This is a genomic window from Leeuwenhoekiella marinoflava DSM 3653, from assembly GCF_900129005.1.
In the GTDB taxonomy this organism is placed as follows: Bacteria; Bacteroidota; Bacteroidia; order Flavobacteriales; family Flavobacteriaceae; genus Leeuwenhoekiella; species Leeuwenhoekiella marinoflava.
This window is the reverse complement of sequence record NZ_FQUN01000008.1, coordinates 57672-173014: the sequence shown is the minus strand read 5'-3', so window position 1 is coordinate 173014 and position 115343 is coordinate 57672. Positions and strand designations below refer to the sequence as shown.

The following is a 115343-nucleotide window of genomic DNA, read 5'->3' as shown; positions in this document are numbered from 1 at the left end:
AGATCACATTCTTACCGATAGTAACGGGAATACCTATTTACTGGCGGAAGAATTTTACGTGACTTCAACCTATACACCTACAGGAATGGGAGGTGGCATGATGGTAACTACGTATCATTTCGATGATATTATAATTTTAAAATACGATAATACGGGTAAATTAATTTGGGGGCGTAGCATTTTCAAACGGGAAACATTTCCTTCCTATAACGCTTTTCTGAAGGATGATACGTTGCATGTATTATTGAATTCCGGTAAAAGTCTGACTGAGAAAAATGATGGCCGAACCAAAGCATCCAAAGGATTTTTTGAATCAACAGCACTTTACGATTTTGAATATAGTCCAAACGGCGAAGTGTCTTACAATAAGATTCAGGATAATAAAGGCAATACAAAATACTTTCCTGCGAACGGTACCTATGAAAACAACATATTTTTAATGATGAGTGGCGGTGGTAAGGAGCGGCAGTTTATGATACTGAAGTAAAATTAGAAACAAAAAAAGCCCCGCACCGCGGAGCTTTTCTAATTTTCGCAACCGGCTGCAAGCCGGCCGGCGGTTAGCAGCATCCCCCACCGTCGTAATGAAAGGTACTTTCACTGATAAAAATAGCATCATGACCTAAAGCCGTCAAAGCTCCGGCAGTTTTATCGCAAACTGCTAAAGGCTGATTCTTCAATAAAACATGCCCTTTGTTATCGTCAAAGTGATTATCAGAACCGTAATAGATTGCAGTTTTACCGGTAAAGATACACGGACCATCTTCCGGCATCGGGTCTTTTATGGCAGCTACCTCAATAGATTCGATGTATATCAATTCGTCTGTCGGATAATTTTTAGGGTCTAAAATGCGGTAGGGTTTGCGGGCACGTATTTCGATGGTTCCAAAACCGGCATCGGTTAATGCTTTTACATAGTCTTTGATGGGTAAGCTTCCGCTAAGGCACAGCGCGCGCAAACGCTCATCGTTACGCAAGGTTTCGTTCATTTCCTGCTCACATGTAGGATCGCTCATGACCAGCCTTCCGTGAGGTTTTAAAACGCGGTACATTTCTTCAATAGCTTTCTTGAGTTCTTCCGTCTTAAAAATATTAAACAGGCAATTCTGAGCAGCCACATCGATACTGTTATCTTCCTCCGGGAGGTTCAAAGCATCTCCTTTTTTAAGATCTACAAACGCGCTTTTAAACCATGGGTTTTGTGCTTCGGCTTCCATAAAGTTTTTGCGAGAGGCTTCGAGCATTTCATCAACCACATCCACACCTACAACACCGCTTTTTTGGCGGGAGAAATAAGCGAACTGTAAAAGCTCCATACCACCGCCAACACCTACGTACAAAATACGTGGATTGTTAGTAAGGTCACGCGCATTGACCGTGCTTCCGCAGCCGTAATTCATTTCCTGCATAATCTTAGGAATCTTTAAACCCGGTAATTCCCAGATCGGATTGGTGGTGCAGCATAAGCCTACATCTGGAGTTAAAGCCGCATCGCGGTATACATTTTTGGTAGTTTCTAAATAGCTCATAATACAGTGTTTTTTAAGATTACTCGATGATCGAGGTTTAAAATGCTGAGGCTTTCTCAGAAGGTAATTTGTTTTAAAGTTGAATACCGAAGCCCTGCAGTCCGCTTTCATAAGGTGGCAAAATCTCGGTGTTGTCCCATATTCCGGTTATCAATGTTCGCGCATATTCCTGCGGTAAAAAATCGGTTTGCATCCTAGCATTTGCCAGTTTGTAATTGTATTCCATTTGATGATGTTTAAACTTGAATGTTTCCATCGAATCATCAAGAACAGCGTACCAAACATTCGGCGAACCGTCATTTGCCGGCATCCCGATTACACCGGGATTAATCCAGGTTTTTTCTTCTTTTTCCTGATGGAAAGGCAACCCGCAATGGCCTGCGATGATCACATCGGCACCGGTTGCATCAAAGTTTTTTTGTTTGATTTGCCAGTCGGTTGACTTATATACAAATTCGGATACGTTGAAATAATCGCCGTGAACTACCGTGATATCTTTTCCCGCATAGCGGAAGTCAATATGATTAGGCAACGTCGCGATGTATTCCAGTGAACTTTTACTCAGTTTACTTTGTGCATACGGAAACCACATCTGTGAAAATCCATCACAACGCGAACCTTTTCTAAAGTCACAGCCGCAATCTTCAGCACCGTCTCGTAATTGGATTTCTACATTACCCAAAATGCTTTTTACTCCCCAAATTTTAAAGAGCTGCACCACTTCTTCCGGCTGCGCACAATAGCCCACAAGATCACCGGTACAGATGCAATTTCCGGGCGGAATGCCTTGTTCTTCGGCTATACGCTTGAGTTGTTCCAATGCCTGAAGATTGCTGTACACGCCACCAAACAACAGCACTTTTCCGCTTAGCGAACCCAGATGTACTCGATTATCGAGAGTTGTAAGTGAGGCAGTTTGGTTCGAAGTAACATGCTGTTTGCTTCTAATGTCTTGTGAGCTTACCCTAAGCTGATTTACCACAGTTTTATCCATGCCGGTATCATATATACAATTAAACAACTCAATACGCCCCAGATATTCACCCAAAGCAGATCTGCATACGGACCGGTAGTTAAAATCCAAGATCCGGGGATGAGGTCAAAGATCAATAAAAATCCAAAAGCGATTCCGCAAAAAATACTCAGGTAGAAACTTATTTTTGGCGCAGGTAATTTCCAGAAAAAGAAAATAGGCGTGAGGCCAATTACCATCGTTCCCGAGATGGTTGTTGCTGATAAAATTTCAGCATCCAGAAAAATAGGAATGGTTCCTAAAACAACTAAAACACCCATCGCAATTCTACCAAAAGAAATGCTTTCTCCCAGTTTTAAATCAATAGCAGCCAATTTTGAGAATGATGAAAACGTAGAGTCTAAAGTAGAAGCCGCTGAGGTAATCATAATAAAATTAATAATCAACAGAATAGCCGTACCAAAGGCTTTGCCCACTTCTACAGCCGCCTGACCCTGCATTCCCATAGCTTTAGCATAAACGCCAATCACACTAAACAGCATGATACAAGCTCCCCCGAGAACACTGGCCAACAGAAAGCTGCGTAAGGTGACTTTAGGCGAACTTAAAAAAGCTCTATCAGTCAAAACCGGGTCATGAAAGGGATAGCTAAAGGATTGCAACAGCGCTGCAAAAAGTAAATTTAAGCCCATATCAAAACTCCATACGCCGCTGGTAACGGTATCACTCACGCTAAAATTGGTGCTCGAATAAATACTGGATAGTATGACAAACAATAAGATTGAAAATAATCCCATCTGAATGACATCGGTAAAAATAGAACTGCTGAGTCCGCCTTTTAATGAATACGCCAGCGTAAGTAAGGTAAACACGATTATGGATGCATAATACGGTGTGCTGCCCAGATCTCCAAAATAACTACCGATTACCATGGTATTACTCCAAACCTCGTTAAACAAGCGTATGGCTATTAAAATAGAGAAGATGCGCATGGCATTTTTACCAAATCGGGAGGTGAAAAAATTGTGTAGACTTTCATAGCCGCCGCGGGTACGAATGTTGTAAATCAAAATTCCGGCGATAGCAAAAGATAAATAATACCCTGCATAAGCGACCCCACCTACGATACCGAATTCGAGTCCCAGATTTGCAGCATTGGTGATGCTTTTAGCAAAAATCCAGGAGATGATGAGACTACCCGTAAGCATAAACACATTGGGTGCTTTTTTACGGTGTGTAGCTTTGAAGAAGTCACTTTTTGTTTTGGCTAATGGAGATATAACAAACAGTATCAAACTTGATACGATAATGAGTCCCCATTGCCAGATTGCTATATTCAATGTTAGTTGGTTAAGTTCAATAATTAATTATCCCACCATACCGGGGCATTCAGACTGTTATCATTTGTCGCTGCTGCTGCAGCCTGATAGTTGTCTGCATTTAAAGCTTGTTCTTCAGCAGGATAGGGCATACGAACAGGAATTAAGCCATCATTCAAACTCGCAGCAACCGGTTTGAATTCCGGGAAGCCCGTGCGGCGCCATTCTACCCAACCTTCATAGCCGTTGATGAGATTGGCAATCCATTTCTGGGTGATAATTTGTTCTAGAGGCGTCGTACCGGGCGCATTGTAAGCTGCAGGGCCAGACAAATAATCAGCCGGTAATTCGGTGAGCCAATACTCAAAAGCCAGTTGGACTCCTGAGTTGTATAAAGTTTCGGCATCGGCAGTGATGTAGCCTTTTGCTGCTGCTTCTGCGAGAATGAATTGCGTTTCCCAGGCGGTCATAAAATTGGCATCCAGTTCTGAGGTGTTTTCTCTAAAAAGCGTTCCGGCAAGGGAATAGTTTGCGGGCTCAATTGAAGTTTGCGAGGCGTTTATTCCGTTGATCAATCCGTTGAATTCAGCTGAAGTCGAATTTGCAAAAGGTCTGAAGAAAACCCCAATGCGAGGGTCATTAAGATCGGTTAAGATTTCTTCCATCGTTTCCGAAAGCACAAAGTTGTTGAAATCTCCTGCTCGCAATTGCGCAAAGCGGAAACTATTAGGAGCCGAATTGGTAAAATCAAAAACCGCATTGTCTGAATTGTTACCGATGTAATTTCCGGCAGCAAAGATGGAAGCGATTTCACTAGCCACATCTTCCCGACTTGAAATGCGAATCAAAGCTTTCAGTTTTAAGGAGTTTGCAAACTGAATCCACTTGTCTAAATCCCCTGAAAAAAGCAAATCGCCTTCTAAAGCTACTGCGCCGTCGTATGCGTTGAGTGCAGCAATACCTTTATCCAGATTGTCCAGAATACCGCCTTCGGCTAGATAGATAGCTTTCTGCGCATCATAAGGCGCAGTAACCGTTCCTTCAATACCATTAAAGGCTTCAAAATAGGGAACGTCGCCAAAAAGATCGGTAAGCCCTTGCGTCATATAGGCTTTTAAAATCAAGGACGGACCTTCATAAACTGTAAAGGTTTCGTTGCTCTGAGCCTGTTTTAATAGCAGTTCGTTATCCCTGAGATTGGTGTAACATACCGGCCAGGGATTTCCTCCTAATTGTGGAGATTTTAGCGCGTGACGATCAAATAAATTAAAGTCTAATGCGGTGCGATGTTGTGATAACAAATCGCCCGCGGCAAAACCTTCATAACTCATTTGCTCACCAAAATCATAAATGACCTGCCGAAGCAATAAACCCGGCTGCACGCTTACCGGCGCATTGGGATTGGTATTTAATTTTTCAAAATCTGCTGTACATCCGGTAAAAATAACCAGCGTTACCATCAGTATTTTATATATCGTATTTTTCATCTTTTTAAACGTTTAGTAGCCTTCAAGGCTTTAGAAATTAAAGCCCGCTTTTAAACCAATACTGCGCGTAGTCGCATAACTCATGTCTTCAACGCCGCTGACAAAACCGGTTCCCTGAACCGCGAGTTGCTCCGGATCAAAATGCGGGATCTCCGAGAATGCAAAAAGGTTGCGACCCACAAGCGCCAGATCGATGTCCATACCGTTAGCTAATCCTAAAAAGCCATCTTTTAGATTGAAGGTGTAGCCCACAGAAAATTGACGCAGCTTTAAAAAGGAAGCGTCATATATATTATTTTCTTCGTGGTTGCGATCGTAAAACTGACGGTAATAGGTTTCTGCTGAAACGGCTGTAGTATTGGATTCGTATTGCGGATTTGCAGCGGTACCCACATTTACAACGCCTTGCGGAATTATACCTGCTGCAGGGCGATTAGCCGTTTCTGCAAGCTGCCCGCCAACGGTTCCTAAAGCACGGGTACGCGAAACGAGTTCGCCACCTTGTCGCCAGTCAAATAAGAAACTCAGGTTCCAGTTTTTATAGCTGAAACTGTTGTTCCAACCCAGCATAAAATCGGGGGTGTAATTGCCTATTTTCTTGAGATTATTATCTGCGATATAGCTTCCGTCTGCGGTTAGAATAAATTGACCGTCTTCGGTTTTTTGATAGCCGGTTCCGTAGATATCGCCTATTTGCCCGCCTTCTTCAACCTGAAACCAAACCGTCTGATTGGCACTGTCGTAGATTCGGCTATACGCCAGAGTCAGTCTTCCTTCAGACTGCGGTAAGCGTTCTACCCGTGAAGTGCTGGTGCTGAAATTGAAGGTGGTATTCCATTTAAAATTCGCAGTCAAAACCGGCGTCAAATCAGCGATAAGTTCGACTCCTTGCGTGCGCACTTCACCGCCATTCACCACCTGCTGATTGTATCCCGAAGAAATCGCGATAGGTAAGGAGATGATCTGATCTTTTGTCAATGCATTATAATAGGTTGCATCCAGACGAATGCGATCTTTTAAAAACCGAATATCTGCTCCCACTTCATATGAAGTGGTTTGCTCGGGTTTTAAGTTGGCATTCGGGATAAAGTTTTGATTGCTGAAGGTGGGTTGTCCGTTATACGAAGGCTGCGAAATAAATGCGCCACTGGTTTGATAGGGTTGGGTGTCGTTACCCACTTGCGCCACACTTGCACGCAGTTGCGCATAGGAGAAGGCCTCCGGTAATTTTGCAACTTCAGAAAGTATAAAGCTTGCAGAAGCCGAAGGATAAAAGAACGAAGTTCCGTCAACTGAAAATGGCGTTGCCAAAGCACTCGACCAATCGTTACGACCGGTGATATCCAGAAATAGAAACCCGCGGTAGCCTAGTTTTGCAATTCCGTAGAACGAATTGATGCGCTTGTTGGATTCAAACTGAAAAACATCAATAGGTGATGCGGCATTGTTCAGATTGAAAATTCCCGGTTGCGCCAGATTGACGGTTTGCGATTGTTTTGTGGATGCTTTTTGATCCAGACGGTTTCCGCCCAGCGAAACATCTAAAGAAATAGCACCAAAAATAGTGTTGTAATTGATCAGGAAATCGGTATTGATCTCGCGGTAAAACACATCGTGCTCGGCGTAACCTCCATTTTTAAAACGATTCGAGCTGAACGCCCGGCGCAACTTGCGGGTTTCGCTGGAATAATCCATCCCGGATCGAAGGGATATGCTCAGGTTGTCTGTGATTTTCTGCTTGATCGACATATTCCCGAAAACACGATCCCGGTTAAACGCGTTGCGGTTTTCATACATCGTAAAAAACGGATTGTCAAAATAGGTATAGTTGAACGAGTAGTGCTGCACACCTTCAAGACCGGGTTGCCAATACTGACGCAGACTGTTGATGTCTAAGGAGCGCGGTCCCCAGGCTACTAAAGCATAATTCACATTTTCACTTCCGTAGCCGTTTGAAGGGCGGTTGTCGCTACCCGAATTTACATAGCTCACCGACGCATTGAAAGTCGTTTTGTCGGTAGGTTTGAAATTCAGTTTTGTAGCTACAGTCTGGCGATCGAGATTGACACCGGGAATGATAGCTTCACTGCGGAGGTCTGTAAACGAGATGCGGTAATTTCCTGTATTAAAGTTACTGCCGATAGCCACATTATTGATTGTGGTGACTCCGGTCTCGTAAAAATCCTTCAGATTATTGGGATGTGAATTGAAGGCTGTTGGGGTGATTGCATTCCCGGAGTATAGCGAAGTATCACCACCACGAACTACAGTTCCATCGGCTAAGGTTACCGGGGAATCAAACTGTGCGATCAAAGTGCCTTGATCCAACCGTGGTCCCCAGGAATAGGAGATCAGGTCATTAATCCCGCCGCCTAAACCGTCAACAAACTCAAACAGTCCTGAGTTTCCCTGACCGTATTGATTTTGAAATTCCGGCAGTTTGAAAGGCGTATCTACAAACAACGACGTATTGATGCTGATGCCCAGCCCTTTGCTTTGACTTCCATTTTTGGTTTCAATGATAATCACCCCATTGGAGGCACGCGTGCCGTAAAGCGCAGCAGCACTGGGGCCTTTTAAAACACTCACGGAAGCGATATCGTCAGGGTTCACTTCCATCGCGCCGTTACCAAAATCAATTTCTTGAAAACCGGCAGCAGCTTCATTACTTTCGTTAAAAACGGTGTTGTTATTAATGGGTGTTCCATCAACGATAAACAACGGATTGTTGTTGGAAAAAGAAGCTTCTCCACGAATGGTAATTTTTGATGAAGATCCCACTCCGGTTGCTCCCTGAGAAACGGTAACACCGGCAAGTTTTCCGGCTAGATTATCTAGAAAATTGGGTGCTTTTACTGCTGAAACTTCTTCGGCTTGTATGGTCTGGACTACATAGCCCAATTCTTTGGTTTCGCGCTCGAGACCTAAAGCTGTGATGACGACTTCATCTAAATCTGTAGTCGATTCTTGTAAGCTGATAGTAATGGTTTTTTGCCCGTTGATCGCGATAGTCTGGGTACTAAATCCTATTGCCGAAAAACGCAGTTGAGATGCTGTTTCAGGCACTTCAATTTGATAGTTTCCGTTTTCATCGGTGATTGTTGCAGCATCTGTGCCCACAGCAATAACATTCACAAACGGAACGGTTGAGTCATCACTTGATGCGGTTACGGTTCCGGTAATTGTAGTCTGGCCGTTTGCAAATGCACAAAGCAAGAGCATAAGCCCAAAATAAAGGTGTTTCATTTTTTTGTTTCTGATTGGTAAAAGAGAGCTGCAAGATTGTACAGTGAGCAGCGCGACAACTAGATTTTTGTCTTAACTACTTAAACTAACCGGAGAACCTTTATTGTAATAAGTAAGGGAACAGACCTTTTGAAGAAAGAGGTCTTGATAATAGGAAGTTTGAAATGCTTTTTGAATGCAATTCTTCAAAAGGTGTAGAATCTTGAACGGAAGACTTTTCCCGACTTGTAAAAGTTGGGCAATGTCTGAAGCCGTGTCTAGATCCTGAAGCGTTTCTAAGAATGCAACTTCAATTTTTTTGGAATGAACCAGATGAATAAAGCTGGTCATCAAACCCTGAGTCTGCCAGGGAAGTTTTAAAAAAGAAATCGGATTAAAATGCGACTTTCTCAGTCCCATTAAATAAAAACCACCATCCACTGACGGGCCTAAAACAAGCGGACAGGTTTTTAAATGTTCTTCGGCAGTGGTGAAATGCTTTTTAGTAAGATGCGGACTGTCGTTACCTACACTTATGATCTGATCATAGCCCAGATTGTAAATGTTTTGTATCGCATTAGTAAGCCGTTCGCCAAATGTTGATCCTCGCTGTTTTTCTTCCGAATATAAGAAATACGGAAGTCCGGTTTGTTTTACCGTTTTTAAAATCTGAGCATTGAGCGCTTCAAAGACAGGTGCCGCATTCCGGAAGCCTTTGTCTAAAGCTTCTTGCTGTGCCGAACGGGCAAAAATTAATATGGCAGTTTTCGTGTTCAATAAAAATGCATTCTATTACATGCTATGCAACAGTTCCCTGGCAGCTGCTTCCTGCGCCTGCAGTACAGCCGTAACAGTGTTGTGAGATGATGATGTCACGATCGTTAAGCAAATCTTCGTTGTAATCAGAAATATGTTTCACCTTACTGTTGACTTTTAAATCTAACATTTGGTTGAAATCACAATCATACAACCAGCCGTCCCAACTGATTGAAATCGTATTGGTACACATCACATTGGCTACTGCGGAAGGATTGTAAGCTTCTACGAGTTGATACATATAATCCTCATAATTTTCTGAAGCGATTAAGTAATCCAGAAAACGGGCGATAGGTAAATTGGTTATCGCAAACAAGTTGTGAAACTGAATCCCAAAATCTTCCATCAAGGCTTTTTTGAAATCCTTTTCCATTCCCGTTTGATCAGAAGGGAGGTAGGCACCATTAGGATTGTAAACCAGGTCTAAGCGTAAATCGCTGTCTGGCATGCCGTAGCCACGTTCATTCAATTCTTGCAAGGCTTTTATAGAAAGATCAAAAACACCTTCTCCGCGTTGTTTATCGGTTTTTCCCCGTGTCCAGTGCGGCATAGAACTCACCACGTGAACGTTGTGTTTTTTGAAGAAATCAGGTAAGTCGTAATATTTCTTATTCGCACGAATGATAGTAAGATTACTACGTACGATAAAATCTTTGATTCCTGCTTTGCTTGCTTCCTCAACAAAACGTCTAAAATGCGGATTCATCTCAGGAGCGCCACCGGTCAAATCCAGCGTGTGTGCACCGGTATTTTTAATCACTTCAAGACATTGTTCCATCGTTTCCCAAGTCATGATTTCTTTACGGTCCGGACCGGCATCTACGTGACAATGCTCACAAACCTGATTACACATATAGCCTACGTTGATTTGCAGGATTTCAAGTTTTTTTGGACGCAGCGGAAACTGATTGGTTTCTTTTATTTTTTTTGCAAAAGTGGGTAATTCCCCATCAGCAAAGATGCCACCGGATAAGATATCAAGTTGTTTGTTGGCTTGAGCCAGATCATCGTGACGTTTATGAAGGGATGTTTTTGTTTTAGTTACAGACATATAGCGTTTTTTCTTTTTCAGCAGGGACTAAGATAAGGTTCAATTAATGAACTAGTTAGTTAAGACTTACATTTCTAACTTATTAACCTTATTCATCATCATGGTACCATGTACCAAAGTCGCACCGCTTTTGATAGCAGCACCTACGTGAATGGCTTCCATCATTTGTTCTTTTGTAACCCCGCGTTGTAGCGTGTCTTTCGTGTAGGCGTCAATGCAATAAGGACATTGCTCAGTATGTGCTACGGCAAGAGCTATAAGCGCTTTCTCGCGAGCGGTAAGTGCGCCTTCTTCAAAAACTTTTCCGTAGTAATCAAAGAATTTTGTGCCTAGTTCTTCACTCCATTCGGTGATTTTACCAAATTTTCTAAGGTCTGCGGGATCGTAATAAGTATTAGCCATTTTGTTTTTTGTTTCGAGTTATTCAATATTTATAACTACACAAGTAGTTACGGAGATTTGTAAAGTATGGTTTTTATAAGACCGAAAAACCTAAAGTTTTTCGATGAGTTGCGTGAAGAGCAAGACCATATTGGGTTCGGCTTGTGCTGCAGCATTCATAATATCCTGAATGTTCACCGGCTCCAGGTTCTCAGGATCACATTCATCTGTGATTACTGAAACGGCAGCGACCGGTAGATCAAGGTGATTGGCTACGATAACTTCAGGAACGGTGCTCATCCCCACCGTATCAGAACCAATCAGCTTCAAGAAGCGGTATTCGGCGCGGGTTTCTAATTGGGGTCCTACCACAGAAGTATAAACACCTTCGTGTAAGGTGATGTTATTTTCGGTAGCAATCTCTTTTAAAAGAGTACGCATCGGCACATCATAAGGCTCGCTCATATCTGTGAAGCGAGAGCCTAATAGCTCAACACCTTTAAACGCTAAAGGAGAGCTGCCCTGTAAATTGATGTGATCTTCAATAAGCATAATTTCGCCTTTCTTAAAGTTGAGGTTAATGGCACCGGCAGCATTGCTAATCAATAGTTGTTTGATGCCCAATTCGTTCATAACGCGTACCGGATAACTCACATCGCGTAAGGTATAGCCTTCATAAATATGAAAACGCCCTTGCATAACAATTACTTTTTTTCCGCCCAGTGTGCCGTAAATCAATTTTCCGGTATGAAATTCTACCGTAGCCGTTGGGAAGTTAGGAATGTGATTGTAGCTTACAGAACTTATAATTTCTACTTGATCTACAAATTGACCCAAACCGGTTCCTAAAATGATACCGATCTCGGGAGCTTCAAAACCGCGCTCTTTTAAGAATTGCGCAGATTCTTCAATAAATTTTTTCATGGATTGTTTATTTCAAATGTTGTGGTAAAAAAGGAAAAAACGCTTCAATACCTTTTATGTCTTCGTAATAATCTACATCATTACGGGTTTCCAGCAATTTAACAGATTCTTCTTTCAAATCAGCAAGTGTGTCGTTAAGAACGGTTTCTGTTCCCCAGTTTTTATGCTGAAAGAGTTCGGGTTTGAGTACGTTCATTCCCAATAAATAATAGCCGCCATCTGCTGCGGGTCCTATCACAAAATCATGATCATCCAGCGCACTGAAAGCCTGCTCTATATCTTCTTGAGACAAGTCATACATATCGCTGCCTATGATGATTGCTTTTTTGTAGCCGCTTTTAAAAGCATCTTGAAATGCCCGCTGCATACGCAATCCCAGATCATTTCCATGCTGCAGTTTTTTAGAGAAAACGGCTTCATCCCAATAGTCTGATGTCCGTATTTTTTCGGAATAAAAAACCTGCTTATCGGCACGTAAACCGCTGGTGATTTTGACGGTGTGTTGTAATAGAAATTTATAGATATCAAGAGCAGCTTGATCACCCACTCCGCCGGCAAGGCGTGTTTTTACGTTACCCAATTCTGGGTTCCGCGTAAAAATTAAAAGGGCTTTATCTGATGTAGGGAACTGAAATTCTGCTTCGAAGTTTCTCTCTTCGTCTGTGTCTTTTTTACTGAGTAGACCCATTCGTATGTGTTAAATTGATACGTATCAAATTTAATGAACTGCAATTCCTGTTTTCAAATAATCTTCCCAATTTTTTGCAAACGTGTGTATTTGTTCAGTGGGTTTGCCTTTGTGATCGATCACTTTATAGCCTGCATCCTTCCAGGCGAAGATGCCGCCGTAGAGGTTGTAGACTTGTTTCTTGGTAGTTCGGTTCAATTTTTCACCATAATCTTCACTGCGGATGCCTACTGTGCAATAGACCACTACCGGTTTTTTTGAATTTAAAACAGAATTTAAAAGCGTTTCATGAGGTTTTTCTCCCACCCAAACGGCGCCGGGAAGATGACTCACATTAAACTCCTCTGTTTTACGCGTATCTAGAATTACATAGGCTTCCGGCTTCATTTTGAGTTCTTGTACAGAAATATAGGGGACACTGCGCGTGTTGTAAAGATCGAGCAATCTGTCTATAGATTTTTCCTGACTAAAGCCACAAAACGGAATCAAAAGCGTTAAGAATATTGTGAATTTCATTAAAAAGTTGAGTTGTTACAGGTTGCAGCAAAACTTACGAAGAAAAGCCTTTTACGGTTTGCTTTGTAAAGAAATCTACACAACAGGTATTTTGCATCTTGCTGATAAAAGAGCGTGCGAATTCCGCCGGTATCCCTTTAGTATTTTATATATTTAACTTTAAAAAAAACGTTCCATTGATAACAATTCAACCTTTTGATACCACGCAAGATGGGCATTCTGTCTCTTTAGTAATTTTAAAAAACGCATCCGGGATGGAAGCACATTTTCTCACCTACGGGGCTATTTTGCAACGTTTGATTATACCGGATAAAAGGGATTATACCGATGTGGTTTTGGGGTATAATGATCTCATCACTTATGAGAACGACCCGTATTTTATGGGGCAGTTGGTGGGAAGAAACGCAAACAGAATTGCGAATGCCGAAGTTGTTTTAGATGGAAAAAAAGTATCCTTAAGCGCTAATGAAGGTACGAACCACTTGCATGGGGGCTTTGAAGGTTTTGGTAAAAAAATCTGGAATGTTGCTGAACTCGATGACGAGGTTGTTTTTAGTTATAGGAGTAAGGATGGAGAAGAGGGCTATCCCGGAAATCTGCAAACTAAAATGTTTGTAAAGCTAACCGAGGCTAACGAGCTTATTATGCGTTTGGAAGCCACAACAGATCAGGAAACTATTGTGAATCTAACCCGTCACGAATATTTTAATCTGAATCCTCAAAGTGGCGAGGGTATCACCAAACATGCACTGCAAATAAATGGCGGAGGTATATTGCCAAAAAATGAAAATAACGTACCAACCGGCGAAGTTTTGCGGGTTGAAAGTACACCCTTTGACCTTCAGGAATTGAAAGTATTAGCAGAACCTTTGTCTGAACTTGATGGAGGTTTTGATCATAATTACGTTTTGGAAAAATACAGCGCTGAGGTTCCGGCGGCTGTTTTAGCTGCACCCGGAGGCTCCCCTAAAATGGAAGTGCATTGCACGCAGCCCGGACTTCAGTTTTACAGTGCAGCTGGTATAGATGCTGTGCCTAATAAATACGGAGCGATACAAGGGCCGTCGCCGGCATTGTGTTTAGAACCTCAATATTTCCCCGATTCTCCCAATCATCCCAATTTTCCGTCAACGGTTTTAAAACCTGATGCCGTTTACCGCCACGAAATACGATATAAATTTTTATAGATGAACACTTCATATATCATAGCTTTTGATCAGGGAACAACCAGCACCCGCTCCATTTTATTTGATGAGAAAGGGAAGATTGTTGCGGTATCACAAAAAGAATTGACGCAGCACTATCCCCAATCGGGATGGGTGGAGCATGATCCTGTGCAGCTATTTAACGATCAGCAAGAGACCTTTGAAGATGTGATTAAAAAGGCAAATGTGCCTCTTGAAGCGATAAAAGCTATAGGAATTACCAATCAGCGGGAAACGACAATCGTTTGGGATAAAAATACAGGAGAGCCGGTTTACCATGCGATTTGCTGGCTAGATAAGCGTACCGAAGCTATTTGTGAGGGATTGCGCGAGCGTGGTCTGGCTCGTTATATAGCCCAAAATACCGGACTCGTAATTGATAGTTATTTTTCTGCAACAAAGATTAAATGGATTCTGGATCATGTTGAAGGTGCTCGTAAAAAAGCAGAAGCCGGAGAGCTGTTGTTTGGTACAGTAGACAGTTGGTTGATTTACAAATTCACCGGAAAACACCGCACAGATCACACCAATGCAAGTAGAACCATGCTTTATAATATTAAAGAGATGGACTGGGATGATGACTTGCTTCAGGAGTTGGATATTCCCAAAAGTATGTTGCCTAAAGTACAAGCTTCTTCATCCGATTTTGGAAGCATTACGTATCAGAATACTTCTTTTCCTATTTATGGGGTTGCAGGAGATCAGCAGGCAGCACTTTTTGGTCAGGGCGGTTATAAATCCGGGATGGCAAAAAACACCTACGGTACAGGGTGTTTTATGCTGCTTAATATCGGGAAAAAACCTTCCTTTTCAAAAAACGGACTCCTAACGACACTTTGTTGCACGCTTGAAAACAAGAAACCTAAATATGCTTTAGAAGGAAGTGTTTTTGTTGGCGGAGCTTCTATACAATGGTTGCGCGACCAAGTAGGGATTATTGATAATGCCGAAGAAACCAACGCAATTTGTCAAAGTATTCCGCCGCTTAAGGACTTGTTTTTTGTACCGGCTTTTAACGGCTTAGGTGCTCCTTATTGGGACGGAAACGCAAAAGGAAGTATTCAAGGTTTAACCTTTAGTACCGGAAGAAAAGAACTTGTAAAAGCTACTGTTGAAGCTTTGGCATATCAGGTGAGTGATCTGATCAAAGCGATGGAGCAAGATAGCGGTAAGCAAATCAAAACATTAAAAGTTGACGGTGGCGCTTGTGCCAATGATTATCTGATGCAGTTTCAGGCAGATATGCTTGATGCTAAAGTAGATCGCCCGGAAATGTTAGAAGTTACTGCAATGGGCGCCGCGCTGCTGGCGGGTATAAAAGCAGCGATCTGGACCCAGAAGGATATCGCTTCTTTGCGTAAAGTAGCGCAAATTTTTGAAACTAAAATGGGGGCCAGAGCGCGTAATCATAAGCAAGAAGGATGGGATCTGGCAGTAATGCGCACCCGTTCTGGCTATGCTGAAAGTTTAGAAAAAGAGAAAGCGCCTTTGCGATTCAGTGTTATAGATCGCAAACGCTACATCAAAAAAGCTAAGAAGAAAATTTTTGACTTAGTCATCATAGGTGGTGGTGTTACAGGAGCGGGGATTGCTCTTGATGCTGCAACACGCGGAATGAGTGTGTGCCTCATAGAGAAAAATGACTTTGCTTCGGGTACGAGTAATAAAAGCACCAAGTTGGTCCACGGTGGCTTGCGCTACCTCAAGCAAATGGAAATCGGTTTGGTAAAAGAATCGGGTACAGAGCGGGCGATTGTTCATAAACTGGCTCCGCATTTGGTAGTGCCAGAAAAGATGTTACTTCCCTTGATAGAAGGTGGGCAATATGGTAAAACCTTGACTTCAATAGGTTTGAAAGTCTACGATCTTTTGGCTAGCGTAGCAGGTAATGATAAGCGTCAAATGCTTACTAAGGAAGAAACGCTGGAGCGCGAACCTATTCTGGATGAATCTAAAGTTTTGGGTGGGGGGTATTATGCTGAGTATCGCACAGATGATGCCCGCCTCACTATAGAATTGATGAAGAAAGCAGCCGGTTTTGGCGCGGTTTGTCTCAATTACTGCGAGATGAGTGATTTTGTTTACAACTATAAAGGCAAGATTACAAGCGTGAACTGTGTAGATCACAACACCGGTCAATCTTTTGAGATCGAAGGACGAACTTTTGTCTCGGCTGCAGGGCCTTGGGTAGATAAGCTTCGGGCTAAGGATGAGTCGATGAATAATAAGCATCTGCACCTCACAAAAGGTGTGCATTTGGTTTTTCCGAAGGAAAAATTACCCGTACATCAGTCCTTGTATTTTGATGTGCCAGACGGACGTATGATTTTTGCGATTCCGCGTGGTAGAGTGACCTATGTAGGTACGACAGATACTGATTATTCCGGTAGTTTAGATCGGGTTGTGACTACTAAAGCTGATATCAAGTATTTGCTTGATGCGGTAAATGGTACGTTTCCAGATATCAATTTAACCGAAGGAGATATAGCGTCTAGTTGGGCAGGTTTACGGCCACTCATTCACGAAGAAGAAAAAGACCCTTCTGAGCTATCGCGAAAAGATGAAACCTTCATAAGTAAAAGCGGTCTGATTTCAATCGCCGGCGGAAAGTTAACCGGATATCGAAAAATGGCGCAGCGGGTTAATGAAACCGTTAGCAAACGTCTTAAAGAAAAGTATGATAAAACGTATGACGAGTCGCGTACACAGCATATAGCGTTAACATCTCACGCACTGCGTAATTCAACTGAAGTAGAACAGTATCAAGCGCAACTTCAAGAGGTTTTAGAGTTCCTGAATATTGAGAATGCCGATTACAAAGCCTGGTATTTGACTTCGACTTATGGCAAGCAAACAGAGCTCATTAAGAATAAAATCAATTATTTTAGAAATACGGATGTAAATGATCGTTTATTGCGGGCAGAGCTGTGGTATAGTGTGCATTATGAGATGACTAATAGTTTAGCTGATTTCTTTGTACGGCGAACCGGAAGGCTTTATTTTGATATTGAAACCATCAATCAGTTTAGAGAATTGGTTGTTGAAGATTTTATCAATTATCTCGATTGGGATGAAGAGCGGGTAAGCTTTGAAAATGCAAAATTAGATGAGTTGCTTTATGATGCTACTCACTTTTACGACAACGAGATAGAAGCTTAATTTTTGTTCAAAAAGAACTATATCCTTAAATTTAAATGTTAATTTTACGCTTAAAGAAAACTACCCGATGGACAAAGGATTTTTAATAGATATGGATGGGGTTATTTACAGCGGTAATGACCTTATACCAGGAGCAGATACATTTATAAAAACATTGCAAGAACGGGGGATACCGTTTTTGTTTATGACCAATAACAGTCAGCGTAGCCCAATTGATGTTGTAAACAAACTCAAGCCGATGGGTATAAACATTAAAGAAGAAAATGTTTACACCAGTGCGATGGCTACCGCATGGTTCTTAGGTTTTACAAAGCCTAACGGAACAGCCTATGTTTTAGGTGAGGGCGGACTTCTTACCAGCTTACATGAGAATGGGTATAGTCTTGTGACGCAAGATCCGGATTATGTAGTTGTGGGAGAAGGTAGAAACTTTACACTTGAAATGGCCAACAATGCTGTAGATATGATCTTAGGCGGAGCCAAACTTATCGCAACCAATTTAGATCCTTCTCCAATGAAAATAGGTTGGTCTAACCTTGGGATTAAAGCTATCGTTAAAATGATTGAAGAAGCATCTGGTCGTAAGGCATTTTCAGTAGGAAAGCCTAGCCCCGTAATGATGCGTGCTGCCCGAAAAAAATTAGGACTCACCACAGATCAGACTATTGTTATAGGCGATACAATGGATACCGATATTTTAGGATCTATACAGATGGGGTATAAAACCATACTCACATTGTCTGGAGTTTCAAAAGCCAAGCACATAAATAATTATGCTTTTGGTCCCGATATGATTATAGATTCATTAAAAGATTTTAACATCGACGAGGCTTTAGAAAAGCTTTCCGTTGAAAATAATAAATCAGAATTTTGAGAATACTAGTAACAGGAGGCTTAGGCTTTATAGGATCCCACACGGTTGTAGAATTGCAAAATGCAGGGTATGATGTAGTTATCATTGATGACTTATCTAATGCTTCAGAAGCGGTTTTAGACGGTATAGAAGCTATAACCGGAACAAAGCCGGATTTTGAAAAATTAGATCTTCGTGATAAAAATGCTGTTTCAGCTTTTTTTAAAAAGTATGCAGATGTGACCGGAGCAATTCATTTTGCGGCTTCTAAAGCAGTAGGAGAAAGCGTGTATAAGCCTTTATTGTATTACGAGAATAACTTAAGCTCTTTAGTTTACTTATTACAAGAACTAACAGCAAAAGACGCTGCTAACTTTATATTCAGTTCGTCGTGTACGGTTTACGGGCAGGCAGATGAACTTCCTATCACAGAAAGTGCACCGGTGAAACCCGCAGAATCACCGTATGGAAACACCAAGCAAATAGGGGAGGAAATCATTAGAGACACGGCTAAAGTTTACGATAAATTCAAAGCGATTGCCTTACGTTATTTTAATCCGATAGGAGCGCATCCTAGTGTTGAAATAGGGGAGTTGCCACTTGGAGTTCCTCAGAACTTAGTGCCATTCCTTACACAAACTGCTGCCGGTTTAAGAGATCAGCTATCTGTTTTTGGAAATGATTATGCAACGGCTGACGGGACCTGTGTACGCGATTATATTCACGTAGTAGATTTGGCTAAAGCTCATGTTATGGCGCTTACCCGTTTGGTTGAAAATAAAAACAAAACCAATTACGAAGTGTTTAATCTGGGTACCGGTACCGGGAGTTCGGTTCTGGAGGTTATTGAAACTTTTGAAGCGGTTTCAGGTCAAAAACTGAATTATAAAATTGTCGATCGTCGTGAAGGTGATGTCGTTGCAGCGTATGCAGATACTGATAAAGCAAATAACGAATTAGGCTGGAAATCTCAACTAAGTCTGGCTGATGCATTAAAATCTGCTTGGGATTGGGAGAAGAAAGTTCGCGGAATAGAATAGTCTGTTTCCCTGAATAATACTAAATAAGAAGCCGATTCTAATCGATTAGAATCGGCTTCTTTATTTTAGAGTAGCAGTTTACAGCATCTAAATTGCTTTGGTGCTATTTCTAATAACAAGCTCTGTTTCTATAACTTCTTGAACAGGCTCATGTTGTTCTTTATTGTTGATGTTTTTCAGTGCGATTTGGATCGCTTTTTTGCCCATAATTTCAGCTTGCTGTTTAACTGTAGTTACTGAAGGGAAGTAGTTTCGCGCCAAATTTCCGTCTGTAAAACCAATAACACTTACATCTTGCGGCACTTGTTTTCCTTTTATTCGGAGTGTATTCATCGAATAAATTGCGCTAGATTCGTCTGTAGTTATGAGTCCGTCAATCTCATTATTTTCAATAAAAGCACCCAGGTCATTTTCAAGACTCGTCAGTTTAGTAAATAATACTTTTGGAACTAGCGAGTTGTCGTGATCACTCAACGCAGCTTGATAACCAGATAAACGTTTGTTGCCTACAGAAGTGTTATTAAGTGTAGACAGAAACGCAATATTTTTACAACCTGTTTTCAATAAATAAGCAGCGGCATCATAAGCTCCTTTGTAATCATTTATGACAACACTATCACAAGCCACATCGCTATTAGCACGATCAAACATTACTAACGGGATGTTATAGTGCAGTATATCATTAAGATGCTCTATCTCATTGGTTTCTTGTGTTTCTGAAGTGAGGCTTATAATAATCGCATCAACTGAAACATCACTCAGCATATTAAGGCTTTGCTTTTCCTTCTCTAAAGACTCATTAGAAATACAAGTCACCAAACTATAACCGTTATTTGTAGCTTCTTCTTCCATCCCTACAATAACCTTAGCAAAAAAGTTGTGCATGATATTAGGGATCACAACGCCCAGCGTATTGGTGCGACTACTCTTTAGTCCACGTGCCATTGCATTAGGCCGGTACTTGAGTTGCCTGGCTGCTGTTTTTACAACTAGCTTAGTTGCTTCACTAATCTCAGGACTGTCTGCAAGTGCTTTAGAAACAGTTGAAATAGAGAGGTTTAAATGTTCGGCAATTCCCTTAAGAGTGGTTTTAGTAGACATTTTATTTTTTCGTATAATGTGTGTCTGCTAAATTACGTAAAGTTTTTGCAGCCATCTCAGCAGTTATATCTCTTTGTGGAGTTGCAAACATTTCATAGCCTACCATAAACTTCTTTACAGTCGCTGAGCGCAGTAATGGCGGGTAAAATGACATGTGAAAATGCCAAGAATCCCAATCCTGACCATCTGTAGGAGCTTGGTGAATTCCTGAACTATACGGAAAAGATGTTTTAAACAGGTTGTCGTATTTTATGGTTACCGCTTTAATGATTTTAGCATAATCCAGACGTTCTTCTTCCGAAAGCGTTAGAATATTGCGATGTTGCTTTTTAGGAGCGATCATCACTTCGTAAGGCCATACTGCCCAATACGGAACCAAGGCTACAAAAAACTCAGTTTCTACAATAAGACGTTCCTTTAATTCTAATTCTTCTTTTATGTAATCACCCAGTAAGCTGGATTTATTATTGTTCCAGTACTCACGGAGTTGTTTGTTCTTTTTTGAAACTTCCTGCGGAATGGTGCGTTGTGCCCAGATTTGACCATGTGGGTGCGGATTGCTACACCCCATTATCGCTCCTTTGTTTTCAAAGATTTGAACGTGATTGATATCGGTTTTCTTACCCAGCTCTCTAAACTCGTGTTGCCATAAAGCAATTACCTTTTCAATATTAGAAACCTCCATAATAGGAAGCGTAAGGGAGTGATCTGGAGAAAAACAAACGACTTTACAGATTCCGCTTTCAGATTCCGCTTTTAAAAGTCCGGATTTAAATTTTGCCTGCGGCACATCGTTTTTAAGAGCTGCAAAATCATTTACAAAAGACCAAGGCTCTTTGTAGTTTTCGTTTGTGTGTCCGCCAGCACGTTCATTCCCGGGGCATAAATAACAGCTAGGGTCATAAGATGGGCGCTCTTCGACAACCACATCTTCTTCCTTTCCCTGCCACGGGCGTTTGGTTCTGTGAGGAGAAACTAAAACCCATTCTCCGGTTAATATATTATAACGTCTGTGTGAATTATCATTAAAATCTACCATGGACTTTTGTTTTTATTAGTGTAAGCGTTCACCGCCGTTAGCAGGCATTGCTGTAAAAGCGGAAAGGTTGCGGTTAAATTCTTTAAAGTAAGCTTTTTTTGCAGCTTCTATATACGCATCTGCCGCATCCTGATGAATCAGATTAATCGTGCAGCCACCAAAGCCGCCACCCATCATTCTGCAACCTAGAATAGCATCGTTGTCTTTAGAAAAATCGGTTAAGAAATCCAGTTCTTTACAACTCACTTCATATTTATGTTGAAGTCCGTCGTGAGAGGCATACATCAATTTCCCAAAGGTTTCCAAATCTTCTGCTTTTAAAGCTTTTGCCGCTAGGTTAACGCGCTCATTTTCTTCGATTACATAAGAACATCTGTTGTAAACTACCGGGTCAAAATCTGCTTTGTGAGCTTCAAGCTGTTTTAGATTTACATCTCGTAAAGACTGAACTTCCGGATACCATTTTTGCAATAAAGCTACGCCAGATTCACATTCTTGTCTGCGCACATTGTACTCGCTTGTTGATAAGCTGTGCGAGACATTAGTGTTCAGCAATAACAGTTTATAGGGCTCAATAGCAAAAGGCAATAGGTCGTATTCAAGACTTTCGCAATCTAATTTAATCACATGGTTTTCTTTACTCATCACTGATGCGAACTGGTCCATTATTCCGCATTTTGTACCCACATAATTATGCTCAGCCATTTGAGAAAGTTTTACGATCTCCAAGTTGGTTAAGTTGAGGTTGAATAATTCACTCAATCCTCTTGCCAAGCCACATTCTAATGCTGCAGAAGAGCTGATGCCGGCTCCCATAGGTAGATTGCTGAGCATCATGCAATCAAAACCTTCCAGTTTGTGGCCTAATTTTTTTAGTTCCTCAGTAACACCAACGATGTATTTGGTCCATTCTGCTTCATTGTGATCTTCAACAGCTAAATCAAATTCAAAATAGCTGTCGTAATTTAAACTGCTCACACTACAGTGTGAAGCCTTTCCGTTTTTCTTCAGATGAAATTGTATCGTTTTGTCTATCGCAGTCGGCATAACAAAGCCGTTGTTGTAATCTGTGTGTTCCCCAATGAGATTTACTCTTCCGGGAGAATTTATAATGACTTCAGCATTAAAATGCCCCAATTGAGCAAGTTGCTCAGGAGATTGAGCGCGTGTGATTTGATTTGCCAAAATATCGTTTGGGTTAAATTAAGAGTTTAAAATTTAGAGCAAAGATACATATATAAAATTAAACGTAATTTTTACGTTTAAAAAATAACACTTATTTAATTTAAAATTTTACATGCCAGAAATTTGATTGTGAACTGTTTGATTTTTTGCGATTGTAGTTTTTTCTTATTCTGGTCGTTTGATCGTGTTTTTATAACATTTATAAAAACACGGGTGTAAAATCTAATTATTGCTAAAATCACAGGTTTTTTTTAGGAGGAGTGTTAGTTTTTGCATAAAAATCAGTGAGCAAAACACGATAATTACATTACTTTAGCGCCTGAAAAATATTTAACTTCAGAATTGCCTACTACAACGGTTTCGATGAGGTTATTTTTATACTATTTAGATTATGGCATTAATATCCTTTTTAGCATTTACAATTCTTGTTGCCCTCATATCTTGGTGGTCTGTTAGGAAATCTGATGAATCTACTTCTGACGGTTACTTTTTAGGAGGTCGAAGTTTAACCTTTGGTGTAATAGCGGGTTCGATGCTGCTTACCAACCTGTCTACAGAACAAATAGTAGGGCTTAACGGAAGTGCCTACAAAGATGGTTTATCTGTGATGGCATGGGAAACCTTAGCAGCACTTTCTATAGTTGTAACAGCTGTTTTTCTGTTGCCGCGTTATTTAAAAGGCGGACTTACAACGGTGCCGCAGTTTTTATCTAAACGATTTGATAAGACTACAAAAACAATAACTTCCGGACTGTTTCTCACAGGTTATGTAGTGGTGCTTTTACCGGTGATTTTATATTCTGGCTCCGTTGCGATTAGTGGAATGTTTGACGTGCCTGAGTTGTTAGGCGTTTCAGATACTACGGCGCTGGTAATCTGTATTTGGGGAATAGGAATAATAGGATCTATTTACGCGGTTTTTGGAGGGCTTAAAGCTGTAGCGGTTTCAGATAGTATCAATGCAATAGGTTTGATTATTGGAGGGGTTTTAATTCCGGTATTTGGATTGATGGCTATTGGAGACGGTAGCGTTTTAGATGGACTGCATGTGCTTGTCGATGCCAATCCGGAGCGGTTTGATTCTACTGGAGAATCTGGTCAAGAAGTTCCTTTTTCAACAATTTTTACCGGAATGATGCTCGTACAACTTTTCTACTGGGGGACCAATCAGCAAATTATACAGCGCGGTTTAGGAGCTAAAAGTCTTGCCGAAGGACAGAAAGGACTTTTACTGGCCGCTTTTCTAAAGATTTTGGGTCCAATTATTCTGGTTTTACCCGGAATGATTGCTTATTATTACTTTGAAGGAGGTCTTTCTAGTAGTGATTTGGCTTATCCAGAATTAGTGCGAGCGGTTCTGCCCAAACCTTTAATGGGCTTCTTTGCGGCGGTATTATTTGGAGCAATCCTGAGTTCGTTTAATAGTGTGCTTAATAGTTCAGTGACCTTATTTGGTATCGATATTTATAAAGAACACATCAATAAAGAGGCTTCAGAGCGTACTGTAGTTAAATATGGGAAAATCTTTGGCGTTTGCTTGGGACTTGCGGCCATGTTTATTGCTCCGCTAATTGCAAATGCAGGAAGTTTATTTAGCTATTTACAAGAGATCAATGGTATTTATAGTATTCCGATTTTTACGATTATCGTGGTTGGATATCTAACGAAGCGTGTGCCGGCTATTGCAGCAAAAATTGGTATTATTTCAGGTTCATTATTATATATTATCAGTCAGTTTTGGATTGGTCCAAATATGCGATCTAGCGCCATGGAAGCGGCAAAAGCCAGCGGTATTACAGATGTTGAAGCATTACGAATGGTTGAGGTGGATGCGTATCCTCATTATCTTCATATTATGGCAATTTTATTTATAACTAACATTGTGATTATGTTGGTTATTGGTAAGATTTACCCTCGGAAAGAACCATTTGTTTTAGAATATACCAAGCAGGTTTCTATTGAGCCCTATAAATATGTTAAACAAGTAGGAGCGATTATATGTCTTATTGTTGTAGGTATTTACGTTTACTTCGCTAAATAGTTAATTTGAGAAATACAAGCATAAAAACGAATTTGTTTTTTTGAAGATTAGTTTTGTCGGCTTAAAACCCAAATTCATAATTATGAAAAAAATACTACTCGTATTTACGCTTATTTGTGTCCAATTTCAAAGTTTTGCACAAGAAGAAACTCCTGTTGAACCATTAGTAGAATAATCTGTATGGAATCTACAAGAAACATTATTTGGTCTTTGGTTCACCAATGAACTAAAGCTTTCTGATGAGGTTGTGTTTAGAAGTCAGGTAGGTCTTACAGGTAGTTACACACAAGGGTATGTGACAGACTACAGCTATTTGTACATGCTTGTTCCTGAAATTGAGATCGAACCACGTTGGTATCACAGCATCAAGCGCAGACGGGAAAAGGTAGAAATATCGCTAATAACGCGGCAGATTATGTAAGTTTTAAAACAACCTATCAACCAGACTGGTTTGCTATAGGAAGTGACCACAAGGAAGATATTATTGCTGCACTTGCTATCGCAGCAAATGCAGGTATGCGCAGAGAGATCTGGAATGAGTTTACGTTTGAACTAGCAGCTGGAGCAGGCTTGGCTTGTGACTTGAAAAATCAAAATGAAGACAACGTGTTCTTCTTTCCAGATTATCATTTTAGATTAGGATACCGTTTCTAATTAGATATAGTTATTCGTAAAAAGAGTCGTGACTGATTGAAATCACGGCTCTTTTTTATAAAATATCGATTGAATTATTTATCTAATAAGCCTCTTGAGATTACAATCTTTTGAATTTCTGAAGTTCCCTCGTAGATCTGAGTAATTTTTGCGTCACGCATCAAGCGCTCTACGTGGTATTCTTTAACAAAACCGTTCCCGCCATGTACTTGTACAGCTTCAACAGTAACAGCCATCGCTACTTTTGAAGCGTAGAGCTTGGCTCTAGAGCTCGATATGTCATAGTTATTTCCTTGGTCTTTGTCCCAGGCAGCTTTCATTACTAAATGACGTGCTGCTTCAATTTCTACATCCATATCTGCTAACTTGAATGCGATTGCCTGATGGTTGCAAATTTCGGTTCCAAAAGCTTTACGCACTTTAGAGTAATTTTTAGCTAGTTCAAAAGCGCCGGCAGCAATACCCAGTGCTTGTGCCGCAATACCTATACGACCACCGCTAAGCGTTTTCATAGCAAACTTAAACCCGAATCCGTCCTCGCCAATGCGATTTTCTTTAGGGACTTTTACATCATTAAATATTAAAGAATGCGTATCGCTGCCGCGTATGCCTAGTTTTTGTTCTTTTGGTCCTATTTCAAAACCTTCCCAGCCTTTTTCAACAATAAAAGCGTTAATACCGCGGTGTTTCTTTTCTTTGTCAGTTTGAGCAATTACTAAGTAGTAGTCTGCAGAGCTGCCATTTGTAATCCAGTTTTTGGTTCCATTTAAAATATAATGGTCTCCTTTATCGATTGCGGTGGTTTTTTGAGAAGTAGCATCACTACCTGCTTCGGGTTCACTTAGGCAGAAAGCACCCAGTTTTTCACCGGTAGTTAATTTTGATAAGTATTTTTCTTTTTGAGCCTGATTTGCATAAGCAGCCAAGCCATAATTTACGAGACTATTGTTTACTGAAACGATCACAGAAGCAGAGGCGTCCACTTTGCTCAACTCTTCCATCACCAGCACATAAGAGATACTGTCCATTCCGCCACCGCCAAATTCTGTAGGAGCCATCATACCCAGAAAGCCCATATCTCCCATTTTTTGAATCAGCTCTTTTGGGAAATGTTGTTTTTCATCACGTTCTATAACTCCCGGAAGCAATTCGGTTTGTGCAAATTCACGAGCTGCATCACGTATCATAATGTGTTCTTCACTCAGGCTAAAATCCATATCTAATTTCAGTTTTAGATTAAAAATATATCGTTTTCTTAATACCTTTCACCCAGTAATCAGGTTTAGATATTTGAATAGCATCCTAAAGATACTATTTACTATGCTTGCATAACACTTTGCAAAATAAATTAATTATTTTATTGAAAATTTAAAAAGTAATAATAAATATGCTGAAATTTAAATATTTAATAGTTTTTGAACAAAAAATTAAGGATTATCATAATTTAAATGGGTATGCATAGTACTTCTTATACTCTTTTAGGCGTGATGAGTGGAACTTCTTTAGATGGAGTAGACCTAGCTTACGTAAGATTTGAAAAAGAAGAAAGTTGGAGTTATGAATTGCTGGATTGTGAAACTATTGAATATGAAGATGATTGGGTAATGCGTTTGCGTGATGCGGTAGATTTATCTGCGGAAGCATTAAAATTGCTTGATGTCGATTATACTGCATATCTTGCTAAGACGATCAATATTTTTCGACGGCGTAATCCTTTAAAAATTGATGCGATCGCATCTCACGGGCATACCATATTGCATCGTCCAGATCAGGGGATAACTTATCAAATAGGGAACAGACCAGAGCTGGCAAAGATTTGTGAGACTTTAGTTGTTTGTGACTTTAGAGTTGAAGATGTGGCGCTTGGCGGGCAAGGTGCTCCGCTGGTTCCTATCGGGGATCAACTGCTTTTTGGAGATTTTGCAGCCTGCTTAAATATTGGAGGTTTTGCTAATATTTCTTTTGAGCAAAATGACAAGCGCATCGCTTATGATATTTGCCCGACGAATATTGTGTTGAATCACTTGACACGAGCGTTAGGTTTTGATTTTGACAAAGATGGCGCAATAGCCGCATCAGGAACTGTGGATGATTTATTGTTAAAACAACTCAATGAATTGGCATTTTACAACGAGTCTTTTCCAAAGTCTTTAGGGTTAGAGTGGGTAAAACGTGAAATTTTTCCGATACTCAATCAAGCAGAAACAACTATCGAAAATAAGATCGTAACATTTACTGAGCATATAGCGATTCAGCTCGCGGCGAATATAAACCTGCTTGCAAGTGACTATGGCGAAAATAGGGTCTTAGTTACCGGTGGCGGGGCTTATAATAAACACTTAATAAAACGCACGCAACATTGGTCTCCAATCACGCTTGAAATACCCGATGCGAAAACCATCGAATTTAAAGAAGCTTTGATTTTTGCCTTTATGGGTGTTCTGCGTTTGCGCAATTCTATAAATGTATTGAATTCTGTTACAGGCGCTTCAAAAAATCATTGCGCAGGTATACTCTATTCACCTTAAATTAATACGAAAACGATAGGGAAAACCACCTAAGTCGTTATATTTGTCAACCCTCTAAATAAATTCATGAAAGATTTATTAAACCGTTACGAAACTAAAGAACCTGAAATTGTATTTCATTGGAATGATCCCGAGACCGAAGCAGAAGGCTGGACGGTGATTAATTCCTTAAGAGGAGGAGCAGCCGGAGGCGGTACGCGTATGCGGAAAGGATTAGACCGTAATGAGGTAATCTCGTTGGCTAAAACCATGGAAGTGAAATTCACAGTTTCAGGTCCTGCAATTGGTGGAGCAAAAAGCGGAATCAACTTTGATCCTGCTGATCCGCGTAAAAAAGGTGTTTTAGAACGTTGGTATGCAGCAGTATCTCCCTTGCTAAAAAGTTACTACGGAACCGGAGGAGATCTCAATGTAGATGAAATTCACGAAGTGATTCCTATTACAGAAGAAAGCGGAGTTTGGCATCCTCAAGAAGGGGTTTTTAACGGCCACTTTAGACCTACTGAAGCAGATAAAATAAACCGCATTGGTCAGCTGCGTCAGGGGGTGATTAAAGTTTTAGAAAATACAGCGTATTCTCCGGATGTTTCCAGAAAATATACGGTTGCAGATATGATCACCGGCTATGGTGTGGCAGAAGCTGCGCGTCATTTTTATGATATTTACGGTGGAAGTTTAGCAGGTAAACGTACCGTAATTCAAGGTTTTGGTAATGTAGGAGCAGCAGCAGCTTATTATTTAGCTCAGCAAGGAGCTAAGATCGTTGGTATTATTGATGCCGCTGGGGGATTGATTGATGAAGCAGGTTTTTCTTTTGAAGAGATAAAAGATTTGTTCTTAGCTAAAGAGGGAAATACATTAGTAGCGTCTAAATTAATTCCGTTTGAAGAAGTGAATAAAAAGATCTGGGAAATCAAAACTGAAATTTTTGCACCGTGTGCAGCTTCAAGATTGGTAACCCAGGCACAAATAGACACCATGATCGCAGCCGGACTCGAAGTGATTTCATGTGGGGCAAATGTTCCTTTTGCAGATAAAGAGATTTTCTTTGGTCCTATTATGGAACATACTGATGCGCGTGTTTCGGTAATTCCAGATTTTATTTCAAATTGCGGTATGGCTCGCGTTTTTGCTTATTTTATGGAGCGACGGGTGCAGATGACCGATGAAGCTATTTTTAATGATACTTCTCAAACCATCAAAAATGCCATTCAGAATACATACAATCATAACAGTAATAAAAACAACATCAGCAAAACCGCTTTTGAAATAGCATTACAACAGCTGGTGTAACTTTAGAATGAATAATTAACCAACAAACAAATACAAATGTTAAAATATTTTTTGGGTAGTAGCCCGCGCTGGTTCAAGTTAGCAATGATAGCTTTCTTAGTTTTTAATGTGTTCGCATATTATCTTTTAGGTCCTATGATTACAGCCTGGATTTTTATAGGTGAATTTATTTTCACCCTAGCGATGGCTTTAAAATGTTATCCGCTACAATCTGGAGGTATTCTTGCCTTAGAAGCACTTATTCTGGGACTTACAAGTCCAGAAGCGGCTTATGAAGAAGTAGACCAAAACCTTGAAGTAGTATTGCTTTTAGTATTTATGGTTGCCGGTATTTACTTTATGAAGCCTATGCTGATGTATATCTTCTCTAAAGTATTTACGAAAATCAAGTCTAAGGTGGTGCTATCTATGCTGTTTGTTTTCCTGGCAGCACTATTATCTGCTTTTCTTGACGCGCTTACCGTAACAGCGGTATTGATCAGTGTTTCTGTAGGATTTTACGGTGTATATCATAAAATACATTCTATGGAAGATGCTGATTATGATGGGGATGATGTCTTAGACCGCAAAGCTTTAAGTGGTGAAACATTAGAGCAGTTTAGAGGATTTTTACGCAGTTTAATTATGCACGGTGTTGTAGGTACTGCTTTAGGTGGTGTTTGTACATTGGTAGGAGAACCTCAAAACTTACTGATAGGTGAGAAAATGGGTTGGGATTTTATTGAGTTTTTCCAGCGTATGATGCCTATCACGATCCCTGTTCTTGTATGTGGTTTGATCACAACGTTTATTCTTGAGAAAACAAAGCTTTTTGGTTTTGGGGATAAATTACCAGAAGTAGCTCGTTCAATTATCGAAAACTACACTGCAGAAGTTGATGAGAAAAGAACTAAAAAGGAAACTTTCGGTCTTTGGATTCAAGGTATTTCAGCGATTCTCTTAATCTTAAGTTTGGCATTACACTTAGCTCCGGTAGGATTTATTGGTTTATTCTTGATTGTGGTTCAGACTGCATTTATGGGTATTACAGACGAGCACAGCTTGGGTAAAGCTTTTGAAGAAGCGCTTCCGTTTACGGCATTATTAGTTGTTTTCTTTGTGATTGTGGCAATGATCCACGATCAGCATTTGTTTACCCCTATTATTGATTATGTGTTGACGCTTCCGGTAGAAACACAACCTTCTATGTTTTATCTGGCAAACGGTGTACTTTCAATGATTAGTGATAACGTGTTTGTGGCTACGGTTTACATAAACGAAGTTCAGGTTGCATTTGATGCAGGTAATATCACCAGAGAGCAATTTAACCACTTAGCAGTAGCTATTAATACGGGTACTAACCTTCCTAGTGTTGCAACGCCGAATGGTCAGGCAGCTTTCCTATTTTTGCTGACCTCTTCATTAGCTCCATTAATCAACCTATCTTATGGGAAAATGGTGAAAATGGCGTTTCCTTACACGCTTGTTCTAGGAGGAGTTGGTTTACTTGGAGTTTATATGTTCTTATAAAAAACTAAAACGTGCAAGGTTATATATAATTTTAAACAACTTTGCACGTTTATCACATAACTAATTAAAACAAACTATGCTTACACTCTTGTTGCAGGAAGGTGCAGAAACACTTCCTTCTCTTGCTGCCGAAGAAGAACCGGTAGAGAAGACGCTTTCACTTTTTGATCTTTTGATGAGTGGCGGTTTGCCCGGTCAGATTATCATCGTTGTACTTTTTGTACTCCTTTTTGTGGCGATATACATATATTTTGAGCGCCTTTTTGCGATTAAAGCAGCTTCTAATATGGACAGTAACTTTATGAATCAAATTAAAGATCATATCGCTAACGGAAATTTAGAAAGTGCAAAAGTATTGTGCGCGCAGCAAAACAGTCCGGTTTCAAGACTTACAGCAAAGGGCATCAGTCGTATTGGTAGTCCGTTAGAAGACATCAATACAGCTATCGAAAATTCAGGTCGATTAGAGGTTTACCGTCTTGAAAAAAATGTAAGTGTATTGGCAACTATTGCCGGTGCCGGTCCTATGATAGGCTTCTTAGGTACGGTAATAGGTATGGTTTTAGCCTTTCATCAGTTGGCGACCAGTAGTGGTCAGGCTGAGATGGGTAACCTTGCCGAAGGTATTTACACAGCGATGACTACAACAGTGGCGGGTCTTATTGTGGGTATTGTAGCCTATATGGGATACAATCATTTGGTAGTGCGTACCGATAAAGTGGTGCATCAGATGGAAGCAACCGCAGTAGACTTTTTAGATTTATTAAACGAACCTGCTTAAGATGAACTTACGCGGAAGAAATAAAGTAAGTCCAGAATTCAGTATGAGTTCCATGACAGACATTGTGTTTCTGTTACTGGTTTTCTTCTTGCTGACTTCACCGGCAATCACGCCAGATGCGCTAGATCTTATTTTGCCTAAAGCAAAAGGGAAAACGAGTAATCAGCAAAACCTTTCGGTGAGTATTACAAAAGATCTTGATATCTACGTGAATAAAGAACGGGTGACTCCAAATAATCTGGAGGCTTTTATCAATAGCGAACTAACCGGTGTTGAAGACCCTACCATTATTTTACGAGCGGAAGAAGGTGTGCCTATCGAAGAAGCTGTTACCGTGATGGATATTGCAAACCGTAATAAATACAAAATAGTACTGGCTGTAAGGCCTAATTAGTATTGGGGTGCTCTGGCTATTGCCGTAAGGCTTTCAGCTAGATTACCAATCACAATCGGGAGGTGTCGCTTCAATCCTTAGCGCATTTTTTAAAGGGGTTTGGTTTTTGAAACACTGTAGTATATACATTTTAACAACAATTCGGTCTTGAGCTTTTTAGATACAAAACATAAACGAAAATCATTCACCTTAACAAGCATTCTCTATGCCTTGTTACTGGTGATTTTGTTTTTTGCCGGATTAAACTATCTTGATCCACCTCCAGAGAGCGGTATTGCTATTAATTTTGGCACTTCAGATGTGGGTTCGGGTACTATTCAACCACAGGCGGCTGTACAATCTGCACCTCGTAATACAACTCCAGAGCCCCAGGTAGAAAAAACTTCCGAAGTAAAAGAGGAAGTGGTTACGCAAGAAGTTGAAGAAGCTCCTGTGATCAAAAATGAGCCTAAAAAAGAAGTCAAAAAACCCGTAACCGAACAGCCTAAAAAAGTTACTACAAAACCTGTAGAAGCTAAAAAACCAGATCCTAAACCAGACAAATCAACCACAGATGCGTTGTCAAGCATTTTGAATGGGCCTAAAAGTAATGGAACCGCAACCGGTGGTGAGGGTAATGATAATCAAGCCGGGGATAAAGGTGATCCCAATGGAGATCCTAACGCATCAAGTTATTACGGTAATGGTAAAGGTCTTGATGGTGATGGTAATTATCAGTTAGGTGGGCGTAAAGCACTCAGTAAGCCTAAGCGTGTACAAGACTGTAATGAAGCCGGTATTGTTGTTGTAAGTATTGAGGTAGATCGTACTGGGAATGTGATTAAAGCAACTCCAGGTGTACGGGGTACAACAAACAACAGCCGGTGTTTACTTGACCCGGCAAAGGCAGCTGCGCTGGCAACAAAATTTAACCCGGATACGGATGCGCCTTCGCGTCAGATTGGTAAAATAGTGTACAAGTTTAGTCTTTCAGAATAATGACCTATCAGCAAACGCTGCACTGGATGTTTGAACGCTTGCCTATGTTTCAGCGACAAGGCGCTTCTGCATTCAAAAAAAATCTAGACCATATTATCTTGCTGTGTGATCGCTTGGGAAATCCTCAGACGGCTTATAAAACCATCCATGTAGGAGGTACAAATGGCAAAGGTTCTACCAGTCATATGCTGGCTTCGGTTTTGCAAGAGCAAGGTTATAAAACAGGCTTGCATACATCCCCGCATTTAAAAGACTTTAGAGAGCGTATACGCGTTGATGGTCATCTCGCAGATGAATCTTTCGTTGTTCAATTTATCGAGCAGCAAAAGGCTTTTATAGCGCAAAATCAGCTTTCTTTTTTTGAGCTGACCGTAGGTATGGCTTTTCAGTATTTTAAAGAGCAAAATGTAGATGTTGCTATTATAGAAGTTGGTCTTGGTGGAAGATTGGATTCTACAAATATTATCACTCCTATTCTTTCGGTTATAACCAATATCGGTCTCGATCATACAGCGATTTTAGGAGACACGCTTGAAGCAATTGCAGCTGAAAAAGCAGGAGTTATAAAACCGAATATTCCCGTTGTGATCGGTGAGCGTCAGACTGAAACGACTTCTGTTTTTGATGCTAAAGCAGAAGCGGTGGAAGCTGAAATTAGCTATGCTTCAGACTTTGATTATCCTGAACTGAAGAGTGAGTTAAAAGGAAGCTATCAGTTTAAAAATAAAAAAACGGTTCAAAGAGCGGTTGAAGTTTTAAACCAGTGCACAGAACTTAGCATATCAGAAGAGTCTTTGGTTAAAGGAATTGAGAAAGTAACAACCAATACCGGACTTTTAGGACGCTGGCAGATTATTCAGGAAAGTAATCCTAAAATAGTTTGCGATACCGGACATAATAAAGAAGGACTTACTTATGTGATGAAGCAGCTTGCAGAAGAAATGTATAAGCAACTCCATATAGTCTTAGGAGTGGTTTCTGATAAGGATTTGGATAGCGTTCTTCCGTTATTTCCTAAACATGCTATTTATTATTTCAGTAAACCGGATGTTCCTCGTGGATTAAATTCTGAAGAATTGCAGCAAAAAGCAGCTGCTTTTAGTCTTGAAGGAAAAAAGTTTAAAAAAATTTCAGAAGCATTTGATGCTGCAAAAACAGCCGCAAATGCTGAGGATCTGATATTTATAGGGGGGAGTACTTTTGTGGTCGCAGAAATAATTTAATTATTTTCAAAAAAGTGTTTTGCAGTCTTAAATATTGGTTTATATTTGCATCCGCTAACGAGAAGGGCAATTAGCTCAGTTGGTTCAGAGCACCTCGTTTACACCGAGGGGGTCGGGGGTTCGAATCCCTCATTGCCCACAAAGGCTTCACAGAAATGTGAAGCCTTTTTTTATTGGCATCGCCAAAGGGTTTAATTGGTCTCAAAAAAGGGGGATCAAGTGCAAAATCTGGGTTTTTACGATTTTAAGAATATAATATAATTCTGGTACACAAATTGGGCATCAGCTTGAAGCGTGTATCCCATATCGAACAAAGCGAAACCTTAGAGTATGCCAAGTAGGAAGATGTCTCTAAAGTACCGCACGTGTTCCCCAGCGTTTGTTCCGGTATTGTGCTATGCGTCGGTACAGCCTGCTCCCCCTTATAAGGGAGAACCCTAAGTCTTAGCAAAGTCTAATGATCCGTAGGCTCATCTCTTGACAAGGCCTTAAAAATGCCTTATATTAGCAGAGCTAAGCTAAGACGCGTTTATCTTAACCGCACAGCCTAGGATAGGGGAAGGCTCTTTTTATAAGTTAGATCTTAAAGAGCAGCTTGCCATACTACCTGCAGCGAGTACTCCGTGCTGCCATTATTCCATTTTAAACATTTCCAGAGCTCCATTCACCCAAGGTTCACCCGTAGTTCACCCGAGGTTCACCCGCGTTTCACCCGGGGATAGAGCATAGCAAAGGCAGGGTAACGGTATGCTAACGTTATGGGAACGGCAGTGTAGCGGTTCTTATGCACTAGTTGTGGATGCCATGCTACTTTTTCAAGAAACGCAATTTCTTAAAATTCCCAATACGATAAGCTGATTTAAATGCATGCCCTTGCACGTACTTGCACGGTCTCGCATACTGCAGCATACTTTTACATACTATAGCCTACTCTCGCATAGCAATTCGATTTTTAGAGGGGTTTGCTTCGAGTCTCGTTCGGGTCTCCTTCGGGAGAGCTTCGGTAAAAGGGGGTGTTTCTCGAACAATACCCGAAGGAAACTGGAAATAGGTTCGAACAAAAGGGATCTTTTAAGGGGATTTATCCCCTTTTTTTAGTTTAAATCATGGGATTAAAGGATTCTGTAAATAACTTCTAAAACAAAGGTCTATTTTTATAAATGCAACTCAAAAGTGTTGATATCCCGTAAATTTTGAGGGGATATGTATATATTTAGTGTTGATATAACAAGTTGGGTGCAAGCTAAAAAAAACAGAAAACAAATGACGAAACAAGAAAATCTACTACAAGAAATAGAATCTAAAAAAACTGAATTTAAGACAGAAAGTTACCCGATGTCTATTGGAGAGCTTATTAATCTTCATAAAAACGGAGAATTAATAATAAATCCAGATTTTCAAAGATATTTCAGATGGTCAAATACACAGAAATCACGTCTAATTGAATCTATTTTGCTTGGTATTCCTATTCCTTCGATATTTCTATTTCAAAGGGAAGATGGTATTTGGGAAGTTGTAGATGGACTTCAAAGAATTTCAACTCTTTTACAATTTATGAGTGAGCTTCCCGAAGTTGAAGATGTTCCTAAAAAAGGAAGACTTGTGCTAGAAGGAACAAAATATTTACCACACTTAGAAGGAATGGTTTGGGAAAAAGAAAAAGATGAAGACCTTGAATTGCCAAATCCATTGAAGCTATTTATTAAAAGGTCTAAACTTAACCTTTCAATTATATTAAGTGATTCAGGAACAAATGCAAAATTTGATGTTTTTCAAAGGCTAAACACGGGTGGTTCATTTGCTTCTGACCAAGAAGTACGTAATAGTGTTATGATTATGATAAAAAAAGACACATTTACGTGGTTTAAAGAACTAGCAAATGATGAAAACTTTGCAAATACAATTTCTTTGAGTGATAGGCTTTACGATGAGCAGTACCCATTGGAATTAGTCCTTCGATTTATTTCCTTAACTAAATATGAATATACAACGAAAAAAGAATTAAGTGACTTCTTTGACGAAATCACCGAAAAAATATTACAGGATGATGATTTTGACTATGAAAACGCTAAAATAGATTTCGAGAATGTATTTAGCACAATTAATCAGGTTTTGGGTGATGATGCTTTTAAACGATATGATGGAACAAAATTCAAAGGAAAATTCTTAGAATCTGCATTTGAAGCAGTTACAATTGGATTAGCAGAGAATATTGAGCAATACGATTTCCCTGATGACAATAATCTTTTATTGAACAAAGTAAAAGAACTTCACAGTAACGAAACCTTTATAAGGTATACAGGCTCAGGCTCAAATGCAAGAACAAGAATTCCTAAAATTATTCCATTCACTAAAGAATTCTTCAGAAAGTAATGAGCAGAAATCAATTATCCTTTGACGTTTTATCTGATAAAGTTATTGGTGAATTTTCTTGGAGGAGAAAGGAATTGACTTTGTTAAAAAATAAGATTCCGTCAGTTAAAAATCCTTTACAAAGTGCTATGATTAGGGCCACTTTACCTCTTTTGTATGCACATTGGGAGGGCTTTGTTAAAGTATCACTTTCATATTATCTCGAATTTGTTTCCTATAAGGCATTAAAACATAATGAATTAAAAACTCAGTTTATTGCCCTGTCATTACAAAAGAAAATTGGTGCCTTAAAAGAAAACAGCATACAAAGTAAAACTCAAATTATCGATTTTATTTTTTCAAGCTCAGAAAAACAGTCCAACATACCAACCAAAAATATTATAAACACAAAATCGAATTTAGGATATGATGTTTTAGATGAAATCCTATTTATTATGGATTTAAAAGATGTTCATTTTGAAAGTCAAGAAACATTAATTAATGATTTGGTTAACGAACGAAATTATATCGCTCACGGAGAGCATAAATTAATTGACTACGATACATTTACAGAATTTTTTAATGATACAATTTCACTTATGGAATATTTGAAGACGAAAATTGAAAATAGTGCTCTCTTAGAAACTTATAAAAAGCCAGCACCCAACACTGGTAACCGTTGCACAAGTCCGTGATTTCTATAAAAACCTATTTATCTAAGCCGCTTTTAAGCAGTTTTCTAGTTTTATATCCTTGATACACTTGGGAAGTTCACATAGGTTAGCAACGCTTTAGATGCTACTAGCGGGGTTGTTTTTAGTCTAAAATACAAGCTGAGCATTCCTGCTCCGCTTTTTACCCGTTTTTGAGTGAATTTGAGGTATTTTTTGAGGTTGTAGGCGATGGCTGAGAGCTGCATACACTTGTTAGCTTGTTTTAAGCCTATAGTGTTTACTTTGCGCAGTCCCATAAATTGCGTGAGTGTACCAAAAACAGGCTCTACCGTGCTTTGCCGTTTGCCTTTCATATACCTGCCCTGTGTCCCGATAGCTATCGGGATCTACCCGGGCGATGTTGCGCAGGTATTCTGCACGGTAATAGGTGACACTAAATTTCTTTTCCTGAGCGCTTTTGCCTAAACAGCTGCTGCGTATAGGACAGTCAATGCACACGTGCTTGCGACAACGGTACTCTTTCTTGCGTGTGCCGGTTCTGTAATCGTTAAACTCCTTAGTAAACGGGATGATCTTACCCTGTGGACACAGGTAATGATCTTGTTCTTCAACATACATAAATCCATCAGGACCGCCCTTAAAGGTGCCGTGCGGCGGTATAAAACTCTTTAAGTCCTGAGCTTCTAAAAATGCATAGTTCTCGCCGCTACTGTAACCCGTATCAGCTACACAATTCTCCCAGACTAGACCTTGCTGCCACAAGCGGCGCTTGACGCGTTTTACAATATCGGGCAGTTGCTGGTTGTCTTTACCATCGGCGTGGTAGGCTTTAATGTCGGTGATCACATGATGACCCGTATCTACACTAAGCTGACTCAAGTAATTGAGCTTTCTGGCTTTGCCCGGTTTGACACTGATGCGTGCGTCAGGATCGGTAAGACTGTCTTGCCTCCGACGAACGGAGTGAGAGGAAGGCACTATTACTGGTGTATTTACTGCCTTTGTTACCAGCACCCGGTCGCTGATCCTGATCTTTGCTCCAACGCTTGTTGCGGGTAGTAATAGCTTTTAGCTCCTGTTCATTAGCGGTTATGCTGCGTTGACCTTGGTCTGATTTATCGACTTTACTTTTGCGAAAAGGCTGCTCTTTATCCATCGCGCTAATGTGACGAACTCTGCGCAGGTGAGACTCCAGTTCTTCCTCAGGAACTTTAAGTTCCAGACTATCCATTGAAGCGTTGGCTTTTACAGGAGCACTATCAATAGCCTGTGTATGACCGCTGACCATTCCCTTAGATACACACAGTTCAAAGACTTTAGTAAAGACTTCTTCAAAAACCTGTTCAGGAAATAACTGTCGCGTACGGCTAATGGTAGAATGCCAGGGAAGCTCATCATCGATATCATAATCCAAAAAGAATAAAATATCCAGCCGCATACTACAATGATCCACCAGCTTACGGTCGCTAATGATGTTTTCTAAATAACCCACCAAACAGAGTTTAAAGAAAACAACAGGATCAATACTCTTTTGTCCGCTACTACCATAAAAACCTTTGGTAAGCGAGTAAAGAAAATCTAACGAAATAGCACTCTTTAAACGACGATAGAAATTATCTTTTGGGACACGATCACTCAAACGGAAATTGTTGAATAACTTTTCTTGATATGTCTTTTTGCCTTGCATACTTAAAGTTATGAATCCAATGAAAAATTAATATCAATCCTATGTCAAATTTTTGCTAACTTGTGCAACAGGCACACCGTATATAGCTAATAGCTAGTAAGTTGTTTAATCGAAGTTAAGGCTTATTTGGAAAGTCGCCAAATTTTTAAATTTGACGATTTCCAATAAAAAAAGATAAACAGTAAAATTTAAAAATCTGGCTTGTGCTCAATCCGAAAATAGTTTTCTAATTTGCACGCTACGAGCCATATGTGTGCCGAGAGTAACGACCGGCTGAAAGTCGTTACGCAACTGTTTATAAGATGGTGGAACTGCCTGTGCTGAGCGCAGTCTAAGTGACCCACCAATGTTGTCCTACAGGGAAGAGCGTTAAACCACCATAAGGTGCTTTGGTTAAGAGCTAAGGTATTGAGCGTTATGGAAAAGGCTACGTCAAGAACTAGTCAGGTATGAATACTGGAGATGAATGCAAATGAACCTCTGATGAAGTGTCGAGAAAGTGCAACCTTCTGTCAAAAGTGTTTGAAGTATGACAAACATTATAAGTCCAGCGGTCACCTGTTTATTGGCTGGGCGGCAGGCGTCATTTAGGAGGCATGACCAGTATTTGGGCTTATTTACGGAACTCGGGAATCTGTGCCAAGATGCAAAGTGAAATGTACAATAGCGCAAACTAGAGGCAAAATAGCGATGCTTGGTATAGGGGCGGACTAACTCGTAGTAGTGAAGAAGCTCCTGTAATGGGAGTGGAGCAAAGGGGTTAGCTAAATTGATGTACATACTGCCAACTTGAAAAAAAAGGATGAGCTATTTTTGTATATCAGGTTAGAAGAGCCGTATGATGGGAGACTATCACGTACGGTTCTGTGAGAGGCTCGGGGTGAAATTCCCCTTGTCTACTCGACGTGTGCTGTGAGTGAAGCATAGACTTCACGCAACTATTTATGAGATGGTGGAATCGACCCACCAGAATCTGCTTATAGGAGCTGGTTCTAAACCACTTTTCTGATGCATTCAAAGTAATTTGTTTGTGTGAAGCGAGAGAAGAAAAGGCAGGCTAGATTTGTCAGGTGTTGATAAAAGAGATGAGCGAAAGCGAACCTTCCGATGAAGCGTCGAGAAGGCAAAACATGTTGCCAAAACCGAGAAACGTCGAGTTCTCAGGGACAAGGATAGCGGAAACCTATTTACTGGCTATTCGGTAACCGTCGTATAGGGGGCATGACTTTTATCTGGGCTTATAGATGGAACGCAGGAAGCCTTACATTAATGTAAAAGAGAAAGATCAAGTAGAGCAACTGCAAGATGATTACCAATGTAGTGTAAGGTGGCGGACTAATCCGTAGTAGTGAAGAGGCTCTTGTAATGGGAGTGGAGCAAAGGGGTTAGCTAATTTAAAATACAATTTGCCAACTTGAATAGAGGATGAGCTTATACTTGTAGATTAAATTAGAAGAGCCGTATGATGGGGGACTATCACGTACGGTTCTGTGAGAGGGGAAGGGTGAAACTCCCTTTTCCTACTCGACACACAACCGTTACCTGCAAGCTGCCAAAAATGCTGATATACGACAATATATTTCAAATAAGAGAAATTTTTTCAAATCGACCATTTAGGGGAGTTATAGAAAAGTATGACTTAGCTGAACCTGAAATTTCAAGAGGCGAAAGACAAATTACAGAAACGGTTACTGTAAAACATAAGATGGGTGGAAAAACACTCTATGATATTATTTGGACAACTAATGCCTATCCAGTGATAGTTAGTGAAAAAGTAATTGAATTATTTAAATCAAATAGAATCACAGGTTGGGAAACGTATAATGTGGAAATTCGCTCAAAAAAAAATGAATTGATTGATCAAAAGTTTTTCGGTTTAATAATAACAGGGCGTTGTGGACATCGAGATTACTCTAAAAGTTCTATAGTTTTAGATAAAATTGGAATTAAAACTAAACCACATATTAAAGGTTTTTTCTTTGATAAAGATTTTTGGAGTGGTACGGATTTATTTATGTGTAAGCCAGATGAAAAAGGAAATTTAAATATGAATATTTTTTGCACAAAAAAAGTTGTAGACCTATTCAAAAAGAATAAAATAAAAAATATTGACTTTAAAAATCTTAAAGAAATAACATTGGCTATTGAATTATTCAAAGTACCTCTAACTGATCAACAACAGAATGAAATGGAAAAAATAAAAGCCAGCAGGTAACACCGGTAGCCGTTGCACAAGTCCCTAATTTTTTTTAAAAAACGCACTGATTCAAATCGTCCCGATAGCTATCGGGATGAGCGATTTTCTAGTTTTAGACCGTTGATAAACATTGGAGGTTAACGAGCATTAGCATTAATTTAAAAGCCTCTTTTAGGGCTGTTTTGAGTCTAAAATACAAGCCGAGCATTCCTGCTCTGCTTTTTACCTGTTTTTGCGTGAACTTGAGGTACTTCTTAAGGTTGTAGGCGGTGGCAGCGAGCTGCATACACTTGTTGGCTTGTTTTAGTCCTATGGTGTTTACTTTTCTCAGTCCCATAATCCCGATAGCGGGAGAGTTAAGGTTTCAAAGACAGATTCTACTGTGCTTTGTCGTTTGTCTTTCAACAAGGAGAGCGGGAATGTCATAAGGCTAGTATGATTAAAAAATATCGATCTATCTTTAGGAACTAAGACTGATCAACAAAAAAACCGCTAAACTTAGATTAGCGGGTTTTTCTATTTGTGTTGCTTGCTTAGCGCAATCCATCAAGATGCTTCTGCTCGGTTTAGAGGGGTTATTTTAACGTTACATCTAGGTAAACAGAATGCCGGTCGTAGGTCTCGTAAAATGGTTTAAAAACGGTTCCGTCTATTTTAAATTCTAACTCTTCAGGATTTCCTGTGATAGTTTTTCCGAGATCAGAAGCATCTAGCGTAATTTTTCTGAAATCTGTACGGGGTTCAGATTCCTGAGCGGCTAATAATACCGGACCATAAAATAAGCTCGCAATATTTTCTTGATCCATTATAGGGTCTAGGTGAAAACGAAACGGCATTTTAAGTTCAATTGTATCACCATTTTTCCACTTTCGGTCTACGTTTAGGTAAGTGCCGGGCACAATAGAAATATTCTGAGTTTTTCCGTTAAGTTTAAGTTCAACTCCAGTTTTAGCCCAGCCGGGTATTCTGATGTTGAGACTGAATTTGCCTTTTCCTTCAATGGTGAATTTACTGTGATCTTTGTGAGGAAATGCAGTTTCTTGCTTGATTGTTACGTTTTTTTCGGTCCAGTTTAGGGTTGAAGGCACAAACAGATTTACAAAAAGCGCTTTGTTATCTATGCTTTTAAAATAGATTGAATTTTGAAGTTTGGTGCTGCTTTCAAGTGCTGTTCCGTTACAACATGTAAAACCACTCATATCAGCATTGCTAAACTGCTTTTTTGAACCCGGTCTTAAGGGGATATGATACGTGTTCGCCGGACTATCTTCTGCTACTGAAGCTAAGATCTGGTTGTACATTGCTCGTTCGTAGTAATCCATCAATTCCGGTTGTTGATTGTAAAAGAAAAGTCCGCGAGTTAACTTGAGCATATTGTATGTTCCGCAGGTTTCATTTTGTCCGCCGGCAGATAAACCATTTTCATAAAGCGTAGCCGGTTGCGCCACAAAACATTCAGCATTTGCCGGATTTCTCGCTCCTGCAACGCCACCGATACTGTACATATAATCGTTTTTGGTTTTGTACCAAAAGTTATCTGCTATATTGTAATACTCAGGAGATTCAGAATTGCGGTACAGCTCAAGAGCCCCCATGATTTGCGGGATGTGTTGATTGGCGTGCAATCCACGATAGGTGTCTACATTTTTTGCGAGTCCGTGAGAATGTTCAGCATCACCATAAAAAACTTTGATATTGTCAAATAATTGAGCGGTCTTTAAATAATCAGGTTTACCGGTAATGCGATAAAGATGCGCTAGAGATTCATTAATGCCGCCAAATTCACCGGCGATATAGGTATTCCACATCGTGATTAATGTTTCAGCGGGTAGCTTGCTTAGTCGTGTGTGAACCCATTCAGCCATTCCTTCGGCAACTTCAAGCGCTTTTTCATTTCCGCCCACTTCATAAACGTCAATCAGTCCGGCTAAAATTTTATGCAACGTATAATACGGTGCCCAAACTCTGTCTTCTTGTCCACCATATTTCGCTCCATTTTCAAGCATTATAAATTGATCTGGAGGATATGCGCTGATGTAACCAGTACCCCAGTTCCAGTAATCGGTTCTGATGCCGGTTTCGCTCAAATCAGAATTGTAAGAAGGCTTTCCCGGTCCTGTAGGCACGGCAGCAGGATCTGAAACAAATGGTCCATCTGTGCTCTCGGGTTTACCTGAAAGTTGAGATAAATCATATAAGATATTCACCATATAATTCATTTTATCTTCAAACTCTTGGTGTAGCTTTTTATCATAGGTGGTGCTTCCGTAAGCTTGTGCGATTGCTGTTAAATAATGTCCGGTTGCATGGCCTCTCAATTTCGTTTCCTGAGTGTCCCAAACCCCAAGCGGTTCTGCACCTTGAGGCTGCTTTTGCCCAAAAGCATTTCTGAACATATACAGAAAAGAATCTGGATTGGTTTCAGCAAGCGTATTGATAAACTTGTCGCGGTTCTCAATGAACTTTGAATCCTTTCCCAGAGCATTTGCATCAAGAGAAACTTCATTCAACTGAAAGGGTTCCAGAGTGCGATTGGGTGTGTCATTTGCATCGGTATCTTTTACAATTACCGTAGCCGTAGGTTTAAAATCAGTTCCTGAAACTCGACCGGTAATGGTATAGGTGCCGGGTTTTAAAACACTGCTGTTATCTTCAGGAGCCGGCCAGAGCACACGTACTTGAGGAGCTCCAACCGGAAGCTTATAGCTGCCTTCTACAAATCTGGGTAAGCGTGGAAGCTGACCAACAACCGTTTCAACAGTAACATCAGAAACAGCAGTTAAATAGTGATTGTAAAGTTGGGGGACATTATCTTCAAAAACCGGAAGGTTGTCTTCTGGTTCGGCGCGCTCATTCACCACACTTTCTCCAGTTTTAGAAGCGTTTTGATAAATACGTGCAACTTGATTTTTTCTCAATGGAATACGGTAAATTCTAAAATCGTGTAGAAGTGCATCTAAGGAGGTTTCTTCTGCAGATAATGATTTGCCAATAAAAAGCTGATTAGAATCAGAATTGAAAATCGTACTCAAATCCAGATTTGAAGCTTGGGCTGTAGCAGCAAGCTCACCATCTAAATACGTGTTGAAGCTTTGTGAGGGAAAATCTATTACGATAGCAATATGTATCCATTTTTTAACTTCTGGAGAAGATGTTGTCGTTTCTGCAATACTTACAGCATTTTTGACAAGAGTAGCTCCAAATTCACCAGTTTTTTTTGCTTTAGGGGTGGCAAAAAAATGAGAATCATCAGTAGAACCAAAATCAAATAAATATTGATTGTTTTCAATAGCATTTAAATAAATCCAAGTAGTAATGGTTAAAGATTCTATACCGTTTAAAGTTTCTTTAGGAAGCGTTAAATAGTTCTCGTTAGCTAAACTTAAAACGTTTTTAAACCTTTCGTCTGTAACATAAGTTTCAGTATTATCTTGAAGTGTAGCATGTAGATTATTACGAGACCAGTCTTTTGCGTTTCCGTCAAAAATATACCGAGCGATCAAACCAGTTTCTCCTATGCCGTCTAAAATCTGGTCTCCGCTTTGCGCGTAAGTTGTTGACTTGGAGAATAAAAAGATGAGAGTTAAGCTGAGTATGTGCCTTGTTAAAGAAGATTTCATAAGATGAATCGTAATAATTTTAGAACTTAAAGTGTATTTGAAAGTCTGAAGAATTCTCAAATTCTATTCAGATAATTGTAAATATAAATTGCTGAAGATGTTTTGATTAATTAAAAACTAATCAGTTTTGATATTTTATTACCTATACTTTTTTTGTGCTCTAGAAGACTTAAAAAGTTTGAATTACCAGAACATTTAATCAATAATTTTATCTAGTTTGATGATAGATTGAGTTCAAATCAGATAAAAAAGAATATAAAACTTACATTTTAGAGTAAATACTAAAAAAAATGTTAAAATAATTTTTATATTTAAGCGTTGTTATTGCTTTATAAGTGGAAACTTTTAGCCAATTCGATTAAATCCCAATATTCAATGATTATTCGTAAACCTCTTGTTTTAGGTACTTTTCTGGTGCTTATTTCTTTCTTCGCATTATCATCTCCAGATTTTCAAGAGACCCAATCTAAAAAGACTCATGCTATTGAATTTGTTAATCCATTAAAAATTCAAGCTCAAAAAGAAGCAGCGTATATTTATAAAAGTAGAAAAGCTGTTTTAGCAAAAGAGATTGCTGCCTATTTTGAAGGTATGATTAATAAGCGCTTGATCGTTGGTGCAGGAGTAAGTATTGTTCAGGGAGATTCCATTCTCCTGAAAGAGGGCTTTGGTAAACGTAATGTTTTTAAAAACGACAGGGTTGATTCTGAAACTGTTTTTAGGTTAGGCTCTTTGTCTAAAGGTTTTACTGGTATTTTAGCAGGAATTGAAGTTAAGGATGGCGCTTTGAAATGGGATGATAAACTGGTTGACTTGATGCCGGAATTTCAATTAAAAAGTAAACTGAATGCAGAGAAGTTAACGTTATCAAATGTGCTTTCTCATACCACAGGAGTGCCTTATCATTGTTATACTAATCTTGTAGAAGATGGTATAGAACTTCCGGAAATTGCTTCAAGATTCAATATAATCAATACGATTGCAAGGCCGGGTAAAGTTTATAGTTATCAGAATGCGATGTTTGCATTAAGTGGTGAAATGATGCATACGGCAACCGGGCAAACCATTCAGCAGTTGCTTCAGAATAAAATTTTTACACCATTGAATATGAAGACGGCTTCTACAGATTATGAAGCCTTGATCAAAACTAATAATTATGCTTATCCACATAAAAACACACGCAAAGGGTGGAATCGCCTGCCAGTCAATAAAAAATATTTTAATGCAGTTGCAGCAGGAGGAATAAATGCAAGTGCAGCTGATATGGGTAAATGGATGCGCTTTTTGCTAGGTCATAATGAGCGCGTTTTAGATTCAGAAAGTATAGCCAGAGTATTTAAGCCTCAGGTTGATATTCCTGATGCCCATAAGTATTATCAGCGTTGGAAAGGGCATTTGAGATCTTCATATGCTTACGGTTGGCGTATACATGAGTTTGTTGATGCAGAAACCGGTGATCAAAGTAAAATGATACATCACGGAGGAAGTGTAAGTGATTTTAGAAATGAAATAGCATTGTTCCCTGGTGAAGATTTAGGTATTTCGGTACTATTTAACAGCCTTACTCCCTTAGCCAGCTTTGTGATTCCGGAATTGCATGAGATTGTAAATAAGGTGATGAATATACCGGTTGATAACTTAGAATTAGGAAAGTTGGCTACAGCCAAATAGACGAAGTACGGAATATTTAGTTGTAATATACGTAAGATAAAAAGTACTTAAGGAAGTCTTTATAAATTAGACTTTCTTTTTTTTATATTATTTTCAAAAACCATCTACTACTTCTAATTATCTAGTAAAAAAAAGACTTTACTAGATAATTAGCATTTAGGAAGTGTACTTTACTAAATAACGTTAAGACCCTGCTATACCTCAGGAAGTTGGTTTAAATTAGGATTTAAAAACTAATGTATAACTTAACGTTTAAAACCTACTAAAATGCAAAAACCCAATGAACGCCTTAAAGGGCAAACTGCAATCGTAACTGGATCCAGTAGTGGTATAGGTGCAGCGGTGGCAATGGCTCTGGGAAGAGACGGAGCAAATGTGGTGGTTAATTATAATTCATCGGAAGAAGAGGCTAACGAAGTTGCAGGTAAAATAAATGAAGACACATCGTGTGGAGCGGCGATTGTGATACAATGTGATGTGAGTAAAGAAGAACAGGTACAGGCCATGTTTAAGCAAACTATCGAAAAATTTGGAACAGTAGATATTCTCGTTGCGAATTCTGGTTTGCAAAAAGATGCCCCATTACATGAAATGACTTTAAAAGATTGGCAATTGGTTATAGATGTAAATCTAACCGGTCAGTTTTTGTGTGCACGCGAAGCTTTACGAGAATTTATGCGCAGAGGGATTCGAGAAGACGTTTCTAAATCCTTAGGTAAAATCATTCATATGAGTTCTGTTCATCAGATTATTCCATGGGCAGGGCATACAAATTATGCCGCGTCAAAAGGAGGTTTAGTTATGCTGATGGAAAGTATTTGCCAAGAGTATGCGCCTCTTAAAGTACGATGTAATAGTATTGCTCCCGGAGCGATAAAAACAGATATTAATAGAGAAGCATGGGAAACCGAAAGTGCACTCAATAAATTGAATAAACTGATTCCGTATAAACGTATTGGAGTGCCCGAAGATATAGGCAGTACGGCTGCTTGGTTGGCATCAGATGAATCAGAATATATTAATGGCACAACATTATATGTTGATGGAGGAATGACGTGCTACCCAGGATTTACAACAAATGGTTAAGAAAAATACAGAAGAACAGAAAAGATTAGATTCACATTACGCTGGAAATGAAGACTGGTTGCATTGGGGCCCCTACTTAAGCGAAAGGCAGTGGGGTACGGTGCGAGAAGATTATAGTGCTCACGGTGATGCCTGGGGTTATTTTCCGCACGATCATGCCAGAAGTCGGGTTTACAGATGGGGAGAAGATGGTTTGGCAGGTTTTACAGATCGTTATTGTAACGTATGCTTTGGCCTCGCTCTTTGGAATGGAAAAGATTCTATACTAAAAGAACGCTTGTTTGGTTTGACAGGTCCAGAAGGTAATCACGGTGAAGATGTAAAGGAACTCTACTATTATTTAGAGAATACACCTACACATTCTTATATGAAGCATCTCTATAAATATCCTCAAAACGAATATCCGTATGGGGATTTAGTGACGAAAAATCAAGGCCGAAGCAGAAAGGATGATGAGTATGAGATTTTAGACACGGGTCTTTTTGATAACAATGAATATTTTGATGTTGTTACCGAATATGCAAAAGCGGGTCCTGATGATATATGTATTAAAATTTCAGTGACAAACCGAAGCGCTAAAGCTGCAGAATTACACGTTTTACCTACGTTATGGATTCGCAATTTCTGGAGTATAAGAGATATGCCTTTTAAACCTTCCATAGTAAAGAATAAGAATGGCAAATCACCTTCGGTACACATAAAGCATCCATATACCGGGGATTATAATCTATATTTTGAAAAGCCAGATCATCAACTTTTTACTGAAAATGAAACCAATGATGAGCGGCTGTATTTGCAACCTAACGATCAGCCCTATAAAAAGGACTTTTTTCATAAAACAGTAATCGAAAACGATTACCGTTTGGCAGAAAAGAAACAGGAAGGAACCAAGTTTGCACCGCATTACCAGCGTAATGTTAAAGCCGGAGAAACGGTGGTATTCAAGCTAAGATTGACTCACGCAGATTTAGAAGACGCTTTTAGTTCAGATTTTGATTCTCTTTTTGAAACGCGGGTTCAAGAATGTTTGAATTTTTATGAGGGTGTGAATCAGGTTAAAGATGAGGAGGCTAAAGAAATTCAGCGCCAGGCTTTTGCGAGTTTGTTGTGGTCAAAACAATATTATAACTACGAAGTAGAGCAATGGCTTAAAGGAGATCCCAAAGTTTCAACTCCACCTAAAGAACGGTATAACGGTCGTAACAGCAATTGGAAGACCTTAAGAAATCACGATATTCATTTGATGCCTGATAAGTGGGAATACCCGTGGTATGCTGCTTGGGACAGTGCATTTCATTGTATTACGATGGCTTATATAGATCCTGAGTTTGCAAAAAAGCAATTACTGCTTTTTACTAAAGAATGGTATATGGCGCCTAATGGTCAAATACCAGCTTATGAATGGAATTTTAGTGATGTCAATCCGCCCACACAGGCTTTTGCAGCGCTACAGATTTACAAAATAGAGCGGGATACAGCGGGGAAGGAAGATATAGATTTCCTTAAGCGTATCTTTAATAAATTATCCCTCAACTTCAACTGGTGGGTAAATCAGGAAGACCGTAAACAGAATAATGTTTTTCAAGGCGGCTTCTTAGGTCTTGACAATATAGGAGTCTTTGATCGCAGTAGTGGTATTCCCGGTAACGCAACTTTAGAGCAGGTAGACGGTACTTCGTGGATGGCGCTTTACTGCCTGAATATGCTTGAGATTTCAATTAAAATAGCACTGGTTGATTCTTCTTATGAAGATATGGCGACTAAGTTTTTTGGTCACTTTATCTTCATTGCTGAAGCTTTAAACAAACTGAATGAAGATTATGAAGGAACCTGGGATGAAGAAGAAGGTTTCTTCTATGATAAATTGGTTTTTGAAGACGGCAGCTTTCAGCCTATAAAAGTGCGATCTATTGTTGGGATCATGTCTTTGATAGCTGTTTTACATATTAAGAGAGAGACTTTAGACCGTTTGCCAAATTTTAAATACAGTGTAAACTGGTTTAGAAAATACCGGATGGCAAACCTGAAGTATATGGTAATTCAGGAATTTTCAGATGATTCAGATTTGTTATTAGCATTGGTTCCTAAAGAACGGGTTGAGATTATGCTGAGTGCAGTTTTTGATGAGAAAGAATTTTTGAGTGAGCACGGTTTGCGTTCGCTTTCTAAGATTCACGAGAAAACCTACAAGATAGATATTGACGGAGCGAACTATGAGATAAAATATGAGCCGGCAGAGTCTGAGTCTTCTATGTTTGGAGGAAACTCTAATTGGCGAGGTCCTGTGTGGATGCCCTTTAACTTTTTGTTTGTAACAGCAATCAAAGAGTTTAGAGATTATTATGGGAAAGATTTCGAGGTAGAATATCCTAAAGGTAGCGGGAAAATTTTAAATCTCAATGACATTAGAAACGATCTGATGAAACGCCTGCTAACACTTTTTCATACCGATGAAAATGGGGACCGCCCAATAAATGCACAACACAAGGAGATTTATAAAGATCCTCATTTTAAAGATTTAGTATTGTTTTATGAGTATTTTCATGGAGATACAGGTAGAGGAGTAGGAGCTTCGCATCAAACAGGTTGGACTGCTCTCATTGCAAATATGATTCACGAAATTTATTAGTAATAATTCAATCTCAAATCATGAAAATCGGTTTTATTATTCTTATTAATTTATTTTTTTTACACACGATGATAGCGCAAGATTTTAAACTTACTAAAGACCACGATGCTCTTTTGGTTAAAGACTTAGATAAAGCAGCAGCTTTTTACAGTGATATTCTGGGGTTACCAGAAATTGATAATGCGGGGTTGGGACCAAAATTTAGATGGTTTGCTTTAGATAATAAGGTTCAGATTCATTTGATAGCAAGTGAAGAAGAATTCAAACCGCACAAAGGAGTTCATTTAGCTTTGAATATTGATGATCTTGATGGTTTTATGAAGTTTTTAAAATCTAAGAATATTCCTTTTGAGAATTGGCCTGGAGAAGCTGGTACTACAAATACAAGACCTGATGGTGTACGGCAGATTTACCTTACCGATCCAGACGGATACTGGATTGAAATAAACACCAATAAGCTCTAATAAATTTCTATGGATTATTATCTAATTACTGCAATTTTAGTAGGTCTTGCCGCCGTTTTTGGCTATATCAACGTACGTTTTCTCAAACTGCCGAACACAATAGGCTTGATGCTAATAACCCTTCTGTTTACATTAGGAGTTTTGGGAATTGCTTACTATGATGATACTTTATTAGAAGCTGAAAAAGAAATAATAAGCAGTATAGATTTTGAGAAAGTTCTTCTGGATGGGATGTTGAGTTTCTTGCTTTTTGCGGGTGCGCTACATACTAATTTTGAACAACTCAGAGTACAGCGTTGGCCGGTTATTGTATTTGCAACAGTAGGTGTTCTTACCTCTACATTTCTCGTTGGTGGTGCTTTGTATTATGTGCTTATGATGTTGGGGCTTGATGTGGATTTTATTTATTGCTTATTGTTTGGGGCATTGATTTCACCTACAGATCCTATAGCCGTTTTAGGAATTCTCAAAAAAGCCGGTGCGCCAAAGAATTTGGAAACTAAGATTGTGGGAGAATCTCTTTTTAATGACGGAGTTGGTGTTGTAGTATTTCTCACCATTTTTAAAATAGCAGGCTCTTCAGAACCGGTTACTCCTGGCGATATTTTAGAGTTATTTGGCCTTGAAGTTTTAGGAGGAATCGCATTAGGTTTAGGAATAGGATTTTTGACTTATAAGTTGCTAAAATCTATAAATGATTATGATATTGAAGTAATTATCACGCTTGCTGCGGTAATGTGCGGTACAGTAGCTGCGCAGAAACTTCATATGTCTGCGCCATTAGCAATGGTAACTGCAGGACTTTTAGTAGGAAATGATACAGCACGTAAACACACGATGTCTGAACTTACCGAAACCTATGTAGATAAATTCTGGGAGCTGATAGATATCTTACTAAACACCATTTTGTTTGTGTTAATTGGTATGGAAATGCTAATCATAAGCTTTGAGATTCCGGCAATTATTGCAGGCTTAATTGCGATTCCAGTAGTGCTGATTTGTAGATATGTCTCACTACTGATCCCTATAAACTTTTTTGAAAAACACCTCAATTTTGTGCCCCGTACCGATGTGATTATGACTTGGGGTGGTTTGCGTGGTGGTATTTCAATTGCTTTGGCGCTGAGCCTCACTCAAGATATGCATCGCGAACTATTTTTAGTAATAACTTACATTATCGTGATTTTTTCAATTCTCGTACAGGGGCTTACCGTAGGTTCTGTTATTAAAAAACTTGGAGTAAGAGATAGTAAACCTGAAGAAGTATAAAGTATTAATTTTAACTGAAGTATAATTTGAAAAGCCTCTTTAGAGGTTTTTTTATGCCTTATATTGAGTTTTTAGCATTCAAAGTCATTATTTATGCATTTTAATTATTTTAAATAATAAATATGTTTATTTTTGAACAAGTATAAATTATAGGTTTGAATAAGGTAAAAGTATGTCAGGTTGGGTTTAGGGGGCTCGTTTATTATGAACATTAGACCTGACAGTTGGAGCCTCCGTAAGGAGGCTTTTTTGATTCCTTGTAATTGAAGTGATAATAAAGTAATTATTCAGCGCGCTCCAGACCTTCTTCTATTCGCTCTTCAACTTCCTCATTTATTTCAGATTCAATTTTTGGTTTTTCAACCTTTTCGCCATTTTCCAGCCATAACGTAAAGAACATAGGGTAGTGGTCAGATCCTATATTGGGAAGTCGTTGCATACAATCTACAACAATATTTTTTGAATGAAATAAATGATCAATAGGAAAACGCAAGTACCAGTAGTCTGCGTGAAATGTAGGAAATAAACCTCTACCAATTCTAGGATCTATGAGTCCGGTTATTTTTGCAAATAATCTGCTCACCCGAGACCACACCACATCGTTGAGGTCTCCACAAACAAGAATAGGATGATCAGCATTTAATTTACGTACTGCTTTGCCTACAATTAGAAGTTCTGCATCGCGTTCTTCTGAAGTTTCATTTTCAGTTGGGCTTGGAGGCGCCGGGTGAACACAAATCAATTCTAGAGGTTTGTCGCTTCCAAAATAGACTTTAGTGAAAATTGAAGGTACATCTTTTTCTACTAGGTAATTTACTTGAGTTTCTGCTAACTCGTATTTGCTGTACAAATGCATTCCGTAGAAATTATCTAAAGGAACCCGTACAACGTTAGGATAATCTTTTTCTAGTTCTTTTAAACCGTTTTCCCAGTTCTCATCAGTCTCCATAACAAGTAGGAGGTCTGGAGTGTGTATATTAACCTGCTCTATGAGTTTTTTATATTCTTTATTGGTTTGCAATACATTAGAGCTCAGCAAACTTATTTGTCTAAGAGAATCTGGATTATCAGGTTTAGAATCACGTAATGGATAAAAATGAGTGTATGGGAAAACTACATAAAGTTGAAATAAGAGAGTAGCAAGCAAACTAATAGCTATAATGTATTGCCATTCGTTTACTGGAAATTCAAAAATAGCCAACAGTGCGATAACCAAGGCCTGAAGAAAACAGGTTTGAACTCTTATAAAATCCCAGCCTCTAATAATCCAGTGAGTTCCTTGGGTAAGCGGTAAAAGGGCAATTACTATTAAAAATAAGGCGAATCCGTATAAAACCATTGGGTGTGCTTAGCTGGTGAGTTGTTGAAAAAGTTGTTCTAAAGAAATATTTATACGAGAAAGCTGTAGCGTTTTTAGTCCGTTATCATGCGCAAAATCAAATAACACAGATCGCATATCTTTTTGCGTATCAAAACTGATTTCGTAGATCAAGCCTTCTGTGTTATTCACATAATTTACTTTAGGTAAATTCTTAAGAGCTGCTTCCTCTACACGATAATCAAATTCTACTTTAATAATTTGTTCACTACCGGCTTTTAGTTCTTCTAGTTGTCTGTCTGCAACAATCTTCCCTTTATTAAGTATAATGACCCGATCACAAATAGCTTCAACCTCTTGCATAATGTGTGTAGAGAGCAAAACGGTTTTGGTTTTACCAATAGTTTTAATGAGTTCACGTATTTCTTTCAATTGGTTAGGGTCAAGACCAGTTGTCGGTTCGTCAAGAATTAGAACTTCAGGATCGTGTATTAAGGCAGCAGCCAAGCCTACACGTTGTTTGTAACCTTTACTTAATTGTTTGATTTTCTTAGTTACTTCGGGTTGTAAACCGGTAAGTGCGATAACTTCAGCTATGCGATCTTTTGAAGTGTGGTTTAGGTCAGCGTGAAGTTTAAGATACTCTTTAATATACATTTCCGAGTATAACGGATTGTTTTCTGCGAGATAACCCACACGTTTTTGAACCTCTAAAGCTTCTTTTTCAGTAGAAAAACCATCTACAAAAGCAGCTCCTGATGATTGTTTGAGGTAGGTGGTCAAGATTTTCATCATCGTGCTTTTACCGGCACCGTTAGGACCTAAGAAACCGGTGATTTCACCTTTTTTGACCGAAAATGATAAATCGTCAAGTGCTTTCTGAGCACCGTACATTTTTGTTATGGCCTCTACAGTTATAGACATACTGGCTTAAAATAAGGGAACTTTAAAAGTTAAAAGTAAACAAATCGCAATCAGACAGCTGTTTTCAAAACCTTAAAATTAATTCAATATAAAAATAGAGCTGCTCAATTAAAGCAATTAAAAAATATTTTTTAATAAAGTACCTTGAAAACTGAGTTCTATTTTATTTTCTTTAAATATTATGTGATTTTTCCTTAATATTTGTAAAAGTTCAAAGCTTTTAAAGCTCTTCTTATTTATTTAAGTACTTTAGCAGCATAATTAATGAAACACATGTCTTACGTACCTTACTTTTTTAACCGTTATTATTTCTTTTTCTTCTGGAGAGAGATGGGACCGCTATAGAGTAACGTGTAGTAATACAATATCATAGGGTCCCGATTTAAAAATCGGGATTTTTTTTGTTATAAACTGAACTAGAAGTAATTGAAACATAAAGTAGCCATACAGGGAATTAAAGGTTCTTTTCATCATAAAGTCGCTCAGGATTTTTTTGCTGAAGATGTGGAGGTGATAGATTGCCGTAGCTTTCAAGAGCTGGTGAATTGTCTGGTAAAAGGCGAGGCGACAGATGCAGTCATGGCTATAGAAAATTCTATAGCAGGAAGCATAATACCGAACTACGCATTGATTGATAACCATGCGTTGAATATAGAAGGAGAGCGCTATCTGGCAATAAGTCAAAACCTGATGGTCATGCCTGGTCAGCAGTTAGAGGATATTCAAGAAGTCTGGTCGCACCCGATGGCTTTGTTGCAATGCAAGGAGTTTTTTAAAGATAAAGAACACATTAGGCTGGTTGAAGATGATGATACTGCGGGAGCTGCAAAGCGTATCGCCGATGGAAATTTGAAAGGGGTTGGAGCAATTGCTGGAGTTACAGCTGCACAGATTTATGGATTAGATGTGATTGCTGAAGATATTCAGACTATAAAAGAGAATTCGACGCGTTTCTTTATTCTGAATACAAACGGTAGAACAGAAGCAGAAATTCCGGATAAGGCTTCGGTTAAATTTCTGGCAGATCACAAACGTGGAAGTCTGGCAGCAGTACTGAACGTGATGAGCGATTGCAGATTGAATCTTACTAAAATTCAGTCTTTACCAGTTATCGAAACACCGTGGAAGTATTCGTTTTTTGTTGATGTTACTTTTGATAATTACGCAGACTTCGAAAAAGCAAAAAAATTGTTGAATATCATGGCGCTTGAATTTAAAGTTTTGGGCGAATATAAAAATAGAAAAGGATGATTATAGAATCGGCTAAGCGGTTAAACCAGACCTCAGAGTACTACTTTTCGCGAAAGCTAAAAGAAGTTCGAGCGCTTGCAGCAGCAGGTAAGCCTATAATCAATATGGGTATAGGTAGTCCAGATTTGCCACCGCCACCACATGTGATCGATGCGTTGACCAAGTCTCTTTTAGACGGTCCTGCACATCAATATCAGAGTTACAAAGGCTTACCAGAGCTGACTAAGGCAATGTCTGAGTTTTACGAAGCGCGATATGGCGTAAGTCTAGATGCTGAAAGTGAAATATTGCCTTTAATGGGTTCAAAAGAAGGAATCATGCATATCAGTATGGCTTTCTTAAACCCGGGAGATGAGGTATTGATACCTAATCCAGGTTACCCTACCTATACTTCAGTGACACGTCTGGTCGAAGCAGAACCGGTTTATTACAATCTTGATGCTTCAAATAACTGGATGCCAGATTATGAAGCTTTAGCCAAAAAAGACCTGAGTAAGGTAAAATTGATGTGGGTAAACTATCCACATATGCCTACAGGAGCTAAAGCAACTACAGCAGATTTTGAAGAGCTTGTAGCTTTTGCAAAAACAAACTCGATTTTATTAGTAAATGATAACCCGTATAGTTTCATCTTAAATGAAAATCCACAGAGTATTTTAAGTATAGCGGGAGCAAAAGAGGTAGCTATAGAATTAAACTCTTTGAGCAAATCATTCAATATGAGTGGTTGGAGAGTGGGGATGTTGTTGGGTTCTTCAGATTATATAAATACTGTTTTAACTGTAAAAAGTAATATGGATAGCGGTATGTTCTATGGAATTCAAAAAGGAGCTGCTGCTGTTTTGAAAGAAGACAAAGAGTGGTTTAACGAACTCAATCAGGTTTATAAAAGCCGAAGAGAACACATGTGGAAGTTGGCTGATTTGATAGGTTGTACGTATGATAAAAATGCAGCCGGTATGTTCATCTGGGCGAAATTACCAGAAGGAGCTGGTGATGCAGAAGCATTTATAGATGATATTTTAATAAACAAAAGCGTGTTTTTAACCCCGGGAAGTATTTTTGGCTCTCAGGGAGCAGGATATATTCGTTTTTCACTTTGTGTAACCGAAGATAAAATCAAAGAAGCCATTGGAAGATTTTAAAAACATATTTGTTTTGGGTATAGGACTCATAGGTGGTTCGCTTTCGCGTGATCTAAAACGTGTTTTGCCAGAAAGTACGATCTATGGCGTTGATAGCAATGTAGATCATCTTGATGAGGCAGTAGGTCTTGGTGTGATAGATCACTCATCTCGTTTTGAAGCTTTGAGTCAGGCAGATCTTGTGATTTTGTCTATTCCTGTAGATCAGGCTAATTTGTTTTTACCGGCAGTTTTAGATGCAATTGCAGAAAATGCATTGGTGATAGATGTAGGTTCAACTAAAGGAAGTGTTTGTGATGCGGTAAGAAACCATCCTAAGCGCAATCAGTTTTTAGCTGCACACCCTATAGCAGGTACCGAATTTTCCGGTCCATCTGCGGCAATTGAAAACTTGTTTAAAGACAAGACAATGATTCTTTGTGAGGTAGAACAAACCCGTGAAGATCTATTAGATAAAGCAATGCAGATTTTTAAAGCATTACCGATGCAGATCAGGTATATGAATCCGCATTCGCACGACAAGCACATTGCTTATGTGTCTCATTTGTCGCATATTAGTAGCTTTATGCTTGGGAAAACGGTGATAGAGAAAGAGAAAAATGAGAAAGATATTTTTGATATGGCGGGTAGTGGTTTTGCATCGACGGTGCGTCTTGCAAAAAGTAATCCCAGTACTTGGACGCCGATATTTAAAGAGAATAAAGCTAACGTATTAGAGAGCTTAACGGAGTACATAAATAATTTAACGCATTTTAAAAACGTGCTCGAAGCAGAAGATTATGAGGAAGTTTTTAACGAGATGCACAATACAAATCACATAAAATCAATACTTAAAGGATTATCGTAATCGGTTAAATGCCGTAAATTTGTTGAATATGGAAAATAAGAAAGAACTTAGAAACTGGTTAGACGCTTTCAATTTAGATCACCCGCTTGTAATCGCAGGTCCTTGTAGCGCAGAAACTGAAGAGCAAGTATTAAAAATTGCTCACGAGCTAAAAGACACAGATGCTACTGTTTTTAGAGCAGGTATTTGGAAACCTCGTACCCGTCCGGGAATGTTTGAAGGTGTAGGAGCTTTAGGTCTTAAGTGGCTTCAGAAAGCTAAAGAAGAGACCGGGATGCTAACTACTACTGAAGTTGCAAATCCTAATCACGTAGAGCTTGCTTTAAAGCATGACATAGATATCCTTTGGATTGGAGCGCGTACAACGGTTTCTCCTTTTAATATTCAAGAAATTGCAGAAGCTCTTAAAGGAACAGATAAGACAGTTCTTATTAAAAACCCGGTAAACCCTGATTTAGCATTATGGCTAGGTGCTGTAGAGCGCTTTTATACCCAAGATGTTAAAAATTTAGGTGTCATTCATAGAGGATTTTCTACATATGAGAAGACGCGTTATCGTAATAATCCGGAGTGGCAAGTTGCTGTAGATCTTCAGAACGAGTTTCCAGATCTTCCATTAATTTTAGATCCATCGCATATCGCAGGGCGTCGTGATATTATTTTTGATCTATGTCAGACTGGTCTTGATCTTAATTACGACGGTATTATGGTTGAAACACATTACGATCCGGACAATGCTTGGAGTGATGCTAAACAGCAAATTACACCTTCGCATCTTGTTCAGATTATGAAAGATCTTAAGATTCGTAAAGAAGAAGGTACTGCAGCTGAATTCAATAATAAATTGAATACACTTCGTACCCAGATCGATGTGGTAGATCATCAACTTATTGAAAGTTTAGGGAAACGTATGAAAATTGCTGACTCTATAGGTGAACTCAAAACTGAAAATAACGTTGCTATTCTTCAGTCTAAACGTTGGAATGAGATCTTAGGAGCAATGATTCTTGAAGGCGAAAAAAATAACTTAAGTGAAGAATTTATCTTACGTGTATTTAAAGCAATTCATCAGGAATCTATTAACCATCAGAAGAAAATTTCAAGAATGGAAGAGGCTTAGAAATAAGTTTTCAAACACAAAAAGGCACTCATTGAGTGCCTTTTTTGTGTTTGAAAACTTGATTTTCAGTAAGTTAATCCTGTTCTTTTTGTCTTTTAAAGATATATCGGGTAACGTAAATACCGTTATCGTCTCCATCACCACCATAACTTTCAACACCGCTGTTTACAAAAGCGAGTTCCCATCCTTCTTCGGCCATTTCATTAATTTTAGAAGTCACAACTGCATCATTAGCTGCGATGTTTTGAAAACGAATTCCTCCAATATTAAAAAAATTGAGCAACTTGGTTTCTTCAAAGTTTTTAAGCCTTATTGAGCCACGGTCAGATGTATTGCGGGAGTCATCTTCTTCAGAACGGGTTGAGGTAAACTCTTTATAATCCCTGCTTTCTAAAGTAGAGATCATGCGTGATCTACCTATTCCATTAGGTATGATAGACTCAATTACAGTGACGGTTTGGTATTCCATTACTTGTGAAAAAACAGGGGCGCTTACCAGCATTAGAAATAAAAAGAAACGAGTAGAAATCTTCATAAGACTGATTTTGTAGGTTAAAGATTAAGATTACTCTAAAATAAAGTAGTTTTACAATCTAAATTAGTAAAAATATTTTTTGAAAGGAACTGTTTACAAATCAACCGGAAGCTGGTATAGCGTTAAAAGTGAATCAGGCAAATTTTACGATTGCCGAATTAAAGGGCGCTTTAGAATACAGGGTATTAAAAGTACTAATCCTGTAGCTGTGGGCGATCGTGTTATTTTTGAGTTGGAGCAGACGAGCGATACAGTCACCGGAGTAATAAAAGATATTGAGCCGCGTGATAATTATATCATTCGTAAATCTGTAAATTTATCCAAGCAAACGCATATCATTGCTGCTAATATAGATCGCTGTTTTCTGGTTATTACATTAAACAATCCACCCACTTTTCCCGCATTCATAGATCGTTTTTTGGTTACTTGCGAGGCTTATCACATCGAAGCTATTTTGCTTTTTAATAAAGTAGATACGTTGAGTGAAGAAGAGTTTGGTGAAGTCAAATATCTTGCGGAAATGTATCGAGAAATTGGTTATACCTGTATTGGTGTTTCGGCAAAAACCGGTAAAAATGTTGATCAGGTAAAAGATTTGATGCTAGGGAAGACCAGTATGTTTTCGGGACATAGTGGTGTTGGAAAATCTACGCTGGTAAACGCAATAGAATCTACTCTGGACTTAAAGACAAAAGCGATTAGCGATCAGCATATGCAGGGACAGCACACCACGACTTTTGCAGAGATGTTTGACCTCAGTTTTGATGCGCGTATTATAGATACACCTGGGATTAAAGGTTTTGGTGTTGTTGATATCGAAAAAGAAGAGCTGGGTAGTTATTTTCCTGAGTTTTTTGCATTGAAAGACCAATGTAAATTCAATAATTGTCTACATCTTGAAGAGCCTAAGTGTGCGGTTAAAGATGCGTTGGAAAACGATGAATTGTACTGGTCCAGATATCAGAGTTATAAACAGATTATTGAAGGAGACGAGGAGAATTACCGAAGAAATGTTTACGATCAACAACCTTAATTGATTTTTTATGCGAGTAGTTATTCAGCTGGTGAGCGAAGCTTCCGTCACGATTGAAAATGTTATAAAAGGCAAAATTGGTCGTGGTTTTATGATCTTATTGGGTATAGAAGCTGAAGATACTGAAGAAGATATAGCATGGCTAGCTTCAAAAATTTGTGGTTTACGGGTTTTTAGCGATGCAGAAGGTTTGATGAATGAAAGCATTTTAGATCAAAATGGAGAGGTTCTTTTGATTAGTCAGTTTACGTTACATGCTTCTACAAAAAAAGGCAATCGACCTTCGTTTTTAAAAGCAGCTAAGCCAGATGTGGCAATTCCGCTTTATGAAAAATTTATAGGAACACTTTCTCAAAAACTTAAAAAGCAAGTTAAGACTGGTGTTTTTGGTGCTGATATGAAGGTTTCTTTAGTGAATGATGGACCTGTTACCATCACGATTGATTCTAAAAACAAAGAATGATTTAGGAAAATATTAAGATTTTATTATCTTGCTATTTTAATTTTTATATGGCAAGAAAATTAGTATTTCTGCTATTTGTTATCCCCTTACTAACTTATAGTCAACAACTGGAGCTCGCTGCACTTACAGTAGATCCTGAGCTTGCTGATGGTGCAGATAGTGTTTTGCGTCACGAAGAAATCACCTTAGATCTTTCTGATGAAGGAAAATTGAGAACCACAATCTCAAGACTAGTAACGGTTTATAATAAATCCGGTTTGTCTGATGTAAAAGCCTACGCCGGGTATGATAACAATACTAAGGTTTTAGACATCCAAGCAATTATCTATACCCTTACTGGAGTAGAAAAAGACAAAATCAAAAAACGTGATTTTAAAGATGTCAGCGCAGTTTCCGGCGGGACTTTATACGCTGATAGCAGAGTTCTTTATCTGGATTACACACCTACTTCGTATCCGTTCACCATTCAGTTTAATTCAGAAACGCTTAGTGAAACAACTGCTTTTTTATGGCCATGGATGCCGGTTTCACGATACGCCAGCGGAACGGAATATTCTAAGTTTACCATCATTCACAACCCCGAAGATACCTTGCGGGTAAAGGAAACCAATCTGGAAGAATTTGGCATTACTAAAGAAGAAACTTCCGGAAGAACAACTTGGATAGCGAGAAATCTGGAGCCCGTTACTTTTGAATATAAATCAAAAGGGCTGGAACAACGCGTACCTCGTGTGAAATGCTTTTTCGATAAATTCTATCTAGCCGGAGTTCCTGGTATTGCGGGTAATTGGAAAGATTTTGGTAAATGGATGAATGACGAACTGGTGAAAGATACTCAAGATCTTGAGGCTACTGCCATTGCTGAAATTCAAAAGCTGACCAAAGGTTTATCTGATGACGAAGCAAAAGCCAGAATAGTTTATCAATTTGTTCAGGACAAGGTTCGGTATATAAGTGTGCAAGTAGAGATTGGTGGGTGGAAGCCTATGTTAGCTTCAGATGTGCAGCGACTGAATTATGGCGATTGTAAAGCACTTAGTAATTATACCCAAAATCTTTTAAGTGCGGTTGGGGTTAAATCATACTACACTATTTTGTATGGAGATCGCGGTAAAGAATCTTTAGAAACCGATGTGGTAGCCATGCAAGGCAATCACGCTATTTTAGGTGTTCAGCTGGGAGATGAAGTCAAGTTTTTAGAATGTACCAGTCAGGAAACTCCTTTTGGATATATGGGTAGATTTACAGATGATAGAAAAGTTCTTTTGCTTACAGAAGAGGGCGGCAAGATTGTAAAGACAACAAAATATAATCAAGAAGATAATACAGATCTACTTCAGGCGAAGCTGGTTTTAGACGAGACTGGTAATCTTTCGGGCGAAATTGTTCGAGAAGCGAAAGGTATATTTTATTCAGACCGGATGAATCTAGGTCATAAAGATGATAAAGAATTGAGTGATTATTACTACGAGACTTGGAGCGGTATCAATAGTCTTTCTGTCTCAGATATTGAGCTTAATAACAATAAGCTTGATGTTATTTACGATGAAAATTTGAATTGCAAAGTAACCAGTTATGCAACTTCAATAAGTGATGATATGCTAATCAGAGCAAATCCTTTTGCGCTTTCGCGAAATGCAATTCCGCCAAGATATAGAGATAGAAAAACCGGGTTTATAAATCTACGCGGAACCATAGAAGAGCAAAGTATTCAAATTACAATCCCTGAAGGTTATGCAGTAAATGCATTACCCGAGGCTGTTGAGTATACTGAAGAATTTGGTGACTATCAAGTGTCATATGAGCTTAAAGATGATAAGCTAATTTGTAAGCGTATTTTAAAATTTAAGGAAGGTGATTTCGGTGTGGAAGCTTACGAAAAGTACCGGGATTTGTATAAAAAGATTGTAAAGCACGACAATCAAAAACTGTTAATTGAAAAAATATAAGCTTATGCATAAAATTACATGTATCGCACTTTTCTTAGTGAGTTCAATTTGCTTTGCTCAAGATTTTAGATTTGGTAAAGTTTCTTTAGAAGAATTGCAAGAAGAGTTTCATCCTGAGGATCCTGAAGCAGATGCTGCGATTTTATACAGGGAGCAATCTTCACATATCGATTATTCACAAAGTAGTGGTTTTGTGCTCAAAACTGAAGTTTATGAGCGTATTAAAATTTATAATTCAGATGGTTTTGACTGGGCTACGCAACAAGTTTTGCTATATCAAGGTTCTTCAAGTGAAGAAAGTATAAGTGGTTTGAAGGGTGTTACCTACACAATTGAAGGATCAGATATAGCGGAAACTAAGATGCGTAAGGACGGTATTTTTTCTGAAGAGCGTAATAAATATTTTAATATAGAAAAATTCACGCTGCCCAACTTGCAAAAAGGCTGTGTATTAGAATTTAAGTATGAAGTTATGTCTCCATTTATCTCAACTATAGATGAGGTGAAGCTACAAGAGGAAATTCCTTTAAATGTTGCGAGAATAACATTTACAAGTCCTGAGTGGTTGATCTATCAAATGCACAGAAAAGGTCTTTTACCTCTTGATGTAAATGAGACCACAACTGCAGATAAAGTTATTTATACAGTAAGACCAGGAATTTCAAGTGGTGGTTCGCTTAGAACTGGTGAAAGAGGATCAATTCAAAACAGGACTATAGATTTTCAGCGTAAAGGAAATACTATTGAAGCGAGCAATGTTCCAGCTTTAAAAGAAGAGGTTTTTTCTTCTAATATAGATAATTACCGTTCTGCTATAAGTTTTGAACTTTCCTATACGCATTATCCCGGCGAGCCTTTTGAAACAATTACAAGCAGTTGGGACGCTGTATCTAAAACCATTTATGATTCAGATAATTTTGGGGGACAATTAAAAAATCAACGTTTTTTTGATGACGACATAAATGCTGTTTTAGAAGGAGCTGGTTCTTCAGAAGAGAAAGTGGTACGTATTTTTGAATATGTGAAACAGCGTATGAGTTGGAATAACTTTTTAGGTATTTATGCTGATGAGGGTGTTAAAGAGGCTTATAAAACAGGATCAGGTAATAGTGCAGATATAAATTTATTGTTGGTGAGTATGTTGCAATATGCGGGTCTTGATGCAAATCCGGTAATATTAAGTACAAGAGATAACGGAATTCCGGTTTTTCCTACTCGTGATGGCTTTAACCATGTTATTGCCGGAGTTGGGTTAGATGGTAAAATAGTGCTGATGGATGCTACTAATAAGTTGGGAGCAGTAAATCTTTTAGAGGAAGGGCTGCTCAACTGGCAAGGAAGATTAATTCGTAAAGATGGGAGTTCAGAATGGGTTAGTTTATACCCTACAAGTCACGCCACTGAAAGTACAATGGTGAATTTTGAAATAGGGGAAGATCTACTGACAACGGGCTCAGCAAAGAGTAGGTATACCGGGCATTATGGATTGTCGTATAGGAGAAAATTTAAAGGGAAAACAGAACAGGAACATTTAGAAGAATTAGAAGAAATTCATGGAGGGGTAGAAATCAATGATTTTGAGTTGAGAAATATTGATAATGTCTACGAGCCTGTTGAAGTCTCTTATGAATTTGAAATGCTTAATGGGGGTGTGGAAGAGGTAGCGGGTAAGCTTTATGTTTCTCCTTTATTTTATTTGACGCAAACAGAAAATCCATTTAAGTCAGAAGAACGTAACCATCCAATAGACTTCAGATACCCTTGGAAAGACAGATATATTCTAAAAATTAAAATTCCAGAAGGTTATAGCGTGGAGAGCTTGCCCGAAAATGGAGTTATGCGTATGGTTGATAATTTGGGATCTTTTAAATATTTAATTTCCGAAGTAACTGGCGGCATTAATATTTCAACAGAGTTTTCTTTGAATAGCTCAATAATTCCTGCAGAATTGTATCTCGATTTGAAGAAGTTCTATGAAATGATTGTCTCTAAGGAAAGCGAAAAAATAGTTTTATCTAAAATTTAAAATACATCGTGAAATCAGTAAGCCAATCAGTTCTTTGTGTACTAATATGTTTGTTTAGTAGTATTGTTTTAAATGCACAAGATTTTAAATTAGAAAAGGTATCAGAAGCAGAACTTACTTTAGATTTTTATGCGAAAGATTCGGCAGCGCCGGCAGCATACCTCAATAAAGTAAGGGAGACTTATTTTGATTATAACTCTCACGATGGGTGGATTATTGTAACGGAAGTCACAGAACGGATTAAAATACTTACTAAAGAAGGTCTAGAATATGCAACAAAAAAAATAGGGCTGTATAAAAACGATTCTGACAAGGAATTAGTCGATGACATTAAAGGAATCACGTATAATTTCAATTCAGGTAAAATAAAAGAAAGCAATCTTGATAAGAAAGCAATTTTTAAAACTGAAAGATCAGAACGTTGGGATCAGACAGCCTTTACAATGCCGGCCGTTCAGGTAGGGAGTGTTGTAGAATGGAGCTATAAAATGGTTTCGCCATTTTATAAAGTAGATGATCTTATTATTCAAGAAGATATACCAGTAATTAACTATTATGCAAGAATCAGAACTCCTGGGATGTTTCAGTTTCGCAGAGTTAAAAAAGGCTATTTTGATATAAAGCCAAAAGAATCTGTAGAACAAGGAGGTGTAACGGTAGATGGTGGTTTTAATCACAGTAACTATTTTAATTATCAAGAACTTGTTGCTGAGTATGAACAACACAATGTTCCGGCGCTTAAGCGAGAAGTGTTTGTAGCAAATCCTGATAATTATCGTCGTAGCGTTATATATGAATTGATCTCAACTGATTTTAACGACAATAAAAGGGAGTATTCTACAACTTGGGAAGAAGTGGCTCGCACCATTTTTAAACACGATGATTTTGGTGGAGAGTTGAATAAAACCCATTTTCTCAAAGCTGCTGCTGAAGAAATTTTAACAGCAAATAAAACTCAAGAAACTCAGATAAAAGCAGCTTTGCGGTTTGTTAAATCTAAAGTTTCTTGGAATGGAGATTATGGAAAATACACAGATGAAGGTATAGATAAAGCCTATAAAAAAGGAAGCGGTAATGTTTCAGAAATAAATTTACTGCTTACCGCGCTTTTGAGGGAGTGTGGGGTTCAGGCCAATCCGGTCCTGGTAGGTACTAAACGTTTTGGGATACCTCTTTTTCCTACTCTAGAAGGTTACAATTATGTTGTAGCAGGTATTCGTTCTGGGATGCAGACTATTTTGCTAGATGCTACAGACAAGTGGAGTGCTCCTAATATTTTGCCAACGCGCGTTTACAATTGGAAAGGAAGAATGGTTAACAAGAAAGGAGTTTCTCAGGAGATCGATCTTTTTGAAACCATAAGACCTCAAACAGATAGGTATGTGAAAGCTGTTTTAAATGAAGATGGAAGTCTAGAGGGAGAACTCAGTCAACGTTTTTCTAGTCTAGAAGCTCTTGAAATACGACATAGTGTAGGGGATAAAGATCTGCAAGACTGGGGTGAAAAACGGTTGGATTATTTTGGTGTAGATGAGATGAAATCCCATCAATTAAAAGATTTAAACGAACTCGAAAAACCTGTTGTAGAATCATTTCAGTTTAAAATTGATCAGGCTGTAGATCAAGTTCCGGGGCAGATTTTTTTAAATCCGTTGCTATTCTTTAGAGAAAGGGAGTCGCCATTTAAGTCAGATGAGCGAATCTCACCTGTAGATTTTGATTTTCCGTTTACGCATAACATTAATATCACAATAGAGCTACCTGCGGGATATGCCGTGACTTCACTTCCTGAAGCTATAAAAATTGCGCTACCGGATGATATGGGGAGTTTTCTGTATACGATTCATGAGCAGAATAACTCGATACAGGTTATGACACGTTTCAGTCTTAAAAGTACTTTTATACATGCAGATTATTATCAGAGTTTAAAAGATTTCTTCAAAATGCGTATCGAAAAGGAGAACGAAAAAGTGATTCTTAAAAAAAGTATTTAATTTTTAAAGACAACTTTCCTTTTTTAGCATAATCGCGACCTAGATTTTCTGCTTTACCTTAATTTAGCACTTCAGCAAAGATTAAGGTTTATGAAAATTGATAATGCACAGCAAGCTGTTGATCATTGGATAAAGGAACATGGCGTTCGTTACTTTAACGAACTTACCAATATGGCGCAGCTTACCGAAGAAGTAGGTGAGGTTGCGCGTATAATTGCGCGCAGATATGGGGAGCAAAGCGAAAAAGAAAGCGATAAAAATAAAGATCTTGGCGAGGAATTGGCAGATGTACTGTTTGTAGTTTTATGCCTTGCCAATCAAACCGGAATTGATCTTCAGGAGGCTTTTGATAAAAAGCTAGATTTAAAGACCAAGCGTGATCACGATCGTCACCACAACAACAACAAACTTCAATAACCTTTTCTACCTATAAGCTACTATTTTGATACTACGATTAGAACAAAAAGAACCAAACCTTTCTGGTGATATTAAGATTACGGGTTCAAAAAGTGAAAGCAACAGACTACTATTGCTTCAGGCACTTTTTGGAAATTTTAAAATAAAAAACCTTTCTAACAGTAATGATAGCGAGGTGATGCAAAAAGCATTAGCGTCAAAAGAAAAGACCGTAGATATACATCATGCCGGTACAGCAATGCGCTTTTTAACTGCATATTTTGCTGCTTTTGAAGGTCGTGAAACCATACTTACTGGGAGCTCTCGTATGCAGGAGCGTCCTATAAAATTACTAGTTGACGCGTTGCGCGATCTGGGAGCAGATATTACATGTTTAAAAAATGAAGGTTTTGCTCCGCTTCTCATCAAAGGAAAAAAACTGGAGAAAAATAAAGTGTCGCTAGCCGCTAATGTTAGCAGTCAGTATATTTCTGCGTTGATGATGGTAGGAGCTTCTATGCCTAATGGTTTAGAAATTGAACTTTTGGGTCAGATTACTTCGGTGCCTTATATCGAAATGACGCGTTCGTTATTGACGCAATTGGGAATAGAAAGCAGCTTTGAAGGTCAATTGATAAAAATTGCTCCTGCCCGAAAGATTACAGTCTCAGAGATGACTGTGGAGTCAGACTGGAGTAGTGCTTCTTATTTTTACAGTCTCGCAGCATTGTGTGATACAGCAAAGCTGAAGATATCAAGCTATAAGGAAAACAGCTTACAAGGAGATTCTGTATTAGCAGCGTTATACACCAAGCTGGGAGTTAAGACAACCTTTTTAGAAAATGCGGTTTTACTAGAGAAAGAAGACAAGCCAAAACCACAGCGCGTAGAATTTGATTTAGCAAACAGCCCGGATATCGCACAGACAATCGCGGTTACGTGTTATGGGATTGGAGTAGCTTGTGACCTTACCGGCTTACATACTTTGAAGATTAAAGAAACAGATCGTTTAGAAGCCTTAAAAGCAGAGTTGTCTAAACTGGGGGCACATATTTCAGTTACAGATAAAAGTTTGCATTTAGAAGGATCGACTAATTTTCAGTCAGATATTGCTATAAAAACGTATCAAGATCATCGTATGGCAATGGCTTTTGCACCTTTCGCTTTGCGGGCACCTATTCTTTTTGAAGATGCAGAAGTGGTAAACAAATCATATCCTGATTTTTGGAATGATTTTGAGGCTCTGGGGTTTAAGATTAAAGAGGTTTAGTTCATTTTCAAGTGTTTATTTCTGGTCAAAAGTGCTAATATGAGCTCAAGAATCACGCTGTTTCTAAGTGTGGTAGCGGCTTTGCAAATTAAACGGCGTTTTACTTGACAACCCCTACCTTGAGGTTGTATATTTGCACGCTATTTTAAATACCTAAAAACAGACGTCCCATGGGAATGAAACTTTCACATTTTAACTTTGATTTGCCAAAAGAGCTTCTTGCTGAATACCCTGCAGAGAATCGGGATGAAGCCAGATTGATGGTTCTTAACCGCAAAACACAAACCATCGAGCACAAGCTATTTAAAGATATTATCGATTACTTTGATGCAGATGATGTGATGGTGTTGAATAACACTAAAGTTTTTCCGGCACGTCTTTATGGTAACAAAGAAAAAACCGGAGCGCGTATTGAAGTTTTCTTATTAAGGGAATTGAATTCAGAAACGCGTCTTTGGGATGTTCTTGTAGATCCTGCTCGTAAAATACGTATTGGTAATAAATTGTATTTTGGTGATGATGAGAGCTTGGTCGCTGAGGTTATAGATAACACAACTTCTCGTGGTAGAACATTACGTTTCTTATACGACGGGTCTTATGAAGAATTTAGAAATAAATTGACAGAACTCGGTGAAACGCCACTTCCTAAATACATCAAAAGAGAAGTAGAGCCGGAAGATGCAGAGCGTTACCAAACGATTTTTGCAAAAGAAGAAGGCGCAGTTGCTGCTCCTACTGCAGGTCTACACTTTAGTAAGCACTTGCTAAAACGTTTGGAAATCAAAGGGCTTAATTTTGCAGAGGTAACTCTCCACGTTGGTCTGGGTACTTTTAGTCCGGTTGAGGTAGAAGATCTTTCTAAGCATAAAATGGATAGTGAAGAGGCATACATACACGCTCCGGCGACTGCTACTATTAATAATGCAATTAGTGAAAACCGAAGAATTTGTGCAGTAGGTACTACGGTAATGCGTGCGCTAGAAAGTTCGGTAAGTTCTAATCACACGCTTAATGAATTCAGTGGATGGACCAATAAGTTTATTTTTCCTCCTTACGATTTCAGTATTGCCAATTGTATGATTACAAACTTTCATACACCTAAGTCAACGTTGATGATGATGGTATCTGCTTTTGCAGGTCACGAGTTTATGAAAGAGGCTTATGAAGAAGCAGTGAAGGAGAAATATAAATTCTATAGCTACGGTGATGCGATGTTAATCATCTAATCTAAAAGAGCTATTCTTATAAAAAATCCCCGGTTAATTTTATCGGGGATTTTTTATGCTTAAAAGTTAGGAAACCTGTTATAGCTAACACGCTGCTAATTGGTATCTTTGCAGCGTGATAAAAACTAAAAAAGACATACGGGCACTTACACGTGATGAGTTGCGAGATTACTTTGTCGCTCAAGGCGAAAAGGCTTTTCGTGGGAATCAGGTTTATGAATGGTTATGGAACAAAGGCGCGCACGTTTTTGAAGATATGACTAATCTCTCTAAAGAAACCCGAACCTTTCTGGATGAGCACTTTGTGATCAATCACATCAAGGTTGATCAGATGCAGCGTAGTACTGACGGTACGATTAAAAATGCAGTAAAATTGCATGATGGTCTTATTGTAGAATCTGTTTTGATTCCTACTTCTTCAAGGACCACAGCTTGTGTTTCTTCACAGGTGGGATGCAGTCTCAATTGTAAGTTTTGTGCAACCGCTCGTTTAAAGCGTATGCGTAATCTTAACCCTGATGAAATCTTTGATCAGGTTGTAGCGATAGATCAGCAAAGCCGTTTATATCACAACAGGCCGCTTTCTAACATCGTTTTTATGGGGATGGGAGAGCCGTTGATGAATTACAATAACGTGGTTAAGTCTATTGAGAAAATCACAGATCCTGAAGGTCTGGGGATGTCTCCCAGGCGTATTACGGTCTCAACTTCTGGTGTTCCTAAGATTATAAAGAAAATGGCCGATGATGAAGTCAAATTCAATCTGGCGGTTTCTTTACACTCAGCTTTAGATGATGTTCGTACCGATATTATGCCGTTTAATGAGCAGATGCCGCTTCAGGAGTTAAAAGATGCATTGCAGTACTGGTATATCAAAACTAAAAAGCGCATTACCTACGAATACGTAGTTTGGCGTGGTATAAATGATCAGGATAAAGATATTGAAGCGTTAATAGATTTTTGCCTGGCAGTGCCGAGTAAGGTGAATTTGATTGAATACAATCCTATTGATGACGGCCAGTTTCAACAGGCAGATCCTGAGGCGATAAACAGGTATGTAGCAAAGCTTGAAGATAGAGGTATCACGGTTACCGTGCGTCGCTCTCGCGGAAAAGATATTGATGCCGCTTGCGGGCAACTTGCTAACAAAGAAGCCTGAAAATTATAAAAACGAATTACTCAGAACATTGAAAGTAGCCGAACAAATTAAGCAGCCTATTGCTCACGAGATGGAACTCTTTGAGCAAAAGTTTTCGCTTTCAATGAAATCTAAAGTTCCGCTACTCAATCGCATTACGCATTACATAGTGAACCGCAAAGGGAAGCAGATGCGACCTATGTTTGTCTTTCTCGTTGCAAAAATGCTGGGAGATGAGCGCCTTAACGATCGTACTTATCGCGGTGCATCTGTAATAGAGTTGATACATACCGCCACGCTGGTTCACGATGATGTGGTAGATGACAGTTACCGCAGGCGCGGATTCTTCAGTCTTAATGCTCTTTGGAAAAATAAAATCGCCGTACTCGTGGGTGATTTTTTATTGTCGAAAGGTCTTTTGCTTTCTATAGATAATGGTGATTTTGATTTGCTTCAGATCATTTCAGTTGCTGTACGCGAGATGAGCGAGGGCGAATTATTACAGATTGAAAAAGCCCGAAATCTTGATATTACCGAAGAAATTTATTTTGAGATTATTCGGCAAAAAACGGCGACACTTATCGCTGCCTGTTGTGCTATGGGCGCTTGTGCGGTTCACGCTGGTAAAAAGGATATCGAGACGATGCGTAAATTTGGCGAACTTATAGGTCTCGCTTTTCAGATTAAAGATGATCTTTTTGACTACGGAACTCAAAAAATAGGAAAGCCTACCGGTATTGATATCAAAGAGCAAAAAATGACCTTGCCGCTGATCTACGCCGTAAATAACAGTAATAAGCAACAACGCAAGTGGCTTATAAATTCGGTTAAGAATCATAATAAAGATAAAAAGCGCGTAAACGAAGTAATCGCTTATGTGAAAGAGTCCGGTGGATTGGATTATGCCGTGACTAAAATGAAAGCATTACAGCAAGAAGCGCTACAATTACTCAATAAATATCCGGAGTCTAAGTATAAAGATGCTTTGATTTTGATGGTAAACTATGTAATTGAACGAAAAAAATAGATTATTAAAATGCTGAAATTCAGTAAATTATAATTTTATTTCAAAAGTATTTTTCTTCCAGGCAACCATTTTAAAAAATGCTGCGTCTCTATACATATAAAAGCAGCTTAAAACAGGTTTTGTGAAAGTCATTACATTCTTCAATAACGAAAAACAGCTTATTAAAAGGGCGGCAAAGGGAAACCGGGAAGCGCAGCGAAGATTGTATGAGTTACATTCACCTAAAATGTTAAGTGTTTGCAGAAGGTATTTAAAAGACATCATGCAAGCTGAAGAAGCAATGTGTAACGGGTTTTTAAAGGTGTTTAAAAATCTGGATCGCTTTAGAGACGAAGGTAGTTTTGAAGGTTGGGTGCGCCGTATTATGGTAAACGAGTCTATTTCGTACCTGCGTAAAGAGCAAAAAATGATTTTTACAGATTATGAAAATCAGGGAGATGATCCTACTTACAATCCGCAGGATAGCGATCTGGAGGTTGAGCATATTCAACTTTTAATAGATCAGTTGCCAGAAGGGTATAGAGCCGTTTTTGTGATGTATGCCATAGAAGGATACAAGCATCAGGAAATTGCAAAGATACTAGACATCGCAGAGAGTACTTCAAAAAGCCAACTGTTTAAAGCCAGAAAGCTGCTTCAACAAAAGTTAAGTCAATTAAATACGTATAGATATGGCGCCGATAAAATTTGAAGAAAATATGCGTGAGCGGCTGGAGCAGCGAGAGATTAAGCCATCGTCTGATGCTTGGGAGCGCATAGAACAAGGTCTTGATACTTCCGCAAAGCGGAAAAGTAAAAAGAACTACGGCTGGCTTTTACTCGCAGCGAGTTTTATAGGAGTTTTAATTATAAGCGGAAAATTCTTTTTCAGTATAAATGAGAATCAGCATATTCAAGTTGTAGAAACTCCGGTAGAAAAAATTGAAACCGAAAGAACGACTCCGGTAGAGCAGCAACAAAATGAGCTTGTTGATAAGGAGTCCGTTAGAGAAGAAATAGTACTTGTTCAAGAAAAGCCAACAGAAAAAGAAAGCCGTCCAAAAGTTGAGATTTCTGCTAAACAAAAAGAAGCAATTGCTGCAGTTGAAACTTCACAAAAGAAAGAAACTTTAGAAGCTCCTGTACAGCAAAAAATAGATGCAGAAGTAGATGCTTTGATTACAAAAGTACAAGAGCAGCAAAACACGGGAGTTGCCTATTCTGATGCAGAAATAGATAAACTTTTGCGGGATGCGCAGCGTGATATAATTTCAGAAAAAGTATTTGATAAGGAGCGTAATACAGTAAGTGCAGAAGCATTGCTGTATGAGGTTGAAGAAGAGCTGGATCCCTCTTTTAGAGACCGCATTTTTGAAGCGCTCAAAGAGGGCTTTCTAAAAGCCAGAGAAGCTGTAGCTTCACGCAATAATTAAAACAAACATTCATTCATCAATCTTTGGGAAATTGCTCTCTGCCAACAGGGCGGAGAGCGAAATCCTGAAACTAAATCAAAAATTATGAGAACGTTACTACTACTTTTAATCGCCGGAATCAGTTTATTGCCTGTAAAAATAAGTGCTCAAACCACTAAGAAGCAGGAGACTGTTTTAGAATTACAAGCTCAGAAAGAACAGGTGGTTCTTGATGAGAAAGAAGCGCTAAAAATTGAAGTCCTCGCGATTAATAAACGCCAGGAAAGTGGCGAACTAACCGCAGAAGAGGCATCGGTTTTGAAGAAAGAAGCTGCAAAAAAACATGCCAGAAATATAGAGGATAAACTGGCTATTCTAGAAAGTAAAATTGATCTTCTGGAGCGTAATGATGCCGATTTTGAAGACGACTCTGTTTTTGGGATTTTTATAGGAAAAGAAAAGCTGCAGTTGGGTAATGATAAAAAAGAGGTTATTTATGACCGCCGTACAACTTCAGATCTTGTTCTGGCTATCGGTTTTAATAATGCGTTAATTGAAGGGCAATCTCTTAATGATTCACCTTATAAAATAGGAGGCAGCCGCTTTTTTGAATTGGGTCTTGCCTGGAAAACCCGGGTGTTTACAAACTCTAATTTTCTTCGCTTAAAATACGGGTTTAGTTTTCAGTTTAACGGGTTGAAATTAGATGATAATCAGTATTTGGTTGAGCAAGGTGATCAGACGGTTTTAGAGACTTTCCCTTTAAATTTAGATAAGTCAAAGTTCAGAATGGATCATTTGGTTTTTCCTGTTCATTTTGAATTTGGTCCTTCAACAAAACACACCGGTGATAACTATTTTAGGTATTCAACGAGAAATCAGTTTAAAATAGGATTGGGTGGTTATGCCGGCTTCAATTTATTGACTATTCAAAAACTGAAATATGAAGAAAATGGTGATGATCGTAAAGATAAATTTAAGCAGAATTTTAATACGAATAATTTTATATACGGTTTGAGTGGTTACGTTGCTTTTGGTGGGACGGCACTTTATGTGAAATATGACTTGAACACCATCTTTAAAAACAATCCGGTAGCGCAGCGCAACATTTCTGTAGGCTTGCGTTTTGATATGGATTAGGAGCTTTTTGTATCAGTAAGAAAAAAGACTTTCAAGACCTGTCGCTTAATCTCGTACAGGTTTTTTTATTGTAGTAAATTTGCAAACATTCTTTTTAATACTTAGTAAACAGCAATAATTTGATCTCTAAAACCACCATAGATACTGTTTTTGAAACCGCTCGGGTAGAGGAGGTTATAGGGGATTTTGTGCAGTTGAAAAAATCGGGTTCTAACTTTAAAGGGTTGAGTCCTTTTACAGATGAGCGTTCGCCAAGTTTTATGGTTTCGCCTGTAAAGCAAATTTGGAAAGATTTCTCAAGTGGAAAAGGAGGGAACGCAGTTGCTTTTTTAATGGAACACGAGCATTTTACGTATCCTGAAGCTATAAAGTATTTGGCAAAAAAGTACAATATAGAAGTCGAAGAAACCGAGCAGACAGACGAGCAGAAGGAGCAGGCGAATGAGCGGGAAAGTATGTATGTGGTTTCTGAGTTTGCTAAAGACTATTTTCATAAAACACTGCTGAATAGTGAGCCAGGAAAAGCTATAGGACTTACTTATTTTAAAGAGCGTGGTTTTTCTGAAGAAACCATAGGGAAGTTCCAGTTGGGATATTCTCCTGATACTTGGGATGCATTCACTTCAGAAGCAATTCGTAAAGGCTATAAATTAGAATATTTAGAAAAAACCGGACTTTCAATCGTAAAGGAAGAGAAGCAATTTGACCGATTTAAAGGTCGTGTGATGTTTCCTATTCAATCACTTAGCGGAAGAGTTTTGGGTTTTGGAGGGCGAATTCTAACTAATGAGAAAAAAGCAGCAAAGTATTTAAATAGTCCAGAGAGCGATATCTATCATAAATCCAAAGTGCTTTACGGTATTCATCACGCCAAGCAGTCAATAGCAAAAGAAGATAATTGTTTTTTAGTAGAAGGATATACTGATGTGATTCAGATGAATCAGCTGGGGATTGAGAATGTTGTTTCTTCTTCAGGAACTGCTTTGACGCCAGAGCAGATACGTTTAATAAATCGATTGACTCCAAATATTACGGTTCTGTTTGATGGTGATGCGGCCGGACAGCGCGCTTCGATACGCGGTATAGATTTGATTCTGGAGCAGGGGATGAACGTGAAAGTGTGTAGTTTTCCAGAAGGAGAAGATCCGGACAGCTTTTCGCGAAAGCATACGTTAACCGAAGTTGAAGATTTCTTAAAAGAAAACGCTAAAGATTTTATTCAGTATAAAGCTTCTTTGCTGGTGAAGGAAGCACAAGGTGATCCGGTAAAAAAGGCCGGTTTGGTGCGTGATATGGTAGAAAGTATAGCTAAAATCCCCGATGTGATTAAGCGTGAAATCTATGTGCAAGAATGCGCTCGTATTATGGATATCACCGAAAATGTTCTTTTTAATACGCTGGCGCAAATACGCAATAAAGGAAATAAGGAGGCTGTAAAAAAGGAGAAGCCTAAAGCTGGTGGTAATGGAGAAATGGTTGCGCTAAAAAATGAGGAGAAAGTTAAGTTTCGCAGGCAGTATGAGTTGGAACAAAACATCATTAAGCTACTGATAACTTTTGGTAAAGAGCCTGTTGAATTTTTAGATCTGATTATTGAAGAAGATGAGGACGGAAACCTCGTTGAGAAAGAGATCAAGCGTGAACTCATTATTTATGAGAAAATCTATTTAGATCTTCAGGAGGATGAGGTAGAATTTGCTAATCAAGATTTTCAGAATATTTATCCGGTTTTGATCGAGCATTTAACGCGTGAAGAAGGCGAGATTAAATTAGATCAGCTTGGGCAGACTCTTGAGCCTGAGATTATGGGTAAAATATCTTCCATAGCTTTTGAGCCTGAAAGACACACGCTGCATAAGTGGGATACGCATGAGATTTATGTGAAATCTTTAAAAGACAATTCAGGTTTAGAAACGGTGCAGACGCTTCTGAATCTACGTCACTTTCTTATACAGAGTAAAATGTCAGAATTTGGCGATCAGCTAAAATCTGGCGAGCTTCCTGAAAATGCTAAAGAATTTATGGAAGAGTATAAGGATTATAAAACGCTCGAGGTTCTCATTGCAAAAAAACGGAATCTGGTGATTATGCCATTTATGCGTTAAAGATCTGAAGTTTGTAAAAGACGTGCCTGTTGAATCAATTCTGCAAGACTACTGGCATCTAGTTTTTTAAGTAAGCGCGTTTTATAAGTGCTTACCGTCTTTTCATTTATGTCTAAAGTTTCAGCAATATCTTTATTACGCTTGCCGGAAGAAAGTAAGTTCAATACTTCAGTTTCCCGGGTTGAAAGTTTCTTGTATTTATAAGCAAGCGAATTGTTCTTAGAAGGATCAGAATTAGAAAGCATTTCAACAAGATTGTTGTTGAGGTAAATTCCGCCTCTGGCAACTTGTAGCATTGCTTTAAGAACAACATCGGTATCTGCAGTTTTGCCTACATAGCCCATTGCTCCGGCTTTAATGGCGCTCAATGCATACATTCCTTCAGGATGCGTACTGAAAACCATTATTTTGATTCCGGCAAATAATCTGCGTAATTCTTTAATGGCAGAAAGTCCTTGAAGGTTAGGCATGTCTATCTCCATTATTACAAGATCAGGCACGTGCTCTTCTAAAGATGGGATGAGCTGATCACCATCTGTAACAACATCTATAATCTCGTGCTGTATATCTTTTAATAGGTGCGTTAATCCATCTGTTACGATGGGATGGTGGTCTGCTATTGTAATTGTAATCATAGAGATTAAATATCTTTAGCTATCTAAATTAACACGATTTGTGTTATTTGCAAATGGTTTTCGCTGTAACAATAAATATAAAGGTTAAACGAACATTTTATTTGAATTCTGCCGGTATTTCACAAACTGGAATCGGTTTCATTTTGTGTTTGTTTGCATTATTGTAACTTTTATAAATCGTAAATACTTTTTGTTGACGGTCTTCAAAATCTGCGGCATTTTTACCTTTTTCATCTTCAAGCATTGCCCATTCCAGTTCGTCGTATGTAGCTCCTATTTGATCTTCATCACTGCGGTCATCGCCCCAAAGGCCATCTGTAGGTTTAGCAACTTGTATGCTTTCAGGAACGCCAAGTTCTTTAGCAATAGCATAAACTTCGCTTTTCATTAAATCTGCAATTGGGCTTAGATCTACTCCGCCATCACCATATTTAGTATAAAAACCTACTCCAAAATCTTCGACCTTATTTCCGGTACCAGCAACTAGATATCCGTGTAAACCGGCAAAGTAGTATAGCGTACTCATACGTAATCTTGCACGTGTATTGGCGAGGCTCAGCTCTAAAGTAGGATTTACATCTGCAACGGGTAAAGTCGCTTTAAAGGTTTCAAAAGTTTCAGTTAGGTCAACACGCACGTCAGAAACATTGGCAAAACGTTTTTTAAGTTGGGCGATATGATCTTGAGCACGGGTGACGTGGCTCTCTGGTTGGTGAATTGGCATTTCTACACAAAGTACGCGTAAACCGGTTTTGGCACATAAGCTAGATGTCACGGCGCTATCAATCCCGCCGCTAATTCCTACAACAAAACCCTTGATATTTGCGTTTGTTGCATAAGTTTTTAGCCAAGTTACAATGTGATCGATTACTTTTTCAGTTTGCATAAGAAACAGGATTTATAGTTTGTAAATACTACCTTTGCGGCGCAATTTTATGATCGTGAATTTACTAAAATTTAAAAAGTTAATCGTGAGTAGAGTGAGGTTAGTTCGTGTATTTAGCTTTTTTTTAGGGCTTCTTCCGTTTTTAGTGTCCAGCTGTAATGATGAAGCAAAATTACCCGAAGAAATTTCTCAGATTCCTATAGATTTAAAAGTTGTCCGTTTTGATCAGAAATTTGCTACGGTAGATTCTTCGGGCTTAGATGATCTAATCACTGCGTATCCGTTTCTTTTTCCGGATACATATACCCGTGAATTTTGGATTGAAAAGATAAAAGACACCATTCAGCTTGAATTGAATAAAGAGGTTGGGGAAGCTTTTCCGAATTTTGATGAAGAACAGAATGATTTAGAAACCTTATTTCGGCATATTAAATATTACTACCCTAAAACTTCAATTCCGGAGGTGATCACGATTACTTCTGATGTGGCTTATCGCACACCAGTAATTCTTACCGATAATTTATTGATTATTGGTCTTGATAATTATTTAGGTCCTGAGCATCATTTTTATGATGGAATACAACGATTTTACACGCAAAATTTTAGAAAAGAACAGTTTGATGTTGATGTCGCAGATGTTTTTGTGTCTAAATGGGTTAGAAGAAAAGATAATCGCAGGTTTCTTGATGAAATGATTTATCAGGGAAAACGACTCTATATAATGGAGCAGTTGTTGACGCTAAAAGATAAGAATGAAATAATAGGATATACTCCAGATCAGTACGACTGGGCAATTGCCAACGAAGTAGATATCTGGAAATATTTTGTAGAAAACGAGTTGCTTTTTGATTCAGATCGTAGCTTGTTAAGCAGATTTATCAATCCGGCTCCTTTTTCAAAATTTTATTTGTCTTTTGATAATGACAGTCCGCCGCGATTGGGTCGCTACATAGGCTGGCAGATTGTAAAAAGTTATATGCAGCGCAATAACATACCTTTGCAAATGTTGCCAGAGAAAAGCAGCGATGAGATTTTTAAACAAGCCAATTATAAACCCCGTAAATAAACATACAGTTGATGAAAACTGAAATTGAATTAAGTATAGAATTAGATGAAAATCGTGTTCCTGAAAAAATATCGTGGAACGCTCCTGACGGTGGTGTTTCTCACGAGCCTGCAAAAGCATTGATGCTTTCGCTTTGGGATCACAACAAACAAGAAGCGGCTCGCATTGATCTGTGGACAAAAGATATGCCGGTTGATGAGATGAAAGTTTTCTTTCACCAGACCTTGGTGAGCATGGCAAATACGTTTAAGCGTGCTACTGATGATGATAAAATGACCGCAACGATGATGGATTTTTGCGATTATTTTGCTGAAAAATTAGAGTTGAAAAAATAATATTACTTCAGTAAATCTTTCGGAATGTGATGAAATTAATTTTTGTTTATAACGCGCATTCCGGAAGATTTAATGCCTATCTCGATAGCTTGCATAAAGTTTTGAGTCCGGCTAGTTATAGCTGTAAACTTTGCGAATTGACACACGGAGTCTCTAGCGAGCGAACGCTTTGGAAAACTTTCCGAGAAAACAGTAATCTAGAGATGGAATTCTTGCATAAAGATGAATTCCTTACAAAGCATATTTCTTCTGAATATAAAAAGCTAGAGTTTCCGGTGGTGCTAAGGGAAGAAAATGGTCAAGTTGAATTGCTTCTGACTAGATTAGATTTTGATCGTTTAGAAACTGAAAAAGATTTGATAGCAGCAATAGCACAAAAAACTAAGCCTCAATAAGTTGCTCGTTAATCTGGTCGATATAGTTTAAAATTTCATCTTTCCCGGTGCTGTTAGAGGCACTACTTATAAAATAATTAGGCATTTCTAACCAAGCTCCTGCCAGCAATTCTTGCTTATAATTTTCAATATTGCGCTCTAAAGCTTTTGGCTTCAGTTTATCTGTTTTGGTGAAAATGATAGAAAACGGAATTTGTTTCTCACCTAAATACTCCATAAACTCTTTGTCAATAGGTTGAGGTTCATGACGACAATCTATAAGAACAAATGCAGAAACCAATTGTTCGCGCTCTTCAAAATACTGCGTGATAAATTTCTGAAATTCCTTTTTTACCTTTTTAGAAACACGGGCATAACCGTAACCCGGTAAATCTACCAAGTACCAACTTTGATTGATCACAAAGTGATTGATGAGTTGTGTCTTTCCCGGTCTTCCCGAAGTTTTAGCTAGGTTTTTGCGGTCAGTAAGCATATTGATCAAGCTAGACTTTCCTACGTTAGAACGCCCTATAAAAGCATATTCGGGCATTTTATTTTTTGGGCACTTGGCCACATTAGAATTGCTAACTAGAAATTCTGCAGATTTAATATGCATAACAATAAGGTGTTATATATTACGTGATTTGAGCCAGCCAGAAAGAATCTCGTTAAACTCTTGCGGGCGCTCCATCATAGCGGCGTGGCCACATTTGTCAATCCAGAATAAATCAGAATCAGGTAAAAGTTTATTGAAATCTTCAGCTACTTCAGGAGGAGTTACATTGTCGTTTCGACCCCAAATGATACACGTTGAAGTTTTCATCGTAGGAAGATCTTGTGCCATATTGTGACGTATAGCGCTCTTAGCAATTGCAAGTGTTTTGATGAGTTTATTACGGTCGTTTACGGTCTCGTAAACTTCGTCTACGATTTCTTTAGTTGCAACAGCAGGGTCGTAAAAAACGTCTTCCGCTTTCTTTTTGATGTACTCATAATCGCCGCGTTTTGGGTAACTCTCACCCATTGCGCTCTCGTATAATCCAGAACTTCCTGTAATAACTAAAGCTTTCATCACTTCGGGATAAAGCTTGGTGTGATACAAGGCAATATGTCCGCCTAAAGAGTTTCCTAAAAGAATGACTTCTTTAAAGCCTTTCAATTTGATAAAATCGTTAAGGTATTTTGCAAAAGTTTTTACGCCGGTTTTGATAAGCGGCATCGAATAAAGAGGCAGTTCAGGAATTACAATTTTATATCCGCTTTGCGAAAAATGGTCTGTAACTGCATCAAAGTTGCTCAGCCCACCCATCAATCCGTGAAGTATAACTATAGGGATTCCCTCGCCAACTTCTAAGTAGGTGAACTTTCCCTCGGTTTTTAATTGGTGCTTCATAATTATTGGTAGGCAAGAGGCTTTGCCACAAATATAGACATTTAGAGCAAATTGAAAATCTAAAAATGCTTTAGTCTGTTAAGCTTTCGCCAACCTAAGTAAACAAGAGGTTTTAAGACAGACTACTAACTCAATGTTAAGGTTTTCTCAATAATCAACAAGTGGTAAGACTTATCAACAAAGTGGTAGAAAGTGGGAGAATGTGGTAATAAATTCTATATATTTGAAGTTGTAATACCTAAAACCTACTGTATTCGTGCTCAGCCTAATAGGGACATACGAGTGTAAAGTTGACGCCAAAGGCAGGCTCATGATGCCGTCTGCGTTAAAAAAACAGCTTGCAAAAGAGTTGCAGGAGGGTTTTGTCGTTAAGCGATCGGTTTTTAATTCTTGTCTGGAATTGTGGCCAATGTCTGAGTGGGAGGTGATGATGAAAAAAATAAATGGACTCAATCGCTTCAATAAAAAAAATGTTGATTTCATACGCAGGTTTACCGCCGGTGTAAAGCTAATAGAAGCAGATGCTTCCGGAAGGTTATTGATTCCAAAAGATTTGATTGCTTTTGCTTCAATAGTAAAAGATATTGTTTTGACTTCGGGAGGAAATATAATTGAAATCTGGGATCTGGTGGCTTATGAAGTTGCAGTGAGTGATAACGACGGAGACTTTGCAGCGCTTGCAGAGGAGGTGATGGGTGATCAAAACGACGTGCCAGATGGATTATCATAACCCGGTATTATTAAAAGAAACAGTAGATGGTTTGGCTGTTAAGTCAGATGGTATCTATGTGGATGTCACCTTTGGAGGTGGTGGTCACTCAAGAGAGATTTTAAAACGTCTTGGCGAAAATGGAAAGTTGTTTGCTTTTGATCAGGATAAGGATGCGTTAGAAAATGAAATTGATGATCCTCGATTTACACTTATAAATGAAAATTTCCGCTTTGCGAAACGCTTTTTGCGTTTTTATGGCGCTGCGCAAGTAGACGGAATATTAGGAGATTTTGGGGTTTCGTCGCATCAGTTTGATGTTGCAGAGCGTGGTTTTTCGACCCGATTTGAAGCGAAGCTAGACATGCGAATGAATCAAGGAGATAAGCTTTCTGCTTATCACGTGGTTAATGAGTATGCTGAAGAGGATCTAAGCAGGGTTTTGTTGCAATATGGGGAATTGAGGAGCGCGCCTAAAATCGCCCGCACCTTGGTGTCTTTGCGTAAAGAAAGTCCTATTGAGACTACGGAAGATTTAAAGGTTGCTTTAAAACCTTTTTTACCATCTAATCGGGAGCATAAGTTGTTAGCTCAGATTTATCAGGCGATTCGTATTGAAGTGAATCAGGAGCTTGAGGTGTTGAAAGAGTTTTTGCAACAAACCGAAGAGATGCTGAAGCCTGGTGGAAGATTGAGTTTGATCTCATATCACTCTTTAGAAGATAGGTTGGTTAAGCGCTATATGCGTAACGGTCTTTTTGAAGGAGAGCCGGAGAAAGATATTTTCGGGAATTTTAGTGTGCCGTTTAAGAAGGTAGGCGGACTTATAGTTCCTGGTAAAGAAGAAATAAAAATGAATAACAGAGCGCGCAGTGCGAAGCTGCGTGTGGCAAAGAAATTATAACAGGTTTTGAAAGAAGGAATTTATAACATACTCAAAGGGAAGTTTCTTTTTAGCGATGACGCTATGAAGAACTGGCGTATGATTTTATTCTTGTCTTTTTTGGCGATTATAATGATTGGGAGTTCGCACAGTGCAGATAAAAAAGTACATCAGATTTCTCAATTAAATGCAGAGGTTAAAGAGCTGCATAGTGAGTTTGTAGATACGCGTCTGGAGGCGCGACGTCTCAAAATGGAAACAGTCGTAACCAAGCAAGTTGCGCAACAAGGGCTGGGGCCTTCCCTTACTCCACCCAAGAAGATTAAAGTAACAAAAACACCTTAAGTTCAAAATGGCTACCAGCGAAAAGAACATATTGAACCGGATGTATTTAGTGGCAGGAGGTATGTTTCTCTTCGCCCTGTTTGTTGCGTTTAAACTGTGCAACATTCAGTTGGCAGAAGGTGATAAATATAAAGAGCTTGCTGAAGCTCGCACAGAGCGCATGTTTACTATTCCTGCAAATAGAGGAAATCTCTATGCGGGTGATGGAAGTTTGCTGGCAACTTCGGTACCTAAATATGATGTTCGATTTGATGCTTTGGCTCCAAAACAGGCAGATTTTGAAGAGCATGTTCAAGGGCTTGCCAAAGGGCTGTCTGAACAATTAGGCAAACCGGTCGCTCATTATACGGAAGTCTTGCGTAAAGCCCGGGTAAATAAAAACCGTTATTTGCTTCTTGCTCGCAATTTGGGTTATTCAAAATATTTAGCAATTAAAAGATTGCCGCTCTTTAATAAAGGTCCTTATAAAGGTGGGATTATTACAGAGCAACGTACGGTGCGTGAGCATCCGTTAGATAAAATTGCAGAGCGCACCATAGGTTACGATAGATTAACGGAATATGGCAGATATAGCGAAGCCGGTTTAGAAGGTGCTTTTGGTCCGTATTTACGAGGGAAAGAAGGACATCGTTTAAAGCAGCGCATCGCTAAAGGTCAGTGGAAGCCTATAGGAGACGATAATATTGTGGAGCCGCAAGATGGTTACGATGTGATTTCTACAATAGATGTGAATATTCAAGATATAGCGCATCACGCTTTGTTAGAATCTCTTGAGAAATTTGAAGCAGATCACGGTTGTGTGGTGGTGATGGATACGAAAACAGGAGAGGTTAAGGCAATTTCTAATTTGGGTAGAACTGAAGATGGCGGTTATTATGAAGACCGAAACTACGCAGTTTACGAGTCGGCTGAGCCGGGCTCGACTTTTAAGTTGATGGCGATGGTGGCTGCGCTTGAAGATCGTGTAGTTGATACTACAGATATAATAGATACCGAAAACGGCCGCGTGCGTTTTTACAACCGTACAGTTTACGATTCGCATTGGGGTGGTTATGGTAAGATTTCAGCTGCTCGTGCTTTTGAACTTTCTTCAAATACCGCTTTCGCCAAAATGATAAACGAGGGCTACAAAGATGATCCGAAGCGTTTCTTGAAACGACTCTATAATATGGGGCTTAATGATAAGTTGGGCTTAGAAATAAAGGGAGAAGGGAGTCCAAAATTCCCGTATCCGGGTGATGCGAACTGGTATGGTACGACACTGCCTTGGATGGCTTTTGGATATGGAGTTTCGTTGACGCCTTTACAGACCTTGACTTTTTACAATGCAATTGCTAATAATGGAGAGATGGTAAAACCTCGCTTTATTAAAGAGATTAAGAAGTGGGATGTTTCTATAGAAAAATTTGAAAAAGAAGTGATCAATCCGGCGATTTGTTCTCAGACGACTATTGATAAGGTTCAGGATATGATGAAGCACGTGGTGGAACGTGGCACCGGAAACAATATTTATTCAAAGCATTTTTCAATGGCAGGCAAAACAGGAACCTGTCAAACAGAATATTGGAAAGAAGAAGGGAAATACATCGCTTCGTTTGCGGGCTATTTTCCGGCAGAGAATCCAGAATACTCGTGTATCGTAGTTATTCATAAGCCAAACAAAAAGATTGGGTATTACGGTGGTGTGGTTGCAGGACCGGTATTTAAAAAAATTGCTCAAAAGGTGTATAGTGATACGCCAATAATTGATGAGGTTAAACTTGCTGAAACTAATCCTGAACAGGTTGAGCAGGATTTTGAAACCTATTTTGAAAAAGCTCAAAAAACCGAAAAAACAATTCCTAATGTTAGAGGGATGTCTGGGATGGATGCGGTTTCCTTGTTGGAGAACTTAGGACTTCAAGTAGAATTTAAAGGAAATGGGAAGGTGAAGACTCAGTCTTTACAAGCGGGTCAAAAATTAAATAAGAATCAAAAAATCATTTTACAACTGTCGTGATTTTATTAAAAGACATATTGTATAAAGTAACGCTCAAGTCGGTCACGGGTAACCCTGGGGTGCCGGTAAATGCGATACATTTTGATTCGCGAAAAGTGGGATTGAATGATGTTTTTGTTGCGATTCGCGGTACGCAAAGTGACGGTCATGATTATATAAAGAAAGCTGAAGAGCAAGGGGCGATTGCTATTATTTGTGAGCAAATGCCAACGGCGTTTGTAAACGGGATTACTTACGTTCAAACTTCAGATACAGCTCAGGCTTTGGCTTTGATGGCTTCTAATTTTTATGGGAATCCTTCAGAGAATTTGAAGCTGGTGGGAATCACAGGGACTAACGGTAAGACGACTATTGCATCGCTTTTGCATCAACTTTTTACAAAGGCAGGTTTTAAAGCGGGATTGCTTTCTACAGTTAAAATTTTAGTAGGGGATGACGAGTTTCCGGCAACGCATACCACACCAGATTCTTTGACGATTAATCAGTATCTGGCAAGAATGAGTGAAGCCGGAGTGGAGTATTGTTTTATGGAAGTGAGTTCTCACGGAATTCACCAAAAGCGTACCGAAGGTTTGCATTTTGAAGGTGGAATTTTCACCAACCTGAGTCACGATCACTTGGATTATCACGAGACTTTTGCGGAATACAGAGACGTTAAAAAATCATTCTTTGACAACCTGCCTAAAACGGCATTTGCACTTACTAACGGTGATGACCGTAACGGTCAGGTGATGTTACAAAATACGCAGGCTAAGAAGTATACTTATGCTTTAAAGTCTTTTGCAGATTATCGGGCACAAATTTTAGAAAATCAACTTACCGGTTTGTTGCTGAAGGTGAACGATCAGGAAGTTTGGGTGAAACTTATAGGCTCCTTTAATGCTTATAACGTTTTGGCTATTTATGCTGCGGCAGAGCTTCTGGGTTTAACACAACTTGAAGCGCTTCAATATTTATCAGAATTGACGAGTGTGAACGGCCGCTTTCAGTATTTAATTTCTTCAAAAAAGATAACTGCGATTGTTGACTATGCACACACTCCTGACGCGTTGAAAAATGTGCTGGAGACGATTAATGACATTCGCACAAAAAACGAAGAACTCATTACAGTTGTGGGCTGTGGAGGAGATAGAGATCGTACAAAACGTCCGAAAATGGGAAAAATCGCTGCCGCGTTGAGTACCAAAGTGATTTTTACGAGTGACAATCCACGTAGTGAAGATCCGGAAGCAATTATAGAAGAAATAGAAAAAGGTGTTGAGCCTTTAGATTATAAAAAGATCCTTTCTGTTACCTCGCGCAAGCAGGCGATAAAAACCGCTTGCCAGATGGCAACAGAAAATGATATCATTTTAATTGCCGGTAAAGGCCACGAGACTTATCAGGAAGTGAAAGGCGAGCGTACCGATTTTGATGATTTTAAGATTGTAAAAGAACTATTAACTGAGCTAAATAAATAAGGCAAAAGCGCAGAGGCGTAAAACAAAAACTTAGATGCTGTACTACCTATTTGAATATTTAGAGCGTACCTACAACTTCCCCGGTGCAAGCTTATTTAGCTTTATCACTTTTAGGGCGGCGATTGCGATCTTGATGTCTTTAGCGATTTCTACCATTTGGGGAAAACGTATCATCTTATATCTGCAAAAGAAGCAGTTGGGCGAATCTATACGCGACTTAGGGCTTGAGGGCCAGGTGGAGAAAGCAGGTACGCCTACTATGGGTGGTTTGATCATTATTCTGGCAACCTTGATACCGGTTTTTTTACTCGCCAGACTCGAGAATATATATGTGATTCTGCTTATTGTGACTACACTATGGATGGGAGCAATAGGCTTTATGGATGACTTTTTAAAGATCAGAAAGAAGAATAAAGAAGGTTTACAGGGCAAGTTTAAAATATTTGGTCAGGTAGGACTTGGGATTATTGTGGGGGCAACTATGTTTTTTCACCCAGATATTACAGTGAAAGAAGAAGTTGCAACTAAGCCGGCTAAACAAGAGCAAGTTGTAGGTATAAACAATCAAGAATTTTCAAGAGAAGTCAAAGCCTTAACCACTACCATACCGTTTGTGAAAAATAATGAAGTTGATTACAGCATTTTGTTGAGTTGGCTCGGTGATGATTATGTGAAATATGCCTGGTTACTGTTTATACCTATCGTAATTTTTATTGTAACGGCAGTTTCAAACGGAGCAAATCTAACCGATGGTATAGATGGTTTAGCTGCGGGTTCGTCAGCGATTATAGTGTTGACGCTCGGGATTTTTGCGTGGGTATCGGGTAACATAATATTTAGTGATTATCTGGATGTAATGTACATCCCGCGATCTGGTGAGATGGTAATATTTATAACTGCATTTGTTGGTTCACTGGTAGGATTTTTATGGTACAACACCTATCCCGCACAGATATTCATGGGAGATACAGGGAGTTTAACCATAGGTGGGATCATTGCGGTAATTGCAATTGCGATTCGTAAAGAATTACTGATACCTATTCTCTGCGGGATCTTCTTTATGGAAACCCTTTCGGTAATGCTGCAGGTGAGTTGGTTTAAGTATACAAAAGCAAAAAGCGGTGAAGGCAGACGTATTTTTTTAATGTCGCCCTTGCATCACCACTATCAGAAAAAGGGGATTCACGAAAGTAAGATCGTAACCCGATTTTGGATTATAGGTATTCTACTGGCTATCATCACTATTGTCACTCTAAAAGTTAGATAGATGAAGCGGCTGGTGATTTTGGGTGGTGGCGAGAGCGGAATAGGAACCGCGATTTTAGGTAAAAAGCAGGGATTTGACGTTTTTGTTTCCGATTTCGGGAAGATAAAACCCAAATACCTCGACGTTCTTAAAGATTATGAAATTGAATGGGAAGATGGCGGTCATACTGAAGCTGAAATTCTCCATGCAGATCTGGTGATGAAAAGCCCCGGAATTCCTGATAAAGCCCCGCTTATCAAAAAGTTGGTTGAAGCAGGAGTTTCTGTGATTTCTGAGATTGAATTTGCAGCGCGATATACAAAAGCTAAACTAGTTGGAATTACCGGTAGCAATGGTAAGACGACAACGACGATGCTGGTTGCGCATATTCTGAAGCAAGCGGGTTTAAAAAGCGTAGCTGCAGGTAATATAGGCGACAGTTTTGCAAAGTGGGTTGCACTAGATGATCAGGATTACTACGTGTTAGAAATCAGTAGTTTTCAGTTGGACGGTATAGAAACTTTTGCGCCACATATCGCGATTTTAACCAATATCACTCCAGACCACTTAGATCGCTACGAGTACAATTTTGAAAATTACATCCGGTCAAAATTCCGCATAGCGGAAAATCAAACCGAAGAAGATTATCTCATTTACGATTTAGACGATCCTGTGATTACAGCGTGGTTAGATAAGCATCCGGTACGGTCGCAATTGATGCCTTTTTCAATTTCAAAAAAACTAAAAAAAGGAGCGTATTATGCTCAAGAAGAAATTAATATAATAACTGACGATACAATGATGACGATGTCAACAAAAAATTTGGCGATTAAAGGGGCTCACAATACTAAGAATGCGATGGCAGCCTCAACAGCTTCTAAGTTGCTTAGTATTCGTAAGACTACAATTAGAGAGTCTTTAGAAGGCTTCCAGGGTGTTGAGCACCGCTTAGAGCAGGTCTTGAAGATTAATAACGTGTCTTACATCAACGATTCTAAAGCTACAAATGTAAACGCAACTTTTTATGCGTTAGATAGCATGAATGCTCCTACAGTTTGGATTGTAGGTGGTGTTGATAAAGGAAATGACTATAAAGATTTGTTTCCGTTAGTGAATGAAAAAGTAAAAGCAATCATTTGCCTGGGTGTAGATAATGCTAAGTTGATGCATCATTTTGCAGGAATGGTAGAGACGATTATCGAGACCCAATCCATGTCTGAAGCAGTAAAAATCGCATACAAACTTACCGGGAAAGGAGATAATGTTTTGTTATCACCGGCTTGTGCAAGTTTTGATCTTTTTGAGAATTATGAAGATCGTGGGCGTCAGTTCAAAGAAGCAGTTCGTAGTTTATAAACAGTAAACAGTAAACAGTAATTCGTTGAGTAAAACCAAAAACATATTCACCACATTAAAAGGAGATCGGGCGATCTGGGCGATTACTGCCTTTTTAGCTTTGTTCTCGTTTTTGCCGGTATTTAGCGCAAGTAGCAATCTTGCCTATTTATACGGTAATGGGGACACGTTGCCTTTTTTGGTACGTCATTTTATGCATTTGGTTTTGGGCTTTGCGATTATCTACGGGGTGCACAAAGTACCTGCACACTATTTTAAAGGTTTGTCTATAATAGGAATTCCTATTGTGTTCATTTTGCTTTTAATCACGATGGCGCAAGGGACGACTATTGATGGAGCCAATGCTAGTAGATGGATTAAGGTTCCGTTTGTGGGAATCACGTTTCAGACCTCTACGTTGGCTTCGGTAGTGTTGATGATTTATATCGCGCGCTACCTGACAAAGATTAAAGATAAGGTAATCACCTTTAAGGAAAGTATTCTTCCGCTTTGGGTACCTGTAGCATTGATTCTGGGATTGATACTTCCTGCCAATTTTTCAACCACAGCAATCATTTTTGTAATGGTATTGACGCTGGTTTTTATGGGAGGTTATCCGTTGAAATATATTGGGGTTATCGTTGCGACCGGTCTGCTGGCACTTACATTGTTTGTGCTTGCAGCAAAAGCATTTCCAGGAGTTTTCCCTAACCGAGTAGATACTTGGATGAGTCGTATAGACAGTTTTGCAGATGATGAGGATAGCGAAGGCGATTACCAAATCGAAAAAGCAAAAATAGCAATCGCTACAGGAGGTTTAACAGGATTGGGTCCGGGTAAGAGTGTTCAGAAGAATTTTTTACCACAATCCTCTTCAGATTTTATTTATGCAATAATCGTGGAAGAATGGGGGTTGATCGGTGGGTTGATGCTGTTGTTAATGTACTTGCTCTTGTTGTTTAGAATACTCGTTGTCGCTAATAAAGCAACTACGGTTTTTGGAAAATTGGCAGCCATAGGTGTTGGCTTGCCCATCATTTTTCAGGCATTGATCAATATGGCGGTGGCTGTCGAGCTGTTTCCAGTTACTGGGCAGACGTTGCCGTTGGTGAGTAGCGGAGGAACTTCAATCTGGATGACCTGTTTAGCGATTGGGATTGTGTTGAGTGTAAGCGTTAAACGAGAAGAAGTAAAAGCGAAGGAAGAAGAAGAGATGAATCCGCTTGATATTTTAAGCGAAGCGATGTAGCAATACGAAATATATCTTTTAGAAAACGGAAAACGGAAAACGGAAAACGGAAAACAGAAAACAGAACTTGAAAAACTACAAATTCATACTATCAGGCGGCGGAACCGGGGGGCATATCTACCCGGCGATAGCTATTGCAGATGCACTGAAGGAAAAATATCCGCAAGCGGAATTTCTTTTTGTGGGTTCGCAAGATCGTATGGAAATGGAAAAAGTGCCCAATGCCGGTTATAAAATTGAAGGGCTTTGGATTGCCGGTATTCAACGAAAGTTGACTTGGTCAAACCTGATGTTTCCATTTAAATTGATTAGCAGTTTGTTTAAGTCGGCTAAAATAATTCGGCGTTTTAAGCCTGATGTTGTAATAGGTACCGGTGGTTTTGCCAGTGGTCCGTTGCTGGAAATGGCGACCCGATATAACGTGCCGACATTGATTCAGGAGCAAAATAGTTTTGCAGGGATAACCAATAAGCTTTTGGCTAAAAAAGTGCAGAAGATTTGTGTGGCTTATGATGGAATGCAGCAATTTTTTCCGCAGGAAAAAATTGTAAAAACCGGAAATCCGGTGCGTCAGGATTTGATATTTATCGATCAAAACCGTGAAGCAGGCTTGGCTAAATATGCTTTAAAACCCCAAAAGAAAACGCTTTTGATTCTAGGTGGAAGTTTGGGCGCCCGAGCGATAAATAAATTAATAGACCACGAGTTGCAATTTATCTTAGATCAAAACGTACAGGTTGTCTGGCAAAGTGGTCAATTGTATTTTGAGGAATATAAAAATCATAGTGAAACCGAACATGTACAGGTTTTACCTTTTATCGATACGATGAATTTAGCGTATGCTGCAGCAGATATCATTATCAGCAGAGCAGGTGCGGGTTCGGTATCTGAGTTGGCATTAGTAGGGAAACCGGTGATTTTTATTCCGTCACCTAATGTGGCAGAAGATCATCAGACCAAAAATGCAGAAGCTATCGTAGAGAAAGATGCGGCGATACTTTTAAAAGAGAATGCGTTGGAGGATTGTTTTGAGGAAACATTTAAGCAGTTGATTGAAGATGAAGACAGGCAAAAAGTTTTGGGAACCAATTTTAAGAAAATAGCATTGCCTCAGGCAACGCAACAAATCGTAAACGAAGTAGAAAAATTACTGAAGCAGTAACGTGAATAATCTAGATAACATATCACATCTTTATTTTATCGGCATTGGCGGTATCGGGATGAGTGCGCTTGCTCGATACTTCCACGCGGCCGGAAAGCAGGTTGCGGGTTACGATAAAACAGCTTCAACAATTACTGAGGGCTTAACTGAATTAGGAATTGAGATTTCGTTTCAAGATTCTGTTGAAGTTGTTCCTTCAGCATTTAAAAATAAAGAAAAGACACTGGTGGTTTATACACCGGCAGTTCCAAAAAATCACAGTGCGTATCACTATTATTTAGCTGAAGGATTTTCGGTTAAAAAGCGCGCAGAGGTTTTAGGTTGGTTAACACAGCAAAAATACTGTTTGGCTGTCGCCGGGACACACGGTAAGACGACCACAAGTGCGATGCTGGGACACTTTATGGCTTCGTGTGATTTACCGGTTACGGCATTCTTGGGCGGTATTGCAGAGAATTATCAAAGTAATTTAATTCAGCAAGGAGAGGAGATCGTAGTTGTTGAAGCAGATGAGTTTGATCGCTCATTTATGCAACTGTTTCCTAATATAGCAGCAATCACTTCGATGGATGCAGATCATCTGGATATTTACGGAGATGCCGAAGCTTTACAGCAAAGTTTTCGTGATTTTGCGGCTCAAGTACAAGAAGACGGAGTCCTGTTTATCAAAAACGGCTTGCCTTTAGAGGGAATTACGGTGGGCTTAGAAGATGACGCTGTGTATGCAGCTTTAACTATAAAAATAGAAAATGGCGCTTATCATTTTGACTTAAAACATCCTGATGGGCTGCTTCAAGATTTAGTGCTTAACCTGCCAGGTAGACATAATTTGTCTAATGCGATAACCGCTTTGGCAATGGCTTTACATTACGGCTGCCCTGCCGATAAGCTTGCCAAAGCACTATTCGCGTTTAAGGGGGTTAATCGCAGATTTACCTATAGAATTAAGACAGAAGACGAAGTTTTAATTGATGACTATGCGCACCACCCCACAGAGATCGATGCCGTGCACAGTGCGGTGCGTGAGATGTATCCTAACAAACGTGTATTAGCTGTTTTTCAGCCGCATTTGTACAGTCGGACTCGGGATTTCATGCAGGATTTTGCAGCTAGTTTAGCGCAGTTTGATGAATTGTTGCTGCTGGATATTTATCCAGCGAGGGAAGAACCTATAGAGGGAGTTACGTCTCAAAAATTGCTGGATTTGATTCCGCTTACGCGAAAAGAAGTCGTGACAAAAGCAGCATTACAAGAAAAAATGCAGGCTTCTAAAGCACGTATAAAAGTGATGATGGGCGCAGGGGATATAGGAGAAGAGATTTTAAAACTAACCAAAAATCTGAAGCGATGAAGATCAATTGGTTTTACATACGGATGATAGGTTTAGTCTTAGTGACGTCGTTTTTGGTTGCTTTTTCGCATAGGCGAAATGCACAACGAACCGTTAAAAATGTAGAAGTGCATTTTGAGGCTGGTGCGAACCTTTTTATAACCGCTGAAACGGTTGATAAATTGTTGATACAAAATGAGAAAGCCCTCGAGGGACAGCTTAAAGAAATTCTAGATTTGAATGAGCTTGAAGAGCGTTTAGATGCGCACGCAATGATCGCTGATGCAGATGTTTATATCACCTTAGACGGCGTGGTGGGAGCAACAGTAAAACAAAGAAAGCCTCTTGCAAGGGTGCAGGCCCAAAAACCTTTTTATATAGATGAGCAGGGAGCTGCAATGCCTTTGTCTTCTAATTACTCTGCACGGGTGCCTATTATAGCTGGTTTGCAAAAAGACCAGATTGATGAGGTTTACCCACTTTTAAAGTATATACAACAAGACCCGTTGCTTGTAAAACAAGTGGTGGGGATTTCAAGAAATACAACTGGTGATTACAGTTTGACACCCCGGGTTTTAAACTATAAAATCAGATTAGGTAAGGTTAAAGGTCTGCAAAGCAAGTTTGCAAACTATAAAGCCTTTTACCAGAAAGCGATTAAAGACAATAGTCTCTCGGCATACAAAATCGTTGATTTACGATTTAATGGACAGGTTATAGGGACAAAAATTTAAGTTATGGAGCAGAAAGACATAGCAGTAGGACTTGACATTGGTACAACCAAAATTGTAGCTATGATAGGGCGCTACAACGAGTACCATAAATTAGAAATTCTGGGTATCGGAAAATCTAAAAGTCTGGGTGTGCACAGAGGGGTGGTAAATAATATCACTCAGACCATACAGTCTATACAGCAGGCAGTACAAGAAGCAGAAAGTGTTTCGGGGATGAAGATAGAAGATGTGGTGGTAGGTATTGCCGGTCAGCACATACGCAGTTTGCAACATAGCGATTACATCACCCGTGCAGATGCAGATCAGGTTATAGGTCCTAAGGACATAGACATGCTTTGCAATCAGGTTCATAAGTTGGTGATGCTTCCGGGAGAAGAAATTATACATGTGCTTCCGCAGGAATATAAAGTAGATGGTCAAGCCGAAATCACACAACCTATCGGGATGTATGGTGGTCGTCTTGAAGCTAATTTCCACGTAGTGGTAGGGCAGGTAAGTAGTATTAGAAATATAGGTCGTTGTGTAAAAAGCGCAGGTCTTAATCTTGATAAAATAACCTTAGAGCCTTTAGCGTCTGCAAATGCAGTTTTGAGTCAGGAAGAGAAAGAAGCGGGTGTCGCATTGATTGATATAGGTGGTGGTACAACAGATCTCGCCATTTTTAAAGATGGAATCATCAGACACACAGCTGTGATCCCATTTGGAGGTAATGTAATTACTGAGGATATTAAAGAAGGTTGCAGCATTATTGAGAAACAAGCAGAACTGCTTAAGATAAAATTCGGCTCTGCATGGCCAGGAGAAAACAAGGATAATGAGATTGTTTCGATCCCGGGATTACGTGGGAGAGAGCCTAAAGAAATAACCTTAAAAAACCTTTCAAAGATTATTCACGCACGTGTTGTTGAGATCGTTGAGCAGGTTTATCTCGAGATCAAAAATTATGGTCACGAGGAACAAAAAAAGAAATTGATTGCCGGTATCGTGCTAACAGGAGGGGGTTCACAGTTGAAACACCTTAAGCAATTGGTAGAGTACATCACCGGGATGGATACGCGTATAGGATATCCTAACGAGCATTTGGCCGGAGATAGTGATTCAGAAACTACGAGTCCGCTTTATGCGACTGCAGTAGGTCTAGTGATGAATAGTCTGGAGCACCGTCCTGATGAGCCAGAAGCACAGCAAGACACGGCAATTGTAGAAGAGGAGCCTGCGCCAGAATCGGAACTAACTTCTGATGAGGAGCAGGAACTAGAGCAGCCTAAAGAGAAAAAAGTGCGTAAAAGCATTTTTGATTCTTGGGCAGAAAAGTTTAAAGACTTTTTAGATAACGCAGAATAGATTAAAAAAAAAGCAACCGATGAGATGAGAATCTGATTTTTATCTCTGAAACTGAAAAAGAAAAGCAATAGCAAAAACCGGTAAAACGAAATATTATGAGCAACACAGATTTTGAAAACATCTCGTTTGATTTACCAAAAAATCAGAGCAACGTAATTAAAGTAATTGGCGTAGGTGGTGGTGGTAGCAATGCCATTAACCATATGTTTAGTCAAGGAATAAAAGGAGTGGACTTTGTGGTCTGCAATACAGATTCGCAAGCCTTAGAAAACAGTCCTGTACCTATACGTATTCAGCTAGGTGTGAGCCTTACAGAAGGACTTGGAGCAGGAGCAAACCCAGAGGTGGGAGAGAAAGCTGCTATAGAAAGTTCAGAAGATATCAAGCAAATGCTGGGGACCAATACAAAAATGGTTTTTATCACTGCCGGAATGGGTGGTGGTACCGGTACCGGAGCTGCACCTGTAATTGCTAAAATGTCAAAAGAGATGGATGTACTTACCGTAGGTATTGTGACAATCCCGTTTCAGTTTGAAGGTAAGATGCGTAACGAGCAGGCTCAGCTTGGTGTAGAAAGATTGCGTTCTCATGTAGATTCGCTTATTGTGATCAACAACAATAAACTGCGAGAGGTATATGGTAATCTTGGCTTTAAAGCTGGTTTTAGTAAGGCAGATGAAGTACTTGCAACTGCATCTAGAGGTATTGCAGAAGTTATAACGCATCACTATACGCAAAACATTGACCTTAGAGATGCAAAAACGGTTTTAAGTAATAGTGGTACTGCAATTATGGGTAGTGCTAACGCAAGCGGTGGCAGTCGTGCTCAGGATGCCATTAGAAAAGCATTAGATTCTCCATTGTTGAATGATAATAAAATTACAGGAGCCAAAAACGTATTGTTGCTTATCGTTTCGGGAACCGAAGAAATTACAATTGATGAAATTGGAGAGATCAACGATCACATCCAGGATGAAGCCGGTCACAGTGCTAACATCATTATGGGTGTAGGAGAAGAGGAAAGTTTAGGTGATGCGATTTCTGTAACCATTATTGCTACGGGTTTTAATGTAGAGCAGCAAAACGAGATCGTTAATACGGAAACTAAAAAGATTATTCACACACTTGAAGACGAGCAACGTGCACAACACGATCTTTCTCCAAAAAGTACCGGTGGAAAATTGAATTTTGATGCTGCTCCAAAAAAGGAAAAATCTGAACCAGAAGTTAAGCCTATCGTTCATACACTAGACGATAGTGATGACCCTATGGATCTGATGGTAAATAAATCGAAGCCGGAAGCGAAAAAGCCACAAGCTGAAGTGAAAAAAAATCAGATGAACCTGATACCTACTACAGATCTCATTAGAAATCTACAGGTGGTTTATGAGGAAGTTTTAGATTACACCAAGTATGAAGAGGTAGAAGAAGCCTTTACAGATGAAGAAGATTTTAAAATAGTGAGTGTAGAAGATCCGGCAGATGAGCCGCAAATCAATCTTTTTGATCAAGAAGAAGAGCAATTTACGTTATCTTTTGACCTTCCTTTAAATGAAGAAATGCCTAAAAAGCAAGAGTTTCAACAAAAGGAGGAACTTGAAGAAGCTGAACAAGAAGAGATTGTTTACCGTTTAGATGATGCTATTAATGAGATAGAGGTGAATAATCCTGTTGAAATTGTTTCGGTTACCGAAGTAAATGAAAAAGGTGAGAAACGTTACAGTCTGGATGATTACATGGAAATGGAAGATCATTTGAATACTGCTAAACCGGTACAGAAAAAACAGCCTGAAGTTAAACAGCAAGAAGAGGAAATTGCTTTTGAACATAAGGTTGTAGAGCCAGCTAGAAAAGAAGAAGCAGGTATTAATGAAGAGGATGAGAATCCTATGAATACGCCTATTTCCCAATTGCTTACTGAGCGTGCTGCAGAACGCAGACGTATGATGAAAGAGTTTAATTACAAATTTCATAACAATCAGTCGCGTATAGACGAGATAGAAAAGCAGCCAGCGTATAAGCGTATGGGAGTGAATCTTGATGAAAATCCAAATGCGAAGGGCAGCATTTCTCGTACCTCATTGAGTACCGATGAAAATGATGAGATTCAATTGCGTAGAAACAATTCATTCTTACACGATAATGTCGATTAGTTAGTAAAAATCAGACGTCGAAAGGCCGGTGGTGAGAACTATCGGCCTTTCTTTTTTCTGGACCATATTATTTTTATTGAAAGATTCAGACTTTTTATTTTGACTAAATGTGTGGCGTTAAAAGCTTATTTTAGCTATATTCGCTGTCCTAAAAAATCAATAAAGTCACATGAGTTTACAGACAGCGGTTATGACGGCTATGAAAGCTGCAATGAAGGCAAAAGATCAAAACGCCTTAGCATCTTTACGAGCAGTAAAATCTGCTATTTTGACTGCTCAAACCGAAAGTGGAGCATCAGAGGAGTTGTCTGAAGATGAAGAGGTGAAAATGCTTCAAAAGCTGGTAAAGCAACGCAAAGACAGCGCTGCAATTTATCAAGAACAAGGTCGTGAAGCAATGGCTCAGGAAGAGCTTGCTCAGGCAGCTGTAATAGAGCAATTTCTACCAGAGCAGCTTAGTGAAGAAGAGATAGAAAAAGTTGTAGTTGCCATTATCGAAAAAACCGGTGCAACCGGAATGCAAGATATGGGTAAAGTAATGGGTATGGCTTCTGGAGAACTGGCTGGTAAAGCAGATGGTAAAACCATTTCTACAATAGTTAAAAGCAAATTAGCATAAAGACTTTTCGCGCAAGCGAAAGAATTAGGCTCCGTGGCGCTCCCGATAGTTATCGGGATGAATAGCGCATCAGATTTTGACGCTGAGAGTAAAATGTCAAAACAACTAGGCTCCGTGGCGCAACTGAATAGCGCATCAGATTTCGGCTCTGAGGGTTGGGGGTTTGAATCCCTCCGGGGTCACATGTGAAAACCGTAACACGTATATAATTAAGGTGTTACGGTTTTTTATTTTTAAAACTGTACGGTTTATGTACGGTAAATTTATTTACTCTTCATTTCTGAGGCTCTTATTGTATTTCGCCAGGTCCTTATTAACCAAACTACGAGAAATACTTAAAGCTTGAGCTATTTCAATAATGGCAACCTTTGAAGTTAATCCTTGAGCCTTTTTAATTTCAAAAAACAGGCCTATTCTTTTGATACGCTTTTTTACAAAATTCTTATCTCTATTCATTTAGATATCGTAAAATTTGACGCTCTGAAATATGCAGATAGTAATCTGATAAATCATTTACTAGAACCCGGAGCGGAGCTTCATTGTTTTGGACGTACCAATTTATAAAAAGCTTTTTTTCCTCTTCCGGATCTTTTCCAAATTTACTAAAGAATTCTTTACGCGTGTTTTCTATTACACTCAGTATAATAATATTTACGCTTTGCATACTGCAGTCGGTGTAAGTTTATCAACGTGAGTGTTCAGCATCTCTTTGAATCGCTTCTGAATAACTTCACCTTTGGTTTCTTCTTCTAGTATCTCAGTCCATTTGTAAAAAGTATTGTCAAACTCAGTGTTATAAGCTTTAGGTGTGCTTAAATGATTCATGAGTTTAGTTGATGCCTCTATATCTGAAAGCATGATAAGCAAATCATAAGGTATATTGAAATTAAAATCACCAGTCATAACATATGTAATATCGCTTAATTTATGAAGGTAGGCGCAAGCTTCATAGAATTGATTCAGGTAATGTGGTTTGTTCTCTTTTAAGTCTGGAAGACTCTGAAATACGCTCTCATACATATTATCAATTACCTGTTTTGGCTCATCCGTGTTATGTATTTTAGATGAAAATGTGTCAAAGGTTTTTTCTAAGAATTCAAGCATAGATACATCAATAAAAGTTTCTTTTTCAAACAGAATCAACGCACCGTATATAAGATCGATAGCCAGTCCTTCTGGAATATTCAACTTAACTAATTGCTGTTTTTTGGGTTTGGAAGAATATTTTTCATAGGCTTTAAGCATATAGTCTGTTTCATCTTGAAGTTTTAAAAGAATCTCCATTTGTTTGTAAATGATTTCGTTTACGGTTGCATTCTCTAATTTAAAAATCGTTTTCATAGTTATAGGTGTAAAGTGATACTTATTATTATTGATACAAACGTAAAGCAATACTTTATAAATAACAAATATTTTGTAAAGTTTTAATTAATTAATATACATTTGTACTAAACAATAAGAAACGATGCAGATATTAAGAATTAAAGAATTATTAGACGAGCAATCTATAAACTCACGTGATCTCGCTAAAGCAGTAGGCGTTAGTCCAGTCTCTATTTACAATATTGTTAATGGTGAATCTTTTCCGCGACCAGAGTTATTAAAACAAATTGCTGAGGTGTTAGATGTTGATATTCGTCAGCTGTTCAATTCTACGAAGCCGGTAGCGGGTGCCGAGGGCGTACTGAATGGCTTTATAGAGTTTCAAGGTAAAGTTTACCGGATTAACTCCATTAAGGACTTAGAAGAGCTTAACAAGGTTGTTAACCAGTAATTGAAAGAGTATGTCTAGTCCATTTAGTAAAGAGCGAGTAAAAAATATTAACGAAAAGAATGCTTTAAAGCAGTTTTTAAGTATTCCTATTGAAGATAGATACTACGGTGAGTTGTATTACAATGAAAAAGGAGAGGGATTCTTTGACACGTTTTATACTGATAATCCAGAGCCCGAAAAGTTTGAATCAGACGGACAGATCTATTACATAAATCAAAAGGGGGAAAGATTTGATGTGGTCAAAAAGGAAAAATATGTATTAAAGAATCAGACTAGACTAGCTGAAACAACAGCGGATTTTCATAAACTATATAAGCATCATTTTAAAGAAAGCAACCTCAATAATACTGAAAAGGAAAATGAGCATTACAAAAAAGAAGTGCTAAGCCCTAAAATTAAAGCGCTTATTAAGCTTCACAAAAAATCAGCAGGAAAGGCAAATATTGATGCAAAGGTTACTTATGCGGCAAATGAATATCTGAAATTCATCAGTCGAAATGCAGCATACATTGAGAACCCTCATAAGGATGTCTTTTTAGATGATAAGGCTTACTGGATTTTCAAAGAACTACACGAAATCCATAAGGACAAAAAGAGCAAACTCGCAAACTACAGTAGGATTTACTGGATCATGAAGGAGGATAAGCCACCTCAGATAATATGTTCAAACACAAGGTTTGTAGAACTTCTTAATACTGAAAATTATAATATTGGCATTGACAGAATAGACTCTAGGCATAGCGGTAGTGGCAATAAAATCCAAAGCTTATATGAACGCATTAGAGATGAAATAATTTAAAAAACACATTTCAGCACGTTTTCAACACATTTTAGCACGATAACGTTTCTAAATTATCGTGCTCACACCCTCAAATTTGCGCTATAGAAATTAAACATCTAAGCGCAATGTCAGGAACAGTAAATCTTCTCACAACAGATCAGTTACTTGAGGTTTTAAATCATCGGGATGAAAAACTGATCGATCACATTAAGCAGGCATTATCCGCACCTAATGAGCCAGAAGAGCTTCTTACCCGGGAGGAGGCTTGCAAATTCTTGAAAATAAACTCAAGCACTCTTTGGACTTGGACAAATAAAGGTACAGTTACCGCCTACGGAATTTCTAACCGCAGGTATTATAAGCGCAGCGAATTACTCGAAACATTAATCAAACTTGAGAAGTAATCCATGAGCAATATTAAAGCACATGGCGGAACCTTTATTAACACTCATTTTACGGATGGGGAATTATCAATCTTTAAAGATTTTGGAGTTGTTGATAGCACTCAACGTTTTGCGAGTAGAAGCCAAGTAAGCGAATTATATCAAGTTCCTAGAAAGACTTTAGCAGATAACATTAGGAATCTTAAACAAGATGGCCTGATCAATCCGGCGAAATCCCGCCATGTTGCTAAAGATGGTAAAGTGAGGATTCAGGAGTTGTTTACGCTTAATGAAGTTGTAGCTATAGGTTTCAGACTTAGAAGTGATGTAGCTATAAAACTTCAATCTTACGCAATACAGTTACTCTCGGAAAAAATCACAACAATACAGAGAGAAAAGCAAATACTTGAACTTGAATTGAGTCACTCCTGGAATAAAACAGACATCAAAGATCTTTATAGGTAAATAGTATGGCGATAGGATGGATAAAAATGCACCGGAAGCTTCTAGAGTGGGAATGGTATAATGATGTGCCAGTTAGGTTAACATTTATGCACCTGCTTCTAACTGCAAACTGGGAGTACACGGAATACAAAAAGTACCCAATTCAAAGAGGTCAATGCATCACAGGAACTTCGGAAACTCCTAAAAAAATAGGCATTTCTAAGCAACAATTCAGAACAGCTATAAGCAAACTCAAATCAACAGGCGAAATAACAACCAACTCAACAAACAAATTTACGGTTGTAACCCTTGTAAAATATGACGATTACCAACCTAACGAAGAAGAATCAACAACCAAACCAACACGCAAACCAACACGTGAACAACATCAAAATAACACACAACCCAACAACACTTTAAGAAGTGAAGAAGATAAAGAAATTAAGAATATAAGAAATAATCTTCTATCTGAAATTAACATTTCAGACGTCGAGGATTCAGAAAAAAAATATTTTGAAATAGCTAAATCTTTTCAGCAATTATTCATTAAAAATTTAGAAGAAAAAAATTCACCCACAAAAGATCAACGTGAAGCTACCTACAAGAATTATGTAGATCAGATTAGATTGATGTTTGAGCGAGATGAGGTAAACAAAGAACACGTTGTCAAGGTTTATAAATATCTCAACTCACCAGCCGGGGAATTTTGGAAAACTAATATTCTTTCAATAAAAACACTTAGAAAACAATTTCAAAAACTAGTAGCGCAAGCTAATCAGCCTTTAAATAAAAGTCAACATGGAAGCACAGAGCCAACAATTAACCGTCAGTCAGCAGAAACTATCAGACAGAATAGCGAAGGTTGGTAACCTAACAGAGATTGCTTTTGCTCGGAATGTGGTAGAGTTTGATAAAATCAAAAATATACCATCTGATCAGTTAGGGCCAAACTTAGCGATGGTGTTTGTAAAAGCCGCAAATCTCATTGGTCTAAAAGATCCTATAAGTAATATCAACAAGCAGGATATAAAGGAAATGATATTAGCACGTTTTAAAAACTTGTCTATTGAGGAAATTGACTACGCATTTAAACTGGAGCGTTACGGAGTGTATGGAGACAGAGTACAGCATTTTCAACTCTTCAATGCGGAATACGTATCGAAGGTTTTAGATCAGTACAAGAAATGGCTCCTAAAGACTCGTCACGATTATAACATTCCACTTTTTAAAGACAACTCTTGCGAAACAGACGAACTCACCGAAGACCAAAAAATAGACTTAATACTCAATGGTCTTAGAGAAGCACACGCTCAATTTACTGAAACGAATTCAATTGAGCCTGGTCGCATATACCTCTACGATTTTCTAGATGAGTACGGAATAATGCCAAAGGATATTAACATCAAAAAGAAGGTCAAAGAATTGGCTGAACGACGATTGGTGAAACGTCAAAAAGCAGCTTTAAATAAAGTTGAGAAGGCATTATATGAATTAAAAAAAGACGGTAAGCCATCTAACAAGGTGGTGGTTGCTTGCAAGGAAATAAGCCTTGAGCGCTTATTTACAGAGTACAAAAACGTTGATCAGATTATCAGCAAAATTAAAATCAATAATTAAACAAATGAGGTGAAAAACCTAATAAAAACAGGAGTATGGAAGCAAAAAAATTAATTCATCAGGACAACAAGGGTGTCGAAAACATCCACAAAGACCTGAAAAAAATTAAACCTCTGTTAGTAAATATGCTAACAGGATATAAGAGCCTTGAAATGGGGGACTTCTCTGATAAGGTTTTTCAAGAGATTAAAAAAGGAGGCTTGAGAAATATGGAGCAAAAGTATTTGAGAAATATCGAATCTCAAATTAAAAAAGTCGGGATCACTTCTAGTCTTATCAAAGCAAACCTAATAAAAGGGAGTAATGATATATTTCAAAAATTTAAAGACGATGTTCAAAATGTGATTTCTTTCCGGGATTATCACAGAGGTTTTAATGACAACACCCCGTTTCTAAAACTGGAAATGATTGATTACGTCGGCGGCAGTTTTATGATAACTGAAGAAACAGAAGCGAAATTCATTGAAGAGCATTGCAAGGTTTATCTGGAGACAGAACAGCAGCACAAGATTTATGAGGCAGCAAATAAATTTCTGGATGGTTTTAAGGAATTGATTTCAGAACTGGAAGCGGTTGGATACAGAGGTGCTATGAATGTGAATTCTATAGCGGAGTATTTCTTTCACGCTAAAGATGGACAATACAATTTAAAACCACACTCAATCAAATCTGCAATTGAGCAAGATGTAATCTATAAACAAAGGCTTAAAGAATTTGGAACCAGAGAGCAGAAAAGGGCTCAAGCAGCAAAAGAAAGACAAGAACGTTTAAAGTAAGAAGTTATGGAAACAACTCAAGTAGATTACACGAATAAAGATCAGGTAATAAAATTTATTGAGGCTAACTCTAGAAACGTAACTCCTTTCGTTAAAGAGTACAGAGGCGATCGAAAAATCAGAAAACTTCAAGTCGGTTACCGGGAGAACTACCAAAACAATCTGAAGACGATTGAGGCTGAGCGGCTCGTAATCAACCTGCAAAGAAAGATTGTGGAGACAGCTGCAAGTTTTTTGTTAGCCGAACCGGTGAGTATATCCGCGAATGATCCAGAAAACGAGAACGGTCAAAGGATTTTGAAGACACTTAAAAAGAACAGGATCAATAACAAACTTCTGGAATTTGCTAAAGTGGTTATGTCTGAGACTATGGCCGTATTTATATTTTCTGAAGCGGGTACTGATAAAGAAATCAAAGCCAGAATGTACACTTCAGATAACGGGAAGTATACCCCGGAATACGATGTTTATGGTGATTTGGTAGCTTTTTATTGGGAGTTTGTTATTGATGAGGTGAGTCATCTCTGGATATTCACAGATGAGTACATTCATAAATACAGCGGGCCAGGCTCTTCAGATCTGAAGTATCTAGGAAGTGACACTCATAGTTTTGGCGTTATACCAGTTGTTTTTAACGAACAGCCAGAACCGGAGTGGTATGACGTTAAAGAGATGATAGATCGTATTGAAATGATACTCAGTAAGCTTGCCGGGTCAAATAATTACTTCGCGTTTCCTATTCTGAAATTGAAAGGATCCACTGTTAAAAATAAGGACGGCAAAGAAGAGGGTTTGATTGATATCTCAGATGACGGAAAATCAATACTTCTAGGGGTTGCAGAGAAAAACGGACAAATAGTAGAGGCAGATGCTGATTTTTTGCAAAGAGATACCGGAGTTCAATCGATTGAACTTGAGATGAAGTTTTTAAAAGAATTCATTTTTAATATAAGCCAGACTCCAGATCTTTCCTTTGATAACGTAAAGGGAATCGGAACAATATCTGGACGGGCTCTTGAATTGATGCTTCAGGATGCCATTAATAAAGCGAAGTCAAAACAAGGACAATACCGAACGGTTATTGAGCGAATTATCAACGTTGTTAAAAACGGCATGGGTATAAAGGATGAAGAATTAGAATTTGATATTGATTTCAACCTATCTATACCTAGAGATATCGCGGAGGAAATAAAGGCCCTTGTAGACGCAAACGGAGGTTACCCGGTAATGAGTCAAGAAAGTTCAGTTTCTAAAAGCCCATACACCAAAGATGTTAAAACAGAAATTGATCAGATACAGAAAGAAACTGCGCAAAGATCTTCACGCTCTTTAGTCTTAGAAGATGAGTAAGCCAAACCCGTGTGAAAGAAAACTCTTCAGCTTGATAAATGCTCAAGAATGGCATTTAGACAGATTGTATGCAGAATACACCCGGGAGTTTGGAACGATATTTCGAGGTTATAACGGAAGAATGACCGATGCAAGAAAACGAGCCTTTGATAATGCGTTGATTAGGTTTAATGATGATTTGGAGAGGCTGGTTCAAGAACAGATTGAAACCAGTTTCTCTTTATCAAACGCCTGTTCAGATGACTTCATTAAAGATTACATCAAAGATATGGGTGTGCCAGGTGAACAGGTTGAAACAATGCTTGCGAATAATGCCGGGGCCGCTAAATCATTCATTAAAAGAAAAGTGGGCGGTTCATTCCTGAGTGATCGAGTTGTAAGCGTAACCAAAGGAACGAGAGAAGCCGTTAACCTGTTACTGGAAAGTGGTATTGTAAACGGGCGTAGTGCTTCGGAAATGGCAACGGATTTAAAGAAATATCTAAAGGAGCCAGAGCGAAGATTCAGGAGGTTAAGAAATGAAGAAGGGAAACTGGTATTGAGCCAGCCCGCTAAAAACTATAACCCCGGGCAAGGTGTGTACCGGTCCAGTTATAAAAATGCATTGAGGATTAGCCGCAATGAGGTGAACATAGCGTATAGGACAAATGACTTTGAACGCAGAAAGACAATGCCGTTTGTAATGGGTCAACGAATAGAACTAAGCGCGGCACATGTGGTGAGGGATATTTGCGATTTCCTTGTGGGATCTTATTCTAAAGATTTCAAGTTCGTAGGATTTCATCCGATGTGCAAATGTGTATCAAACTCTATTGTACTACCACGTGAAAAATTTAAAAGCTATCTGTCCGGGGGGAATATTGACCAACGACATTTAGTGAAAGGAATACCGGCAAAGGCTCAGAAGTATTTGAATAAGAATTCAGAGCAAATTAAAGGATGGCAAAATAAGCCGTATTTCATCAGAGACAACTTCAAACCCTCAAAGAGTGGTTTTGATTTAAACATTTAGGGAATGAAAAAATTAACCCCAAGACAGAAAAGATTTTGTGAAGAGTATATGGTTGATTTGAATGCTACTCAAGCAGCAATTAGGGCTAATTATGCAGAGTCCGGAGCGAGAACACAGGCTGTCAGATTGCTAGCAAATGACAACATTCAAAATGAAATATCAAAACTCAAGAGTGAAGCTTCTGAAATACTGAATATCACAAAACAGGACACGCTAAGAAAATTAAACGATTGGGCTTCTTCTGATATTACAGTGGCTTTAGGGTTAAGCGTTGAAGAAATAAAAAATCTTCCTTTAGAAATAAGGCAGTTGATATCTGGCTTCAAGCACACCAGAAGAAGATTCACGAGAAACGGAGAAACAATAACTGAAGATGTTGTTGATTTAAAATTCGTGAATAAAGAAACCGCTCAAGATATGATTAATCGGCACACCGGATTTTATGAGAAGGATAACGAGCAGAAAACAAATAATATAATCTTAGTAAAACTCCCAGACAATGGAAGAGGTTAAGATTATTGAAGCTCAACCCGGTTATCAGGGAATAGCGTTATCCTCTCCTGCAGATATTGTTATAGGAGGAGGCAGTGCTGGTTCGGGTAAGACAACTTGTTTGCTGCTTGACCCTTTGAGAGATGTTAATAACCCAGACTTTGGGGCCGTAATTTTTAGAAGGCTAACAACCCAGATAAAAGCGCAAGGGGGGTTATGGGATGAAAGCCAAAAAATATACAGCTACTTAGGAGCGATCCCTAATAAAACAGATTTGCAATGGAAGTTCCCGAGCGGGGCAAAGATTAAGTTCTCGCATTTAGAGCATGAGAAAAACGTAACAAGCTGGCAAGGTTCCCAGATACCGTTCATAGGTTTTGACGAGTTAACCCACTTTTCAAAACAGACGTTCTTTTATTTATTGTCGCGTAATAGATCAAGTTGTGGAGTTAAGCCATACATAAGGGCCACGTGCAACCCAGATCCAGATAGTTGGGTTTTTGATTTGATAAGCTGGTGGATTGGTGAAGATGGTTTTCCTATTCCAGAGAGACAAGGAGTCGTAAGATACTTTGTCAAGGATGGAGACACCATGATCTGGGGAGATACGGTCGAAGAGTGCTTGAAGAAAGCAGCTTATTTCGTGCAGCCATTGGTTGAAGCTTCGGGAGTAGATGCAAAGCACTTTGTAAAGTCGATCACATTTATAGGTGGATCTGTATATGAAAATAAAAAACTATTATCTGTAAACCCTGAGTATCTAGCAAACCTAGCCTCTCAAGATGAAGACACTAAAAGTCAGTTATTAGATGGGAACTGGAAAGTGTCTATAAATCCAGCTGACATTTATCAGTACAGTTCTTTTAAAGATATTTTTACAAATAACTTCGTCCTTTCTGGAGATAAATATATTACAGTCGATGTTGCCACTTCAGGTAAAGACAAGCTAGTAATATATTTCTGGGAAGGCTTCAGGATTCGGGATATAGTTAAGATTGATAAATCTACCGGCAAAGAAATAATTGATGAAATCTTAGCAATGGCTAAGAAATGGGGGGTGCCTAATAGGCACATTGCTTATGATGCTAATGGTGTAGGGGCTTTTATTGGCGGATCTGATAACGCCTTCATACCTAACTCTGTTGCTTTTGACAGCAATAGTAAGGCGATAGAAACTAAGGACGGGCGAAAGTTTAAGAATCTCAAAGCTCAATGCTATACGTTAAGCGGTGAACGAGTTGAGCGTAACGAAATATGGGTAATGCCTCATTTGCATAATGTGATGTTTAATGAAAAGCAAACCATAAGGCAACGTATGATAGCTGAGCGTAAGGCGATAAAGAAGAAAAAGAAATTGGATGAAGAGCCAGAAGCTTTGATTCCAAAAGCAGAAATGAAACAAAAGTATCTCAACGGGGAGAGTACCGATTTACTAGACCCATTTATGATGAGAGAAATATTTGAACTAATAACACTAGGGTTCACAGTCAGCAAACCAAAGCCGGTTAAAGGCTTAAGTTGGGGCGGTTGATGCTTCACCGTACAAATACCGTACAATTAAAACCCTGTTAAATATTACAAGCTAATGTTTACAGGGTTTTTTCATTTTCCATACTAGCCCCTAACGGAGTAGAATGCATCAAAAGCATACCATCTACGCGAGACCGTGGGTAAAACCCCTTGTAATTTCTTACATAATTCATCTATTTGTTTAAGATCAAAATTATTAACCATGAGTCAAGAACTAAACCAAACAGATTATAAGCGTGTTACGTTCAATGTGAAGCCAGCTTTTAAAAAGAAAATCAAAGTAGCTGCAGCACGTAAAGGAATGAGTATCACGGATTATATGATTACTCTTTTGAAAGAAAAAATTAACTAAAAACAAAAAAGCAGAATGAGCACAACAAAAGTATTATCTGGAATGATGGATGTCATGAAAGGGATGCAGGAGAAAATTGACACTCTTGAAAAAAAGGTTAACGAGTCTTCCAAAGAGAAGGAAGAGGAAAAGCCTAAAACCGAGCCTACAGCTGAGGAAATCAAGCTTTACAAACAATCAAGTCAATAACCTTAAATACCTAAAAAATGAACCAAGAAACAGGAGAAGCAATCCTTGAAGCAGTTAAAGGATTAAGCAAACGAATGGACTCAATCGATAAACGATTAGAGCAATCTGAGAAAAGCAAAACCTCAGAGAAGGACAAAAAAGAATTTGTTCAAAAAGTTATGAGTGGAATGCAAAAATAATAGTTATGACAGCACAAGAAGAAATAAAACAAATAGCAAAAGACCTAGTCGCTTACCGAATCACTCAGATACAATTTAGACGTAATTCTGAGAAAATTGAGCGAAGAAAAGAAGAGTTTAAAAACTTAGTCAATAGTAGCGCTCTTCAATCCGATGACCAAGAGCTTAATAAGTTCTTAATGTTCACGGCTAATATTGACGATTACACAGATGATGAGGTTCTTCAAATCGGAATCTCTTCTTTAAAATAGTTTACAGTTATGGCAGTACGGGGGAGTAACAGTTTGTTTTTTGCCAGTGGCATAAATAACGATGGGCTTAAACAGGGAGCGAGAGAAGCTGAGGGAATTATAGGAGGTTTAGCAAGCACTGTAAGCCGCATTAATCCATTCGCAGGCTTATTGCTCGGGGCGGCTACTGCCTTTACTGCCATAGCAAACGATTCATTTCAATTGGCAAAGGATTTTGAGAAGGCTATGAAAGAGGTTGAAACAATCTCAAAAGCGACTCAGGATAATTTTGACGATATCTCATCAAAGGTTTTTAATCTAAGTAAGATCAGCCCAGACGGACCCGTTGAACTTGCTAAGGCTTACTACCAGATTGTTAGTGCCGGTTATGATGGTGCGGAAGGTTTAAAGCTACTTGAAACAGCAGCTAAGGCCGCAACTGCAGGTGTAACCACAACCGAAACAGCAGCAGACGGTATTACAACTGTATTAAACGCATTTAAGTTAGGTGCAGAAGATGCAGAAGACGTTGCAGATGCTTTATTTCAGACCGTAAAGTTAGGAAAGACCAACTTTGAGCAGTTATCGAGTTCTTTATCTCAGGTAGCACCATTGGCGGCTGCTTCCGGTTTTGAGTTTAGAGAAGTATTGGCCGCAGTTGCTTCACTTACAAAGCAAGGTGTACCAACTGCACAAGCTATGACCCAAATCAGAGCAGCTATTGAAGCTACTACTAAAGTACTGGGAGATGGGGCTTCTGAATCCCTAACGCTTCAAAACGCATTCCAGGCAGTTTATAACGAAGCCGGAGGAAGCCAGAACAAGCTAAAGGAGCTGACCGGAAGCGTTGAAGCTATGGGGGCCATTCTGTCAACTACCGGAGAAAACGCGAAGGGTGCAGCTCAGGACTTAGAAGATCTAGGTAATTCAGCCGGAGCTTCACAAGAGGCCTTTGAAAGAAATATTTCTTCAAATGTGAATCAATTAGGTTTACTAGGGAATAGAATTAAAGCCATTACGAGAGGCATAGGGGAATCCGCTTTAGATGTAAGTAATGAGCTGGCAAAGTTTCTTAATCGCGCAATTGCAGATACCGAAAATTACAACGACGCCATACGTAAACAAGCGAATGAATTCAATATTTTACAATCCAGCATTTTAGATACAAACACTACGTACGCTGAAAAGATTGAGCTGATCCAAAAATTAGAAGATCAGTATCCAGAATACCTTCAGAGTATTGATCTGGATAAGATTAAAAATGATGACCTTGAAACAACTCTTCAAAAGGTTAAGCAAGCTCTTTCTGATATCAATGACGAGCAAAACAGAAGATTAAAACTAAGCGGACTTAATCAAAAGGTTATAGATGCTCAAAATAATAAAGCAACTCAAAAAGGACTTTATGAGCAAAGCGTTTCAGAATTCTATAAGCTTGTAGAGGAGATTAAAACTTACGCAGCTGAAGAAGATATAAAACTGAATTTCAGTTACAGCGATTCACCAACTGAAATACTAGGAAAGCTCAACAAGCAATTAGATGCAAACCCATTCGGAAAGGGAGGGCGTTTGATTGCTGATCTAAACTTTGCTAACGATGCTATAAATCTTTACAGTAGAGGGCTTAGGGAAGCAAATAATGAGCTTGACAAGGAGGAAGATGAACTTCAACGTATTAAACGTCTTACTTATGACAACGCGGAAGGGTTTAAGCAGATAGCGAAAGAAGTTGCTGCAATTAATTCTCTGGAAGCATTGAAGCCATTTGAAAAATATCAATTTCCAGACACTAAAAACTTGGTAGATGCTAGAAAGGAAATACTTGAAACTTTAGAATCTATAGACCTGGCAAAAGATATTCCTTCACTAAAGCCATTTTTAGAAAGTGAGATTGATGAGGTTAGAAACTATGCTTTAAAACGCCAACGCCTTTTAAATACTGATTATACTCCGAAAGGTGGATCTGGTGGAGACTCCAAGAAAGATGCATTTACTGAAATGCTCAATAAGAATAAGGAGGAGTATGAAAAGTACGAGGCCGTAGTTAAGCAAATAGGAAAAGAGATTGCAGATGCTCAGTTTGAAACACTTTTAAAGCAGGGATCTGATTACGGTGAATTCCTAAAGAATCAGTTAGATAAAACAAAGGTGTTTGCTGAACAGCAAAAAATAGCCTTATCGGCTGAGAAGGAAGGTATCAACCTAAATAGAGGTATTGTGACTTCGCCAAATAGTCTACAGCCAATTACGGTACCGGTTGACTTTGAAATTGATATTACTTCTATAAATGCGATTGATCGACAATTAAGAACCCTATACGAAAAGTTTTACGCAGCCCAGACCGATGAAGAGCGTAAAGCATTAGCTGAGCGAATTAAGATAAGACGATTAGAGTTAGAAGAGGCTGAGAAATATCTTAATGATGTAGAGAATCTTAACGGCGATTTTCAAGACAAGTTGTTCGATATGAATAACCGTGAATTGCGGGCACATATCAAAAAGCTAAAGACAAAACTAAAATCTGAAGAACTCACAAAGGATCAGATAATCGCTTATAATGAAGAAATATCCAGATCACAGGAAGAGTTAGGTAATAATATTCAGCAGACAGGAAATGAAATTGCCGGAATACTAGGACAGGTATCTTCTTTGTTTTCAAAATTCGGAGATGAGGACACCGCAAAATTAGTAGATCAACTCGCAGGAGTTGCAGCCGGTGCAGGACAACTAGGTAAAGGGATTGCGACAGGTAATGTTGTTGATATTGTTTCCGGAGGGCTAAAAGTATTAGATAGCGCGTTAACTGTTGAGGTTGTTTCTGATACTGCAAAATTTGAGGCAGCCATTAAAAGCCTGAATTCAGCAATTGACGATTTAGATTATGTCATTTCTAAAAGTGTAGGCCGCGACCAGATCACAAGTAGACTGGACCAATTAAAGAACCTTGAGCAGTTGCAAGAGGATATTAAAAGAGCTGAGCGAGCCGAAAAAGAAGCAGAAAAGCAGGTTAAACTTTTAGGGTTAACTGTAGGGAAAAAAGGCAAAGGAAGTGGTACAGATGCCGCGAAACTTGAAGAATTTGCAGAGCAGGCAAAGCAGTTAAAAAGAGAGGCTCAGGAACTGCAAGCAGAACTCAACGAAATTTATACCGGCACTTCGTCTCAGTCAATTACCGATAGTATTATTGAAGGATTCCGGAACGGTAAAAGAGCAGCCTCAGACTTTGCCGATGACTTTGGGGTAATGATGCAAGAAGCCTTATTGAATAATTTCAAAATCAACTTTCTTGCTAATCAAGTTGAGGACTTTTATAAAGAATTTGCTGAGGCAGGATCAGACGGTAGTTATAGTTCAGCAGATATCGAAAGGCTTAGAAATTTTTACAACACACTAATAACAGGCGCTCAAACTGACTTAGACGCGATTAATGACATACTGGAAAATACCGGTATTGGCTCTTTAGGTGCCGATACATCTAAACAGGGGTTAAGCGGTGCTATAGCTTCAGTTACAGAAGACACAGCAAATATTTTAGCAGGTACTTTAAATGCTGTTAGGTTGGATCAACGTCAAATGCTAACGGTCAACCAGCAGGCTAATATATATCTAGCTGAAATAAGCGTAAACACCAGATACAACAGATACCTAGAAAGTATTGACGGACGATTCGCAAGTATTGAGTCAGCGATTCTACAATTTCAAGCAGGAGGTTAATTTTTCTTTAGTTGGTTTTGTTTTTTTTCACTGACGGTATAAATGCCGTCAGTGTTTTTTATTTTGGAATTAAAAGATATTTAGTTGTGTTCGTTAGAACATCTGTAATTAAAGGCGAAGTAAGATGATTTGTAGTTGGTATAGATATTGTTTGTAGTATAACTAAAATTATATATTAACTTACAGGTGATAAATGAGAATGTAAAGCTATAGTTATATCCTTTTTTTGTTATATAGCATGATAGATAAAAGGTATCGTTCTTGTTTACACATATATAAGTTATACTGTATTTTTACATACTGCTTTTACAAGAAGTAATAAAACTAATATGAAAAATAGCGAAGCAAATATTGAAATAGAAAGAGGTGTTGATAACGCTTTAACTTCTGTTACTGTTTTTATGCCTATATGGGATAAAGATAATGACGATGATGAAACTATATCTATTGATATACCTTTACTTGGGCTTAAAACAATTGCAAAAGATGTTGTTGATGCTGATGCTGCAATTAAAGAAGCAATCGAGCTTTTTTGTTTAAGTTCAGAGAAATTTGGAAAAGGTTTAGAAAACGACTTAAAAGTTTTAGGTTGGAGTTTTGGTAAAAAAGATGGTGCTACTACTGTAATGAACTTTGACACTAAAAATAGTGTATTTAATCAAATATTTAGTACTGGCGATCAATTTGCTCAAAAATTTGATTTAGCTAGCTAATATGAGTTCAGAATATCACCCAAAAGTTGACGTTGATTTTATTGTTGAAAAAATTATTAGTAGTGGAAAGGTTGATGTAGATAGCAAATTAACTTCTGGTAATAGTATTTCTTTTGTTTTAAAAGGAAATAAAGCTTTTCATAAGCGTTTTGTTTTAATAAGGCATATTGATCAAAAGTTGAGTTTTGAAACCGCTATGGCTCAAGCTATCAAATTTAAATTTATAACAGGCCTTTTAGAGTGGTGCGAAAAGCATAAAGATTGGAAAGAAGGAGAGTATATAAGCAAAAATAAATAAGCCTCATTTAGAGGCTTATTTTATTTGTATTATTTTGTTTCTGAAAAGAAATGTGTTGCAAATTGAATTAAGATTTTAGGAATGGGGAAATTTTCCCTTTCGTAACTTATTAATTGAAAATCTTTCCTGCTAACTTTTACGTCTATGCAGCTTTTTAAATTGCTCACCGTAGTAAGCGGCTCTACTTTGCTCATAGGTCATATGCTCAGCTGAGTTGCCCCTTTTTTCTTTTAAGAGCATTTCTAAATCCTCAATGCTGAGGTGTTCTCTTGCTATTTGGAGGTATGGGTTCATATATTTGTTATTTAATTACCAGTCATCACCTGCGCTGTTAATAGCTTCAAATATTCCTGCGACTATCGCGTTGAAATGATTCTCTAAATCTTCTTTTGCTCTGTCAGATTTTAGTTTATCCTTCTTTCCGTAGATCCCCAAATCAGAACCATTAAAACTGAATTTAGTCCATACTAAATGTAATACTTGCTTGTGATCTGTAAAAGTGGTCAGTCCAAAAGTAGGAGCGTCAATTCTCAATTTTCCATCTTTAAATTTTAAGATGTAGTTATAGTCCATATCGAACACGTGCATCCCGTTTCTGTGAATGCTATTAGGCGCGTATCCGGCAACTGTTATCTGTTCATTTTCAATAACGCTAAGCGCTTCATCAGGATTGCTGTATATCGAATGAAGATAGGTGAGGGCTTTTTTATAAACTTGAGCCTGATCTAGTTCCGGGGATTCAATTACTAAATAGTTTTGCTCTGGATCACTGGCACTTGTAAAACCTTGAGGGGTTAGTTCAAATTTGGGAGCCTGAGCTGAAACGCTCAGAGAAAATAAGATTGCTAAAATGTAAAGTGTTTTCATAATTGGTTTTTTGTTGTTGTGAAATGTAAACTATCTAATTGTAAAAGTTTTACGCTTATCTGTAATCAAAAGAACTTTGTCATTTCAATAGCTAAATCTTTATTGCTCTTTCCTATGTAGTTCAGGAACATTGCTTCTGTAGAATGTCCGGTTGCATAGATTAGATAGCTTGTAGGGATGGTTCCGTAAAAGTTTGTGGCAAAAGACCTCCGGCCTATGTGAGAACTAACGAGTTCCCACTTTTCATAAATACCGGTTTTCTTTCTGTATTTCTTACTACCTGGTTCAGTCTCTAGTTTTTTACTGCCTGTAACTTTCTGATTGATTTCAGCAATTTTGCAAACCTCTTTTACGTAGTCGTTATATCTCTGGTCCGATATGGCTTTGGGAAATTCCCCATTTCTTTTCTCAAGTGTTTCTAATACTTTAGGGTGTAGAGGAACGGTCATAACTTTTCCAGTTTTCTTTTGAGTGAATTCGATGTAGCTTTTACCGTTCTCAATTCTTATTTGCTCTTTATGGAATCTCATAAAGTCAGAAACTCGTTGACCTGTGTAGCAGCTAATAATTAACCAGTCTCTTACATTTTCATAGCTCTCTGTTAGTTTTTCAGGATCTATTTTTTCAAGCTTCTCCAACTCTTCAAAGTTCAAATAGATATTAGGCACTTTATGGTAGCTGCTCTTTATACTGTCTAATTGGTAACTGGTTTCTAAGCCGTGAAATTTAGCATGACGGCAGAGTGTTTTGATGGTCCGGAATGCTCTGGTAATTGTATTGGGAGCATAACCTTTATCTAAACAGTAAGCTTCAAACCTCTTTTTGAAAGAAAGATTTACATTTTTGATTAGGACTTTTGAATTGATCTCTTTCTCATACCGGATCAGAAGGTTCTTTGTTACCCTATATTTCCTTTTAGTTCCTTCAGTTAATTCACTTCCTTTCATATCAATAAAAGCCTCGTGATAATTGACTACATCTTTAGGAAGTGCCTGCTCCTCATCTTGAGGGCTGTAATAGTTTTTTATTACATTCTGCAGCCATTTTTTATCTAGTTCCTGTTCCGGCTCTTTATCAAATGCCTTTAGAATAAAATTTGAAAGTTCGTTTGTCTGGCTGTTTATTTCAGTCTGCTTGTTTTGGATTTCAATATCCTTTGATCTCTTATTATGAAGCTTCGACCAGTAATGTTTTGATACTTGAATATTTGTCTTACTTCCTAAAACAAAATCTTTATAACCTTCTGGATAATCAGGACTGTTGAGCCGGTAAAGAAGCCGAGCGTTTAGAGTGGATTCGTCTTTTGTAGAACGATAAAGGAAATTTACGGTAGCCATGGAAAATTGAATTACAATACAAATTTATAACATTTGTACGGTAGTTGTACGGCTAAATAATAATAAAAACAAATGTATGCGAACATATACAAAAACAGGTGTTTGCTTTAAAGCCCTGTATATATTGGGTTCGAAGTGTTTTTAATGTGTTTTAGTGACTTTTGTTGATTATGCGTTTTGTGTTGATGGTACTCCCTCCGGGGTCACAA

103 protein-coding genes, 2 tRNA genes and 2 pseudogenes (1 of these 107 only partly in view) are annotated in these 115343 nt (G+C 38.7%); 77 read left to right on the top strand and 30 right to left on the bottom strand.

What is annotated here, in order from left to right; translation table 11 throughout:
• Positions 1–487 carry the final stretch of a hypothetical protein gene (locus BUB91_RS08200; RefSeq protein WP_128759328.1) on the top strand. It extends 1007 nt beyond the left edge of the window, so 487 of the gene's 1494 nt are visible here — the last part of the coding sequence; its start codon lies beyond the left edge, outside the window; the stop codon is at positions 485–487.
• Positions 488–560: 73 nt separating this feature from the next.
• Here BUB91_RS08200 and arsM read toward each other — a convergent pair whose 3' ends face one another.
• The 11 genes from arsM to BUB91_RS08145 all read right to left on the bottom strand — a co-directional run bounded on the left by arsM (position 561) and on the right by BUB91_RS08145 (position 12909).
• A complete protein-coding gene (gene arsM / locus BUB91_RS08195; RefSeq protein ID WP_073098746.1) occupies positions 561–1529 on the bottom strand; it encodes an arsenosugar biosynthesis arsenite methyltransferase ArsM in 969 nt (322 codons plus the stop codon).
• 73 nt (positions 1530–1602) lie between these two features.
• Positions 1603–2523: a metallophosphoesterase family protein gene (locus BUB91_RS08190; protein ID WP_083557884.1), complete on the bottom strand. Its 921-nt coding sequence runs from the start codon at positions 2521–2523 to the stop codon at positions 1603–1605.
• Positions 2505–3842 carry an SLC5/6 family protein gene (locus BUB91_RS08185; RefSeq protein WP_073098745.1) on the bottom strand — a complete coding sequence of 446 codons (1338 nt, stop codon included), beginning with the start codon at positions 3840–3842 and terminating at the stop codon, positions 2505–2507. Before BUB91_RS08185 ends, BUB91_RS08190 begins: the two co-directional genes overlap by 19 nt.
• A 23-nt stretch (positions 3843–3865) precedes the next feature.
• Positions 3866–5308, bottom strand: coding sequence for a SusD/RagB family nutrient-binding outer membrane lipoprotein (locus tag BUB91_RS08180; protein ID WP_073098744.1), 1443 nt, complete (start codon positions 5306–5308; stop codon positions 3866–3868).
• Positions 5309–5338: 30 nt separating this feature from the next.
• On the bottom strand, positions 5339–8554 hold the full coding sequence (locus tag BUB91_RS08175) for a SusC/RagA family TonB-linked outer membrane protein (protein WP_073098743.1): 3216 nt from the start codon (positions 8552–8554) through the stop codon (positions 5339–5341).
• A gap of 72 nt (positions 8555–8626) precedes the next feature.
• Positions 8627–9310 (bottom strand): TIGR04282 family arsenosugar biosynthesis glycosyltransferase, encoded by a 684-nt coding sequence (locus BUB91_RS08170; RefSeq protein WP_073098742.1) that lies wholly within the window; start codon positions 9308–9310, stop codon positions 8627–8629.
• A gap of 22 nt (positions 9311–9332) precedes the next feature.
• The gene (gene arsS / locus BUB91_RS08165; RefSeq protein ID WP_073098741.1) at positions 9333–10400 is read right to left on the bottom strand and encodes an arsenosugar biosynthesis radical SAM (seleno)protein ArsS; all 1068 of its coding nucleotides are present in this window, start codon (positions 10398–10400) and stop codon (positions 9333–9335) included.
• 66 nt (positions 10401–10466) lie between these two features.
• Entirely contained in the window at positions 10467–10802 is a 336-nt protein-coding gene (locus BUB91_RS08160) for an arsenosugar biosynthesis-associated peroxidase-like protein (protein ID WP_073098740.1), read from the bottom strand.
• 90 nt (positions 10803–10892) lie between these two features.
• The gene (locus tag BUB91_RS08155; protein ID WP_073098739.1) at positions 10893–11705 is read right to left on the bottom strand and encodes a purine-nucleoside phosphorylase; all 813 of its coding nucleotides are present in this window, start codon (positions 11703–11705) and stop codon (positions 10893–10895) included.
• A gap of 7 nt (positions 11706–11712) precedes the next feature.
• Positions 11713–12393 (bottom strand): TIGR04282 family arsenosugar biosynthesis glycosyltransferase, encoded by a 681-nt coding sequence (locus tag BUB91_RS08150; RefSeq protein ID WP_073098738.1) that lies wholly within the window; start codon positions 12391–12393, stop codon positions 11713–11715.
• A gap of 30 nt (positions 12394–12423) precedes the next feature.
• The gene (locus BUB91_RS08145) at positions 12424–12909 is read right to left on the bottom strand and encodes a rhodanese-like domain-containing protein (protein WP_073098737.1); all 486 of its coding nucleotides are present in this window, start codon (positions 12907–12909) and stop codon (positions 12424–12426) included.
• A 176-nt stretch (positions 12910–13085) separates the two neighbouring features.
• On the opposite strand from BUB91_RS08145, the gene BUB91_RS08140 reads away from it, so the two are divergent.
• From BUB91_RS08140 to galE, 4 genes are all read left to right on the top strand, one after another.
• The gene (locus BUB91_RS08140; RefSeq protein WP_164917841.1) at positions 13086–14096 is read left to right on the top strand and encodes an aldose epimerase family protein; all 1011 of its coding nucleotides are present in this window, start codon (positions 13086–13088) and stop codon (positions 14094–14096) included.
• Positions 14097–17273, top strand: a complete 3177-nt coding sequence (gene glpK, locus BUB91_RS08135) for a glycerol kinase GlpK (protein ID WP_073098735.1) — start codon at positions 14097–14099, stop codon at positions 17271–17273.
• Between the two features lie 67 nt (positions 17274–17340).
• Positions 17341–18147: an HAD-IIA family hydrolase gene (locus BUB91_RS08130; RefSeq protein WP_073098734.1), complete on the top strand. Its 807-nt coding sequence runs from the start codon at positions 17341–17343 to the stop codon at positions 18145–18147.
• The gene (gene galE, locus BUB91_RS08125) at positions 18144–19166 is read left to right on the top strand and encodes a UDP-glucose 4-epimerase GalE (RefSeq protein ID WP_073098733.1); all 1023 of its coding nucleotides are present in this window, start codon (positions 18144–18146) and stop codon (positions 19164–19166) included. Before BUB91_RS08130 ends, galE begins: the two co-directional genes overlap by 4 nt.
• An 87-nt stretch (positions 19167–19253) precedes the next feature.
• Here galE and BUB91_RS08120 read toward each other — a convergent pair whose 3' ends face one another.
• The 3 genes from BUB91_RS08120 to galK are packed head-to-tail and all read right to left on the bottom strand — an operon-like array spanning position 19254 to position 22491.
• Positions 19254–20267, bottom strand: coding sequence for a LacI family DNA-binding transcriptional regulator (locus tag BUB91_RS08120; protein WP_073098732.1), 1014 nt, complete (start codon positions 20265–20267; stop codon positions 19254–19256).
• A 1-nt stretch (position 20268) separates the two neighbouring features.
• On the bottom strand, positions 20269–21306 hold the full coding sequence (locus BUB91_RS08115; RefSeq protein ID WP_073098731.1) for a UDP-glucose--hexose-1-phosphate uridylyltransferase: 1038 nt from the start codon (positions 21304–21306) through the stop codon (positions 20269–20271).
• 15 nt (positions 21307–21321) lie between these two features.
• Complete coding sequence (galK, locus tag BUB91_RS08110) at positions 21322–22491, bottom strand: galactokinase (protein ID WP_241652585.1); 1170 nt, start codon at positions 22489–22491, stop codon at positions 21322–21324.
• Between the two features lie 391 nt (positions 22492–22882).
• Here galK and BUB91_RS08105 point away from each other — a divergent pair, with 391 nt between their 5' ends.
• Together BUB91_RS08105 and BUB91_RS08100 are read left to right on the top strand one after the other, a co-directional pair.
• Positions 22883–24532: a solute:sodium symporter family transporter gene (locus BUB91_RS08105; RefSeq protein WP_073098730.1), complete on the top strand. Its 1650-nt coding sequence runs from the start codon at positions 22883–22885 to the stop codon at positions 24530–24532.
• A gap of 351 nt (positions 24533–24883) precedes the next feature.
• Positions 24884–25186: a hypothetical protein gene (locus BUB91_RS08100; protein WP_073098729.1), complete on the top strand. Its 303-nt coding sequence runs from the start codon at positions 24884–24886 to the stop codon at positions 25184–25186.
• A 74-nt stretch (positions 25187–25260) separates the two neighbouring features.
• Here the strand turns inward: BUB91_RS08100 and BUB91_RS08095 are convergent, their stop codons facing one another.
• Positions 25261–26403: an acyl-CoA dehydrogenase gene (locus tag BUB91_RS08095; RefSeq protein WP_073098728.1), complete on the bottom strand. Its 1143-nt coding sequence runs from the start codon at positions 26401–26403 to the stop codon at positions 25261–25263.
• 237 nt (positions 26404–26640) lie between these two features.
• Between BUB91_RS08095 and BUB91_RS08090 the strand changes: the two genes are divergently transcribed.
• The 10 genes from BUB91_RS08090 (at position 26641) to BUB91_RS08045 (ending at position 36939) form a co-directional block, all read left to right on the top strand.
• A complete protein-coding gene (locus BUB91_RS08090; protein WP_073098835.1) occupies positions 26641–27714 on the top strand; it encodes an anhydro-N-acetylmuramic acid kinase in 1074 nt (357 codons plus the stop codon).
• 66 nt (positions 27715–27780) lie between these two features.
• Positions 27781–29007, top strand: coding sequence for a Glu/Leu/Phe/Val dehydrogenase dimerization domain-containing protein (locus tag BUB91_RS08085; RefSeq protein WP_073098727.1), 1227 nt, complete (start codon positions 27781–27783; stop codon positions 29005–29007).
• A 36-nt stretch (positions 29008–29043) separates the two neighbouring features.
• The gene (gene nhaB, locus BUB91_RS08080) at positions 29044–30516 is read left to right on the top strand and encodes a sodium/proton antiporter NhaB (protein ID WP_073098726.1); all 1473 of its coding nucleotides are present in this window, start codon (positions 29044–29046) and stop codon (positions 30514–30516) included.
• 76 nt (positions 30517–30592) lie between these two features.
• The gene (locus tag BUB91_RS08075; protein ID WP_073098725.1) at positions 30593–31297 is read left to right on the top strand and encodes a MotA/TolQ/ExbB proton channel family protein; all 705 of its coding nucleotides are present in this window, start codon (positions 30593–30595) and stop codon (positions 31295–31297) included.
• A 1-nt stretch (position 31298) separates the two neighbouring features.
• Positions 31299–31691: an ExbD/TolR family protein gene (locus BUB91_RS08070; protein ID WP_073098724.1), complete on the top strand. Its 393-nt coding sequence runs from the start codon at positions 31299–31301 to the stop codon at positions 31689–31691.
• Between the two features lie 147 nt (positions 31692–31838).
• Entirely contained in the window at positions 31839–32669 is an 831-nt protein-coding gene (locus BUB91_RS08065) for an energy transducer TonB (protein WP_073098723.1), read from the top strand.
• Positions 32669–33892 (top strand): bifunctional folylpolyglutamate synthase/dihydrofolate synthase, encoded by a 1224-nt coding sequence (locus BUB91_RS08060; RefSeq protein WP_073098722.1) that lies wholly within the window; start codon positions 32669–32671, stop codon positions 33890–33892. Before BUB91_RS08065 ends, BUB91_RS08060 begins: the two co-directional genes overlap by 1 nt.
• A 64-nt stretch (positions 33893–33956) precedes the next feature.
• Positions 33957–34031, top strand: a tRNA-Val gene (locus BUB91_RS08055).
• A gap of 1124 nt (positions 34032–35155) precedes the next feature.
• Entirely contained in the window at positions 35156–36265 is a 1110-nt protein-coding gene (locus BUB91_RS08050) for a DUF262 domain-containing protein (protein ID WP_073098834.1), read from the top strand.
• The gene (locus BUB91_RS08045) at positions 36265–36939 is read left to right on the top strand and encodes an MAE_28990/MAE_18760 family HEPN-like nuclease (protein ID WP_073098721.1); all 675 of its coding nucleotides are present in this window, start codon (positions 36265–36267) and stop codon (positions 36937–36939) included. Before BUB91_RS08050 ends, BUB91_RS08045 begins: the two co-directional genes overlap by 1 nt.
• A gap of 134 nt (positions 36940–37073) precedes the next feature.
• Here BUB91_RS08045 and BUB91_RS21715 read toward each other — a convergent pair.
• A pseudogene (locus tag BUB91_RS21715) lies at positions 37074–38605 on the bottom strand (IS1182 family transposase); the annotation flags it as partial.
• Positions 38606–40163: 1558 nt separating this feature from the next.
• Here BUB91_RS21715 and BUB91_RS08030 point away from each other — a divergent pair.
• Positions 40164–40820 carry a hypothetical protein gene (locus BUB91_RS08030; protein ID WP_128759330.1) on the top strand — a complete coding sequence of 219 codons (657 nt, stop codon included), beginning with the start codon at positions 40164–40166 and terminating at the stop codon, positions 40818–40820.
• Between the two features lie 94 nt (positions 40821–40914).
• Here the strand turns inward: BUB91_RS08030 and BUB91_RS21710 are convergent.
• Positions 40915–41207: pseudogene (locus BUB91_RS21710) on the bottom strand (IS1182 family transposase); the annotation flags it as partial.
• 170 nt (positions 41208–41377) lie between these two features.
• Entirely contained in the window at positions 41378–44422 is a 3045-nt protein-coding gene (locus BUB91_RS08025; RefSeq protein WP_073098718.1) for a beta-L-arabinofuranosidase domain-containing protein, read from the bottom strand.
• 375 nt (positions 44423–44797) lie between these two features.
• Here BUB91_RS08025 and BUB91_RS08020 point away from each other — a divergent pair, with 375 nt between their 5' ends.
• From BUB91_RS08020 to BUB91_RS08000, 5 genes are all read left to right on the top strand, one after another.
• Positions 44798–46093, top strand: a complete 1296-nt coding sequence (locus BUB91_RS08020) for a serine hydrolase domain-containing protein (protein WP_073098717.1) — start codon at positions 44798–44800, stop codon at positions 46091–46093.
• Between the two features lie 267 nt (positions 46094–46360).
• Positions 46361–47179, top strand: coding sequence for an SDR family oxidoreductase (locus tag BUB91_RS08015; RefSeq protein WP_073098716.1), 819 nt, complete (start codon positions 46361–46363; stop codon positions 47177–47179).
• The gene (locus BUB91_RS08010) at positions 47172–49808 is read left to right on the top strand and encodes an MGH1-like glycoside hydrolase domain-containing protein (protein WP_073098715.1); all 2637 of its coding nucleotides are present in this window, start codon (positions 47172–47174) and stop codon (positions 49806–49808) included. Before BUB91_RS08015 ends, BUB91_RS08010 begins: the two co-directional genes overlap by 8 nt.
• Before the next feature lie 20 nt (positions 49809–49828).
• Positions 49829–50272, top strand: a complete 444-nt coding sequence (locus tag BUB91_RS08005) for a VOC family protein (RefSeq protein WP_073098714.1) — start codon at positions 49829–49831, stop codon at positions 50270–50272.
• A 9-nt stretch (positions 50273–50281) separates the two neighbouring features.
• Positions 50282–51541 (top strand): cation:proton antiporter, encoded by a 1260-nt coding sequence (locus BUB91_RS08000; RefSeq protein ID WP_073098713.1) that lies wholly within the window; start codon positions 50282–50284, stop codon positions 51539–51541.
• 283 nt (positions 51542–51824) lie between these two features.
• Here the strand turns inward: BUB91_RS08000 and BUB91_RS07995 are convergent, their stop codons facing one another.
• Complete coding sequence (locus BUB91_RS07995) at positions 51825–52880, bottom strand: endonuclease/exonuclease/phosphatase family protein (protein WP_073098712.1); 1056 nt, start codon at positions 52878–52880, stop codon at positions 51825–51827.
• A 9-nt stretch (positions 52881–52889) separates the two neighbouring features.
• On the bottom strand, positions 52890–53783 hold the full coding sequence (gene gldA, locus BUB91_RS07990) for a gliding motility-associated ABC transporter ATP-binding subunit GldA (RefSeq protein WP_073098711.1): 894 nt from the start codon (positions 53781–53783) through the stop codon (positions 52890–52892).
• 426 nt (positions 53784–54209) lie between these two features.
• Between gldA and BUB91_RS07985 the strand changes: the two genes are divergently transcribed.
• The 4 genes from BUB91_RS07985 to BUB91_RS07970 are packed head-to-tail and all read left to right on the top strand — an operon-like array spanning position 54210 to position 58146.
• Entirely contained in the window at positions 54210–55034 is an 825-nt protein-coding gene (locus BUB91_RS07985; protein ID WP_073098710.1) for a prephenate dehydratase, read from the top strand.
• Positions 55031–56179, top strand: a complete 1149-nt coding sequence (locus tag BUB91_RS07980; RefSeq protein WP_073098709.1) for a pyridoxal phosphate-dependent aminotransferase — start codon at positions 55031–55033, stop codon at positions 56177–56179. Before BUB91_RS07985 ends, BUB91_RS07980 begins: the two co-directional genes overlap by 4 nt.
• Complete coding sequence (locus BUB91_RS07975; RefSeq protein ID WP_073098708.1) at positions 56166–57026, top strand: prephenate dehydrogenase; 861 nt, start codon at positions 56166–56168, stop codon at positions 57024–57026. Before BUB91_RS07980 ends, BUB91_RS07975 begins: the two co-directional genes overlap by 14 nt.
• Positions 57027–57054: 28 nt before the next feature.
• Positions 57055–58146, top strand: coding sequence for a bifunctional 3-deoxy-7-phosphoheptulonate synthase/chorismate mutase type II (locus BUB91_RS07970; RefSeq protein WP_073098707.1), 1092 nt, complete (start codon positions 57055–57057; stop codon positions 58144–58146).
• A gap of 73 nt (positions 58147–58219) precedes the next feature.
• Here BUB91_RS07970 and BUB91_RS07965 read toward each other — a convergent pair whose 3' ends face one another.
• On the bottom strand, positions 58220–58675 hold the full coding sequence (locus BUB91_RS07965) for a hypothetical protein (protein ID WP_394342915.1): 456 nt from the start codon (positions 58673–58675) through the stop codon (positions 58220–58222).
• Between the two features lie 85 nt (positions 58676–58760).
• Here BUB91_RS07965 and rsgA point away from each other — a divergent pair, with 85 nt between their 5' ends.
• The 14 genes from rsgA (at position 58761) to dnaG (ending at position 75839) form a co-directional block, all read left to right on the top strand.
• Positions 58761–59714, top strand: a complete 954-nt coding sequence (gene rsgA, locus BUB91_RS07960; RefSeq protein WP_073098706.1) for a ribosome small subunit-dependent GTPase A — start codon at positions 58761–58763, stop codon at positions 59712–59714.
• Between the two features lie 10 nt (positions 59715–59724).
• Positions 59725–60177 (top strand): D-aminoacyl-tRNA deacylase, encoded by a 453-nt coding sequence (dtd, locus tag BUB91_RS07955; protein ID WP_073098705.1) that lies wholly within the window; start codon positions 59725–59727, stop codon positions 60175–60177.
• 47 nt (positions 60178–60224) lie between these two features.
• Positions 60225–62126, top strand: coding sequence for a DUF3857 domain-containing protein (locus BUB91_RS07950; RefSeq protein ID WP_073098704.1), 1902 nt, complete (start codon positions 60225–60227; stop codon positions 62124–62126).
• A 4-nt stretch (positions 62127–62130) separates the two neighbouring features.
• A complete protein-coding gene (locus BUB91_RS07945) occupies positions 62131–64152 on the top strand; it encodes a transglutaminase domain-containing protein (RefSeq protein WP_073098832.1) in 2022 nt (673 codons plus the stop codon).
• Between the two features lie 50 nt (positions 64153–64202).
• Entirely contained in the window at positions 64203–66146 is a 1944-nt protein-coding gene (locus BUB91_RS07940) for a transglutaminase family protein (protein WP_073098703.1), read from the top strand.
• A 90-nt stretch (positions 66147–66236) separates the two neighbouring features.
• The gene (locus tag BUB91_RS07935) at positions 66237–66563 is read left to right on the top strand and encodes a nucleotide pyrophosphohydrolase (RefSeq protein WP_073098702.1); all 327 of its coding nucleotides are present in this window, start codon (positions 66237–66239) and stop codon (positions 66561–66563) included.
• 25 nt (positions 66564–66588) lie between these two features.
• On the top strand, positions 66589–67812 hold the full coding sequence (gene aroA / locus BUB91_RS07930) for a 3-phosphoshikimate 1-carboxyvinyltransferase (RefSeq protein ID WP_073098701.1): 1224 nt from the start codon (positions 66589–66591) through the stop codon (positions 67810–67812).
• Between the two features lie 176 nt (positions 67813–67988).
• Positions 67989–69038, top strand: coding sequence for a tRNA preQ1(34) S-adenosylmethionine ribosyltransferase-isomerase QueA (gene queA / locus BUB91_RS07925; protein ID WP_073098831.1), 1050 nt, complete (start codon positions 67989–67991; stop codon positions 69036–69038).
• A gap of 115 nt (positions 69039–69153) precedes the next feature.
• Positions 69154–70197, top strand: coding sequence for a dual-specificity RNA methyltransferase RlmN (rlmN, locus tag BUB91_RS07920; RefSeq protein WP_128759331.1), 1044 nt, complete (start codon positions 69154–69156; stop codon positions 70195–70197).
• Positions 70198–70225: 28 nt separating this feature from the next.
• The gene (locus BUB91_RS07915) at positions 70226–71203 is read left to right on the top strand and encodes a polyprenyl synthetase family protein (RefSeq protein ID WP_073098829.1); all 978 of its coding nucleotides are present in this window, start codon (positions 70226–70228) and stop codon (positions 71201–71203) included.
• 121 nt (positions 71204–71324) lie between these two features.
• Positions 71325–71894 (top strand): RNA polymerase sigma factor, encoded by a 570-nt coding sequence (locus BUB91_RS07910; protein ID WP_073098700.1) that lies wholly within the window; start codon positions 71325–71327, stop codon positions 71892–71894.
• Positions 71875–72615, top strand: a complete 741-nt coding sequence (locus BUB91_RS07905; RefSeq protein ID WP_073098699.1) for a hypothetical protein — start codon at positions 71875–71877, stop codon at positions 72613–72615. Before BUB91_RS07910 ends, BUB91_RS07905 begins: the two co-directional genes overlap by 20 nt.
• A gap of 84 nt (positions 72616–72699) precedes the next feature.
• On the top strand, positions 72700–73734 hold the full coding sequence (locus BUB91_RS07900; RefSeq protein WP_073098698.1) for a hypothetical protein: 1035 nt from the start codon (positions 72700–72702) through the stop codon (positions 73732–73734).
• A gap of 119 nt (positions 73735–73853) precedes the next feature.
• Positions 73854–75839, top strand: a complete 1986-nt coding sequence (gene dnaG / locus BUB91_RS07895) for a DNA primase (protein ID WP_073098697.1) — start codon at positions 73854–73856, stop codon at positions 75837–75839.
• Here dnaG and BUB91_RS07890 read toward each other — a convergent pair.
• Positions 75836–76474, bottom strand: a complete 639-nt coding sequence (locus BUB91_RS07890) for a response regulator (protein WP_083557880.1) — start codon at positions 76472–76474, stop codon at positions 75836–75838. The genes dnaG and BUB91_RS07890 overlap by 4 nt on opposite strands.
• A gap of 97 nt (positions 76475–76571) precedes the next feature.
• On the bottom strand, positions 76572–77360 hold the full coding sequence (gene nadE, locus BUB91_RS07885) for an NAD(+) synthase (protein ID WP_073098696.1): 789 nt from the start codon (positions 77358–77360) through the stop codon (positions 76572–76574).
• Between the two features lie 85 nt (positions 77361–77445).
• On the opposite strand from nadE, the gene gldB reads away from it, so the two are divergent.
• The 3 genes from gldB to BUB91_RS07870 are packed head-to-tail and all read left to right on the top strand — an operon-like array spanning position 77446 to position 79156.
• A complete protein-coding gene (gene gldB / locus BUB91_RS07880) occupies positions 77446–78426 on the top strand; it encodes a gliding motility lipoprotein GldB (RefSeq protein ID WP_241652586.1) in 981 nt (326 codons plus the stop codon).
• Positions 78427–78437: 11 nt separating this feature from the next.
• Positions 78438–78761 carry a gliding motility protein GldC gene (gldC, locus tag BUB91_RS07875; protein WP_073098694.1) on the top strand — a complete coding sequence of 108 codons (324 nt, stop codon included), beginning with the start codon at positions 78438–78440 and terminating at the stop codon, positions 78759–78761.
• Between the two features lie 29 nt (positions 78762–78790).
• The gene (locus BUB91_RS07870; protein WP_083557879.1) at positions 78791–79156 is read left to right on the top strand and encodes a GTPase; all 366 of its coding nucleotides are present in this window, start codon (positions 78791–78793) and stop codon (positions 79154–79156) included.
• On the opposite strand, the gene yihA is transcribed toward BUB91_RS07870, so the two are convergent.
• Both yihA and BUB91_RS07860 read right to left on the bottom strand, forming a co-directional pair.
• Entirely contained in the window at positions 79143–79751 is a 609-nt protein-coding gene (yihA, locus tag BUB91_RS07865; protein ID WP_073098692.1) for a ribosome biogenesis GTP-binding protein YihA/YsxC, read from the bottom strand. The genes BUB91_RS07870 and yihA overlap by 14 nt on opposite strands.
• Positions 79752–79763: 12 nt before the next feature.
• Positions 79764–80528, bottom strand: coding sequence for an alpha/beta fold hydrolase (locus tag BUB91_RS07860; RefSeq protein WP_073098691.1), 765 nt, complete (start codon positions 80526–80528; stop codon positions 79764–79766).
• 256 nt (positions 80529–80784) lie between these two features.
• Between BUB91_RS07860 and BUB91_RS07855 the strand changes: the two genes are divergently transcribed.
• The 15 genes from BUB91_RS07855 (at position 80785) to BUB91_RS07785 (ending at position 97278) form a co-directional block, all read left to right on the top strand.
• A complete protein-coding gene (locus BUB91_RS07855) occupies positions 80785–81258 on the top strand; it encodes a division/cell wall cluster transcriptional repressor MraZ (RefSeq protein WP_073098690.1) in 474 nt (157 codons plus the stop codon).
• Positions 81245–82141 (top strand): 16S rRNA (cytosine(1402)-N(4))-methyltransferase RsmH, encoded by an 897-nt coding sequence (gene rsmH / locus BUB91_RS07850; protein WP_073098689.1) that lies wholly within the window; start codon positions 81245–81247, stop codon positions 82139–82141. The genes BUB91_RS07855 and rsmH overlap by 14 nt, the downstream gene beginning before the upstream one ends.
• A 6-nt stretch (positions 82142–82147) precedes the next feature.
• The gene (locus BUB91_RS07845) at positions 82148–82465 is read left to right on the top strand and encodes an FtsL-like putative cell division protein (RefSeq protein ID WP_073098688.1); all 318 of its coding nucleotides are present in this window, start codon (positions 82148–82150) and stop codon (positions 82463–82465) included.
• 7 nt (positions 82466–82472) lie between these two features.
• Positions 82473–84464 carry a penicillin-binding protein gene (locus BUB91_RS07840; protein ID WP_073098687.1) on the top strand — a complete coding sequence of 664 codons (1992 nt, stop codon included), beginning with the start codon at positions 82473–82475 and terminating at the stop codon, positions 84462–84464.
• Complete coding sequence (locus BUB91_RS07835) at positions 84461–85924, top strand: UDP-N-acetylmuramoyl-L-alanyl-D-glutamate--2,6-diaminopimelate ligase (protein WP_073098686.1); 1464 nt, start codon at positions 84461–84463, stop codon at positions 85922–85924. Before BUB91_RS07840 ends, BUB91_RS07835 begins: the two co-directional genes overlap by 4 nt.
• 34 nt (positions 85925–85958) lie before the next feature.
• Positions 85959–87191 (top strand): phospho-N-acetylmuramoyl-pentapeptide-transferase, encoded by a 1233-nt coding sequence (gene mraY, locus BUB91_RS07830; protein WP_073098685.1) that lies wholly within the window; start codon positions 85959–85961, stop codon positions 87189–87191.
• Positions 87192–88526 (top strand): UDP-N-acetylmuramoyl-L-alanine--D-glutamate ligase, encoded by a 1335-nt coding sequence (gene murD, locus BUB91_RS07825; RefSeq protein ID WP_073098684.1) that lies wholly within the window; start codon positions 87192–87194, stop codon positions 88524–88526. It begins immediately after the preceding gene.
• Positions 88527–88551: 25 nt separating this feature from the next.
• Entirely contained in the window at positions 88552–89754 is a 1203-nt protein-coding gene (locus BUB91_RS07820) for an FtsW/RodA/SpoVE family cell cycle protein (RefSeq protein ID WP_073098683.1), read from the top strand.
• 67 nt (positions 89755–89821) lie between these two features.
• The gene (gene murG / locus BUB91_RS07815; protein ID WP_073098682.1) at positions 89822–90916 is read left to right on the top strand and encodes an undecaprenyldiphospho-muramoylpentapeptide beta-N-acetylglucosaminyltransferase; all 1095 of its coding nucleotides are present in this window, start codon (positions 89822–89824) and stop codon (positions 90914–90916) included.
• A gap of 1 nt (position 90917) precedes the next feature.
• On the top strand, positions 90918–92267 hold the full coding sequence (gene murC, locus BUB91_RS07810) for a UDP-N-acetylmuramate--L-alanine ligase (RefSeq protein WP_073098681.1): 1350 nt from the start codon (positions 90918–90920) through the stop codon (positions 92265–92267).
• Positions 92264–92980, top strand: coding sequence for a cell division protein FtsQ/DivIB (locus BUB91_RS07805; RefSeq protein WP_073098680.1), 717 nt, complete (start codon positions 92264–92266; stop codon positions 92978–92980). The genes murC and BUB91_RS07805 overlap by 4 nt, the downstream gene beginning before the upstream one ends.
• A 3-nt stretch (positions 92981–92983) precedes the next feature.
• Positions 92984–94324, top strand: a complete 1341-nt coding sequence (ftsA, locus tag BUB91_RS07800) for a cell division protein FtsA (protein ID WP_073098679.1) — start codon at positions 92984–92986, stop codon at positions 94322–94324.
• A 95-nt stretch (positions 94325–94419) separates the two neighbouring features.
• A complete protein-coding gene (gene ftsZ, locus BUB91_RS07795; protein ID WP_073098678.1) occupies positions 94420–96477 on the top strand; it encodes a cell division protein FtsZ in 2058 nt (685 codons plus the stop codon).
• Positions 96478–96646: 169 nt separating this feature from the next.
• A complete protein-coding gene (locus tag BUB91_RS07790) occupies positions 96647–97096 on the top strand; it encodes a GatB/YqeY domain-containing protein (protein ID WP_073098677.1) in 450 nt (149 codons plus the stop codon).
• Between the two features lie 108 nt (positions 97097–97204).
• Positions 97205–97278: transfer RNA gene (locus BUB91_RS07785), tRNA-Arg, on the top strand.
• An 85-nt stretch (positions 97279–97363) separates the two neighbouring features.
• Here BUB91_RS07785 and BUB91_RS07780 read toward each other — a convergent pair.
• Both BUB91_RS07780 and BUB91_RS07770 read right to left on the bottom strand, forming a co-directional pair.
• Positions 97364–97552 (bottom strand): hypothetical protein, encoded by a 189-nt coding sequence (locus BUB91_RS07780; RefSeq protein WP_073098676.1) that lies wholly within the window; start codon positions 97550–97552, stop codon positions 97364–97366.
• Positions 97553–97747: 195 nt separating this feature from the next.
• Positions 97748–98437: a hypothetical protein gene (locus BUB91_RS07770; protein WP_073098674.1), complete on the bottom strand. Its 690-nt coding sequence runs from the start codon at positions 98435–98437 to the stop codon at positions 97748–97750.
• Between the two features lie 124 nt (positions 98438–98561).
• Here BUB91_RS07770 and BUB91_RS07765 point away from each other — a divergent pair, with 124 nt between their 5' ends.
• The 18 genes from BUB91_RS07765 to BUB91_RS07695 all read left to right on the top strand — a co-directional run bounded on the left by BUB91_RS07765 (position 98562) and on the right by BUB91_RS07695 (position 112930).
• Positions 98562–98870 carry a helix-turn-helix transcriptional regulator gene (locus BUB91_RS07765; RefSeq protein WP_073098673.1) on the top strand — a complete coding sequence of 103 codons (309 nt, stop codon included), beginning with the start codon at positions 98562–98564 and terminating at the stop codon, positions 98868–98870.
• Positions 98871–98880: 10 nt separating this feature from the next.
• The gene (locus BUB91_RS07760; RefSeq protein ID WP_073098672.1) at positions 98881–99669 is read left to right on the top strand and encodes a hypothetical protein; all 789 of its coding nucleotides are present in this window, start codon (positions 98881–98883) and stop codon (positions 99667–99669) included.
• A 107-nt stretch (positions 99670–99776) separates the two neighbouring features.
• Positions 99777–100055: a helix-turn-helix domain-containing protein gene (locus BUB91_RS07755; RefSeq protein WP_073098671.1), complete on the top strand. Its 279-nt coding sequence runs from the start codon at positions 99777–99779 to the stop codon at positions 100053–100055.
• Positions 100056–100058: 3 nt separating this feature from the next.
• Positions 100059–100499 (top strand): virulence RhuM family protein, encoded by a 441-nt coding sequence (locus BUB91_RS07750; RefSeq protein ID WP_073098670.1) that lies wholly within the window; start codon positions 100059–100061, stop codon positions 100497–100499.
• 86 nt (positions 100500–100585) lie between these two features.
• Positions 100586–101347 carry a hypothetical protein gene (locus BUB91_RS07745; protein WP_175551004.1) on the top strand — a complete coding sequence of 254 codons (762 nt, stop codon included), beginning with the start codon at positions 100586–100588 and terminating at the stop codon, positions 101345–101347.
• Positions 101277–102095, top strand: a complete 819-nt coding sequence (locus BUB91_RS07740) for a hypothetical protein (RefSeq protein WP_073098668.1) — start codon at positions 101277–101279, stop codon at positions 102093–102095. The genes BUB91_RS07745 and BUB91_RS07740 overlap by 71 nt, the downstream gene beginning before the upstream one ends.
• 35 nt (positions 102096–102130) lie before the next feature.
• Positions 102131–102871 (top strand): hypothetical protein, encoded by a 741-nt coding sequence (locus BUB91_RS07735; protein ID WP_073098667.1) that lies wholly within the window; start codon positions 102131–102133, stop codon positions 102869–102871.
• A 6-nt stretch (positions 102872–102877) separates the two neighbouring features.
• The gene (locus BUB91_RS07730) at positions 102878–104221 is read left to right on the top strand and encodes a phage portal protein (RefSeq protein WP_073098666.1); all 1344 of its coding nucleotides are present in this window, start codon (positions 102878–102880) and stop codon (positions 104219–104221) included.
• Positions 104214–105233, top strand: a complete 1020-nt coding sequence (locus tag BUB91_RS07725; RefSeq protein ID WP_073098665.1) for a hypothetical protein — start codon at positions 104214–104216, stop codon at positions 105231–105233. The genes BUB91_RS07730 and BUB91_RS07725 overlap by 8 nt, the downstream gene beginning before the upstream one ends.
• A 3-nt stretch (positions 105234–105236) precedes the next feature.
• Positions 105237–105746, top strand: a complete 510-nt coding sequence (locus BUB91_RS07720) for a terminase small subunit (protein ID WP_073098664.1) — start codon at positions 105237–105239, stop codon at positions 105744–105746.
• Positions 105733–107256 (top strand): terminase large subunit domain-containing protein, encoded by a 1524-nt coding sequence (locus BUB91_RS07715; RefSeq protein ID WP_073098663.1) that lies wholly within the window; start codon positions 105733–105735, stop codon positions 107254–107256. The genes BUB91_RS07720 and BUB91_RS07715 overlap by 14 nt, the downstream gene beginning before the upstream one ends.
• A gap of 201 nt (positions 107257–107457) precedes the next feature.
• Positions 107458–107607: a hypothetical protein gene (locus tag BUB91_RS21005; RefSeq protein ID WP_164917845.1), complete on the top strand. Its 150-nt coding sequence runs from the start codon at positions 107458–107460 to the stop codon at positions 107605–107607.
• Positions 107608–107622: 15 nt separating this feature from the next.
• Entirely contained in the window at positions 107623–107796 is a 174-nt protein-coding gene (locus tag BUB91_RS21000; protein ID WP_164917846.1) for a hypothetical protein, read from the top strand.
• Positions 107797–107813: 17 nt separating this feature from the next.
• Positions 107814–107975: a hypothetical protein gene (locus tag BUB91_RS20995; protein ID WP_164917847.1), complete on the top strand. Its 162-nt coding sequence runs from the start codon at positions 107814–107816 to the stop codon at positions 107973–107975.
• A 5-nt stretch (positions 107976–107980) separates the two neighbouring features.
• Positions 107981–108226: a hypothetical protein gene (locus BUB91_RS07710; protein WP_073098662.1), complete on the top strand. Its 246-nt coding sequence runs from the start codon at positions 107981–107983 to the stop codon at positions 108224–108226.
• A gap of 9 nt (positions 108227–108235) precedes the next feature.
• On the top strand, positions 108236–111919 hold the full coding sequence (locus BUB91_RS07705) for a phage tail tape measure protein (protein ID WP_073098661.1): 3684 nt from the start codon (positions 108236–108238) through the stop codon (positions 111917–111919).
• A 329-nt stretch (positions 111920–112248) separates the two neighbouring features.
• Positions 112249–112632, top strand: coding sequence for a hypothetical protein (locus BUB91_RS07700; protein ID WP_073098660.1), 384 nt, complete (start codon positions 112249–112251; stop codon positions 112630–112632).
• Between the two features lies 1 nt (position 112633).
• The gene (locus tag BUB91_RS07695) at positions 112634–112930 is read left to right on the top strand and encodes a hypothetical protein (protein WP_073098659.1); all 297 of its coding nucleotides are present in this window, start codon (positions 112634–112636) and stop codon (positions 112928–112930) included.
• A gap of 129 nt (positions 112931–113059) precedes the next feature.
• Here the strand turns inward: BUB91_RS07695 and BUB91_RS20990 are convergent, their stop codons facing one another.
• From BUB91_RS20990 to BUB91_RS07685, 3 genes are all read right to left on the bottom strand, one after another.
• Positions 113060–113224, bottom strand: a complete 165-nt coding sequence (locus BUB91_RS20990) for a hypothetical protein (RefSeq protein WP_164917848.1) — start codon at positions 113222–113224, stop codon at positions 113060–113062.
• Positions 113225–113239: 15 nt separating this feature from the next.
• Positions 113240–113797: a hypothetical protein gene (locus tag BUB91_RS07690; RefSeq protein ID WP_073098658.1), complete on the bottom strand. Its 558-nt coding sequence runs from the start codon at positions 113795–113797 to the stop codon at positions 113240–113242.
• Positions 113798–113862: 65 nt separating this feature from the next.
• A complete protein-coding gene (locus BUB91_RS07685) occupies positions 113863–115134 on the bottom strand; it encodes a site-specific integrase (RefSeq protein WP_073098657.1) in 1272 nt (423 codons plus the stop codon).
• Positions 115135–115343: the final 209 nt, after the last annotated feature.

What these genes read in the sequence shown, in the direction of transcription:
- arsM (WP_073098746.1), bottom strand. Translation starts at nt 1,529, where the DNA reads ATGAGCTATTTAGAAACTACCAAAAATGTATACCGCGATGCGGCTTTA.
- BUB91_RS08190 (WP_083557884.1), bottom strand. Translation starts at nt 2,523, where the DNA reads ATGGATAAAACTGTGGTAAATCAGCTTAGGGTAAGCTCACAAGACATT.
- BUB91_RS08180 (WP_073098744.1), bottom strand. Translation starts at nt 5,308, where the DNA reads ATGAAAAATACGATATATAAAATACTGATGGTAACGCTGGTTATTTTT.
- BUB91_RS08175 (WP_073098743.1), bottom strand. Translation starts at nt 8,554, where the DNA reads ATGAAACACCTTTATTTTGGGCTTATGCTCTTGCTTTGTGCATTTGCA.
- arsS (WP_073098741.1), bottom strand. Translation starts at nt 10,400, where the DNA reads ATGTCTGTAACTAAAACAAAAACATCCCTTCATAAACGTCACGATGAT.
- BUB91_RS08160 (WP_073098740.1), bottom strand. Translation starts at nt 10,802, where the DNA reads ATGGCTAATACTTATTACGATCCCGCAGACCTTAGAAAATTTGGTAAA.
- BUB91_RS08155 (WP_073098739.1), bottom strand. Translation starts at nt 11,705, where the DNA reads ATGAAAAAATTTATTGAAGAATCTGCGCAATTCTTAAAAGAGCGCGGT.
- BUB91_RS08150 (WP_073098738.1), bottom strand. Translation starts at nt 12,393, where the DNA reads ATGGGTCTACTCAGTAAAAAAGACACAGACGAAGAGAGAAACTTCGAA.
- BUB91_RS08145 (WP_073098737.1), bottom strand. Translation starts at nt 12,909, where the DNA reads ATGAAATTCACAATATTCTTAACGCTTTTGATTCCGTTTTGTGGCTTT.
- glpK (WP_073098735.1), top strand. Translation starts at nt 14,097, where the DNA reads ATGAACACTTCATATATCATAGCTTTTGATCAGGGAACAACCAGCACC.
- BUB91_RS08130 (WP_073098734.1), top strand. Translation starts at nt 17,341, where the DNA reads ATGGACAAAGGATTTTTAATAGATATGGATGGGGTTATTTACAGCGGT.
- BUB91_RS08120 (WP_073098732.1), bottom strand. Translation starts at nt 20,267, where the DNA reads ATGTCTACTAAAACCACTCTTAAGGGAATTGCCGAACATTTAAACCTC.
- BUB91_RS08115 (WP_073098731.1), bottom strand. Translation starts at nt 21,306, where the DNA reads ATGGTAGATTTTAATGATAATTCACACAGACGTTATAATATATTAACC.
- BUB91_RS08105 (WP_073098730.1), top strand. Translation starts at nt 22,883, where the DNA reads ATGGCATTAATATCCTTTTTAGCATTTACAATTCTTGTTGCCCTCATA.
- BUB91_RS08095 (WP_073098728.1), bottom strand. Translation starts at nt 26,403, where the DNA reads ATGGATTTTAGCCTGAGTGAAGAACACATTATGATACGTGATGCAGCT.
- BUB91_RS08090 (WP_073098835.1), top strand. Translation starts at nt 26,641, where the DNA reads ATGCATAGTACTTCTTATACTCTTTTAGGCGTGATGAGTGGAACTTCT.
- BUB91_RS08085 (WP_073098727.1), top strand. Translation starts at nt 27,781, where the DNA reads ATGAAAGATTTATTAAACCGTTACGAAACTAAAGAACCTGAAATTGTA.
- nhaB (WP_073098726.1), top strand. Translation starts at nt 29,044, where the DNA reads ATGTTAAAATATTTTTTGGGTAGTAGCCCGCGCTGGTTCAAGTTAGCA.
- BUB91_RS08075 (WP_073098725.1), top strand. Translation starts at nt 30,593, where the DNA reads ATGCTTACACTCTTGTTGCAGGAAGGTGCAGAAACACTTCCTTCTCTT.
- BUB91_RS08070 (WP_073098724.1), top strand. Translation starts at nt 31,299, where the DNA reads ATGAACTTACGCGGAAGAAATAAAGTAAGTCCAGAATTCAGTATGAGT.
- BUB91_RS08060 (WP_073098722.1), top strand. Translation starts at nt 32,669, where the DNA reads ATGACCTATCAGCAAACGCTGCACTGGATGTTTGAACGCTTGCCTATG.
- BUB91_RS08050 (WP_073098834.1), top strand. Translation starts at nt 35,156, where the DNA reads ATGACGAAACAAGAAAATCTACTACAAGAAATAGAATCTAAAAAAACT.
- BUB91_RS08045 (WP_073098721.1), top strand. Translation starts at nt 36,265, where the DNA reads ATGAGCAGAAATCAATTATCCTTTGACGTTTTATCTGATAAAGTTATT.
- BUB91_RS08030 (WP_128759330.1), top strand. Translation starts at nt 40,164, where the DNA reads ATGCTGATATACGACAATATATTTCAAATAAGAGAAATTTTTTCAAAT.
- BUB91_RS08025 (WP_073098718.1), bottom strand. Translation starts at nt 44,422, where the DNA reads ATGAAATCTTCTTTAACAAGGCACATACTCAGCTTAACTCTCATCTTT.
- BUB91_RS08020 (WP_073098717.1), top strand. Translation starts at nt 44,798, where the DNA reads ATGATTATTCGTAAACCTCTTGTTTTAGGTACTTTTCTGGTGCTTATT.
- BUB91_RS08015 (WP_073098716.1), top strand. Translation starts at nt 46,361, where the DNA reads ATGCAAAAACCCAATGAACGCCTTAAAGGGCAAACTGCAATCGTAACT.
- BUB91_RS08010 (WP_073098715.1), top strand. Translation starts at nt 47,172, where the DNA reads ATGGTTAAGAAAAATACAGAAGAACAGAAAAGATTAGATTCACATTAC.
- BUB91_RS08005 (WP_073098714.1), top strand. Translation starts at nt 49,829, where the DNA reads ATGAAAATCGGTTTTATTATTCTTATTAATTTATTTTTTTTACACACG.
- BUB91_RS08000 (WP_073098713.1), top strand. Translation starts at nt 50,282, where the DNA reads ATGGATTATTATCTAATTACTGCAATTTTAGTAGGTCTTGCCGCCGTT.
- BUB91_RS07995 (WP_073098712.1), bottom strand. Translation starts at nt 52,880, where the DNA reads ATGGTTTTATACGGATTCGCCTTATTTTTAATAGTAATTGCCCTTTTA.
- gldA (WP_073098711.1), bottom strand. Translation starts at nt 53,783, where the DNA reads ATGTCTATAACTGTAGAGGCCATAACAAAAATGTACGGTGCTCAGAAA.
- BUB91_RS07980 (WP_073098709.1), top strand. Translation starts at nt 55,031, where the DNA reads ATGATTATAGAATCGGCTAAGCGGTTAAACCAGACCTCAGAGTACTAC.
- BUB91_RS07970 (WP_073098707.1), top strand. Translation starts at nt 57,055, where the DNA reads ATGGAAAATAAGAAAGAACTTAGAAACTGGTTAGACGCTTTCAATTTA.
- dtd (WP_073098705.1), top strand. Translation starts at nt 59,725, where the DNA reads ATGCGAGTAGTTATTCAGCTGGTGAGCGAAGCTTCCGTCACGATTGAA.
- BUB91_RS07950 (WP_073098704.1), top strand. Translation starts at nt 60,225, where the DNA reads ATGGCAAGAAAATTAGTATTTCTGCTATTTGTTATCCCCTTACTAACT.
- BUB91_RS07945 (WP_073098832.1), top strand. Translation starts at nt 62,131, where the DNA reads ATGCATAAAATTACATGTATCGCACTTTTCTTAGTGAGTTCAATTTGC.
- BUB91_RS07935 (WP_073098702.1), top strand. Translation starts at nt 66,237, where the DNA reads ATGAAAATTGATAATGCACAGCAAGCTGTTGATCATTGGATAAAGGAA.
- queA (WP_073098831.1), top strand. Translation starts at nt 67,989, where the DNA reads ATGAAACTTTCACATTTTAACTTTGATTTGCCAAAAGAGCTTCTTGCT.
- BUB91_RS07905 (WP_073098699.1), top strand. Translation starts at nt 71,875, where the DNA reads ATGGCGCCGATAAAATTTGAAGAAAATATGCGTGAGCGGCTGGAGCAG.
- BUB91_RS07900 (WP_073098698.1), top strand. Translation starts at nt 72,700, where the DNA reads ATGAGAACGTTACTACTACTTTTAATCGCCGGAATCAGTTTATTGCCT.
- BUB91_RS07890 (WP_083557880.1), bottom strand. Translation starts at nt 76,474, where the DNA reads ATGATTACAATTACAATAGCAGACCACCATCCCATCGTAACAGATGGA.
- nadE (WP_073098696.1), bottom strand. Translation starts at nt 77,360, where the DNA reads ATGCAAACTGAAAAAGTAATCGATCACATTGTAACTTGGCTAAAAACT.
- gldC (WP_073098694.1), top strand. Translation starts at nt 78,438, where the DNA reads ATGAAAACTGAAATTGAATTAAGTATAGAATTAGATGAAAATCGTGTT.
- BUB91_RS07870 (WP_083557879.1), top strand. Translation starts at nt 78,791, where the DNA reads ATGAAATTAATTTTTGTTTATAACGCGCATTCCGGAAGATTTAATGCC.
- yihA (WP_073098692.1), bottom strand. Translation starts at nt 79,751, where the DNA reads ATGCATATTAAATCTGCAGAATTTCTAGTTAGCAATTCTAATGTGGCC.
- BUB91_RS07860 (WP_073098691.1), bottom strand. Translation starts at nt 80,528, where the DNA reads ATGAAGCACCAATTAAAAACCGAGGGAAAGTTCACCTACTTAGAAGTT.
- rsmH (WP_073098689.1), top strand. Translation starts at nt 81,245, where the DNA reads ATGGATTATCATAACCCGGTATTATTAAAAGAAACAGTAGATGGTTTG.
- BUB91_RS07840 (WP_073098687.1), top strand. Translation starts at nt 82,473, where the DNA reads ATGGCTACCAGCGAAAAGAACATATTGAACCGGATGTATTTAGTGGCA.
- mraY (WP_073098685.1), top strand. Translation starts at nt 85,959, where the DNA reads ATGCTGTACTACCTATTTGAATATTTAGAGCGTACCTACAACTTCCCC.
- murD (WP_073098684.1), top strand. Translation starts at nt 87,192, where the DNA reads ATGAAGCGGCTGGTGATTTTGGGTGGTGGCGAGAGCGGAATAGGAACC.
- BUB91_RS07805 (WP_073098680.1), top strand. Translation starts at nt 92,264, where the DNA reads ATGAAGATCAATTGGTTTTACATACGGATGATAGGTTTAGTCTTAGTG.
- ftsA (WP_073098679.1), top strand. Translation starts at nt 92,984, where the DNA reads ATGGAGCAGAAAGACATAGCAGTAGGACTTGACATTGGTACAACCAAA.
- ftsZ (WP_073098678.1), top strand. Translation starts at nt 94,420, where the DNA reads ATGAGCAACACAGATTTTGAAAACATCTCGTTTGATTTACCAAAAAAT.
- BUB91_RS07790 (WP_073098677.1), top strand. Translation starts at nt 96,647, where the DNA reads ATGAGTTTACAGACAGCGGTTATGACGGCTATGAAAGCTGCAATGAAG.
- BUB91_RS07780 (WP_073098676.1), bottom strand. Translation starts at nt 97,552, where the DNA reads ATGAATAGAGATAAGAATTTTGTAAAAAAGCGTATCAAAAGAATAGGC.
- BUB91_RS07770 (WP_073098674.1), bottom strand. Translation starts at nt 98,437, where the DNA reads ATGAAAACGATTTTTAAATTAGAGAATGCAACCGTAAACGAAATCATT.
- BUB91_RS07765 (WP_073098673.1), top strand. Translation starts at nt 98,562, where the DNA reads ATGCAGATATTAAGAATTAAAGAATTATTAGACGAGCAATCTATAAAC.
- BUB91_RS07760 (WP_073098672.1), top strand. Translation starts at nt 98,881, where the DNA reads ATGTCTAGTCCATTTAGTAAAGAGCGAGTAAAAAATATTAACGAAAAG.
- BUB91_RS07755 (WP_073098671.1), top strand. Translation starts at nt 99,777, where the DNA reads ATGTCAGGAACAGTAAATCTTCTCACAACAGATCAGTTACTTGAGGTT.
- BUB91_RS07750 (WP_073098670.1), top strand. Translation starts at nt 100,059, where the DNA reads ATGAGCAATATTAAAGCACATGGCGGAACCTTTATTAACACTCATTTT.
- BUB91_RS07745 (WP_175551004.1), top strand. Translation starts at nt 100,586, where the DNA reads ATGCACCTGCTTCTAACTGCAAACTGGGAGTACACGGAATACAAAAAG.
- BUB91_RS07740 (WP_073098668.1), top strand. Translation starts at nt 101,277, where the DNA reads ATGGAAGCACAGAGCCAACAATTAACCGTCAGTCAGCAGAAACTATCA.
- BUB91_RS07735 (WP_073098667.1), top strand. Translation starts at nt 102,131, where the DNA reads ATGGAAGCAAAAAAATTAATTCATCAGGACAACAAGGGTGTCGAAAAC.
- BUB91_RS07730 (WP_073098666.1), top strand. Translation starts at nt 102,878, where the DNA reads ATGGAAACAACTCAAGTAGATTACACGAATAAAGATCAGGTAATAAAA.
- BUB91_RS07725 (WP_073098665.1), top strand. Translation starts at nt 104,214, where the DNA reads ATGAGTAAGCCAAACCCGTGTGAAAGAAAACTCTTCAGCTTGATAAAT.
- BUB91_RS07720 (WP_073098664.1), top strand. Translation starts at nt 105,237, where the DNA reads ATGAAAAAATTAACCCCAAGACAGAAAAGATTTTGTGAAGAGTATATG.
- BUB91_RS07715 (WP_073098663.1), top strand. Translation starts at nt 105,733, where the DNA reads ATGGAAGAGGTTAAGATTATTGAAGCTCAACCCGGTTATCAGGGAATA.
- BUB91_RS21005 (WP_164917845.1), top strand. Translation starts at nt 107,458, where the DNA reads ATGAGTCAAGAACTAAACCAAACAGATTATAAGCGTGTTACGTTCAAT.
- BUB91_RS21000 (WP_164917846.1), top strand. Translation starts at nt 107,623, where the DNA reads ATGAGCACAACAAAAGTATTATCTGGAATGATGGATGTCATGAAAGGG.
- BUB91_RS20995 (WP_164917847.1), top strand. Translation starts at nt 107,814, where the DNA reads ATGAACCAAGAAACAGGAGAAGCAATCCTTGAAGCAGTTAAAGGATTA.
- BUB91_RS07710 (WP_073098662.1), top strand. Translation starts at nt 107,981, where the DNA reads ATGACAGCACAAGAAGAAATAAAACAAATAGCAAAAGACCTAGTCGCT.
- BUB91_RS07705 (WP_073098661.1), top strand. Translation starts at nt 108,236, where the DNA reads ATGGCAGTACGGGGGAGTAACAGTTTGTTTTTTGCCAGTGGCATAAAT.
- BUB91_RS07700 (WP_073098660.1), top strand. Translation starts at nt 112,249, where the DNA reads ATGAAAAATAGCGAAGCAAATATTGAAATAGAAAGAGGTGTTGATAAC.
- BUB91_RS07695 (WP_073098659.1), top strand. Translation starts at nt 112,634, where the DNA reads ATGAGTTCAGAATATCACCCAAAAGTTGACGTTGATTTTATTGTTGAA.
- BUB91_RS20990 (WP_164917848.1), bottom strand. Translation starts at nt 113,224, where the DNA reads ATGAACCCATACCTCCAAATAGCAAGAGAACACCTCAGCATTGAGGAT.
- BUB91_RS07690 (WP_073098658.1), bottom strand. Translation starts at nt 113,797, where the DNA reads ATGAAAACACTTTACATTTTAGCAATCTTATTTTCTCTGAGCGTTTCA.
- BUB91_RS07685 (WP_073098657.1), bottom strand. Translation starts at nt 115,134, where the DNA reads ATGGCTACCGTAAATTTCCTTTATCGTTCTACAAAAGACGAATCCACT.